Source organism: Chromohalobacter moromii (assembly GCF_023091865.1).
GTDB classification, from domain to species: domain Bacteria; phylum Pseudomonadota; class Gammaproteobacteria; order Pseudomonadales; family Halomonadaceae; genus Chromohalobacter; species Chromohalobacter moromii.
Genome location: NZ_JAHXDI010000001.1, coordinates 1,036,274 through 1,151,616, shown reverse-complemented (window position 1 = coordinate 1,151,616; position 115,343 = coordinate 1,036,274). Strand labels below are relative to the sequence as shown.

The following is a 115,343-nucleotide window of genomic DNA, read 5'->3' as shown; positions in this document are numbered from 1 at the left end:
TGGCCAGACTCGGCCAACCGATGACATCCCCAACGGCATAGATATGCGGCACCATGGTGCGATAATGCTCATCGACCTGTAGCTGACCGCGCCCATTGGGTTCGAGGCCGATGTTTTCCAGTCCCAATTGATCGGTATTACCGGTACGCCCATTGGCCCACAGAAACGCATCCGCTCGCAGGCGCTTGCCGGACTTGAGCTTGACGATGACCCCGGACTCATCGCCTTCGATGCTTTCGTAGTCTTCGTTATGGCGCACCAATACGCCGTTCTGGCGCAGATGGTAGGAAAGTGCATCGCTGATCTCGTCGTCGAGGAACGACAGCAAACGCTCGCGCATATCGATCAAGTCGACCTTGACGCCGAGCCCGGAAAAGATCGAAGCATACTCGGACCCGATCACCCCGGCCCCGAAGATGATCAAGGTGCGGGGCGTGTGGGAAAGCCCCAGGATGGTGTCCGAACAATAAATGCGTGGATGCCGGAAGTTGATGTCAGCGGGACGATAAGGGCGAGAGCCCGTGGCGATCACGAACTGCTGAGCACACAGCTCCTCGACGCCTTCCTGATTGTCCCGCACGATTAGGGTGTGCTCGTCACGGAAGTTCGCCACGCCGAAGAAAAGATCGATCCGATTGCGCGAATAGAACTGAGTGCGCATCTCGACCTGCTGGTCGATGGTCACCTTGGAACGTTCCAGCACGCGAGGAAAGGAAAACCAACGCGGTTCGCCGATGTCGCGGAACATGCGGTTAGTGTTGAACTGCATGATCTGCTTGACCTGGTGGCGTAGCGCTTTGGACGGGATCGTCCCCCAGTGAGTGCAGTTACCACCCACCGCTTGCTGCTTCTCGACGATGGCCACGCGCTTGCCGTGCTTGGCCGCGTTGATCGCAGCGCTTTCTCCTGCGGGCCCCGAGCCAATCACCACCACATCATAATTGTGAACTGCCATTAGGTTCGCCTGCTCCTCTCGATGCATGAGGAACCGCTGCGATAAGCCTCAACGCAAGACTGGCCACGGCAAGCGGGAATGGCGAGACATGCTGCCTTGAGGGCGCATCTCGGATTTCCCGTGATATCATGTCGGGACACGCCCTCGGGCGCCTTGGACTCAACCAACGATTCCAGCGTCAGTATTGATTGACGAGTGCGCTCAGCGTCGAACGGCGTCGTAGCCGAGGTCGGCACCCCGGTTCTCGTCGCTGGAACGACGTGCACTCTTGCGGCGCTTTTGATTCTCTTCTTCACAGACCTTGTCATTCCCACCGCAGATATCGCATCCCTCCTTGAGACCCAACTGATTGAGCCCCCCGCACGAGCCGGCAATGGGTTTACGACCGAGAATGACGCCGATGGCCATGCCGGCCAACAGCAATAGCATCAATGCGAATACCAAAAGCCATACTGTCATTGCTTTTCCCCTTCGGACGACTCATCCGCAAGATAGGTATGAAACGCCTCGCTGAGTTCTGTCTTGAAACCCTCATTGGTTTTGACGATGAAATACGCCGCAATATCCTCACGGTTAGCCAACGCCATACCTTTTTCTGGCCCCAAGACCTCCAGCGCCGTCGCCAGCCCATCGGCCGTCGCGCTACGCTCGGAGACGACCGTCACCGAAGCGAGATGATGGGTAATTGGGCGACCGGTACGCGGATCGATGGTATGCGAAAAACGCTGACCGTCTTCCTCGTAATAATTGCGGTAATCTCCCGATGTTGCCACCGCCACGTCTTCGAGTTCCAGCACACGCTGTACGCTACGTTCCCGCGAAACCGGTTTTTCCACGGCGATGCGCCAAGGCTGGCCATTAGGCTTTTCACCCCGCGTTCGAATCTCGCCGCCGACCTCCACGAGATAAGACGTTACGCCCAGCGCATCCAGACGAGCCGCCACTTGGTCGACCCCGAATCCCTTGGCGATACCCGAAAGGTCGACATACACCGGCTTGGTCTTGGTTAGACGATTGCCATTCAATTTCAGCGCTTGGTAGCCGACCTTGTCCAACGCCTGGGCGATTTCGTCATCGCTGGGCACTTCGTCCGGACGCATCTCGGGACCGAAGCCCCACAAGTTCACCGCGCTACCGATGGTGACATCGAATGCGCCATTCGAGAGATCGCCGATGTCGATGGCCTCCCCGATCACGCTCGCCGTGGGCGAGGACAATTCGAACGGCTCATCTACCGGCGCGGCATTGAATCGCGATAACTCCGAATCGGGCTTATAGGTCGACATCAGATGATCGACCTCGTCGAGCGATTCCTTGATGCCATCCTCCAGCGAAGCAAGTTGCTTATCGCTGAAGTCACCATAGACAGTCACATGGTAGCCCGTCCCGAAAATGGGGCCCTCGAAGCGATGCGCCTGCGGCGATTGATCGCAACCGACCAGCGCCAATAACGCAAACAGGACCAGCCCTTTCCAGGCCGGTCCTGCACAGTATGCTGCCAGTCTCATCCGCCGAAGTCGTCCAGCATGATGTTTTCAGGCTCTACACCCATGTCGGTCAGCATCTTGATGACGGATGCGTTCATGATGGGCGGGCCACACATATAGTATTCGCAGTCTTCCGGCGCCGGGTGATCCTTGAGGTACTTCTCGTAAAGCACGTTATGGATGAAGCCGGTGTCGCCTTCCCAGTTGTCTTCAGGCAACGGATCGGAGAGCGCGAGATGCCATTCAAAATTCTCGAACTCTTCAGCCAACTGATCATATTCTTCATTATAGAAGGTCTCACGCCAGGAGCGAGCACCATACCAAAACGAGATCTTGCGCTTCGATTCGAGGCGCTTGAGCTGGTCGAAGATATGGCTACGCATGGGCGCCATGCCCGCACCACCCCCGATGAAGATCATCTCCGCATCGGAGTCCTTGGCAAAGAATTCACCGAAGGGCCCCATCACCGTTACCTTGTCGCCCGGCTTGAGCGAGAAGGTATACGTCGACATCAGCCCTGGGGGATGACCGGTATTGGGCGGCGGCGTAGCGATACGGATGTTGAACTTGAGAATCCCCTTTTCATCGGGATAGTTAGCCATCGAGTACGCGCGGATGATCTCCTCATCGTTCTTGTGAGAGATATCGAAGAGACCGAACTTGTCCCAATCGCCGCGATATTCGTCTTCGATATCGAAGTCCGAGAACTTGATGTCGTAAGGCGGCGCCACCAGTTGGACATACCCCCCGGCCCGGAAAGCCACATCCTCGCCTTCGGGAAGCTTGAGGTTGAGTTCCTTGATGAAGGTGGCGACGTTGGGATTTTCGGTAACCTCGCATTCCCACTTCTTGACGCCGAAGACCTCCTCGGGAACCTCGACCTTCATGTCCTGCTTGACCGGCACCTGGCAAGACAGCCGCCAGCCCTCCTTCTTCTCACGCAGGGTGAAGTGAGACTCTTCGGTGGGCAGAATCGAGCCCCCGCCGTCGACCACACGACACCTGCACTGTGCGCAGGAACCGCCACCGCCGCACGCCGAGGAAAGAAAGATGCCATTGGCGGCCAGCGTTTGCAGCAACTTGCCGCCCGCCTGGGTCGTCAAGGTGTTCTCGGGATCGCCGTTGATCTCGATTGAGACGTCGCCACTGCTGACCAGACGGCTACGCGCCGTCAGAATCACGGCCACCAGACCGAGCACGATCACGGTGAACATGACGACGCCGATCACGATGATGGATGTATCAACCATGTCGGTTTCCTATTTCCGTTGCTTAGAGCTGGATGCCGGAGAAGGACATGAAGCCCAATGACATCAGTCCGACGGTGATGAACGTAATCCCCAGCCCTTGAAGGCTGGCCGGCACGTCACTGTACTTGAGCTTTTCACGAATCCCCGCTAATGCAGCGATCGCCAGCGCCCAGCCAAAGCCAGCTCCAGCACCGTAGATCACCGATTCGCCGAAGTTATAGCTACGTTCGACCATGAACAGTGAAGCGCCGAGAATCGCGCAATTCACCGTGATTAGCGGCAGGAAAACCCCCAGCGCGTTATAGAGCGAGGGGACGAACTTATCGAGAAACATCTCGAGGATCTGCACCAGTGCTGCGATGACCCCGATATAACTCAAAAGCCCCAGGAACGACAGGTCGATATTTTCGGCGCCTTCAAGGCCCGTCCAGGTCAGTGCCCCCTCCTTCAAAAGATACGTCAGGATCAGGTTGTTGACCGGCACGGTGATGGTCAGCACCACCACGACCGCGATCCCCAGCCCGATGGCCGAGGACACTTTTTTGGAAACGGCAAGAAACGTACACATGCCGAGGAAGAAAGCCAGTGCCATGTTCTCCACGAACACTGCCTTGACGAAGAGGCTCAGGTAATGCTCGAACATCACACGGACTCCTTAATCTTAGCCTTGCTGTTGGCCACGATCCGGTACTCGGCTTTTTCTACTTGCTCGGTACGTATGCTCCGCAAGACCCAGATGATCAGGCCAATGACGAAGAAGGCCGACGGCGGCAACAGCATCAGACCGTTGGGCACGTACCAGCCACCGTCCTGCACCGGCGTGAGCACCGTGAAGCCGAAAACGCTACCGGACCCGAACAGCTCACGGAAGAAACCGACGATCAGCAGGATCACGGCATACCCCAGGCCGTTACCGACCCCATCGAGAAAGCTCATAATGGGGCCGTTTTGCATGGCATAGGCCTCGGCACGGCCCATGACGATGCAGTTGGTGATGATCAGACCGACGAAGACCGACAACTGCTTGGACATCTCGTAGGCATACGCCTTGAGTACCTGATCGACCACGATGACCAGTGAGGCAATGATGGTCATCTGCACGATAATGCGGATCGACGACGGAATATGCTGACGAATCAACGAAACGAACAGGTTGGAACACGCCGTGACCGCGATAACGGCCAGGCCCATGACCAACGACACACTCATGGAGTTGGTCACCGCCAGTGCCGAACAAATCCCCAGCACCTGCAGCGCGATCGGGTTGTTCTTGAAGACCGGCGAGAGAACAACGTCTTTTACGGAATCAGCAGCCATGTTCACGCTCCTTCGGAGTTGCCGTGGAAGCGGGCGAGATAGGGGCCGAAGCCACTCTCGCTCAGCCAGAAATGCAGCATGTTGGTAACGCCGCGGCTCGTCAGCGTCGCCCCCGACAAGGCATCGACTTCATACTTGCTGTCGGCACCGCCCTTGACCAAGGAGATGTCGGGACTCATGCCATCTTCTGCATAAATCTCCTTGCCTTTCCACTTCGACTTCCAACGGGGGTTGTCGACCTCGCCACCTAGCCCCGGCGTTTCGGAGTGAGAATAGTAGGACAACCCGATAATGGTATTGCCATCGCCTTTAATGGCGAAGAAACCACGCATCAGCCCCCACAGGCCCTGCCCGCGAATCGGCAGGATGATCTGCTCGGGGTCATCGGGGTTGTCGCCCACCAGATAGACCGTCGAGTACATCTCTTCACGGCCGATGCCCGCCCTATCCTCTTCACCTGACAGGGTACGTGATGTCGCAGGATCTCTGGCGGCTTCGAACTGATCGTAACTTTGCGGATCGAAACGATCGCTGTACTCACCGGTTTCCAGATTGATCACACGCGGAGTGATCAACTCATCGAACGCATCGTCGACGTCCATCCCCGGCTCGTAAAGATTGGCCACCTGCAGGATGTTGCTCTTGCGGTCGAGTTCCTGGTTCTTTTGCTGCGTAGGTTGCAAGACCACGGCAGCGGTCGATACCACCACCGAGCACACGATGCAGAGCGCGAGTGCGACCGTTAGCGTCTTCTTGATGGAATTGTTACTGGCCATCAGGTGGTCTCCTCGGTCGTCGCGGTGGAATACGCGGCATCACGCTTCTGGCGGCGCTTGATGTTGGCCTGCACGAAGAAGTGATCGATCATCGGCGCGAACAGGTTGGCGAACAGAATCGCCAGCATGATGCCTTCCGGAAACGCGGGATTGACCACTCGAATCAATACCGTCATCACTCCGATCAAGAGGCCGAACAGCAACTTGCCACGATCCGTCATCGAGGCCGATACCGGGTCGGTGGCCATGAATACCATCCCGAAGGCGAAGCCGCCGAGTACGAAATGCCAGTACCACGGCATGCCGAACATCGGGTTACTATCCGAGCCTATGCTGGTAAACAGCATCGCGGTCAGCGCCATGCCTACGAACACGCCCAGCATGATGCGCCACGAGGCGATACGCGTTATCAGCAATACCACCGCCCCGATGAGAATCGCCAATGTCGAGGTTTCCCCAACCGACCCGGGAATGAACCCCAGGAAAGCGTCCCACCAGCTATATGCCTGTTGCACGGCACCCATTCCATTTTGTGCCGCAGTGGAGAGCGCGGTGGCGCCGGTATAGCCGTCGGCAGGGACCCATACGCTATCGCCGGAGATCTGCGCCGGATAGGCGAAATACAAAAAGGCGCGCCCGGTCAGTGCCGGGTTCAGGAAGTTCTTGCCGGTACCACCAAAGATTTCCTTGCCGATCACGACCCCGAAGGTAATCCCCAAGGCCACCTGCCACAACGGAATAGTTGCCGGCAGGATCAGCGCATAAAGCACGGACGTGACGAAGAAGCCTTCGTTGACCTCATGGCCGCGCTTGACGGCGAACAGTACTTCCCAGAACCCGCCGACGACGAAGGTCACCAGATAGATAGGCAGAAAATAAGTGGCGCCCAGTACGAAATTGGCCCAAATACTACCGGGATCGTGACTCCCCGCCAGCGCCATCGTGATGGCTTCACGCCACCCGCCCAGCGCACCGAAGCCGTCGCCGATTGCCATGTTGGCCTGCAGGCCGGCGTTATACATGCCGAAGAACATCGCCGGAAAGGTACACAGCCATACCGTGATCATGATGCGCTTGAGATCGATGCCATCACGCACGTGCGCCGTGCTCTTGGTCACGTCCGGGGGGGTATAGAAGATCGTATCGACCGCTTCGTACAGCGCGTAGAACTTCTCGTATTTACCACCCTGGTGAAAATGCGGCTCGAGCTTGTCGAGCGTATTACGAATTCCCATCGTCAGACCTCTTTCTCGATCATGGTGAGGTTATCACGCAGGATGGGGCCGTACTCGTACTTGCCGGGGCAAACGTAGGTACAAAGCGCGAGATCTTCTTCATCCAGCTCCAGACAGCCGAGCTCCATCGAACTCTCGATGTCGCCCACGATCAATGAGCGCAGCAACTGCGTGGGCATGATATCCAGCGGCATCACGCGCTCGTAGGCGCCTACCGGCACCATAGCGCGCTCGGAACCGTTGGTGGACGTATTCGGCGAATACTGATTGAGCCCCAGAAACTGAGAGGCGTAGATGCCCATCACCGAATGACGCCGCAACCCGAGTGACAACCAGCCCAGGAAGGCACGCTTATTGCCCTCTTCCAGCAACGAGAACTGGCGATGAAAACGTCCCAGGAAGCGCCGCGAGCCTTCGGCGATTTCGCCACCGAAGACCGAACCTGAAATCACGCGAGTGTCATCGGGCGACTCGATCTCGCCTTCCAGCAATTCACTGCTGCTCGCCCCGAGACGCGTCCGCAGCAAGCGTGGTTGCTTGGCACGCGGACCACCGATGGCTACTACGCGCTGGGGCTCCAGGCGCCCTTCGGCAAACAACTTGCCGAAAGCGATGACATCCTGATAGTCAAGATGCCACACCTGACGCGCAAGGCTCACCGGCGAGAGATAATGGATGTGAGTGCCCACCAGTCCAGCGGGATGCCGGCCGGCAAAGGCCTCGAAATGCACGCCGTCGAGTTCGCGGCCCGGCAGCTCGGCACCTTGCCCATGGCATACGAACACTTGGCCCGGCGTGAGATGCTTGAGCACCTTGAGCCCCTGCTCGAACGCAGCGGTGTCCTCACCGATCACCACGTTGGGGTCAGCGGAAAGAGGATGCGTATCGATGGCGGTAACGAAAATATCGGCGGGGGTGGCATCGGGTGCGGGCGTGCGAGAATAAGGGCGAGTCCTAAATGCGGTCCAGAGCCCTGAGTCGACCAGTTGATCGACGACCGTCTGGCGCTCCAATCGATCCAGCGCGTCCGCGCCATGCGCCGTGAAGGGTACGGCCTCTTCGTGATCATCGAGCTTGATGACGACCGACAGCAGGCGCCGCTTCTCGCCACGATTGATCGCCACCACCTCGCCTGCGCCTGGTGCCGTGAACCGTACACCCGGGATCTTCTTGTCGGTGAACAGTAGCTGGCCCAGTTTTACCTTGTCCCCCTCTCGGACCTCCATCGTCGGCTTCATGCCCACGTAGTCGGTGCCAAGAATCGCCACCTGCCGCACGGGCGGCGCATCGTATATGCGCTGCTCGGGCGACCCGGCGATGGGGAGATCCAGGCCTCGTTTGACTTCGATCATAGTCTCGCCCAGTTGTCGGATCTGATGTTTCGAAAGGAAAGGGGTCCATGAACGCCCATGCGCTTGCTACGCGTCTTATAAGGATGCTGAACAGCGCGGGCACCCTTCACGGTAGTCGGATTCTTTTCTTATCAGACGATTGCTTCTTTCGGCCCATGGCCAAGGGCCGTCCCCAAAATCGGGCACCATTATAGAGAGACAAGTCCCGAATGACTACATAACCTTAGGAAGTATGGGGCTTACGATGGCGCATGCGAGAAACGACAGCGCCCCGGGATCGGGGCGCCGGTGAGAAGAGGCGGGGAATACTCAGCGCGTCTCGCGCGGCAAGTACACGAAACGTACGTTGGACATGTGCTGCAGGATACGCACGACCTGACAGCTGTACCCGAATTCGTTGTCATACCACACATAGAGCACGACCTGACGATCATCGGCGATCGTCGCCTGAGCATCGATGATGCCGGCATGGCGATTGCCCACGAAATCGGACGACACCACCTCCGGTGAGTCGACGTAGTCGATCTGCTTTTGCATGCGTGAATGCAAGGCCATATTGCGCAGGTACTCGTTCAGCGCCTCGCGGTCGGTGGCCTTGTCCAGCGTCAGATTGAGAATGGCCATGGACACATCGGGCGTCGGTACGCGAATGGCATTCCCGGAGAGCTTGCCCGACAGCTCGGGCAGCGCCTTGGCCACGGCCTTGGCGGCACCGGTTTCGGTCAACACCATGTTCAGCGCGGCACTGCGCCCCCGCCGGTCACCCTTGTGGTAGTTATCGATCAGGTTCTGGTCGTTAGTATAGGCATGTACCGTCTCGACATGCCCGTGTGCGATGCCAAACTCGTCGTTGACCGCCTTGAGGATGGGCACGATCGCATTGGTGGTGCACGACGCCGCCGAAAGCACACGATCGTCGTCGGCAATCTCGTCGTGGTTGATGCCGTGCACGATATTTTTGACGTCGCCCTTGCCAGGTGCGGTCAGCAACACCTTCGCCGCGCCCTTGGAGGCTAGATGCTGGGACAAGCCTTCCGCGTCACGCCACTTGCCGGTGTTATCGACCACCAGGGCACTCTGGATGCCATACGCAGTGTAATCGATCTCGCTAGGTGAATCGGCATGAATGATCTGAATATAGTTGCCGTTGGCGATGATCGCCTCGTTCTCATGATCGACGCGGATCGTGCCGGCGAACGGCCCATGCACGCTATCGCGACGCAAAAGACTGGCACGCTTTTCGAGGTCATCGCCGCCGCCACGCACCACGATGGCACGCAGCCGCAGCAGGTTACCGCCGCCCGCCTTCTCGATCAGGATACGCGCCAGCAGACGACCGATGCGCCCGAAGCCGTAGAGCACGACATCCTTGGGCTCGCCACCCATGCCGGTATCGGCATGGCGACCCACGATATCGGCCAGTTCCGTTTCGAGGAAGGCCCTGATGTCGTCTTGCTCGGAGCGCTTGAAGGCCACTCCCAGCTTGCCGATATCGATGTGCGCCGGCCCTAGCTCGAGCTCGGTCATGGCTTTGACCATCGGCAACGTATCGCGCACCGAGAGCTCGATACCCTCGACCTTTTTGACGTAGCGATGATTCTTGAGGATGCGAATGACCGAGCGATTGATCAACGAACGCCCGTACAGGGATGGCACGACATTGTACTTGCGGTAGAGGCGTCCCAGCAGGGGAATCATCTCTTCGGCCAATGCTTCGTTTTCTTGCCAATCCTGAAAATAGGTCTCGAGTTTTTCTTGACTCACGGCGGGCCTCGTCACGGCAGCGGGGAACGAAATCGGAGGCATTATCCGTAGCCTTTCACATTCTTAGCAATGCCTGCTTGGTCGCATGCGGTGTAATTCCACTACACCAATAGGCCCTTGACTACAGGGCTTAAAACAGGCATTGAACATCGATTCACGCAACCTTTTTTGACTACAAGAGCAGTAGCGGACCTGGCTTTAAATCCCCGCGCGTTGCCCCCAACCCATGTTTTGCCTGCTATCATCGTCTCGACTTAGAAAATGAAGTGCACCATGTCGTATTTTTCACCGCTAGATCCACCGCATCCTCAGGGCATGCGTGACACTGTCTATTGGCAACGTCCGCACGCTGCCGCTGGCGCTCTGGCGCTGGCCCGCCTCGCCGATGACGCTCCGCTGATGGTCGTGACTCCCGATACTTCCAGCGCTCAACGGCTCGAAGGCGCACTGCAATTCTTTGCCGATCACCCGATTTTATCGTTCCCCGACTGGGAAACGCTGCCCTACGATAGTTTCTCACCGCACCAGGACATCGTCTCGACACGCCTCAAGACGCTGCGCCAACTGCAAGAAGGGACGCGCGGCATCGTCGTGGTGCCCATCAATACCCTTATGCAACGGCTCCCGCCCACCGACTACATCGCCGGTCGCGTGCTTACATTGCACACCGGCATGCAACTCGATCGGGAAGGCTTCCGGGAACGCCTCTCGCGGGCTGGCTACCGTGCCGTGGAGACCGTTTACGAACCCGGCGAATATGCGCTTCGTGGGGCCTTGATCGATCTTTATCCGATGGGCAGCGATCATCCTCTGCGCATCGATCTGTTCGACGATGAAGTCGATACCTTGCGGCATTTCGACCCCGACTCTCAGCGCTCCCTGGATAAGGTCGAACGCGTGGAGCTGCTGCCGGCACACGAATATTCGCTGTCGCGCTCGGCAATTGCCTGCTTCCGCGAGGGGTTCGAGACATTGTTCGACGTCGACCCACGCCAGTGCCCGCTGTATAACGACGCGCTCAAGGGCATTCCGTCCCCCGGGCTGGAGCAGTATCTGCCGCTTTTCTTCGAGGAGACCGCCAGCCTGTTCGAGCATCTGAATGCGCACACGCGCATTGCGCTGATGCCCGGCGTCCATGACGCGGCCGAGCACCATTGGAGCGCCATCGAAAGCCGCTACGACAACCTCGGCGTCGACCCTACGCGGCCCTTGCTGCCGCCGGCACATGCTTTCGTGCCCGTGCCCGAGGTATTCGCCTCCATCAAGCAGCACCCGCGCGTGGCACTGGTGGACGACGACGAACCGCACCCTCATGCCAGGGTACCCGCCACGCGACCTCTCCCGGATGTAGCCATTCATGCGCGTGGTCATCACCCCCTTGCTAAACTAGAGGCATTTCTCGGGGCCCCCGACGCCCCGCGCGTTCTGCTGGTCGCCGAGTCGAGTGGACGCCGCGAAGCACTGGAAGAAACCCTCGCCCCCCTGGAGCGCCCTCTGACCGTAGCCGATGGCTGGCAACACTTCCTGGATGGCAGCGCGCCGCTGGCGATTTGTGCGGGCGGCCTAGATGAAGGGCTATGGCTTGACAGCCCTGCCACCTGCGTCATTACCGAAACCGAGCTGTACGGCGATGTCGTTCGCCAGGCACGCCGCCGTGGGCGGGTGACCGATGACAACGAGCTCGCCGTACGCCACCTAGCGGAACTACGCCCTGGCTCTCCGGTGGTGCACCAAAGCCATGGCGTGGGTCGTTACCAAGGACTCGAGACGTTGGAAGCTGGCGGTCAGGCCGCCGAATTCCTGGCGCTGGAATACGCCGGTGGCGCCAAGCTCTACGTTCCGGTGGACAGCCTGCATCTTATTTCGCGCTATGCCGGCGCCACCGATGAACTGGCTCCACTGCATAAACTCGGCTCGGAAACCTGGGACAAGGCCAAGCGCAAGGCAGCCGAGAAGGTACGCGATACCGCCGCCGAGCTGCTAGATACTTACGCCCGACGCGAGGCGCGCGAAGGCTTCGCCTGCGACGCGCCCGGCGAGGAATACGCACGCTTCACGGCCAGCTTTCCCTTTGAGGAAACGCCCGATCAACACGCTGCCATCGATGCGGTCATCGGCGACATGACCGCACCGCGTCCGATGGACCGCGTGGTCTGCGGCGACGTGGGCTTCGGCAAGACCGAGGTCGCCATGCGCGCGGCCTTTCTCGCCGTGCACTCCGGTCGCCAAGTCGTGGTACTGGTCCCCACTACCCTGCTGGCCCAGCAACACTATGACAATTTCCGCGACCGCTTCGCGGACACTGCCGTCCAGATCGAGCTGCTCTCGCGCTTCACTGCCGGCAAGGGGCAGCAAGCGTCGCTAGAGCGCATTAACGAAGGGCGTGCCGATATCGTTATCGGCACCCACAAGCTGCTCTCCAAGACGATGTCGCTGCCCAACATGGGATTGTTGATCATCGACGAGGAACACCGCTTCGGCGTCTCGCAGAAGGAAAAGCTCAAGAGCCTGCGAGCCGAGATCGATATTCTCACGCTCACCGCGACGCCGATTCCCCGCACCTTGAACATGGCGATGAGCGGCATTCGCGATCTCTCGATCATCGCTACGCCCCCGGCACGTCGTCTATCGGTCAAAACCTTCGTCCAGCAGCGCAATGAAGGCGTCCTGAAGGAAGCCCTACTACGCGAAATTCTACGCGGCGGCCAAGTCTACTTCCTCCACAACGAAGTCAAGACGATAGAAACCACTGCCGAGCGCGTTGCCGAGCTGGTGCCCGAAGCGCGCGTGGCCGTCGCCCACGGTCAGCTACCCGAGCGTTCGCTGGAACGCGTGATGTCAGATTTCTATCACAAGCGTTTCAACGTGCTGGTGTGCTCAACGATCATCGAGACCGGCATCGACGTCCCTAGTGCCAACACCATCATCATCGAACGCGCCGATAAGTTCGGGCTCGCTCAATTGCACCAGCTCCGCGGGCGTGTCGGTCGCAGCCACCACCAGGCCTATGCCTATCTCCTCACGCCACCGCCCAAGGCGATGACCCAAGATGCGCTCAAGCGCCTCGAGGCGATCGGCATGGCGGAGGACCTCGGGGCCGGCTTCACCCTCGCCAGCCATGACATGGAGATTCGCGGCGCCGGAGAACTGTTGGGTGATGAACAAAGCGGACAGATGGAAACGGTCGGCTACAGCCTGTACATGCAAATGCTCGACCGCGCGGTCAAAGCCATCAAGAGCGGCAAGACACCCAATATCGAGTCTCCGTTGGACGATGGCGTGGAAATCAGCCTCAACTTGCCGTCATTGATCCCCAACGATTACCTACCCGACGTGCAACAGCGGCTGATCATGTACAAGCGCATCGCCAACGCCGAGGATGAAGCCGAGCTCAAGGAATTGCAGGTCGAGATGATCGACCGTTTCGGGCTGCTACCAGGGCCCCTCAAGACGCTTTTCCGTCAGACCCGGCTACGCCAACGTGCCGAACGCCTGGGCATCGTGCGCCTCGAGGCCGGTGCCGAACGTGGTCGCCTTACCTTCGGCACGCAAACCGCCGTCGACCCCATGACGCTGGTCCAGATGATTCAGCAGGACCCGACGCACTACCGACTCGACGGCGCGGACACGTTACGCTTTGAAGGCGATATGAGCGACGAGGACAAGCGCTTTACTCTGCTCGAGGCGCTACTCGGGCAACTCAACCGCAAAACGGAAGCAGCGTAACAGGCAGCCCCGCCCTGCGGGTGCCCAGCCCGGTCGCTTGCACAGATGCACGGATGCGCGTCACAAGCCTACTGAAGGCTTGTGTCGGCATGAAAATACGCCAGAATGCAGGTGACCGTGGCGTCCGCCACTCGCCTGAACGAAAAAGAGTCTATATCCATGCCGGTTACTTCCCGTGGCCTATCGCCTTTCCTGCTGGCCCCTTTGCTCTCTCTGTCCACGATGGCGCTTGCCGATTCCGCCCCGGGCCCCGTCATCGACCCTGAGGCAATCGGCTTGCCGCAAACCCAAGAGGCACCCCACGATCAGCGTGTCACACGCTTCGAGATCGACGAAGAAAGCAACATCGTCGGCGAAGCACGCGTCGTCGAAGCCGAAAAGGAAGACACGCTGCTCGATATCGGTCGCTACTATGGAATCGGCTACGAGGAAATGCGCCGTGCCAATCCTGGCGTCAGTGTCTGGTATCCCGGCGAAGGTACCGAAGTCACCGTTCCCACGCGCTTCATTCTGCCCGATACCGACCATGAAGGCGTTGTGGTCAACATCCCCGAAATGCGCCTCTATTACTATCCCGAGCAAAAAGAGGGAGAACCGGCCCAGGTGGAGACCTACGCCATTAGTGTCGGCCGCATGGACTGGTCGACGCCGCTGGGAGAGACAAAGATTACCGAAAAGCAGAAAAATCCGCCTTGGTATCCCCCCCAGTCAATCATCAAAGAGCACGCCGAGGACGGCCGAGAACTCCCCGATGTGGTGCCGCCCGGCCCCGACAACCCGCTGGGCAAGTACAAGATGCGCCTGGGCATTCCCGGCTACTTGATCCATGGCACCAACCGCCCACAGGGTGTCGGCATGCGCGTGACGCATGGCTGCATTCGCATGTTCCCGGAGGATGTGGAGCATCTCTTCGGCCAGCTCCCGGTGGGCACCCAGGTGAACCTGGTCAGCGAACCGACCAAGTTCGGCTGGCGCGACGAGACGCTCTACGTACAGTCTTTCCCTCTGCTCGAGGAAGACCGTCGGTCGCCGGTACTCAAGCGTGTTCTCGACGCCGATGAAGCGCTCGTGGCCACCTTGAAACGCCACGATATCGACACGGATATCGATCACCGGCGTCTAACGGAAGCAGTGTTGATTCCCGATGGCGCCGCAGTAGCACTGAACGTGGAGCCAGAAGAAAAGGCACCGCGCGAACCGCTGCCCGGTAGCCTATATGACGCCTTGCCGACACCGCCGCACCTGCTCTATCAGTCGGTCAAGGTTCTAGAGTCGCCCTGAGGATTGTCATGTAAGGCCGTGATCGGCGCATCGTCGTCCCCTCGAATCACGACGCGTGTGCCGATCGAGACCAAGCGCGCCAGTTCTTCGATCTGATCGTTGGTGACGGCCACACATCCTTCCGTCCAGTTAAAGCGCCGGTGAATATCGGGATCGCTGCTGCCCAAGCCGTGAATGCCAATATAGCCGCCCAGCACCGTATCCTGCGGCGGCGCCCCATCACGATAATAGGCATCCTGGAAATCGGCGTATTCAGCTGGGGACATCAACCCGGCCCGCATCGCCTCACGTGCGGTATCGAGCTTGGGATAATCCAGCCCCAGGAAGATATTGAACTTGCTGTCGCGGTTAATACGGTTGATATGAAATTCGCCAGTAGGCGTCATCCTGCTGCCTCGCTGGCGCACGTGCGCCGTTCCACCCCGCCCCAACGCCACCGGCTCGAAACGCTCGATGCGCGTATCACCGCGATAGATATCCAACGTGGACGCATTGTCGTCGATCAAGACCCAAACCTCGTCGTCGGCGTTCGCTAGCGCACATGCCCCACTCCAAACCGCCAGCGCCAAAACACTCAAGGTCATTACCAAAGCACGCGCCCATTGCCTCATGTTCCACTCCGAATGATCGTGACAAGGCGCTAGCGTACACCGAAAGCCCCGGGGGGCGTCATCCCCGTCAGCTGCAAACGAAAAGGGCCCCACCAATGGCAGGGCCCTTTTCTGGGCCAGACGTCGAAACGCTGGCCCCATACTACCTGCGCATTACTTGCGCATGGACTTCTCGAACATACGGTCCATCTCGGCACGGTTACGCTGAGTCGCTTCGAGAGCGGCATTCGCATCGCGCTGAGCTTTCTGGGCAGCATTCATTGCCTGCTGAGACATGCTCTTAGCTTCAGACGCATCAGCCTGCGCCTGATCGATATCGCTCCGCATCTGTTCCTGACCAGAGGCACAACCTGCCAACACGGCCAGAGAGCCAGCGGCGACCAGAAGCTTGAGCGTGTTCTTGCTGTTGGACAACATCTGCGTTCTCCTTGAAAACCTTTCTGTGTGTGGTGATGAAGCCCTGATACATCAGGTCCCTCATGTACCGCCCACAGGATAATACGAATACCGCTAATATCGCCAATATCAATTGCCTGAGAAACGGTAAATTTTCCCGCATTGCCCATGATCAAGAGACCCGGAGCTCCCCATTCGTCGCCGAATGGACACACCACCGACGCCGATGAGCGTCATAATTACCGTTGTAGAAGCGATGACTTACCGCTACATGGCAGGATGAATCAGCGATTAACGCTCCATCAGCATCGTCTTCATTGATATGCAACGAGGCCCCACCTAATAAAACGCCCTCACATACGAGCATGTGAGGGCGACGACCAGACAGGTGCGGTGCAGCAGGGCTCAGTCTTGCCAGACGGCCTTGGCGATATCCACGACATGGCGCAGCTTGTCCCACTGCTGAGTTTCGCTGAGTAAATTGCCCTCCTCGGTCGAGGCAAAGCCACACTGCGGGCTCAAGCAAAGCTGGGAGAGCGGTGTGTAGCGCGACGCTTCGGCAATGCGAGCGCTCACCGTATCGGCGGGCTCGAGTTCACCGGTCTTACTGGTGATCAGCCCCAGGACAGCCTGCTTGTGACCTTCGGGCAGAAAACGCAGTGGCTCGAAACCACCCGCGCGCTCGGTGTCGTATTCGAGAAAATATGCATCGACATCGACACGCCCCAGCAGTGTCTCGGCTACCGGCTCATACCCTCCTTCACTGATCCACGTCGAGCGAAAGTTACCCCGGCAAACGTGCAGGCTGACATGCAGATCGTCAGGACGATCGGCCAGCGCGTGGTTGAGTACCTCGGCATAGATGTGTTGCAGACGGTCGGCGTCCTCGCCACGCTCGCGCGCCGCCGCCAGTTCCTTCTCGGAGCACAAATACGCCCATACCGTGTCGTCGAGCTGAAGATAACGACAGCCCGCCGCATAGAAGTGCTTGACCACGTCACGGTAAGTATCGGCCAAGTCGGCGAAGAAGGTATCCAAGGAAGGATAGACGCTACTGTCGATATTACGGCGACCGCCACGGAAGTGCAGCACGCTGGGACTCGGCAACGTCATCTTCGGCGTCGCCTTGTCGACCGTCTCCGCCAAAAAACGGAAGTGCCCAAGCATCGGGTGCTCGGGATCGAAACCCAGCTTGTCGGTCACTCGCACGCTGCGTGCCTGCGTCTGACGCCCCTGAAACTGGATCCCTTGATCCGAGTTATAGCCTTCTACGCCCTTGAGGTCTTCGAGAAAATCGAAATGCCACCAAGCGCGGCGGAACTCGCCATCGGTGACCGCCTTGAGGCCCAGCGCCTCCTGTTTGGCAACGACACGTCGAATCTCGGCGTCTTCAACGGTACGCAGCGCCGCGTAGTCACTCTCCCCGGCATGGAAACGGCGTCTGGCCTGCTTGAGCTCGTCGCTACGCAACAGGCTGCCCACGGTGTCGGCGCGAAATGGAGGCTGATACTGGCTCATAGCGTTTCTCGACTCTCGGCTCGAAGATTAGGCCGCTCACTTTGCCGTGCCACAGCGGCCATGACCACTGCATATCCTTCAAGTCATCATGAAAGCAATTCATGATAACGCTCAGCGCCTTAACGGCAGTCGGATATCATGACGCCAACACTAGCATCGAACCTCAAGCAACGTGCATCAATGCACCGTTTCCGGTTCCTCTTGCGACTCTTCCTCATTGCCTTCCCACAGACGCGTGCGCGTGATCGCGTGGTCGATCATCTGACGCGCCACCTCGAAGCGGCTCTGGCGCAATAGGTCCAGTGCCTCCTCCGAGAAGCGAATGCTCACCAATGGTTCGCCGTCAGCTTCTGAAGGCCGAAGCACGACTTCGCCATCGGCAAGCTCGACGATTTCCAGAATCGCGGTATCGGACACGCTATAGTCTCCCGTTTGTCCCAATAAAAAACGACCAAGGCAAACGCCATGGTCGTTTCTTTTCATTACTTACAAGGATACCACCGCATGCATGCGGCGTCACCACTCCTCGCTGGTCTCGCGCAGTTCGCCAAGCTGAGCCTTGAACGCCGCGATACATGCGTCGAGCTCATCGGACAAGGCCATGCCTGAGGCGCTGGCGATCATGCCCGAACCGCCGGCACGGCGGCGCGATGCGCCCTCGATGTCATGCAACGTCTCGAGACGCGCCAGCAGCCGGTCTAGCCAGCTGCCTTCACGTCGCGCCAGCTCGCGCAACTGCACGATACCCGCTAGAGCCGGGCCCTGATCGGCCAGCAGTTCGCGCCAATCGTGGCGCGAGAGTTGCGCATGCTCAGTCAACTCACGCAGCGCCGCGTTAAGCGCCAGTTCCAGCGTGGCCAAGGCGCCTTCTTCATGCGCCATGCGTCGGGCATCGGTATGCTCGTCGTCGGTCCAGGCGGTATCCAATAACAGCTGAGCATGATAGAGCAGCTGGTTGGTACGACCTCTCGGCGTCATTTGCGCTTATCCTCGATTCGCCACTTTCCGTCTTCGAACTCGGCCCGCCAACCGCTGGCCTTGCCGTCGCGCTCACTCATCACGTACTGGCTTTTGGTCTTGCGCGAGAAACGAATCTGCGCGTCACGTCCCTCAGGATCTTCTCCTGGCGCGTCGAGCAGGAAGTGATACTTCTCGGGTAGCTCGTCGCGATGCGCCTTGAGTTCCTTGACCAGCGGGGGACGCGTTTCGCGGTTCTTGGGGAATTGACTCGCTGCCAGAAACAAGCCACTGGCGCCATCGCGCAAGACGTAATGATCCTCCACCTTCTGGCAGGCCAGCTCAGGCATGGGGATCGGGTCCATCTTGGGTGGTGCGACTTCGCCGCTCTTGAGCAGTTTGCGAGTATTCTTGCAGTTCTCGTTGGTACAGCCGAAGTACTTGCCAAACCGCCCGGACTTGAGCTGCATCTCGCTACCGCACTTGTCGCATTCGATGACCGGGCCGTCGTAGCCCTTGATACGAAACTTGCCCTGCTCGATTTCATACCCGCTGCAATCGGGACTATTGCCGCAGATATGCAACTTACGTGTTTCGTCGATCAGGTAGCTATCCATCGCCGTGCCACATTCCGGGCAACGGTGCTTGGCCCGCAAGGCCTCGGTTTCGGCCTCCTCATCGGCATCCGAGGCCACGGCTTCGTCACCGGCGATAAGATCGATGGTCGTCTTGCAACGCTCCTTGGGCGGCAGGTTATATCCCGAGCACCCCAGGAAGACACCGGTCGATGCCGTGCGGATCTGCATCTTGCGGCCACAAGTGGGGCAGTCGATATCCGTCGGCACCGGCTGATTCGGCCGCATGCCCTCTTCGGCCTCGGCATGCTCGAGCTTGGTCTTGAACTCCGCGTAGAAGGCGTCCAGCAACTCACGCCATTCCCGGTTACCGGTGGCGACTTCGTCGAGATGATCTTCCATGCGCGCGGTGAAGCCGTAATCCATCAGGTCGCTGAACGATTCAGCCAGCCGGTCGGTGACGATATCGCCCAGCTTTTCGGCATAGAAACGACGGCTTTCAAGCTTGACGTAACCGCGATCCTGGATCGTGGAAATGATCGAAGCATAGGTGGAAGGCCGTCCGATCCCCCGCTTTTCGAGCTCCTTGACCAAGCTCGCCTCGGTATAACGCGCCGTCGGCTTGGTAAAATGCTGCTGAGGATCGAGGGCCTGCAGGGTCATCGACTGCCCTTTCTCGAGATCCGGCAGCGCCTGGTCCTCTTCCTTCTTGCCCGCCGGCTTCATCACCCGCGTGTAACCGTCGAATTTGAGCACTCGGCCACGCGCTTTGAGCTCGAACTCTTCGGCCTCGACGGTAAGCGTCGTCGCCAGGTATTCCGCCGGCACCATCTGGCAGGCCACGAACTGGCGCCAGATCAACTCGTAAAGACGCTGGGCGTCGCGCTCCACCGCAAGATCGTCACCGTTTTGCGCAACCTCGGTGGGGCGAATCGCCTCGTGCGCTTCCTGAGCCCCTTCCTTGCTGGCATAACGGTTAGGCGATTCGGGCAGGTACGCTTGGCCGAAACGCTCGTCGATATAGGCACGCGCGCTTTCCACCGCATCTTGCGACAGGTTGGTGGAGTCGGTACGCATATAGGTGATGTACCCCGCCTCATAGAGACGCTGCGCCAAGGTCATGGTCTTCTTCACCGAGAACCCGAGGCGTCCACTGGCGGCCTGCTGCAGGGTCGAGGTAATGAACGGAGCATTCGGCTTGGAGCGTGTCGGCTTGGTTTCACGATCGGTGATCGCCAGCGCCGCCTCGCGAAGCGGCGCGATGCGCTCTAGCGTTTCCTGTTCGGAGGTGGGACGAAACGCCTGGCCTTTATGACGTGCCACCTCGAAGCGAACCGGCGTCGTATCACCCTTCTCAGGCACGAGATCGGCGTGGACATCCCAGAACTCTTCGGGAACGAAGGCGCGAATCTCACGCTCGCGTTCGACGATCAAGCGCACCGCCACCGACTGCACCCGGCCCGCCGACAGTCCTCGCGCTATCTTACTCCACAGCAACGGCGACAGCATGAAGCCTACGACACGGTCCAGGAAACGCCGTGCCTGCTGCGCCTCGACGCGTGACAGGTCCAACTCGCCGGGCGTCTTGAACGCCTCCTGAATGGCATTCTTGGTGATCTCATTGAAGACCACGCGACGATAGCGAGACGCATCGCCGCCAATGGTTTCTTGCAAGTGCCAGGCGATGGCTTCCCCTTCGCGGTCCAAGTCAGTCGCGAGATAGACGGCATCGGCCTTCTCGGCATGCTTCTTGAGCTCGGCGACGACTTTTTCCTTGCCCGGCAGTATCTCGTAGTTGGCGTCCCATCCATGCTCAGGGTCGATCCCCATGCGCCGCACCAACTGGGTCCACTGCTTATGCTTTTTATAGGTAGCCTTTTCATCGGGCGACATCTTGCGTGTCGCCGCCGCCTGGCGGGCTCGCTCCTTGGGATCGGTGGCGTTCTTGCCGCTGCCACTTGTCGGCAAGTCGCGGATATGCCCGACACTCGACTTCACCACAAAATCGTTGCCGAGATACTTGTTGATCGTCTTGGCCTTGGCCGGCGACTCCACGATGACCAGTGACTTGCCCATAACGCTCCGCTCGAATGGCCGACGCGCTCTAGCATGGCGCCGGCAGTGATATCATGACCGGGAACCGCCCGGCGAAAAATGCGCCTACCCTACCTTAGCGCCTCGTTGCGCGCCAGTCCGTCGCGACGCAGCCTTTAACGCCAGGTCCATGGCGCCCTGCGCATCACTGACTTGAAAAACACTAGTCGCGACGCCTGTCCATCGGCAAGCAAAAACCCAACGTCTGATAGACATACCGACCGATCAGTAACACTGGCAAGCCTCTCCCGTGTCATCCAACCTATGAGCATGTCCGTCATATGAAAAGTGTTACGCTGCCGCTCGCAGACCTATGGGCATCGCACCCATCGAGACGATGAGGCACAATGTAGTAAAATAACGACATGGCTCGCACGTAGCCGCCATTACCTTTCATGAGGCCAAGGAGAATTCCATGCAGAATGCGTTTCACGGTCCGATTCGCCGCACCAAGATCGTCGCGACGCTGGGCCCTGCCAGTGACCGCGAAGGTGTCCTCGACGACATGATCGCCGCAGGCGTCGACGTGGTACGACTCAACTTCTCCCACGGTTCCGCAGACGATCACCGCCGCCGACTGAAGGCGGTACGCGAGGCTGCCGCCCGCGTCGGTCGTACCGTCGCCGCGTTGGGCGACCTTCAGGGTCCCAAAATCCGCATCGCACGCTTCCAGGAAGGTGCCGTCACCCTCGAGCAGAACCAGCCCTTCGTCATCGACGTTTCCCTGGAACGCGATGCTGGCGATGCGACGCAAGTGGGTTGCGATTATAAAGACCTGGCCGATGACGTTATTCCCGGCGATGTTCTGCTGCTCGATGACGGTCGCCTTGAGCTCGAGGTCGAACGCGTGGAGGCTCCAGCTATCCATACTCGGGTCAAGGTCGGCGGCAAGCTTTCCAACAACAAGGGCATCAACAAACAAGGCGGCGGCCTTTCCGCCTCGGCGTTGACCGACAAGGATCGCGAGGATCTCAAGACGGCCATCGATATCGGCGTCGACTATCTCGCCGTGTCCTTCCCTCGCCACGGCGATGACATGCGCCTTGCACGCGACCTTCTCGGCGAGGCGGGAAATGACATCGGTCTGGTCGCCAAGGTCGAGCGCGCCGAAGCGGTGGCCGACGACGACACGCTGGACGATATCATCCGTGCCAGCGAGGCGGTCATGGTGGCGCGCGGCGACCTGGGCGTTGAGATCGGCGATGCCCAGTTGATCGGCGTGCAAAAGCGCATCATCCAGCATGCCCGTAGTCTCAACAAAGTCGTCATCACTGCGACGCAGATGATGGAGTCGATGATCGAGTCGCCGCTGCCTACCCGCGCCGAAGTTTTTGACGTCGCCAATGCCGTGCTCGATGGCACCGACGCCGTTATGCTCTCTGCCGAGACCGCCGCGGGCGACTATCCCGTGGAAACCATCAAGGCCATGGAACGCTTGTGCCTAGGTGCAGAGCGCGAGCGCGCCGCACAGCAGTCGCAGCACCGCATTCACGAAGGCTTTACCCGGGTCGATGAGACCGTGGCATTGTCGGCGATGTATGCCGCCAACCACCTGGCTGGCGTATCCGCCATCGTCTGCATGACCGCCACCGGTTACACGCCGCTGATCGCCTCGCGCATTCGCTCGGGTTTGCCGATCGTGGCCTTGGCGCACACGGAAGTCGCGCAACGTCGCATGGCGCTGTATCGCGGGGTCGTCTCGCTACCCTTCGATACGCTAAGCCTGGCGCCCACCGAGTTCAATCGTCACGCGGTCGACAATCTCATCTCGCTGGGCATCGTCAAGCAAGGCGATCACGTTATCCTGACACGTGGCGATCACATGAATGCGCATGGCGGCACCAACACCATGAAGATCATTCAAGTCGGCGACGAGATTGATTGATCAGCACCTTTTGCCGGCAAGCTGCCCTTAGCTTGCTCCCTTGAAGCACCGCGACGCATGCCACGTATTAGCGGCATGCGTCGATTTCACATGCCAAAGACGCGTTTTCGGGTTACGCTCAATATTGCAGTGCAGCAATTCGTGACCAGGAGCGCCCTTCATGTTTCCCATGCACGCCGCTTGGCTGGAAGCCGCCAGCCCCGTTCTCGATCCCTTCGGTCTGATACGTGCCACCCAGGACTACTGGCAGGATACCTTCGAACGTAGCGTGCTCTACTGGGACGTCATGCGTCAGCGTGGCAACCAGTATCTCGAGCACATGGAGCAGACCAAACCCAACGTGCTGGGGTTCGAGGCCGAGGTGCTCATGGATGGCCGCGACCTGCCGCGCCCGGTCAACTACGAGTTGATGCGCATCCTGCCCTCGCCCGATGTCATGATCGACCCGCTCAAGCGCCCTTTCGTCATCGTCGATCCGCGAGCCGGCCATGGGCCCGGCATCGGTGGCTTCAAGCCCGATAGCGAGATCGGTGTCGCCATGCGCGCCGGTCACCCGTGTTACTTCATCGGCTTTCTACCGTTTCCGGTGCCAGGACAACACGTCGAAGATGTCGTCGATGCCGAGATCGCCTTCCTGCGCGAGGTCGGCGCTCGTCATGCCGAGGCCAATGAAAAACCCGTGGTGATCGGCAACTGCCAGGCGGGCTGGCAATTGATGATGGCCGCTGCTCTGGAACCGGATGCTTTCGGACCGATTCTCGTCGCTGGCGCCCCGTTGTCCTATTGGGCCGGCGAGCGCGGCCGCTATCCCATGCGCTATAGCGGGGGCCTGCTCGGCGGTAGCTGGTTGACCGCCTTTGCCGGTGACCTGGGGGCAGGACTGTTCGACGGAGCCTGGCTGGTGCAGAACTTCGAACGCCTCAACCCCGCCAATACGCTATGGAGCAAGCAATATCGGCTTTACGCCAACGTCGATGACGAAAGCGAGCGTTATCTGCAATTCGAGCGCTGGTGGGGTGGGCACATCGTGCTCAATGCCGAGGAAATACAGTACATCGTCGACAACCTCTTCATCGGCAATCGTTTGAGCACCGCCCAACTGATCACCCGCGATGGACGACGCATCGACCTACGCAATGTCCGCTCGCCTATCTTGGTGTTCTGCTCGCAAGGCGACAACATCACGCCACCTCCCCAGGCGCTGGGCTGGATATCCGATCTCTACGATGGCGTGGAGGACATCGTTGCCAACGAGCAGACCATCGTCTATTGCGTACACGACTCGACCGGGCACCTGGGCATCTTCGTCTCGGGCAGCATCTCGCGCCGCGAACATGCCGAGTTCACTGCCAACATGGACTATATCGACGTCCTGCCGCCCGGCTTGTACGAAACCGCCATCACGCCACGCGATGCGACCCAGGACGCCACGGATGGTGACTATCTGCTCGAATTTCGTCCGCGCGGCGTCGACGACCTGCAGCCGCTGGTGCAGCGTCGCGATGACGACGAGCGCCGTTTCGCCACCGTAGCGCGTCTGTCTGAGAGCGGACTAGCGCTTTATCAACAATACACACAGCCGTGGATAAAAGCCGTCATGACACCCGAAGCGGGGCGCTGGAGGCGCCGATTGCACCCCATTCGGCTGGGCTACAAGCTGCTATCCGACCGCAATCCGCTGATGTCTACCGTGCCGGTGCTGGCCGAGCGCATCCGTCGTCGGCGCCAACCGCTTTCGTCAGACAACCCTCTGGCTCAATGGGAGCGTAGCGTGGCCACCCGTATCGAGGAAAATCTCGAGGCCTATGGCGAATGGCGCGACCGCGTTAGCGAAGCACTGTTCATGAACATCTACGGCCAACCTTGGCTACAGGCGCTCGCCGGTATTGGCCCGGATACAGCACGCGTGCGTCCCCACCCCGGACGCGCACCGGAGCATCAACACTTCCTGCGTAAGCGACGCACCGCCTTGCGGGAACGCATCGCCAGTGGTGGCGCGCGTGAAGCAGTGGTGCGGGCTTTGATCTACATCTTGGGTGGGGCACCGGCCACCGATGAGCGCAATTTCCAACGCCTCAAGGCCACGCGCGAGGAACTCGGCAAGAGCCTGGATCTTCAACAGTTCAAGATGCTGGTCCGCGAGCAGTTCTTCATCCTCAAGCTCGACGTGCGCGAGGCACTCAAGGCGCTTCCCACGCTCATCGCGCGTAGCGATGCCTCAGAAGTCGACGCCTACTTGGCACACATCACCCACATCCTCGACGCTAGCGGGCCGCAAAGCGAGCATGTGCAGAAGCGCCTGGAGCGCGTTCGCGTCCTGTTCGAGCAAGCCCGGCCCGCAGCACCGAATCACGAGGCACCACGGGCATGACCAACGTTTCCGTCAGGTGATCTCGATCAATACCTCGCCCGGCGTCACGCGGTCGCCCTTGGCGACGTGGACCGCCCCGACGGTGCCCGAGACCCGCGCCTGGACCTCGGTTTCCATCTTCATCGCCTCGGTGATCAAGACCGCCTGTCCTTCCTCGACGCGATCGCCCTCGGCGACCAGTACATCGACGATGTTGCCCGGCATGGAGGTCGTGACGTGGCCAGGCTGTGAGGCACGTGCGCGGCCCGAGGTCTCGCCGCTAACGAAGGCGTCTTTGGCCTCGAAGACGACCTCTTCCGGCATGCCGTCGAGCGTCAGATAAACCTGACGCTTGCCGCCGCTGTTACCCCCCACACCGGTAATCTGTACCTCATAGGACTCGCCGTGCACGTCGATGACGAACTCGGTAGGTACGCCTTCGGTCACCGGCCGGTTGGCGTCTCCCGCGTCGGGTGCGGGGATCGGCTCCGAAACCAGTGTGCCATCGCGCCGCCCCTGAAGGTAATCGTGCCCCAGCTCTGGGAACATGGCGTAGGTCAGCACGTCTTCCTCACTGTCGGCCAGTTCACCGATGTCGTTCGTCAAGCGTGTCATCTCGGGATTCAATCGATCGGCGGGGCGCCCTTCCTCCATCGGAGAGTTGCCAATGGCCTGACGCCGCACCTTATCGTCCACCGCCGCCGGCGGATGACCATACCCACCCTGAAGATAGCGCTTCACCTCGTTGGTGATGGTCTTGTAGCGCTCGCCGGTCAGCACGTTCATCACCGCCTGGGTACCGACGATCTGCGAGGTCGGCGTCACCAGGGGCGGATACCCGAGATCGGCACGCACGCGAGGGATCTCGTTGAACACGTCACGGATCCTGGACAGCGCGTTCTGCTCCTTGAGCTGATTGGCAAGGTTGGACATCATGCCGCCCGGTACTTGATTGATCTGTACCGAGACGTCCTCGCGGGTGAACTCGCTCTCGAAGGCGGCATACTTCTGGCGCACGTCGCGAAAATAGTCACCGATGTCCTTGAGCGCTTCGAGATCCAAGCCGCTGTCGTATTCGGTGCCCTGAAAGGCCGCGACCATGGCTTCCGTCGATGGGTGACTGGTACCGCCAGCGAATGCCGAGATACAGGTATCGATATGCCGGCACCCCGCCTCCACCGCCTTGAGGTGACACATCGGCGCCAACCCCGAGGTGGCGTGGGCATGCAAATGCACCGGTACGTCCACGGCCTCGACCAATGCCGCCACCAGCTCGCCCGTGGCATACGGCGTCAACAATCCCGCCATGTCCTTGATGGCAATCGAGTCGGCACCCATGTCGACCAGGCGCTTGGCTTGGTCCACATACATCGCCAGGGTGTGTACTGGGCTCACCGTATAGCAAATCGTTCCTTGGGCATGCTTGCCGCTGGCCTTGACCGCACGCATGGCGGTTTCCAGATTGCGCAAATCGTTGAGCGCATCGAAGACACGAAACACATCGACGCCGTTATCCGCCGACTTGGCGACGAAGCGTTCGACGACGTCATCGGCATAATGACGATATCCCAGCAAGTTCTGGCCGCGCAGCAGCATCTGCAGTGGGGTGTTGGGCATGGCGTCCTTGAAGGCGCGCAGACGCTCCCACGGATCTTCCTTGAGAAAGCGCACGCAGGCATCGAAGGTCGCCCCGCCCCAGACTTCCAGCGAGTGATAACCGATGGCGTCCAGCTTGGCGCAGGCAGGCAGCATGTCTTCCGTGCGTAGGCGCGTGGCGATCAGCGATTGATGGCCGTCACGCAACACGACGTCGGTGATATTGACTTGGGAAGATGATACGGCATTCATGATGGGTATCTCCTTATAGACCGGCGTGGGCGGCGATGGCGGCGGCAATCGCCAGAGCGACTTCCTCGGGATTGCGCTTGACCGAATAATTGAGCAGTTCGGGGTGGCTGGGCACGAAGCCGGTATCGAAGTGCCCGCTGCGGAAATCGGGGTGGCGGAGAATTTCCTGGTAGTAAGGCGCGGTCGTCTTGACCCCTTGTAGGCGCATGTCGTTGAGGGCGCGAATCCCGCGGTCGAGCGTCTCCTCCCAACTCATGCCCCACACGATCAGCTTCAGGCACATGGAGTCGAAATACGGCGGAATAGTGTAGCCGGTATAGATCGCAGTATCGGTGCGCACCCCCGGTCCCCCGGGAGCGTAATAACGCGTGATGCGTCCGAACGACGGCAGGAAATCGTTCTTGGGATCTTCGGCGTTGATGCGGAACTGGATGGCATAGCCATGGTGGCGTATGTCCTCCTGGCGGTAGGCGAGCTTTAGACCCGCGGCGATGCGCAGTTGCTCGCGCACGATATCGACGCCGGTGATCGCTTCGGAAATAGTGTGCTCGACCTGCACGCGCGTATTCATTTCCATGAAGTAGACCTCATTGCCCTTGACGAGGAACTCCACGGTACCGGCGTTTTCGTAACCCACCGCGCTGGCCGCGCGGACCGCCATCTCGCCGACGTAGGCCCGTTGTTCGGGCGTCAACTGGGGGCTGGGCGCGATCTCGATGAGTTTTTGATTGCGGCGCTGGATCGAACAATCGCGTTCGAAGAGGTGAATGACGTTACCGACGCTGTCGGCAAGGATCTGCACCTCGATGTGATGCGGCTCGACGACGCATTTCTCCATGAACACATCGGCACTGCCGAACGCCTTGGTCGCTTCGGAGATCACGCGCTCCCAGGCCTGCTCGAGTTGCGCCGGCGTGTCACAACGGCGAATGCCGCGCCCACCACCGCCCGAAGTCGCCTTGAGCATCACGGGATAGCCGATGGTGTCGGCCAGCGACAAGGCCTCCGCACAGGTCTCGAGATTGCCGTCCGAGCCCGGCGTCACGGGCACGCCAGCGTCACGCATCGCCGCACGCGCCGCCGTCTTGTCGCCCATCCGCGCGATCACCTCGGCGTCCGGCCCCACAAAGGCCAACCCGGCGTCCTCGCAGATGCGCGCGAAGTCGGCGTTTTCTGAGAGGAAGCCGTAACCGGGGTGAATCGCGTCACAGCCGGTCTCTCGAGCCAGATCGACGATACGCCGTGGATCGAGATATCCCGCCAGCGGGTCTTCGCCCACGAAATGCGCCTCGTCGGCGCGCTTGACATGCAGCGCGAAGCGGTCGGGCTCGGTGTAGATCGCCACCGAGCGGATGCCCATTTCGGCGCAGGCGCGTACAATGCGTACAGCGATTTCGCCACGATTGGCGATGAGAAGTTTCTTGAACACCGTCTGCCCTCCGGTTGTGGACGTCGCGTTGACACAGCGTGTCATCGTGGCGCCCTCTGGGTCGCTGAGTGCTTGTCGTTATCGTACTCTCACGCTACCCACCGAAGGATCAATAGAAAAATTGATATTTTTTTGCCAAGCTATAAGCAATAGCTTATGACCACGCCGGGGGCGTCATGTCACGACCCAATCTGCTCAATCGTCTGACCTTTCGCCAATTGCAGGTTTTCCAGGCCGTGCACCGGCAGCAGTCCTATTCGCGTGCGGCCGAACAACTGGGCCTCACACAGCCCGCCGTCAGCGCACAGATCCGTCAACTCGAGCAGGCGCTCGAGCAGCCACTCTTCAAGTACGCAGGCAAGACGCTGCACGTGCTGCCGGCCGCCGATGCACTGGCCGCCTCGGTACAGTCGATCTTCGGCCAGGTCTCGAGCCTGCAAATGGAGCTTTCCGAACTGGCGGGGACCATCCGCGGCGAGCTCAATCTCGCCGCCGTCAGCACCGCGCAGTATGTCGTGCCGCACATCCTGGCCCGCTTTCGCGCCCGTTATCCGGAGGTGCAGGTACGCCTGCGCGTCTGCAATCGCGGTCAGGCCCTGGAGCGTCTCGCCGAGCGCCGCGACGACCTGGTGATCATGGGCATGGTGCCCGAGGATGCCAATCTCGCCTTCATGCCGATCCTCGATAACGAGATGATTCCCGTGGTGTGGCCCGGCCACCCGCTGCTGACGGCCGACGCGCCCACGCTCGAGGACTTCACGCGCTACTACGTGCTGATGCGCGAGCCCGGCTCGGGAACGCGCACCGCGTTCGAGGACTTCGTCGCCCGCGAGCGAGTATCGCTGCGCCATACCCTGGAGCTCGGCACCAACGAGGCAATCAAGCAGGGTGTCATGGCGCATCTCGGGGTCGCCGTGCTGCCGCGCTTAGCCGTCCAGCTCGAACTCGCTTCGGGGCTTCTGGCGTCACCGACGCTACCCGGCTTCCCGCTGCGTCGGTCCTGGTGCACCGTGCACCCCAAGGATCGCTACCCCACGCCCGTGACCGAGCTCTTCCTGCGCTTCGTCCGCGAACTGTTACCCGAGTTGAATGCGCACTTCAAGGCGCCACTGGTGCCCGCGCCTGGGCCCAGCTTCGCCTGTACGCCCTGAATCAGCAACGCTTGACTTGACTCCCACCTGGACGACCCTCATCTAAAGGACAGCGCTATCACGTTTCGCCTTTTATAGGGAGTCAATCATGCAAGTAGTCGCCACCAACGGCCAGCCTCAGGCAGCGCCCCTGGATGCTTTCGAGCTCCACGAACGCGAGATGCCCACCCCCGGCGAATGGGATCTCCTCGTGCGTGTCGACGCGGTATCGGTCAATCCAGTGGATACCAAGATTCGCCAAGGTGCCTTCTTGCCCAGCGATCAGCACAACGTCCTCGGCTGGGATGCCGTGGGCCAGGTAGAGCGCGTCGGCGCCAGTGTCGAGCATTTCGCCCCGGGAGATCGCGTGTACTATGCCGGCGAGGTCGAGCGCCCCGGCTGCAATGCCGAATATCAACTCGTCGATGCGCGCCTGACCGCCAAGGCACCGAGCAAATTGAGCGCCGAGGAAGCGTCCGCCATGCCGCTGACGGCACTCACCGCCTGGGAAGCCCTGTTCGACAAGCTCAGGCTCTCACAAGGTGACGATACCCACCGCGACCAGACCCTGCTGATCATCAACGGGGCCGGCGGTGTCGGCTCGATCGCGACGCAAATGGCCCGCCAGCTCACGGGTATCAAGGTCATCGCCACGGCATCGCGCGATCTATCCACCGAATGGTGCCGACGCATGGGGGCGCATGAAGTCGTCGATCACCACGATCTCGTGGCGAACATGCAACATGCCGGTCATGAGCAGGTCGATTACATCTTCAATTGCCACGATATCGGCGACCACTGGGAGAATATGACCACGCTCATTCGTCCCTTGGGCCATATCGTGGCCATCGCCGAGACCCAGAAGGCCGTCGATCTCAACGACCTGCAAGGCAAGGCGGTCACCTTCAGTTGGGAATTCATGTTCGCGCGGCCGCTGCATGGCACCGACATCGCTCACCAGGGCCGCATCCTGGCCAAGCTGGCCGAGCATTTCGATGCCGGTCATCTGCGCAGCACGCTCAGCGATATCGTCGGCCCATTGACCCCAGCCAATCTCGGGGAAGCCCATCGTCGCCTCGAAACCGGACATACCACGGGCAAGCTGGTGTTGAGTGCCATGCCCGAGGCATGACATTCCCATAACCGACACAGCCCCTGTGCAAGACGACATGCCCGGCATCGGCCGGGCATGGTATCGCATGCGGCCGGGCGCCGTCCTTGACACTGACGCGCCGTTGCCAACCTGTCCAGCACTACGCCTTTTGTGGTATGTTAGGCGCATCAATTCACGCATCATCAGACGTGCCAGGCCCCCCGGAAACGTCGACCGACGCCCTTCCCCTCTTTCTGTGGTAGCGTCGCCTCGGCGCCGTCGGCCGGCTTGCAGAGAGGCTCACGCTATGAGCGACACTCCTACCCCACGCGTCACCAGCGGCAAAAAATACCGCAACGACCAGGGCATCGCCGCCATCAAGGATGGCATGAAGTCACGCGAGCAATCCGCCGGCGATGGCGTCGGCGGCCGCAAGCCTTCATGGTTACGCGTCCAGATGCCCGGCGGCGAACGCTTCGAGGCAGTCAAGCGCAACGTTAAGGAACACCGGCTCAGCACCGTCTGTGCCGAGTCCCACTGTCCTAACATGGGGGAGTGCTGGAGCAACGGCACGGCCACCATCATGTTGATGGGGTCGGTATGTACCCGGGCCTGTCGCTTCTGCGCCGTCGACACCGGCAATCCGCGGGGCTGGTTAGACCCCGAAGAACCGGCGAACACCGCCGAGTCGGTGGAGTTGATGGGGCTGCGTTACGTGGTACTGACCTCGGTGGACCGCGACGACCTGCCCGATGCGGGCGCTGGCCACTACGCCGACTGCATTCGCGCGATCAAGGCGCGCACGCCCCAGGTGGCGGTGGAAGCACTGACGCCGGACTTCGACGGTATACCCAGCGCTGTCGAGCGCGTCGTCGATTCCGGCTTGGAAGTATTCGCCCAAAACGTCGAAACCGTGGAGCGTCTGACGCAACGCGTACGTGATCCGCGTGCCGGTTATCGCAAGACTCTCGATGTGCTGGCGCATGCCAAGCGCCACCGCCCTGAGATCATCACCAAGACCAGTATCATGCTGGGGCTCGGCGAAACCGAAGAAGAGATCCTCGAGACCTTCGATGACCTTCGCGCCATCGGCGTCGACATCGTGACACTGGGTCAGTACCTGCAACCGACTCGGAACCACCTACCGGTGGAACGCTGGGTGACGCCCGACGAATTCGAACACTACCGTCAGCAGGGCTTGGCAAAAGGCTTCATGGAAGTGCCGTCGGGGCCGTTGGTGCGCTCCAGCTATCGCGCCGACCGGGTGTTCGAGAAGAACAACCTGGGATTGGCAGAGCCCGCTGAGGTGCCTGGGCAATCGCCCGACCCCGACCGCATTGCGGTCGTCAACGTCGGCTGAAGACCGCACTTTTCAAGTCTTAGTGATGCAATGAAAACGGCCCGCCGTGGACTGAGTCCACGGCGGGCCGTTTTCATTGGGACACGCCGCTCGGTGTCGAAGGACGCTGAACGACGGTGCGTCAGACGCCGACGGTGGCAACTGGCACGAGCGTTCGCTCCAGCGTTCGCGCCAGACGCTCGGCCAGCTCGACGGCGACCGTATCGCTATCCGGACAATCGTCGACCAGATCGGCAAGCCGCGTCATGGTCATGCCGGCATAGCCGCAGGGGTTGATGCGCTGGAAAGGAGATAAGTCACCATCGACATTGAGCGCGACGCCATGGAAGCTGGCGCCGCGTCGAATACGCAAGCCGAGCGAGGCAATCTTGGCCTCGCCGACATAAACACCCGGCGCGTCAGGGCGCGCATGCGCCTCCACACCATACTCGGCCAGCAACGCGATCACCGTGTTCTCGAGCGCCGATACCAACTCCCGTACGCCCAGCTTGGCACGACGTACGTCGATCAACGGATAAAGCACGACCTGGCCCGGCCCATGATACGTCACCTGTCCGCCACGATCGGTGGCGACGACCGGAATATCGCCGGGCATGAGCAGATGCTCGGGCTTGCCGGCCTGTCCCTGCGTGAATACGGGTTCGTGCTCAACCAACCAGAATTGATCGGGCGTGGCAGCATCACGCTCGTCAGTGAGCTTGCGCATGGCCTGCCACACCGGCTCATAGGCGCGACGCCCTAGGCGATGCAACTGCACCGACGGGCGCTCTTCGCTCATCGCCACCTATAGCACCATGTGCACACGCCCCGTCGCTTTCAGCGAATGGAACAGTGCATTGAGCTGATCTTGCCCGGTGGCGTGAATCACCACGCGCACGGATTGAAAGCGACCATTGCGGCTATCGACCATGCGCACGCTGCGACGGTCGAAGCCAGGCGAGTGCTGCTCGACGATATCGACCACGGTGACCTTGAAGTCGGGTGCCGCGTCACCGACGATCTTGATGGGATACTGACAGGGGAACTCGATCTTGGGTGCATCTGCCGATGCACCCTGCTCGGTTGGTGAAGTCTGTTGCATGGAGAACGGCCTCACATGGGCTCGGCATGGTATTTCCGAGTATTCTACTCAACCTTATCGTATCGACCAAGGGCGAAGCTTTCGAAACGCTTCGCCCTTGGGCCGAACCACAATGAATCAGTCGAAAAACCCATTCACGAACTGCAGGACGCTGTCCCAAAGGCGCTTGAAGAAACCACCCTCGGAGACCGACTCCAGGGCCACCAGGGGACGCTCGTCGAGCACTTCACCATCCAGCTTGATCTTCAACGTGCCGAGCTGTTCGCCCTTCTCGACCGGCGCATCGATGGTTTTCTTGATATCGAGCTGAGCGTTCAATTCATCGCTGTGTCCACGCGGCACGGTCAAGTACACGTCATCCGCCACGCCCAAACGCAGCTCGTCCTTCTCGCCACCCCAGATACGCGGCTTGTTGAGCACGGCACCCGCTTCGTAGAGACGCTGTGTCTCGAAGAAACGGAACCCATAGCTCAGCAGCTTCTGGGTTTCTTGGGCCCGCGCCTCGTCGGAATCGGTGCCCATCACCACGGCCACCAGGCGTGTATCGTCCTTCTTGGCGGATGCCACCAGGCAGTAACCCGCCGCTTCGGTATGCCCCGTCTTCAAGCCATCGACATTGGGGTCGCGCCACAACAAACGATTACGGTTAGGCTGACGGATATCGTTCCAGGTGAAGTACTTCTCCGAATACACCTCGTAGTGATCGGGGTAGTCCTTGATGATGTGTTGCGCAATGATCGCCAAATCGTGCGCCGAAGAGTAATGATCGTCGTGCGGCAGGCCGGTGGGGTTCATGAAATGCGTATGCTGTAAGTTCATACGCGAGGCCTGCTGATTCATGAGATCGGCAAAGGCGTCCTCACTGCCCGCGATATGCTCGGACAGGGCAACGCTGGCATCGTTGCCCGACTGAATCACGACCCCTCTGAGCAAGTTGTCGACGCTTACCTTGCTACCCGGGTTGAGGAACATCCGCGAGCCGCCGGTGCGCCACGCATTCTCGCTAATAGTCACCTTGTCATCGCCACTGATGTTGCCGGCATCGATTTCACGCTCGACGATATAGGCCGTCATCATCTTGGTGAGGCTGGCGGGCGGCAACTTCTTGTCGGCATTGTGTTCGACCAGGATCTTGCCGCTATCGGCGTCCATCAGCACCCAGGAAGACGCCGCCAGGCTCGGCGCCGACGGTACCATCGACGACGGTACTGGCGAGGGCTCGGGAGGATTCTCGGCTTGCGCTACAGGGGTGAGACCACCGACACCTAGCGTGACCAATAAAATAATGCGTAACAATGACGATCGGGCAAACACTCTCATGACAACTTTTCTCGCTAAGCGGGGTTACTCGGTAGCGGAAACCACAAACGACTGGTCAAAACCCGCCGCTTGTAATTCCGCTTTGATGGAATCGATATGCGACGCATCATGCACAGGCCCTACCTGAACACGATACACGGATGCCTCTTCCCTTACGCGTACCGGACGCGATACTTGTCCTTGCAAGCGCTTTTCCAGCGCCTTGGCCCTGGCCGCGGAGCTCAATGCCGCAACCTGAACATATTGCCCTGTACCATCCTGACGTTCGGCGACAGGGGCTTGCTGAGGTGCATCAGCGGCCGAGGCTTCATTCGTTGCTCCCTGCGTCGGCACACCCGAGGACACCTGGGCCACCTCCCCTTGGGATGCTGACTCGGTGGAACGCTTATGCTGCTCGGCCCATTGCTCAGGGTCAATGGCCTCCACGCGCACATGTCCTGTTCCGTGTCCCAGGATATCCAAGCGTGCCGCAGCGGCATACGATAAATCGATCAGCCGATCGCCATGAAACGGGCCGCGATCGTTGACGCGCACGATGACACTATGGCGGTTATCGAGATTGGTCACGCGAACATAGGTCGGCAGCGGTAGCGTGCGATGCGCCGCTGACATCTTGTACATGTCGTAGGGCTCACCACTCGCGGTGTCGTAGCCCTGGAACTTGGTGCCATACCAGGACGCATCGCCTTCCTCTACATAGCCGCTGGGATCGGAGAGCACGTGGTAGGTCTCGCCCCACACTTCATACGTAGAACGATTGCCGCTCTTGGCAAGCGGCTCGTCCTTGGGCACCGCATCGGGGACATCCGTCACATCGGGCGGCGCGTCCGGATAGGCATCGTTTTGCTGCGCATAACGACCGCCGCCGTCACTGGCGCATCCTGCCACCAACAGCATCAACATACACACAAGCACACCGCTGACTCTCATGCATCATCCTTGTCGAGCGCTGCCTGGATGCCTGTCGCGAGTTCGGTGACGGCCATCGCATATAGGTAACTGTGGTTATAACGCGTGATCACATAAAAATTTTCATGTCCCAACGCGTAGCGGTAGCCCCCCGACTCAAGCGCCAGGGACAGCGGAATGACACGCGATGCATCTAGCTCCCCGCGCGGGCGGATACCGGCATCGGCAAGAGGCGCTAATCTCACGTAAGGCGCATGCGTGCGGTTGAAGTCGATCGCTTGCGGAGGCGTTTCGGGGCCATCGGCGGGCGTTACGACCGGCGCCCCTCGACGCCATCCATGCTCGGCGAAGTAATTGCCCACGCTGCCGATCGCATCCACGGGATCGTCCCACAGATCGCGCCGCCCATCGTCATTGAAATCGACGGCATAAGCACGGTAACTAGTAGGGATAAATTGTGGGTAACCCATGGCGCCAGCATAGGAGCCTTTGGGGGCTTCCGGGGAAATTCCCTGATCTAGGGTGATTTCAAGAAACGCTGCCAATTCGCCACGGAAGAACTCGCCGCGCGAGGGGTGATGAAAAGCCAGCGTAGCGAGCGAATCGAGCACACGATGACGCCCCTTGTGCTGACCATAGCGCGTCTCGACACCGATAATCGCGGCAATGTAGGCGGGCGGTACTCCGTATTCGCGTTCAGCACGCGCGAGGGCATCACGGTGCTCGCGAATGAACGCTACGCCTTCTTGAATACGCTTGGGCTGCACGAAGATGTCGCGGTATTCGTGCCAACTCAAGCGACGCTCCGCCGCCCCCTGCATAGCGTCCAGCACTTCCTGGCGAAACCGGGCATGACGCAATGCCTGGGTCACGTCATCGCGAGAGATGCCACTCTCCGATACGTCATCGACCCACTCGCGGATATCAGCGTGCGAGGCAGGATCGAAGTCCTCGGCCGCATGCGCCGACGGAAACAGGACCATCCCGCACAGCAACAACGCCGCCGGGGCAAACCCTCGCCAATGGGACCACGCATTATTCCACTTCATCAGGCTCTGACTCCTTGGCCCTGGGCTGTCGTCGCTTCCTTTCCGCAGCGCGCCCTGCCTAGCGCGGCAACAACCGTCGATGGGTATGAACGGACATGAGGATACCGAAACCGACCAGCAAGGTCACGCTGGATGTACCGCCGAAACTGACCAACGGTAGCGGCACCCCGACGATGGGCAAAATACCGCTGACCATGCCGATATTGACGAAGACATAAAGGAAAAACGTCAGCACGATGCTACCCCCGACCAGACGCCCATAGGTATCCTGCGCGGTATTGGCGAGGAACAGCCCGCGTCCCACGATGAGCACGTAGAGGGCCAGGAAGACCAGCATCCCGATCAACCCCCACTCTTCTCCCAGCACAGCGCCGATGAAGTCGGTATGGCGCTCGGGAAGAAATTCCAACTGAGATTGAGTCCCCAAGCCCCATCCCTTGCCGAAGACGCCACCGCTGCCAATGGCCGTTTTCGACTGGATGATGTTCCAGCCTGCCCCCAGTGGATCGCTTTCGGGGTTGAGAAAGGTCAATACGCGTTGGCGTTGATATTCGTGCATATTGAACCAGAGCAAGGGCAAGGCGGAGGCAAGGAGCACCGCCAGCAAGCCGATTACCCGCCATGACAAGCCCGCGAGGAAGATGACGAACACTGCCGCGCAAGCTACCAGCAATGACGTCCCTAGGTCAGGCTGGCGCATGATCATCATCACCGGCACGCCGATGATCAAGGCACAGACCAACAGGTCGCGCATGCTCGGTGGCAGCGATCTCTTGTAGAGGTACGCCGCCACCATCATGGGCACCGCCAACTTCATCAACTCCGAAGGCTGAAAGCGAACCACTCCGGGGATTTCGAGCCAGCGCTGTGCCCCCATCCCCATGTCGCCCATGATCTCAACGGCGAGCAGCATCGCCACACCTAGGCAGTAAGCCAGGGGCGTCCAGCGATACAAGGTGTCTGGAGCAAACTGAGCGATCACGAACATGGCCAGCAAGGCCACACCGAAACGCGACGCCTGCCCCAGCGTGACGGCGAGACTCATGCCACTGGCACTGTACAATACGACCAACCCCGCTCCCATTAGGCTCAGCAGCAGCAAAAGCAGCCAAGGGTCGAGATGCAGGCGTGACCAAAGGGAACGCTTGCGCCCCATGCCATCCGCCGGTGCCCGACTGAAGCGACGCCATTCAAGTCCCTTCAACTTCGACGTCCTCCTTGATGAGTTCTTCGGCTTGATGGGTGTTCTCGTCATCGGACAGGAGCCACTCGTCTGCCAGAGCGCGAGCCAGACCCGCTGCATGCGAACTACCGCCCCCGGCATTTTCGACGATCACGGCGATGGCTATCTGCGGGTCGTCCACCGGCGCGAACGCCGTGAACAAGGCGTGATCACGCAAGCGCTCCTTGAGCTCATCGGCATCGTATTTCTGATTCTGCCCCAAGGAAAATACCTGTGCCGTGCCCGATTTGCCGGCCATGTCGTATTTCAGCCCTTTCCCGATGTGGCGCGCAGTGCCCTCTCTACCACTGACGACTTTTTCCATGCCGTTGAACACGTCATCCCACCAGACATCCTTATCGAGCTTCACGTCAGGCTTGGTATTCTTGAAAGGCGGTTCGACCGAGGTCTCACCGACGCGCTTGGCCAAATGTGGACGCACCCAATCCCCACGGTTGGCCAGCGTTGCCTCCGCCGTTGCGAGCTGCAACGGCGTCACCATCCAATAGCCTTGCCCGATACCCGCCGAGAGCGTTTCACCGGGATACCACACTTGGCCGTATTTCTCGCGTTTCCACTCACGCGAAGGCACGGTCCCCGATGAGGCTCCTTGCACATCCAATGAGGTGACTTCCCCAAATCCGAACTTGTACATGAAGCTGGATAAGGCATCGATGCCCAAGCGATGTGCCATGGTGTAAAAATAGGTATTGTTGGAAACGGCAAGCGCGCGCTCCAGATCGACACGACCGTGCCCCCAGCGCAACCAGTTCCGATAGTGGCGAGAATCGTTGGGCAACTTGTAATACCCCGGGTCATAGATGACTTCTTGAGGTGTCACGACACCATTCTGAAGCGCGGCCAAGGCTTCGAAAGGCTTAATGGTCGACCCGATCGGATACTGGCCGCGCACGGCCCGGTTGAACAGCGGTAGGTCCAGGTTCTCTTGCAACGACTGATAGTCTTTGTAGGAAATACCGGTCACGAACTCGTTGGAATCGAACCCTGGGGCGGAGACCATCGCTAGAATGTCACCGGTCTGGGGTTGAATCGCGACGATGGAACCACGCCGCCCATCCAGCAAATCGTAAGCCATCTTTTGAAGCCGCGTGTCGATGGTCAGCGTCAAGTCCTTGCCCGGTTCTGGCGGTGTACGCTCGAGCTCGCGTAGAACACGACCCCGGGCGTTGGTCTCCACCTTACGCAGACCAGCTTGCCCGTGCAGCGCTTTTTCGTACTGCTTCTCGATTCCGGTCTTGCCAATAAAATGCGTGCCCGCATAGTTGCCACTATCAAGCGAGGCCAGTTCTTCCTCGTTGATACGCCCTACATAGCCCAGCACATGCGACATGATCTTGGGAGTGGGATAGTGACGCAGCCACTGTGCTTCGACCTCGACCCCTGGAAGCCGATAACGATTGACGGCTAACCGCGCGATTTGCCGTTCGTTGAGATCGCTCATCAACAATGCCGGTTGATAGGGCCTTTGGCGCTGACGCGACCGTTTGCGAAACGCGTCGACCTGCGTTTCGTCCAGCCCCAGGATGTCGACCAGTCGGTCGAGAGTGGCATCAATATCCTGGACCCGCTCGCGTACGATCGTCAGGTTATAAGTGGGACGGTTTTCTGCCACCAATTTCCCTTGGCGGTCGTAGATGAGCCCACGTGTTGGGGGCAACGGTTCGACGCGCACGCGATTCTTCTCGGAACGCGTGGTGAACACATCATGCTCGACAACCTGAAGATAAAAAAGACGAGCACCCAGTCCCCCGGCCATCAATAATACGAGTAATGCCGCCAGTAGCGAGCGTGCCCGGAATACACGGACTTCTCGAGCGGTATCCTTGATTGGGTCGCGTCGTTTACGCATGGGTCCCCGATAACAGGCGGGAAGGTGGAAGGTAACCGCTGAGCAGGTATCGAGCCCCGCTACTCATCGGTGATAGGGATGACCAGCCAGCAAGGTCCAGGCGCGATAAAGCTGCTCGGCCAACAGAATACGTACCAGTGGATGAGGCAGCGTCAATGCCGAAAGCGACCAACGTTGCTCGGCCCGCGCCAGAAGGCGTGAGTCGAGCCCGTCCGGCCCGCCCACCAGGCACGCGACGTTGCGACCGTCCTGGCGCCATTGATCGGCGTTGGCGGCCAATCGTTCGGTACTCCAACTTCGACCCTCGACATCCAATGCGATGACACGCTCCTGATCGCGCAGCTTCGCCAGCATGGCATCGCCTTCACTCTGAATCGCACGGGCAACATCGGCGTTTTTGCCCCGTTTGCCGGGCGCTATCTCGACGATGTCCACGCTGAAATCACGCGGCAGCCGCTTGAGATATTCATCGACCCCCTGCGTGACCCAGTCGGGCATGCGAGTGCCCACGGCGAGCACGCGCAGCTTCATCCACGCACCTCGCCAAGCGCCCCCTCAACGGATACCCCATCGCTGGGCAGATCCGACCACAAGCGCTCGAGATCGTATAGCTGACGAGTCTCGGGCAGCATGACGTGGACCACGAGATCGCCCAAATCGACCAGGACCCAATCGCTCCCCTGGTGCCCTTCGATACCCAAGGGGCGGCACCCCGCTTCCTTGACTTTCTCCACCACGCTCTCGGCCAGGGCGCCGATGTGTCGACTCGATGTACCGCTAGCGACGATCATGGTGTCGGTGACGCTGGTCAGCGAGGCGACATCGAGTTCGGCAACATCACGTGCCTTGAGTTCCTCGAGCGTGTCCATTACCAGCGTTTTGAGTGCTTCAGTCTGCATAGCTCCTCGTTCATATGTCATACCCCTGCGGGCAAGGCCCGCATTCTACCGCGCTGACACCAAACCGCCAGGGGCAAGGTTAAAAAGGCCTTTAGGTGGCACCACCACTCGCCAGGTCCCTTTCATTGATGGATGATGACATCATCGATAAAGACGATGCGCTAGGAGATAGCGTTCCACGGCATCGGGCAGCAAATAGCGCACGCTTGCACCGCGCTGCAATCGCTCCCTTATCGCTGTAGCCGAAATCGCCATGCGCGTGGGCAGACTCAAATGCAGCACACCCCCTGCAGGCGACTGCATCAACGCCTCGACACTCGTCACTTCACGGCCTTCGATCAGCGTTTCGAGCGCCGTCGGAAGCGGCTGTTGATGATCGGGGCGATCGACGACGACGACATGCGCCAACTCGAACAACCGTTGAGGTTCGTACCATTCGGCCAAGTGCAGATAGGCGTCGTATCCCAACGCCATGACCAGGCGCGCGTGCGTGCCCAGCTCTTCTCTCAGAGACGCCAGAGTCGCGGTAGAATAGGATGGCCCCTCGCGGCGAATCTCACGGTCATCCACGTAGAGACCCGGCGTGTCGGCGATGCCCAGCGCCAGCATGATCGCGCGCTGTTCGGCATCGACGCCAGGCGTGGCGCGATGCGGCGGCACCCGTGCCGGGACCATGTGAACGCGATCGAGTACTAGGGCTTCGCGTAACTCGATAGCGCTACGCAGGTGACCCACGTGCACGGGGTCGAAGGTACCCCCCAGCATCGCGACACGCGGTGAGGCCTCAGCTGCGCACATGGCCATCGCCATATACGATGTACTTCTCGCTGGTGAGACCCTCCAGACCGACGGGTCCGCGCGCATGCAGCTTATCAGTGGAGATGCCGATTTCCGCCCCTAGCCCATATTCAAAGCCGTCGGCGAAACGCGTCGACGCATTGACCATGACCGAACTGGAGTCGACCTCGGTCAGAAAGCGCCGTGCGTCAGTCAGATTCTCGGTGACGATGGCATCGGTATGGTGCGAGCCATAGGTATTGATGTGCGTGATCGCATCTTCCAACGTATCGACCACGCGAATGGCCACGATCGGCGCAAGGTATTCGCTATGCCAATCTTCTTCCGTTACGGCGATGGCGTCCGCTATCCAGGCCCGTGTCCGCTCACACGCACGCATCTCAACCCCCTTGCGGCGATAGATATCGGCCAACTCGGGAAGTACAAAAGGCACCGCCTCGGCGTGTACCAGTAGCGTTTCCATGGCATTGCAGGGCGAGTAACGCTGGGTCTTGGCGTTGTCGGCAATGGCCACCGCCTTGGCCGGATCGGCGGCCTGGTCGACATACACATGGCAGATGCCATCGAGATGCTTGATCACTGGCACGCGCGCGTCTCTCGAAATGCGCTCGATCAACCCCTTCCCGCCGCGCGGCACGATGACATCGACGAACTCCGGCATAGCGATCAATGCGCCGACCGCTGCACGATCGGTCGTCGCCACGACTTGCACGCAGGCCTCGTCGAGCTCTGCCGCCTTGAGCCCCTGTCGGATACAATCCGCAATGGCCCGGTTGGAATGGATCGCTTCGGAGCCGCCACGCAGGATCGTGGCATTGCCTGATTTCAAGCACAGGCTGGCGGCGTCCACGGTCACGTTGGGGCGCGATTCGTAGACGATGCCTACCACGCCCAGCGCAACGCGCATCTTGCCCACTTGAAGCCCCGAAGGTAGATAGCGCATGTCACGAATCTCGCCGATCGGGTCGGACAAGGCAGCCACTTGACGCAAGCCTTCGATCATCGTGTCGATACGCGCCGGCGTCAGCGCCAGACGATCCAGCAGCGACTCGGCGAGGCCGTTGTCGCGCCCCGCCTCGAGATCGCGGCGATTGGCGGTGTCCAATGCATCGCGCGCCTCGTCCAGGGCACTCGCCATAGCGAGTAGCGCGCGGTTCTTTTGCGCGGTAGTGGCGCGGGCCAACACACGTGACGCACCACGCGCCCGTTCGCCCATCGCATGCATGTAAGCATCGACGTCGACGATCTCGGACTCGGAAGTTTCAAGGGCCATGCGGGCAATTTTCTCCTGGGTATCCGCCGGGAAGCATATGATAATCGGTGCTTTCCGAAGCATGACGGCAGAGGTACAACGGCTATACTGCCGGCACCGTTGGGAAAGGAATCACTATACGGCACCATGCAGAGCAAATACAAAACACCTCTAACCGGGCTTTTCCTGCTAGGCGCGGGGCTAATGACGATCACCGCCTGGCAGGAAGACGACTCGATCACACAAGGCCTGCTCATCGCCGCCATCATCGGGTTGACGACGCTTGCGTGGTGTCACTTATCACGTCGCGCCTGGACATTGACGATCCCATTGTGTGCCTTGCTTTTACTGGCGCTACTCTGGCAAGCCTCCATGGCGTACGCCATCAGCGTATGGCTGTGGCCGATCATGCTGCTCGCACCTCAGCCACGGCCCATGCGTTACATGCTCCTGGTGGCTGCCGCACTCGGCTGGTGGCACATTCAAGCGCCCCTCGGGATAGCGCAAGCTGCGTTGAGTGGCGCGTTATTGGCCGCCCTCATGGCCTTGGGGATTGCCAAGGCCATCGAGCATAGCCGGCTACGTCAAGAGCTAGAGCGTCGCCACCGTCTCACCCCGGAGGGCTCGCTCTGGTCACTCAATCGTCTGCGCCAGGACCTAGCCGTCGAATGGTCGCGGCGCCAGCGCGAAAACGTCTACGCGGAGCTGCTCGTGGTACGCCCACATCAACGCGGCCACAATGTTCGGCGGCGTCTCAAAGAGCGCCTGGCCGCGTTTATCTACGCCTTCGAGGGTTGTTACCGCGTGGATGCACAGACCTTTGCGGTACTGCTGGTTTCAAAGGACGAGCAACACGCCGCCTTACGTCGTGACGCGATCTCAACCGAGCTTCAGGAACACTGTCGTATACGCATCGCGCCCGTCACTCCCCATCTAGACCCTATCACGCTGGGCCATGAACTCTCGCTGCAAGCCAGCGGCCTGCATTTCCGACAGGAGACAACCGACCATGCCTGAACGTCTCTCGTCGTCACGCCTCCACGCCATGGCGTATGCCTGCGGGGCGCTCGTGCTCGCTAGTCTCGCGGCCTGGCACTACCTGATGGGCCATTACCCGCGCATCCTGCCGGTCACTATCCTGGCCATCATGGTGTCTATCGCCGCCCTGATGGCAGAAAACGCTTACGCTCGTCGACTACCTGCCTACCTGGTGCTGATCAGCGGCTATCTGGCGATTGCCGTGGAAGCACCCTACCTCGAGGCGTCCGGCGCACTTTGGATGGGGGTCCCGCCGATACTCGCCACGCTGCTCTTACCGCCTGGTGCCGCGCTACTTCTCAATGTACTGCTCGCCCCCATATGGCTATTCCTGATCAACTCTGTTCTATCGACGCCCGCGGGTGGCCTGCAGTACTTCACGCTAGTCATCATCTCAATACTGCCTCTCGGGTGGTACATGCAACAGGCCCGCTTACTCAAGACTACCGATCAACTCGATACGCAAAGCGGTATGCTATCGCGCGATGCGCTCAGCGAACGGCTTATCGCCGAGGTCGCTCGCGCCCGTGCATTGAACCAATCACTAAGCGCGCTAGTCATTCATTTACCCCAACTCGACATGGCCAACGAGCAGTTCGGCCAAACGACACAAGACACGCTATTGACGACCTTCTATCAGGTGGTACAACGCAACTCTCGACGTGGCGACGCCATGGGGCGGCATCGCCATAGCGTCTTTTGGCTGCTGCTTGCCGACGCTGGGGAAGCCGGCGCGCTCATCGTCCGTGAGCGCTTGACGCATGCGCTCGGGGAAGCCCCGCTTCGCGACATCGGTGCCATCGAGGCCCAGGCACGTATTTGCCACCTGGCAGATGACGAGTGCGCCGAACGTTTCGAGCAACGGCTGATCAAGCGTGGATTCAACCTGCTGGAGCCCGATACTTGAACGTGACCGAGTGGCTGTATCAATTTTCTCCCTCACCGGCGTTACTGATCTTGATCGTGCTGTTGGTGGCGCTGCTTGAGTCGCTCGCCGTGATTGGTCTGCTAGTGCCCGGCATCGTGCTACTGACTGCCGCCGCGTCACTGGCGGGGCATCAGCACCTTTCCCTGCCGTTATTGTTGGCGGCGGCCTTTGCGGGAGCGACCCTCGGTGATGGTCTAAGCTTTTGGCTAGGCTACTCTCAGCGCGAACGCGTGCATCGACTGTGGCCCTTCACCCGCCATCCTGAATGGCTGGCGCGTGGCATCGATTTCTTCAAGCGCTATGGCGACTTTTCCATCCTCATCGGTCGCTTCGTGGGACCGGTACGGCCTATCGTGCCGATGGTCGCCGGTATGCTGCACATGCCGACATGGCGCTTTGCCGCCGTCAATATCGCGTCCGCCTTGCTTTGGGCTCCCGCCTATCTACTGCCCGGCTATCTGCTCGGCCATTCATGGGACAAACTCCTCGCCTTGCCTGCAAGCAGCGAACGGTGGCTCGTTACTCTGGGGCTCATGCTGATAACGCTGGGGATAGGGTTTTCCTGGTTTCGTCACCACCTTGGGCGCGGCGGTTGGGTGTACATGCGCTTGGCCCGCTTTTCCCGCGCGACGCCGCGTCGGCGACGCCTATGGCTCGCGTTGGGCGCCGCTCACCCGCGCAACGAAATACCGCTAGCCTCCCTCGCGCTTCTCGTGGTCAGCCTAATTGCCTTGTGCGGGTGGACGCTGTGGGTGCTCGAGCACCCCGCGCCCTCGTTGCCGATGGATCGACAGATTCAGGCATTGCTAGCGCCCCTCGCAGACACTTGGCTAGCAGAATTTAGCACCGTCATGGCCCTGAGCGGGGATATCTTAGGCATTATTGCAATAACCCTACCATGGTTGGCATGGCTGCTATTTTCGCGGCGTATCGCGGCCTTCCTGCACATCAGTAGCGCGTTGCTAGGTATCGGGTTCGCCAACCTGGTCTTCAAGCATCTCGCCGCTCGCGCTCGCCCCGATACGCCGGACTATCTCATGGGGTCGTTTTCCTATCCCAGCGCTCATACCTCGACGAGTATCGTATTGATCGGCCTAGCGGCAGCGTTCACGGCCGAGACGCTGCCCACGCAACGGCGGATGTGGGTATATTGGGGGGCGACGCTGATATGCCTGCCGATGGCCTTGTCACGCCTTATCCTTGGCGTGCATTGGGCCAGCGACCTGATCGGCGGCGCACTCCTCGGCCTGGTCGTGTGCGCCATCACGCGCCTTAGCTATCAGCGCTTCGTACACGTACCGCTCACGCCCTGCCGGTGGACACCGCTGGTCGTTGCCTCCTTGCTGTTGCTAACGGCACGCATTGCCTGGCTGCCCCACGTCTAGGCAGAACATCCACGATGGATAGCGCTCATCCCAGCGCCAGCCAGATGCCGACCCCGACCATCAAGCTGCCGGCAATGCGGTTCAGCAACTGGACATTGCCGCTGCGGCGCAGGAAGCGGCTGGCCGTGCGCCCGCCGCCGGCATAGATCAAAAGACAGGTCAGCTCCAGGGTCAGGATAACGCCTACGAGCGCGACCAGCTGGGGAGCCAGCGGACGGCCAGATTCCAGAAAAGGCGGCAGCAAGGCGATGAAAAAAGCCCAGCCCTTGGGGTTGGCGACCGCCGTCACGAATCCCTGGACGATCAACTGAACCCGCGACACATCGGGCGCCGCGTCACTCGCATCGGGGATCGCCAGGCGCCCTTTGGAGCGCCACATCATGACACCGAGATAGATCAGATAGGCACCGCCGACCCACTTGAACACGGCGAACACTTCCGGGTAGCGCAGCATCAAGGTGGCGACCCCGACCACCGCCGAGACCGCCACCAGGCCAACACCCACCAGTTCGCCGAGCATCATCCACAAGGCGCGCCGCACCCCGATCGTCATGCCCAGCGTCATGGAAAGCGTCATGCACATGCCCGGGGTCAACGACACCATGAAAAACGTCGGTACGAACACCGACAGCACCGACAGGTTGATCATGTCGACTCTCCCCAGCGCGGCATCAGAGTATGCGCAATGCCCAGTTGATTGAGAATCCGAGCCACGATGAAGTCGATCATGTCGTCGAGCGTCTGTGGGCGGTGGTAGAACCCGGGGGCCGCGGGGAGTATCACCGCCCCCATCCGGGTCAGCGCCAGCATGTGTTCAAGATGAATGGCCGAGAACGGCGTCTCGCGCGGGACGAGGATGAGCTGACGCCGTTCCTTGAGCGCCACGTCCGCGGCGCGCTCGATCAGATTGTTGCTCGCGCCGGTGGCGACCGCCGAGAGTGTTCCTGTCGAACAGGGGCAAATCACCATGGCACTGGGCGCGCCGGATCCCGAGGCCACTGGCGCCATCCAGTCCTCACGGCCGAAGCAGCGAATCTGCCCCGGCGCGGCACCGCTACGCTCCCGCAGTGCCTCGCTCAAACGCTCGGGGTTCGACGGCAAGCTCTCGTCGGTCTCGGTGGCGATGACCATGTGCGCAGCCTTGGAGATCAGCACCAGCACCTGATGCCGCGCCGCCACCAGGCAGTCGATGAGACGCAGTCCATACTGCGCCCCGGACGCCCCCGTCAACGCCACGGTGACGGGGGCTTCGAACATCGCTTCATCCGCCATGCCGGGCCTCCAGTGCCGCCAACAACTTTTCATGGATACCGCCGAACGCCCCGTTCGACATCACCACGATCCGGTCTCCCGAACGCGCTTCGGCCACGATGGCCTCGACCAAGGCCGACATATCATCACTCACCGTCGCCGGCACCGGACAGGCCGCCGCAAGCGCCTCCAGCGACCATTCGACCTCCGGTGGCCGATACCACCAGACGCGGTCCGCCGCCGCCACGCTATCCGGCAAGCGCTCGCGCATGCTGCCCAGACGCATCGTATTGGAGCGCGGTTCGATCACCGCCAGCAGCCGCCCCGCGTCGGTCGCCGCTCCCAGCCCCTCGAGCGTGGCGGCGATGGCCGTAGGATGATGGGCAAAGTCGTCGATGACCTGAATACCGCCGACCTCGCCCCGCACCTCCTGGCGTCGTCGCGGCGATTCGAAACGCGATAACGCCGCTGCACCGTCTTCCAGCGCTACACCGCAAGCCGCTGCCGCCGCCAGGGCCGCCACCGCGTTGGCGACGTTGTGACGCCCGCTCAGCGCCCAGTCGACGTGCGCGACGCGCTCGCCATGACGCACCGCGAAGCGACGGCCATCGGCGCTTTCCAGCCGCCACTGCCATGACGCGTCGTCGCTGGCACCGACACGCACGACGGGGCTCCAGCAACCTTGCGCCAGCACGCGTTCGAGGGCCGGCTCTCCAGCCGCCACGACCAACTGGCCATTGCCCGGGACGATACGCACCAGGTGATGAAACTGACGCTCGATGGCGGCCAGGTCGGGAAAGATGTCCGCGTGATCGAACTCGAGATTGCCCAGCACCGCGATATCCGGGCGGTAGTGGACGAACTTGGAACGCTTGTCGAAGAAGGCCGTGTCGTACTCATCGGCCTCGACCACGAACGGTGCCCCAGGCTCTCCTAATCGCGAGGACACGCCCAGATTGCGCGGCACCCCGCCGATCAAGAAACCCGGCGCCTGGCCGGCCGCCTCCAGAATCCACGTCAGCAGGCTGGCGGTCGTGGTCTTGCCGTGGGTGCCGGCTACCGCCACCACGCGTCGGCCCGGCAGCACCTGCTCGGCCAGCCACTGCGGCCCCGAGACGTAGGGCAATTTGGCATTGAGCACGGCTTCCACCTCGGGGTTGCCGCGCGACAACGCATTGCCAATGATCACGAGGTCGGGGCGCGGCATCAGGTTGTCGGCGGCATAGCCCTCGCAAAGGGCGATGCCCGCCTCCTCGAGCTGAGTGCTCATCGGCGGATAGACATTGGCATCCGCACCGCTGACCTGATGTCCGAGCGCCTTGGCCAAGCGCGCCAGACTCCCCATGAACGTACCGCAAACCCCTAGAATATGGACGTGCATCTGAGCCTCCTGCCATGATGCCGCGAGCCTAGCATGGCGCCGCGCGGCCCACCAGCCGAGCACCGTGGCATAGGCATCGACGGTCGATGTCGGCTATCATTCGCTCATTCATGCGCCCAGACCCAGGAGCACTACAAGTCCCATGGCCCAGCACAATGCCTTTTATGCCCAGTCCGGTGGCGTCACCGCCGTCATCAACGCCAGCGCCTGCGGCGTCATCGAGACCTGTCGTCGCCATTCGGACAAGATCGGCAAGGTCTACGCCGGCCACAACGGCATCATCGGCGCCCTGACCGAAGATCTTATCGACGTTTCCCAGGAAAGCGACGAGGCGATTGCCGCACTGCGCCATACACCGGGCGGCGCGTTCGGTTCCTGCCGCTACAAGCTCAAGGACATCGAGACGCACCGCGCGCAATACGAGCGCCTGATCGAGGTGTTCAAGGCGCATGACATTCGCTACTTCTTCTACAACGGCGGCGGCGACAGCGCCGATACCTGCCTCAAGGTGTCGCAGCTCTCAGAAAAGATGGGTTACCCGCTGACTGCGATTCACGTTCCCAAGACCGTCGACAACGACCTGCCGATCACCGACAACTCTCCCGGCTTCGGCAGCGTAGCCAAGTACATCGCCACCTCGACCCGCGAAGCGGCACTGGATATCGCCTCCATGTGCGCCACTTCCACCAAGGTGTTCGTGCTTGAGGTCATGGGCCGTCACGCGGGCTGGATCGCCGCTGCCGGCGCCCTGGCGGGCAACGGCGAGGGCGAACCTCCTCACCTGGTCATCTTCCCCGAGCTCCCTTTCCAGCGCGCCCGGGTCATGCAGCGCGTCGACGAGGCCGTCAAGAAGTACGGCTATTGCGTCATCGTGGTCTCCGAGGGCGCCCGTTACGAAGACGGCACCTTCCTCGCCGACGCCGGCAATACCGACGCCTTCGGCCACCGTCAGCTGGGCGGCGTGGCGCCGACGCTCGCCGGCATGGTCAAGCAAGACCTGGGCTACAAGTATCACTGGGCGGTCGCCGACTACCTGCAACGCGCGGCACGCCACCTGGCCTCCAAAACCGATGTCGAGCAAGCCTATGCAGTGGGCCAGAAAGCCGTCGAGCTAGCCCTGGAAGGCAAGAACGCCATGATGCCGACCATCAAGCGCGTCAGCGAGACGCCTTACGAATGGCGCATCGACGCGGCGCCACTGGCCGAGGTGGCCAACAAGGAAAAGTTCATGCCCCGCGACTACATCCGCGAGGACGGCTTCGGGATCACGGAGGCGGGTCGCCGCTATCTATCACCGCTGATCCAGGGCGAGGATTTTCCGCCGTTCGAAAACGGCCTGCCCAAAGTGGCCAAGCTCGACAAGGTCAAGGTGCCGCGCAAGCTGCCCGACTTCGAGCTCTGAAGACACACCCCCTGTACGACGACGCCCCGGCATGAATCATACCGGGGCGTCGTCGTCTTGCCGGGTGAGGCATGCCTAGCGGTGGGCTCGATAGGCAAGCCGATGGCGCCTCACGATGAGGTCATCTCGTCCCAGCGTGGCGTGCCATCACGCAGCGGCACACGCTCGCCATCGGGCTTTTCGTCGAGCCTGACCTCGTGCGACTGGCCGTCCACCCGATATCGAACCTTGAAGCCCACCGTTTCGCTCTGCGTGTCGCTGACGGTTTCGCATCGCCGTTGTGTGGTCGTGTAGGTATCGCCGTCCTGCAGGCGCTCCTGCACTTTGTTTCCGGCATAGCCGCCGCCGAGCGCACCGGCCACGGTCGCCAGCGTCTTGCCGCTCCCCCCGCCGAACTGGTTGCCGACCACGCCGCCCACCAGGCCGCCAATGGCCGACCCTGCCAGCTGATGCTCATCCTGCACGGGACGCCGATTGGTGACGGTCACGTCGCGGCAGACCTCACGGGGCACCTGCTGCGTTTCGACGATGGGCGCGACGTCGACGATGTCGGCATACTCGGGGCCGTCATCTCCCTGTTGGTAGGCGCCGATCGCGACGCCGCCAGCGATCCCCAGTGCGGCAACGGCACTGCCAATGATGATGGACTTGTTCATCTCTTGCCTCCTTGTATTCACGCGAACCACGGGCACCCCGCCGACCTCCTGTCAGTGGCCTGGTGCCCAGGCGTCTGGCTATCGCGTCCGCTCGGCAAGCGATGCATGACTGAGACGAGAGAAATGTTACCCGAGGTTAACGTTCGAGGGGAGCCCGAAAGGGTTATAGAACAGCGTTTTCACATTGTCTGCGAGATTGCCGGCACACCGTCGCCATGCGGCGACGGAATCTTCCCCCTCAGGAATCAGGGCGTGGCAGGCGCGTCGTTCGGGTAAGGACCGCAAACGGGACACGCCGGATCGCGACCGACATTGAAGCGTCGCCACTCTCCGCTCAGGCCATCGAACGTGGCCAGGCCGCGATGCGACTCACCGACGTCGGCGAGAAGCTTGAGCGCCTCGAGCGCCTGAAAGGTACCGATGATTCCTACCAGGGGGGCGATCACGCCATTTTCAGCGCAGCGTAGCGCGTCGTCGTCGCCATCCTCGCCGTACAGGCAGGCGTAACAGGGCGAGGTCGCATCACGCGTATCGAAGACCGCCAGCTGCCCCGAGAAGCGAATCGCCGCGCCGGATACCAGGGGCGTTCGCGTGGCGACACAGGCGCGGTTGATGGCATGGCGACTGGCGAAGCCGTCCGTGCAGTCGAGCACGACGTCCGCTTTTGCCACCGCGCGTTGCAGAGCGTCTCCCGCAAGCCGCGAGGCAATCACATCCACTCGGCAGGACGAGTTGAGCCGCCGCGCCGAGACCGCCGCCGACTCGGCCTTGCCCTGGCCCAGATCACGCTCGTCGTGAGCGATTTGACGTTGCAGATTGGACAGTTCCACCACATCGTCGTCGGCGATGGACAGGTGCCCCACCCCGGCGGCGGCGAGATACAACGCCACGGGCGAGCCCAACCCACCCGCGCCAACGATCAAGGCATGCCCCGCCAACAGACGCTGCTGTCCCGCCACATCGAACTGCTCGAGCATGATCTGGCGGCTATAACGCAGCAGCGCGGTATCGTCCATTTCCGTCATGGCCATCCATCACCTTCTTCGCGCGCAGCACCCGGAGACGCCGTCATGTATCGAGCCGCTCAGTATCGGGCACATGCAGCGAGACTTCCTCCTTGACCTCCTCCATCACCACGTAGCTCTTGGATTCCTTTACACCGGGCAGCGTCAGTACGACATCGCCCAGCAACTGGCGATAGGCCGACATCTCGGGAATGCGGCACTTGAGGATGTAATCGAACTGGCCGGAGACCAAGTGGCACTCTTGAATCTGCGGCAGCTTGGCCACGGCCCGGCGAAACTCGTCGAACACCGCCGGCGACTGCGTTTCCAAGCTGATCTCGACGAACACGAGCAGGTTGGCCTTGAGCGCCTTGGGGTCGAGCAACGCCTTGTAACCGCGGATGATACCGGCCTTCTCCAGGCGTTTGACACGCTCCAGGCAGGGCGTGGTCGACAGGCCCACCTGGGAGGCCAGATCGACGTAGGAAATGCGGGCGTTGTCCTGCAGGCAACGCAAAATGTTGAGATCGATGCGATCGAGTGATCGGGTCTTGGCTTTCATTATTTTGTTGTTCCGAGACAATGAATGACAAAAGAAATCGCAACCAGGCTCTATGACGAGTGATGCTTACCCAGGGGCAAGGCCAGCGATGCGAGACGTATTACTACCACAACCACCGCCCGCGCCTCCAGGCAACCAACGCGCCTGTTTACCGCGGTCAATGTTGGCCATCCCGCATCACTGGCGCGCGCCCTAGCGTGAGACGTTCACGTGCTCCGAGATCGGTCTCGCTGACGATATTTTCATATCCAGCCTGCGTAAGCGCCTCACGAACTCGAGATGCCTGCTCCCAGCCATGCTCCAGCGCCAGCCAGCCTCCCGTCACGAGATGCCTACGCGCAGCCATTGCCAGATGGCGCAAATCGGCTAGCCCGGCATCGCCCGCTACCAATGCCGAGCGCGGCTCGAAGCGCACATCGCCTTGCGCGAGATGTGGATCATCCTCGGCTATATAAGGCGGATTGGCCGCGATCACGTCGAACGCCTCATGGCCGAGAGCAGAGAACCAGTCGCTGACGAGGAAGGTAGTGTTGGTAATCCCCAGACGCTGGGCATTATCTTTGGCTACGGCTACGGCCGTCTCTTCCCGGTCGACGCCTGTGACGTGCCATGCCGGCCGCTCGGTCGCCAGCGCCAAGGCGATGGCGCCCGTTCCCGTGCCTAGATCGAGGGCTTTCCCGGGCCCATGCGGCATCTTCGCCAACAGCGACTCGACCAGGCACTCGGTATCGGGCCGCGGGATCAGGGTCGCCTCATCAACACGCAGCCGTAGCCCCCAGAACTCGCGTTCGCCGATCAGATACGCCACGGGATGGCCCAGCGCCCGTGCCGCTACCAACGCCTCGAAACGTGCCCGGGGCACGCCTGCGAGCTCGCGGTCCCCCCAGGTATATAGCCAGGCGCGCGTCGCCGAAACCGCATGCATCATCAGCACCTCGGCATCCAGGCGCGGTGAGGCACTGCCCGCCGCCTGCAACCGCCGCGATGCGCGGGCCAACAAGGTATCGTAGGTCATCAGGCCGTCTGCAACGCCGAGAGCTGCTCGGCCTGGTACTCATGAATCAGGGGGTTGATCACTTCATCAAGCTCGCCCGCCATCACGTCGCCCAGTTTATAGAGGGTCAAATTGATACGGTGATCGGTGATCCGCCCCTGGGGGAAATTGTAGGTCCGGATACGTTCGCTACGATCGCCCGAGCCGACCAGCGAACGCCGTGTATCGGCCTGCTCCTGGCGCTGCGCGTCCACGGCTGACTGCTTGAGGCGCGCCGCCAGAAACGCCATCGCCTTGGCGCGATTCTTGTGCTGGCTACGCTCTTCCTGACACTCCACTACTACGCCGGTCGGCAAGTGCGTGATGCGAATCGCCGAGTCCGTGGTATTGACGTGCTGCCCGCCGGCACCACTGGAGCGGAACGTATCCACACGTAGATCGTTGCTGTTGATCTCCACATCGCCGACGGCAGACGCCTCGGGCATGACCGCCACGGTGCACGCCGAGGTATGGATACGCCCCTGGGACTCCGTGGCCGGCACCCGCTGCACGCGATGCGCGCCGGACTCGAACTTGAGCCGTGCATAGACGTTGTCGCCACGCACCCGGGCGATCATTTCCTTGTAGCCGCCTTGCTCGCCGTGACTGACGTTGATCACCTCGATTCGCCAGCCCTGATGTTCGGCGTAACGCGAATACATGCGAAATAAGTCGCCGGCGAATAACGCCGCCTCATCACCGCCGGTCCCGGCGCGAATCTCGAGAAACACGTTACTGCCGTCATCAGGATCCTTGGGTACCAAAAGCTGCTTGACGTCCGCATCCAGCTCCTCGAGGCGCGCCTGCGACAGACGTAGTTCTTCTTCCGCCAGTTCGCGCATTTCGGGGTCGCTATCCTCGCGCATCTGCTCGGCCGCCTCGATATCGCCTTCTGTGCGCCGGTAGACTCGCCACGTCTCGATCAACGGCTCGAGTTCGGCATATTCGCGCGAGTAATCGCGAAAGCGCGCCTGATCGGCGATCACGTCGGGCTCGGCCAGCAAGGCGGCGAGTTCTTCGAAGCGTTCCTGGAAGCCATCGAGACGTGTGCGCAGAGTCGCTTTCATGCGGAGTCCTGTGTCGATGCGGCCGGGTCGATCAACAAAGTATTGGCCGCCTGAAGGATATCGTGCCGCTCCTCGCCCGATGCTTCACGCAAGCGTAGCGTCGGGCCGTGCAGCAATTTATTGGTCAGTTGACGCGACAGCCGCTGCAGGACTTTTTCGGGGTCCTCGCCGCGGGCGAGTTGCGCCAGGGCTTGGCGCTCGGCTTCTTCACGCAGCGCCTCGCCCTGCTCACGGTAGCGGCGAATCAAATCGCCGGCGCCACGCACGCGGCGCTCACGCTGCCAATGCTGGATGCCGTGCTCGATTAGAGACTCGGCTTGGGCCGCGGCAACGGCGCGTTGCTTGCGGTTTTCCTCGATCACTTCCTGTAGGTCATCGACGCTATACAGGAAAACATCGTCCAGCTCGCCGACCTGGGACTCGATATCGCGAGGCACGGCGATATCGACCATGAACATGGGGCGGTAGCGGCGCTTTTTCAGGGCACTCTCAACCATGCCCTTGCCGAGAATAGGCAACGGGCTCGCCGTGGAAGAGATGACGATATCGGCCTGTGCTAGCGCCTGGGGAATTTCCCCTAGCGAAATCGCTTCGGCATCGAAGGCATTGGCCAATACCTCGGCGCGCTCACGGGTACGGTTGGCAACCGTCAGCCCGCGAATGCCCGCTTCACGCAGGTGCCGCGCGACCAACTCGACGGTTTCGCCCGCCCCGATCAACAGCGCACGAGCGCGCCCGAAATCGTCGAAGATATGACTGGCCAGACTGACGGCAGCATAGGCCACCGAAACCGGATTCTCGCCGATACCGGTTTCGCTGCGCACCTGCTTGGTGACGGAGAAAGTATGTTGAAAAAGCCGCTCGAGCTCTCCCCCCAAGCCAGCGTTATCCCGCGCAAGCTGGTAAGCCTCCTTGAGTTGACCCAGAATTTGCGGCTCGCCCAGCACCATGGAGTCGAGCCCCGACGCCACGCGCATCAAGTGACGAGCGGCCTCGCCATCCAGATAGTGGTAGGCGCTTTGCATCAGGGTTTCGGGCGGCAGCCCGTGAAAGCGCCCCAGCCAGTCGAGCACCGAGCGCTCTCCCTGAGCGTCGGTCACGCAATAGAGTTCGGTACGATTACAGGTCGACAGCACCGCCGCCTCGTTGACGCCGGGCAGCGATTTGAGCTCGGCCAACGCGCCCGCCAGCTCGGCCGGCGTAAAGGCGACCTGCTCGCGAACCTCGATGGTCGCTGTCTTGTGGTTGATCCCCAGGGCGAGAAGCGTCATGAAATCACGGTCATCACATCGGTCTATCGGCAGCGTCCGTCCTTTGCATTCGGGCGCGGCGGACAATGTGGGGGTGACGAAGCCGGAATACCAGCCCCGCCTAATGCGCTGCAGGATCGATATCCTAGCATAGGACTGAGACATTTGGGCATGGGGCGGCAAGTTGCCGCGCAGCGCGAGGTTTCCCGCGCCTGACGCTTTGCCCGGCCTGATCGAGCCGGTATGCTGATGCTTTCAAACGCACATTCGAGGATGGCATGCGCATACGCTTGACTCTGGCCTCCGTCCTGGCGTTGCTGCTGGCGGGCTGCCAAAACGCTCCGACAACGCCCAGCGCCATCCCGCTCGATGACCCCATGGAAAACGCGCCACCGGTGACCCACGGCTTCGATGCCGAGGGCCTTTCATCGTTGCTGCTTGCCGAACTTGCGGGACAGCGCGGCGATTATCGGCGCGCCGCCGAGGGCTATCTGGATGTCAACGAACGCTACGCATCGCCCGCCCTGGCAGAGCGCGCCACTCTCGCGGCACGCTACGCCGACGACAGCGCCCTGCTCGAACGCGCCGCACTGCGCTGGCAAAAGCTCGATGACGACGCCACCACGCCGCGCCACGTCCTTGCCAGTCTCGCGGTACAACGTGGCGATTGGGAAACCGCCCTGGCCCAGCGCTTGCGCATCGCCGAGCAGGAACCCGAGGCAGATCTTGCCGCGCTAGCCGAACTTGCCATCGAGCAGGATGCCGACATCACGCCGCTACTGGCACCTCTGCATGATTTCGTCGAGCGTCATCCCGATCACCTTGATGCCCAGCTAGCGACCGCCCAGCTCGAGGCAGCGAGCGGCGATACCGAAGCCGCCGATGATCGACTCGCACGCCTGACCGACACGGCAGAGGCGCCCGCCGAGGTATGGCTGACGCGCAGCATGATCGCCCTGCACAATGGCACCCTCGACGACGCTAGGCGCTATGCCCGCCAAGGACTCGAGCGTTTTCCCGGCGACAGCCGCCTGCGCCTGACCCAGGCCCAGGCGCGCCTCGCCGATGGCGATATCGAAGCCGCCGACGAGGATGTCGAGCGCTTGCTCGCTCGCCATGACGACACGGCGTCGCTACGCTTGGCGCTCGCCCAGCTTTATCTCGACGCCGCACATCCCGATGGCGCCAGGCGCATTCTTCTTCCCTTGCTCGACCGCGACGAAACGCCTACGGCCGCCTACTTGATGTTAGGCAGCATTGCCGAACAAGCCGGCGAAATCGACAACGCCCTGCTTTACTATCGTCAGGTACCCAGCGGCGAGGGTTTCATCGAGGCACGCGCACAGGCCGCCAAGATGCTGGTCGCCGCGGACCGGGCACAGGACGCCAGCGCGTTTTTACGCATCGAACGTCTTCGCCATCCCGATCAACGCGTCGCCCTGTTGCGCCTCGAGCTCGACGTGCTCGACGCCCAAGGCCAACGCGCACGCGCCGACGAACTGCTCGATGAAGCCATCTCCAAGACGCCCGAGGCCACCGATCTACGCTTCCAGCATGCCATGCGCGCTTATCACCAAGGCGATCTCGACACCATGGAAGCCGACCTGCGTACGATCATCGAACGCGAGCCGGACAATGCCGAAGCACTCAACGCGCTCGGCTATACGCTGAGCAACGACATGGGCCGCCATCAGGAGGCCTTACCGCTCATCGAAAAGGCCCATCGCCTCGAGCCCGATAGTCCCGCCATTCTCGACAGTCTCGGCTGGGTCTATTTTCACCTCGGTCGCGCCCAAGAAGCGCTACCTTATTTACGTGAAGCCTATCGCGGCCAGCCTGACCAGGAAGTGGCCGCCCACCTCGCCGAGGTACTCGCCGCTACCAGGCGCGACGACCAGGCGCGCGCCCTGGTAGAGGAGGCGCTACAGCGCTTTTCTCCGCACCCGCTCATCGATGACTTACTGCGTCGACATCCTGAACTCGCCCCAGCCGACGAGAATGATGCGAGCCGCAACGTCGATCCGGACTCTACTCGCGACATGGAAGCCAGCTCATGATCCGCTCTCTCTCATTATGCCTTCGCCATCGCTGTACCGCGCCTCGCGCTTGGCTCAGCCTGCTACTCATCGTCATGCTGGCGGGTTGTGCCAGCCAAACTCCGGGGCCCGACCAAGCCCGTGAGCGTGGCGATTGGGACGCTCAAGCCGAGCGCCTGCAAGCACTCGACGCCTGGAGCCTAGCCGGCAAGGTCGGGCTACGCACCGATGAAGGCTCCGAAAGCGCCAATATCGACTGGCAGCAGCGTCCCGACACCTACCGCATTCTGATCAGCGGTCCTTTCGGGGCCGGCCGTACCCTCCTGAAAGGCGCCCCCGGTAAAGTAACATTGGCCAACGGTGAAGGGCGTTTCAACGCCGAGACACCGGAAGCCTTGATGGAACAGCAGTTAGGCTGGTCGTTGCCCATTTCCGCGCTCGATTACTGGATCCGCGGCCTGCCCACCCCCAATGCCAGCGAGCGCACCGAGTACGACGACCTGAACTTCCCCCAACGCCTGTGGCAATTCGGCTGGACCATCGAGTATCGTGATTGGACGCACGCCGACGAGCTATGGCTACCGCGCCGACTGGTCATGACCTACGGCGAGCTACGCGCTACGCTCGTGGTCACTCAATGGGAGCCCATGACCGACTCATGAAGGCACGACTCAGCCTGCCCGCGCCCGCCAAGCTCAACCGCATGCTGCATATCGTCGGCCGCCGCGCAGACGGTTACCACGAACTGCAGACGCTGTTCCAAATCCTCGACCGCGGCGACACCCTGCACTTTGCGCCACGCGAGGACGGCGTCATCCAACTACAGCCCGTGATGGCTGGCGTCGATCACGATGCCAACCTCATCGTGCGCGCCGCACGCCTGCTACAGCATGAAAGCGGCACGTCACTGGGCGCTAACATCCGCCTGGAGAAGCGCCTCCCCTTGGGCGGCGGCTTGGGCGGCGGCAGCTCGGATGCAGCCACCACCCTACTCGCGCTCGACCGACTCTGGTCACTCTCACTGGGGCTACCCCGCCTGGCCGAGCTGGGGCTTTCGCTGGGTGCCGATGTCCCGGTCTTCGTATACGGCCGAAGCGCCTGGGCGGAAGGCATTGGCGAACACCTGACGCCAGTGACGCTCGAAACCCCGTGGTTCGTGGTCCTCAACCCAGGAGAAGAAATAGCAACGCCTGCCGTGTTCAGCCACCCTGAATTGACACGCAACACCCCTCCCATTAGTATGGCGCGCGCACTGCGAGGGGAAGCCGAACAGGGGCGCGCCTGGCGCAATGACTGCGAAGCTGCGGTAAAGTGCTTGTCGCCGAAGGTCGCGCAAGCGCTCGACTGGTTATCGGCTTTCGGCCCAGCCATGCTGACGGGGACAGGAAGCTGTCTATTCTGTCCCTTGACGAGTGAGCAACAAGCCGATAGGATTTTGCGCCGTGTTGATAGCCATTGGCATGCATTCAAGGCACGCGGCTGCAACACTTCCCCCCTCCATGACGCTCTCGACATTCACGATGAAATGTCACTCATGAGCTAATACGGGGACGCCTGATATCGGCATCGTGTTCTATGTGGCAATACGACACACGAAACAACGAGTCGATGTGTTGCTGGGGTATAGCCAAGTGGTAAGGCACCGGTTTCTGGTACCGACATTCCCAGGTTCGAATCCTGGTACCCCAGCCAATTTCTCAGAGCGCCCGACGAATCCCACTCCGAGATCCCTCAAGACTCCAAAGGTGGCTGCGCGTGTCTAAATTGATGGTGTTCGCGGGAAATGCCAATCCCGAACTCGCCCGCAAGGTGGCCGAAAGCCTCGACAACCGGCTGGGCCATGCAACCGTCGGTCAATTCAGCGATGGTGAAATCGCGGTCGAGATCAATGAAAACGTTCGCGGCAAGGACGTCTTCGTATTGCAGTCCACCTGCGCACCGACCAACGACAACCTGATGGAGTTGATTCTCATGGTGGATGCACTGCGCCGTGCTTCCGCTACGCGAATCACCGCCGTCGTACCGTATTTCGGATATGCCCGCCAGGATCGCCGAGTGCGCTCCGCACGCGTACCGATCTCGGCCAAGCTGGTCGCCGACATGATGGTCAAGGCGGGTGTCGACCGTGTCATGACCATGGATCTGCATGCCGATCAAATTCAGGGCTTTTTCGACGTCCCCGTCGACAACGTCTATGGCTCGCCGATCCTGCTCGATGATATCGAACGCCAGAACTACGACGATCTCGTCGTGGTCTCCCCCGATGTGGGCGGCGTGGTGCGTGCACGCGCCATCGCCAAACAGCTCAACGCCGATCTGGCGATCATCGACAAGCGTCGCCCACAGGCTAACCAAGCCCAGGTCATGCATATCATCGGCGAGATTCAGGATCGCACCTGTGTGGTAGTCGATGACATGGTCGATACCGCCGGCACCTTGTGCAAGGCGGCCGAAGCGCTCAAAGGCCACGGCGCTCGGCGTGTCGTCGCCTACGCGACGCACCCTATCCTGTCCGGACCGGCCGTCGACAATATCGTCGGCTCGGTACTTGACGAACTCGTCGTGGCCGATACCATTCCGCTTTCCGAGACGGCGTCCCGCAGTGGCAGGATCCGCCAGCTCTCGGTCGCGGGACTGATCGCGGAAGCCATTCGCCGCGTCAGTAATGAAGAATCCGTCAGTGCCATGTTCCACTGAGGCAATCAGCCTCAGAGAGCGTGCACGGATACGCGGGCCGCGAGGCCCTCACGGAATCGGCATCGCCTGGTCGCGGGCGGTGCCGCTTTCCTTACATAACCTATGAGGTGACAATCAATGTCCCAATTCACTCTATCCGCCAAGGTTCGTCACGACCTGGGGAAAGGTGCGAGCCGCCGCCTGCGTCGTGAGAACCAGAAAGTTGCCGCTATCATCTACGGTGGCGACAAGACGCCGCAGCCGATCACCCTCGATAAGCCCGCCTTTTACAAGGCCATCGAGGATGAAGCCTTTTTCTCGTCCGTGATCAACATCGATCTCGAAGGCAAGTCGGAGCAGGTCATCATCCGTGATATCCAGCGCCATCCGTACAAGGCGTTGGTGACCCATGCCGACTTCATGCGTGTCGACGCTACACACGAAATCACCATGAACGTGCCGCTGCACGTCAACGGTGAAGACGCGTGCAAGGGCGTCAAGGAAGAAGGCGGCGTGCTACACGTGCTGGCCAACGACGTCGAGATCAGCTGCCTGCCCAGCAAGCTTCCCGAGTACCTGGAAGTCGATGTGGCATCCCTCGGACTCGGCGAGACCTTGCACCTGTCCGATCTGCCGCTGCCGGAAGGCGTATCTCTGGTCGCCCTGAGCCATGGCGAAGAGCACGACTTCGGCGTGGTTAGCGTCACGCGTGCCGATACCGGCACCGAAGGTGACGAAGAAGACGAAGAAGGCGGTGACGACGCCGCCGCAGAAGACGGCGAAAAAACCGAGTAATCGGTTTTCTAGGGGCCCGCATGAGTCACGTCAAAGCGTTGATCGGCCTGGGCAATCCAGGCTCCGAATATGATGCCACGCGACACAATGCGGGCGCCTGGGCCGTTGAGTCCCTGGCGCGCGACAGCCTGACCCCGCTACGGGCCGAGCGTAAATTCCTTGGGCATTATGCCAAGGTCCATTACGCTGGCCATGATCTTCATTTGTTGGTGCCCAGTACCTACATGAATCGCAGCGGCAAGGCTGTCGCCGCGCTTTGCCAGTTCTTCAAGATATCCCCTGACGAACTTCTCGTCGCCCACGACGAACTCGATATCGCTCCGGGTACGGCACGCTACAAACACGGAGGTGGCCATGGCGGCCACAATGGTTTACGCGACATCGTCAGTGCCTTGGGCAACGACAAATCCTTCCATCGCTTGCGCATTGGCATCGGCCATCCGGGCTCGGCCAAGCAAGTGACGAACTATGTCCTCGGACGCCCCGGCAAGGCGGAACGCACTGCCATCGATGCCGCCATCGAGGAATGCCTGCGCACACTCCCCGACGTTGTCGCTGGCGACTGGGCAAGCGCCATGAATCGCTTGCATAGCTTCAACGGCTAAATAGGCTTCAACGGCTAAACACGGCTTCTTTTCGACAGCCGCCTCGCGCCCATAGCCCCACACCCGCCACATCGGTAGAATGCGGGCCACGTTCATCACGCCCTTTCGCATACGATTCAGGAAGATCCCATGGGTTTCAATTGCGGTATCGTCGGCCTTCCCAATGTCGGCAAATCCACACTGTTCAATGCCTTGACCAAGTCGGGAATCGACGCCGAAAACTTTCCTTTCTGCACCATCGAACCCAATGTCGGCATCGTCCCCATGCCGGACCCGCGTCTGGATAAGCTTGCGGCCATCGTCAAACCGCAGAAGGTCATTCCGACGACCATGGAGTTCGTGGACATCGCCGGCCTTGTCGCGGGCGCCTCGAAAGGCGAAGGACTGGGCAACCAGTTCCTGGCCAATATCCGCGAGACCCAGGCGATTGCGCATGTGGTGCGTTGCTTCGATAACGACAATGTTATCCACGTCGCCAATGAGGTCGACCCCCGCGCCGACATCGAGACCATCAATCTCGAACTCGCGCTTGCCGATCTGGATACCGTAGAGCGCGCCATCCAACGCCTCGCACGCGTGGTCAAGGGCGGCGACAAGGAGGCCATGGCCACCAAAGCCATCCTCGACCGCATCCAGCCCCATCTAGCCGAAGGCCAGCCGCTACGCAGTTTCGGCCTCGATGACGACGAGCAACGCCAGCTCAAGAGCTTCGGCTTCTTGACCCTGAAACCCACCATGTATATCGCCAACGTCAACGAGGACGGCTTCGAGAACAATCCCTATCTCGATACCGTTCATGCGATCGCCGCCGAGGAAGGCGCCGTGGTGGTGCCAGTATGTAACCAGATCGAAGCCGAGATCGCCGAGCTCGATGAAGAGGAGCGCAGCGCCTTCCTCGAGGAAATGGGCATGGAAGAACCTGGCCTCGATCGGGTCATTCGCGCCGGTTACGCCCTTCTCGGCCTACAGACGTATTTCACCGCGGGAGTCAAGGAGGTCCGCGCTTGGACCACGCCTATCGGAGCCACTGCCCCGGAAGCCGCTGGCGCGATCCATACCGACTTCCAGAAAGGTTTCATCCGCGCCGAAGTGGTCGGCTATGACGACTTCGTGACACTGGGCGGCGAGCAAGGCGCCAAGGATGCTGGAAAATGGCGTCTGGAAGGCAAGGATTACATCGTCGTCGATGGGGATGTCGTGCATTTCCGTTTCAACGTCTAGTCGTATCCAAGAGCCGCCGAGCGGCTTAATGGCAACGAATAGTTGACACATCAGGGAGTTACACGTAATATTCGCCCGCACTTAACGGCTACGTAGCTCAGTTGGTTAGAGCACATCACTCATAATGATGGGGTCCCCTGTTCGAGTCAGGGCGTAGCCACCAAGATATAAAAAAGCCCGCCAACATTCGTGTTGGCGGGCTTTTTCGTACGCTGGTATCCGGGCTAGCTCAGCTCGGCGCGATTGATGTAAACCGTCAACGCACGAATCAGATAGTCGGCGTCACGGCTGCCGGCGGTTTCGCGAATCGAGTGCATCCCCCACTGCGGGACCCCAACGTCCAGCGTCGGCACCCCGAGTTCGGTGGCGGTGATCGGCCCGATGGTGCTGCCACATCCCATGTCGGCGCGAGTAACGAACGTCTGGACCGGCGCCCCCGCCTCGCGACAAATATCCCGGAACATCGCCGCCGTGGCGCTATTGGTGGCATAACGCTGATTGGCGTTGACCTTGATCACCGGACCGCCGTTGAGTGTCGGGCCGTGGTGAGCATCATGCTTTTCGGGGAAGTTAGGGTGCAGGGCGTGAGCATTGTCGCAGGAGATCATGCGCGACCCTTGAATTAGACGCACCCAACCGTCTTCGCCCCCCTCGCCCAATTGAGCATGCACGCGGCGCAGCACGTCCCCCAGAAAAGGGCCCTGGGCGCCGCTGGCGCTGGCACTACCCACTTCTTCATGATCGTTGGCGACGAATACCGCGCCTTGCTGACCATCACTGGCCAATAGCGCTTCGATACCCATAAAGCACGACAATAGATTATCGAGACGCGCACTGGCGATCAGCTCGCCCTCGACCCCCACACGCGACGGCCGCTGCATGTCATAGAGAGCGAGTTCATAATCCATCAGTTGGATGTTTTCCAAACCATGCTGTTCATACAGCCAGCGCTTGAGCCACTTCTCCAGGTCGGGCTCGCTACCGCCCTGCAGCATGACCGGCAGCATCTGTGTCTGGGCGTTCAGCTCACGCCCATTATTCGCCTCCCTGTCGAGATGAATTGCCAAGCTAGGGATGATCGCGATGGGGCGATCAACGTGCAATAATACGCCCTGCAGTCGCCCATCCTCACGCCGTACATGGACACGCCCGGCCAGGCCCAAATCTCGGTCGAACCAAGGCGCCAACAACGCACCGCCGTAGACTTCGACACTCAGTTGAAGCCAGTCGTTGCCGGTGACCACCGGCTGGGGCTTGAGCCGAAGTCCCGGACTATCGGTATGCGCCCCGATCATGCGCAATTCGCTCAGGGCCGTCTCCGGCACCTGCATGGCGATCAACGACGAATCATTGCGGGTAACGTAAAAGCGCTCGCCAGGCGCCAACTGCCAAGCCTCGGTTTCCTCGAGGCGACGGTATCCCGCTTTCTCGAGCCGCCTAGCCATATTGTCGACGGCATGCCAAGGCGTAGGAGAACGTTCGAGAAAATGTAACAAGCGATCAAGGGTGGGGGCGTGAGCCATGGCGTCCTCGGAGAAGTGTCTGTGACGGATGATACAGACTGCTACAATGCCAGTCCGGTCTGAGAAAACTCAACTCAAGGAACCGGCAATCTGGGAACGAGAGTGTACATGAAACCGGGAGTGCTTGATTAATGAGCCTGTTTGCAGCCGCTCGGCGCGCGGCGATCTTGTCACTGTGGCTGGTGGTGTGTGCCCCGGCATTGGCCAATGCCCCAACACCCACCGACGAACAGCGGCAAGCAGCGGCGGAAGTCGCTGAATCGCTGCGATATGGACATTACGCCGATATCAATCTGGACGATGAGTGGTCTTCGAGAGCGTTTCAGCGCTACCTCGATGTACTGGACCCCCAACGCGCCTACTTACTATCGCGTGACGTAAAGGACTTCCACGATCTCGCTTCTTCTTTCGACGAGGCGCTCGACGAGGGAAAGCTTGAACGCGTCTACGAACTCTACGCACGCTACCAGGAACGTCTCGAGGCACGTCTGAAATGGATGATCGAGCGTCTCGATGATGGCAGCGATTTCAATTATCAGGGCAACGAGCGCCTGGCGCTGGACCGTGAAGACGAATCCTGGGCCCAGGGGCAGGACGCGCTCGACCGACTTTGGGAAAAGCGCCTCAAGAATGCCGCACTGACCCAATCTCTCAGTGCCCCGGAGGAAGATAACGCCGAGGACATCGTCAAGACGCTGCGCGATCGTTACGAAAACCAGCTCTCGCGCGTCGAACAGACCAACGCCGAAGACGTCCTGGTGATGTTCCTTAGTGCCGTCACCGGCACCGTCGATCCGCATACCGAATATCTTTCGCCCAGTCAGAGCGAATCCTTCGATATCCAGATGAAGCTATCGCTCGAAGGCATCGGCGCGCTGCTGCAAAGCGAAGGCGAATACGTCAAGGTATCCAGCCTGGTGCCCGGCGGTCCCGCCGACAAGGGTGACGCCTTGGAGCCCGCCGATCGTATCGTTGCGGTAGGACAAGGCGAGGATGGCGAGATGGTCAATGTCGTGGGCATGCGCCTCGACGAGGTCGTCGACCTGATTCGTGGCCCCAAAGGCTCGACCGTGCGGCTCGACGTCATTCCCGCCAAAGCCGTCGACGTGACGCGCACGCACACGGTGCGCATCACCCGCGACACCGTCAAGCTCGAGGATCAGGCAGCCCAGAGCGAGGTCGTGACCGTGACCCGCGATGGCAAGGATCACAAGGTCGGCGTGATCGACGTGCCCACCTTCTATGTCGATTTCGATGCCTGGCAGGCCGGTGACAGCGACTACCGCAGCAGCACGCGTGACGTCGCCAAGGAAATCGACAAACTCAAGCAGGAAAACGTCGAAGGCATCGTCCTGGACCTGCGCAATAACGGCGGTGGCGCCCTACAGGAAGCCAACTCGCTGATCGGGCTCTTCATCGATCGGGGCCCTACCGTGCAGGTACGCGATGCCCGCGGCCGCATCAACCTCTACGGCGACTCCGACCGTGGCGCCCACTACGACGGGCCGCTGACCGTACTGGTCAACCGTCTTTCGGCGTCTGCCTCAGAGATCTTCGCGGGCGCGATTCAGGATTACGGCCGCGGCCTAGTCGTCGGCAACCAGACTTTCGGCAAGGGGACCGTGCAGACGCTCAATGACCTCAGCCATGGTCAGATCAAGCTGACCCGCGCCAAGTTCTACCGCATCACGGGCGAGAGCACCCAATTGCGCGGCGTCGAACCAGACATCACCTTCCCCAGCCTCATCGGCATGGACGAAATCGGAGAAAGCGCACTCGATAACGCCCTGCCCTGGGACAAGGTACGTCCCGTGCAATACCGGCGATACGGCGAGCCACAACGCTATCTGGATACGCTGCAAGCGGAGCATGACGAACGCGCCAAGCAGGACCCCAACTTCGTCTATCTCGAACGCGAGGCCACGCTGGTCAAGCAACTCAAGGAACAACGGACCAGCATCAGCTTGAACCGCGAGCAGCGCCAACGGGAAATGGAGGCCCAGGAGGCCGAGCAACTCTCGCTGGAGAATCAACGCCGCAAGGCGCTGGGCCTCGATCAGCTCGAGGAATGGACCGATGCCCGTGAGAGTGACGATCCAGAAGACAAGGAAGAGGACGACAAGCCTGTCGATCGCGCACAAGTCATTGAAGCTGCGAAAATCCTACTCGACTATGCGCACTTGAAAGAAACGCGGTAAACATCATGCCGCCGGCATTTGCCGGCGGCAATACTCGTCGCAAGGGTTGGCCTTTTTCATCGTTTCCAGTTAAATGAGCTTTATCTAAACATTGGAAACGATGAATACTTCATGCTCGCCTTTTGCCGCTTTTCCCGCCGCGCCTTATCTCTTTTACTCTGTAGCATTCCTCACTTCTCGAGACGCTGGCTCCTGCAGGGTCTCGTTGCCTATGTTCTCGCCATGGGCACCCCCGCATCGGCGTCGACGTGCCCTCAACAGCCACCCGAAACACTGCAAGAAGATTACCAGGCGCTGAATGCCCAACTCGCGCGTTGGGACCAAGCCTACTATCACCAAGGACAGCGCCTGGTCGACGATGGCACCTACGACTCCGCCAAGCGCCAACTCGCCCGCTGGGCGCGCTGCTTTCCTTCCTTGACCGTCTCGCACATCACCTTGCATGAACCGAGCGGCTCGCAACGCCAACCGATCCCGCAGACCGGTGTGAACAAGCTTTCCGACCGAGCTGCTGTGGCACACTGGATCACCCAGCAGACAAACCATCCACTGTGGATACAGCCCAAAGTCGACGGCGTCGCCGTCACTCTCATGTACCGGAAATCGCACCTGGTGGCGGCCATCAGCCGTGGCGATGGCCTCGAAGGACAAGACTGGCTTGCCAAGGCGTCGCACATCGCGGCAATCCCATTGCAGCTTCCCGACACGGCCCCCTCACGCGTCATTTTGCAGGGCGAGCTCTATGCACGCCGCGACGCCCACACTCAATCCCGTGATGGCCTCGACGGCGCACGCGCCCGTGTTGCCGGGCTGATGGCTCGCGATTCACTGACGGATCGCCAAGGCGAGGAGATTGGCTTGTACGTCTGGGCCTGGCCCGACGGGCCAGCCACCATGCCCGCGCGTCTTGCCATGCTGGCTGACTGGGGATTCGACGATGTCGCCGATACCACGCACGCCGTCACTACGCCGGAAGACGTCGCCCGGTGGCGCGACTACTGGTATGACCATGCCTTGCCCTTCGCCACCGACGGTATCGTCGTCAAGCGTGGCGACCGGCCCGACGGAAACGAATGGGAAGCCTCGCCACCCGACTGGGCCATGGCCTGGAAATACCCCGCCCAGCAAGCGATCGCACACATCGACGCCCTCGACTTCACGGTGGGTCGCACCGGACGCATCACCGCCGTTGCCACCTTGACGCCGGTCATGCTTGGCGACAAGCGCATCACCCACGTGAGCCTTGGCTCACTGCCGCATTGGCGCACTACGGATGTGCGCCCTGGCGATCAAGTCAGATTGCGCTTGGCCGGTCTGACCATCCCTCAGCTCCAAGACGTGATCATACGCAAGCGACCGCGTCCACCAGTCGCGGCACCCGATGCCGACCGTTACGACCGCCTGTCATGCCTACGCCTGACACCGAAGTGCCGCGAGCAATTCCTCGCTCGGCTCGAATGGCTGGGGAGTGAAAACGGCCTGGACTTCGAAGGCATCGGCCCCGCTACATGGCGCCAATTAGTCGACGCCGGGCTCATAGAGGGGCTACTTGACTGGCGCACGTTAGATTCTCGAACCCTGGAGAAACTGCCCGGCGTCGGCACCAAGACCGCACATGACTGGCGCGCTCGCTTCGCGACGGCCGATAAACGCTCTCCTCACCGATGGCTGCGTGCGCTAGGGCTGCCCGCCATCCCGCAGGACGCCCTTGAGGCGATACTCGCAGAACACGACATACGTGAGCTCACACGATGGGCACCATCCGACTGGCAGCGTTATTCAGGTATTGGAGAAACGCGCGCGAAACAACTGGAGGAGTTTTTCCACCATCCAGAAATACGACGCTTATTGAGATCACTGCACAAAGATAGGATATCGCGCGAGGAAGGGACGACCGAGACGGTCAACGATGCGCGTTAGTGAAGTACAACATATCGCCTGGCTCCCCGAACAGGACTCGAACCTGTGACCCAATGATTAACAGTCATTTGCTCTACCAACTGAGCTATCGGGGAATATCAGCGATGTCACTCGGCGGGAAGTTGGCTCCCCGAACAGGACTCGAACCTGTGACCCAATGATTAACAGTCATTTGCTCTACCAACTGAGCTATCGGGGATCGCCGAGCGCGATCCGGTATTGGCTCCCCGAGCAGGACTCGAACCTGCGACCCAATGATTAACAGTCATTTGCTCTACCAACTGAGCTATCGGGGAACGATGCCGGAGCACGCGGCGTAGTATACGGATTAGTTCGAGGGCGTCAAGGCTGGAAGTGAATTCGTTTGCCAGATCGCCGCCTTAGCCCGCGCTCATTCTTCTATTGAAACAGGCACCTAGCGACGCAGGGCAAGACGACGATGCGCCGCAAGGGGATTATCCCTCCCCCGGCGAATTCACGACGGCGATGGGACTCACCCATCAAGCGCGCCATGCGACGGATATACAGACGCAACACGCTCCGCGGAACGCAAAGCACAGCAAAACGCCAACGAGATTCATCAACACAGAGGGTCTGCTTAGGCAAGCAGGAAATTTAGCGGGACTTGCGGAATGGGAGTGGTGGCTACGCCCTGACTCGAACAGGGGACCCCATCATTATGAGTGATGTGCTCTAACCAACTGAGCTACGTAGCCACACATCGCATAGCAGGAAGCTTGGCGACGGGGGCGAATTATGCACATGGGCTTGCCGCTTGGCAAGCCCATGGCAGTGACAAGGTGCGACGCTTAGGCGTCGATGTCGAGCTCGCGCTTCACGGCATCCAGGCCAGACTCGCCCTCGACGGTGGTCACGCCATCGAGCCACTCGTCGAGCACGCCCGGATTGTCCTGGAGCCAAGCACGGGCAGCATCGCGCGGATCTTCGCCGTCATCCATGATCGCACCCATGATTTTGTTCTCCATGGACAAAGTAAAGCTCAAGTTATTGAGCAATTCGCCCACGTTGCCGCATGCCTCGGCGTAATCGGCACGTGTATTGGTATACACAGTGGCGCCGCCTAGATTAGGGCCGAAGTAGTCATCGGCATCTTTCAGATAGGCTATGTCGTAGTTGGTGTTCATCGGGTGCGGTTCCCAACCGAGGAACACCATCCATTCATCGCTCTGGGTCCGGGAGTTAAGCTCGGCGAGCATGCCCGATTCGGACGAGTCGATCAGGTCCCAGTCGCCCAAGCCGAAGGCATCGTCATCGATCATCTGCTGAATGATCTGGTTGCCGTCGTTGCCCGCTTCGATGCCATACAGACGGCTACCGAACTGGTCCGCATGATCATCCAGGTCTTCGACCGAGGTGACACCGGCATCATAGACGTATTGCGGTACCGCCAAGGTGTACTTGGCGCCCTCGAGGTTCGCGCCCAGTCGATCGACCTGCCCCTTGTCGATGTACTCGTCGCTGATCGACGCCATCGACGGCATCCAGTTGCCCAGGAATACATCAAAGTCGCCATTCTTCATGCCGGCGTAGGCGACGGGGACGGAAACGGTATCGGAGGTGGTTTCATACCCCAGCCCTTCGAGCACCTCACGCGTCAATGCGGTGGTAGCGGTGATATCCGTCCAGCCGACTTCGGCGAAACGCACGGGCTGACATTCCTCTGGCGTGTCGGCCATGGCCAGCGGCGAAAGCAACGTGGCACTACCCAGCAGCGCGATCAATGGAGTCTTGTTAGACATGGAACTCTCCCTTGCGTTGATGTTGATATAGTCATTGAATGACGATTCAATAACGTTTTTTTATGCTAAATGAATTCGGCGATTCTTTTCCACTATGGATTTCATTTACCATAGGAAAGATAGCAGATTTTTTATTGATTGAACGTTCAATAAAAAAATTCCATAATGATTCGACGACGGGTAGCTCATGAGGTGCACCATTGGACTACCCCGAACGTCAGCAAAGGAGAATGTTCGGTGCCCAAGCTCGGTATGCAACCCATTCGCCGTCGCCAGTTGATTCAAGCAACACTGGAAGCCATCGACGACGTCGGCCTAGCGGATGCCACCATCGCGCGGATCGCCAAGCGTGCCGGCGTCTCGGCGGGCATCATCAGCCACTATTTCGGCGGCAAGGACGGGTTGCTCGAATCGACCATGCGTCAGATTCTTTGGGACCTCGGCGACGCCGTCGCACGACGGCGTGCCCGTGACGATGTCGAGTCCCCACGTCAACATCTGCATGCCATCATCGACGGCAACTTCGACCGCAGCCAGGTCAACAAGATCGTCATGAAGACCTGGTTGGCCTTCTGGTCGGTCAGCATGCACCGTCCCGATCTGCAGCGTTTGCAGCGCGTCAATGATCGGCGACTATATTCAAACATCTGTCACCACTTTCAACGCTGCCTGCCAAGGCCCGACGCACAGCAGGCAGCACGCGGTCTGGCCGCAATGATCGACGGGCTCTGGTTACGCGGCGCACTCGCGCCACAAGGCATCGATGTCGACCGAGCGCGACAACTGGCCTATGACTATGTGGAAGAGCAACTCGCTCATGCCACGACTCAAGCGCCGATAAATGCCTGACGCCAGGCCTCGACACTTTCCATTCACGACACATTCACGACACGGGAGGACCCCATGGCCACTTTCGAGACTCAAAAGCTCTACATCGGCGGCCGATTCGTCGACGCTACATCCGGCGAGACATTCGACACGATCAATCCGGTCGATGGCAGTGTGCTGGCAAGCATCCAGCAAGCCTCTCAGGACGATGTCGATCGTGCCGTCGCCTCGGCCCGCGAAGGCCAGCGTACATGGGCAGCAATGAACGGCATGGAACGCAGCCGTATCCTGCATCGCGCCGTCGCGCTGCTGCGCGAACGCAATGATGAACTGGCCCACCTCGAAACACTGGACACCGGCAAACCGATCAGCGAAACGCAAGCCGTGGACATCGTCACCGGTACCGACTCGCTGGAATACTACGCCAACCTGGCGCCCTCCATCGAAGGCACCCAGGTCCCACTACGCGAGGATTCGTTCTTCTACACGCGTCGCGAACCGCTGGGCGTCATCGGCGCCATCGGCGCCTGGAACTATCCTATCCAGATCGCCTGCTGGAAATCCGCGCCGGCACTGGCGGCGGGTAACGCTGTGGTCTTCAAACCCAGCGAGGTCACACCGCTGACCACCCTGAAACTTGCGGAAATTCTCACCGAAGCCGGCCTACCGGATGGCGTATTCAACGTCGTCCAGGGTGACGGGCGCGTCGGGCAGATGCTCACCAATCACGCCGACATCGACAAGATCACCTTCACCGGCGAAGCCGGCACCGGCAAGAAGGTCATGTCCGCCGCCGCAGGGTCGACGCTCAAGGAAGTCACCATGGAGCTGGGTGGCAAGTCGCCGTTGATCGTCTTCGAGGACGCCGACCTGGAACGCGCCGCCGACGCGGCGATGCTGGCCAATTTCTATTCCAGCGGCCAGGTCTGCACCAACGGCACCCGCGTCTTCGTGCAGCGCTCGGTGCAGGCGGACTTCGAAGCCAAGATCAAGGAGCGCGTCGAACGCATCAAGGCCGGCGATCCGCTGGATCCGGCGGTCAACTTCGGTCCGCTGGTCAGCTTCGAGCACCAGGAAAAAGTGCAGAGCTATATCGATCTTGGCGCCCAGGAAGGCGCTCGGCTGCTGGTCGGCGGTGGCCGCTGGAACCAGGGAGTCTGGGCTCAGGGTGCGTGGGCCGCACCGACGGTCTTCACCGATTGCCGCGACGACATGCGCATCGTGCGCGAGGAAATCTTCGGCCCGGTGATGTCGGTCCTGGTTTTCGACGACGAGGAAGAAGTCATTCGTCGCGCCAATGACACCGGCTACGGCCTTGCCGCCGGCCTGTTCAGCGAAAGCCTGAACCGCGCGCACCGCGTCATTCATCGCCTGCAGGCCGGCATCTGCTGGATCAATACCTGGGGCGATTCACCGGCGGAAATGCCGGTGGGCGGTTACAAGGAATCGGGCATCGGTCGTGAAAACGGTCTCTCGTCGCTCGATCAGTACACGCAGATCAAATCGGTACAGATCGAAATGGGGCCCTTCCCCGCCGTGTTCTGATGCAGCGTCCGTGGTCGGCGCCAGCCGGCCACGGGTGCATTCCTGTCATTCGTTCGACCACGTGAAGGAGGGCCGCTCATGACCCAGGCTCGTGAATTCGATTACATCATCATCGGGGCCGGTTCTGCCGGCAACGTACTCGCCACTCGCCTGACCGAGGACCCCGACGTCCAGGTCCTGCTGCTCGAGGCCGGCGGCCCCGACTATCGCTTCGACTTTCGTACGCAGATGCCCGCAGCGCTGGCGTATCCACTGCAGGGCAAGCGTTACAACTGGGCATTCGAGACCGATCCCGAACCCCACATGAACAACCGTCGCATGGAGTGCGGTCGTGGCAAGGGGCTTGGCGGTTCATCGCTGATCAACGGCATGTGCTATCTACGCGGCAACGCGCTGGATTACGACAACTGGGCCAAGACGCCGGGCCTGGAGGACTGGAACTACCTGCAGTGCCTGCCCTACTTCAAGCGTGCCGAGACGCGCGACATCGGGCCCAATGATTACCACGGCGGCGATGGCCCGGTGTCGGTGGCCACCCCCAAGGAAGGCAACAACGAGCTCTACGGCGCCTTCATTCGTGCGGGCATCGAGGCCGGCTACCCGGCCACCGAAGACGTCAACGGCTACCAGCAGGAAGGCTTCGGTCCCATGGACCGCACGACGACGCCGAACGGTCGTCGTGCCTCCACGGCGCGCGGCTATCTGGATATCGCCAAGCAACGCCCCAACCTGACGATCGAGACGCACGCTACGACCGATGTCATCGAATTCGAGGGCAAGCGCGCCGTCGGCGTGAGCTACGAGCGCAAGGGCCAGGCCCAGCGTGTTCGCGCACGTCGCGAGGTGTTGTTGTGCGCGGGTGCCATCGCCTCACCGCAGATCCTGCAGCGCTCCGGCGTGGGTAATCCCGAGCACCTCAAGGAATTCGACATTCCCGTGGTACACGCGCTGCCAGGCGTCGGCGAAAACCTCCAGGATCACCTGGAAATGTACATCCAGTACGAATGCAAGAAGCCCATTTCGCTGTATCCGGCGCTCAAGTGGTACAACCAGCCCAAGATCGGTGCCGAATGGCTTTTCTTCGGCAAGGGTGTCGGCGCCAGCAACCAGTTCGAGGCGGCCGGTTTCATTCGTACCAACGACCAGGAAGAGTGGCCCAACCTCCAGTACCACTTCTTGCCGATCGCCATCAGTTACAACGGCAAGAGCGCGGTGCAGGCCCATGGTTTTCAGGCCCACGTCGGCTCCATGCGCTCCATGAGCCGTGGACGGATCCGCCTGACATCCCGCGATCCAAACGCCGCGCCCAGCATCCTGTTCAACTACATGTCCGAGGAAAAGGACTGGCAGGAATTCCGCGACGCGATCCGCATCACGCGCGAGATCATCGAGCAGCCAACGATGGACGAATATCGCGGCCGCGAGATTTCGCCGGGGCCGAATGCGCAAAGCGACGCGGAGCTCGACGAATACGTGCGTCAGCACGCGGAGACCGCTTATCACCCCGCCGGCTCCTGCAAGATGGGCAATGCCGATGACGAGATGGCCGTCGTCGACGGCGCGGGACGCGTACATGGTCTCGAAGGGCTGCGCGTCATCGATGCCTCGATCATGCCCGTGATTGCCACCGGCAACCTCAACGCACCGACGATCATGATCGCCGAAAAAATGGCCGACAAGGTGCGCGGGCGCGATCCGCTGCCGCCCGCCGAGGTCGATTACTACGTCGCTCATGACGCACCGGCACGCCGCAAGGCATGACGCTGCTTATGAAATGACGTCCGCCTCGAACACCCGATGCACGTGCATCGGGTGTTTTTGCATTATCCTTCCTTAATTCTTGCCCACCGCCCCCTTAGACTGTGCACGATCGTCCAACCGATTCGTCGTTAACAGGAACCTTTCGTTACAATGCGCCTCTTATCCCGGTGACTCGCGTCCGCCCAAAACGCGCGCGGCCTCTGCGCCGGAATGTCTCTGACAAGGATCAATGCCCCGTCATGCCCCACTCTCGTCGTCTCTGGATCGCCCTACTCATCGTCGTCTTGATCGCCCTCGCGCTATGGTGGTTCCCCAACTGGCAAAGCGACGATCAGTCAAGCGACGCGCCAGCCAGTGCTGGTCGCGACAGGAGCGCGGCCGTGGCAGCTATCGAGGCCCAACGCGGCGATCTCGAGATCACCGTCGGCGCACTAGGCACCGTGCGTTCGCTATCGAGCATTGATGTCTATCCGCGTGTCGAAGGCGAACTGCTCACGGTGGATTTCGAGGAAGGTGAGCATGTCGAGAAAGGACAGCGCCTGGCCACCATCGATCCGCGTGACTATCAGGCTCAGCTAGCGGCTGCCCAAGGGCAACTGGTCCAGGACCAGGCACAATTGAAATCGGCCCGCGAGGATCTCGAGCGCTATGAGACCTTGGCGCAGAGTCAGTCGATCTCCCGTCAGGAACTCGAACAGCAGCGCCAACTAGTCCGCCAATACCAAGGAGCCGTGGCCAGCGACCGAGCCGATATCGATAGCGCCCAAGTGCAGCTGGACTATACCGACATCACTGCGCCCAACGCCGGCATCATCGGCATCCGCAACGTCGATCCCGGTAACCTGGTCAGCAGTGGTGACGACGATCCCATTGCCACGCTCACCCAGCTCGATCCGATCTCGGTAGTCTTCTCATTGCCCAGCCAATACGTACCGACGCTGCGCGAGCAACTGGCGTCAGGAGACGCGCCCAGCGTTTCGGTGACCACGGTGGGTGACGAACGCCTCGAAGGACAACTGACCAGCATCGACAGCCAGATCGACACCGCCACCGGCACCGTGCGACTCCGCGCGCGCTTCGACAACGCAGCGGACCGCCTCTACCCCAGCGCCTTCGTCGACGTGCGGCTGACGGTCAACACGCTGCGTGACCGCGTCATCGTCCCCGCGCCTGCCGTTCAGACCGGTCAAGACGGCCTGTTCGTGTATGTCGTCGGCGACGATGACACGGTGACCCGCCACGATGTCGTCGTCAGTGCCAGCGAAAATCATCGCAGCGCCCTAGCCAGCGGCGTCTCGGCAGGCGAGCGCGTGGTCGTGGACGGCGTCGATAGCCTCCGCGACGGTGCCAAGGTACGCGTCGTCAGCAACGCCCTACCGGGAGAAACCCGCGCCTCTTCGACGGCTGACGATGACGCCGACACGCAGACGTCGCGAGACGCCTCATGAATCCATCGCGGCTGTTCATTCTACGTCCGGTCGCCACCTCTCTGGTGATGCTGGCCATCCTTATCACCGGCGCCTTTACCTACCGGCTGCTCAGCATATCGTCGCTGCCCGAAGTCGACTTTCCTACCATTCAGGTCACCACGCTGTACCCCGGCGCGGGCCCAGATGTCATGCTTTCCCACGTCACCGCACCACTGGAAGACGAGTTGGGAGAAATCGCCGGCCTCGAGGACATGAGCTCGACCAGTACCGGTGGCGCGTCGCTTATCACGTTGCGATTCGGTCTCGATGGCGACCTGGGCGTCGCCGAGCAGGAAGTACAGGCCGCTCTTAACCAGGCGGAAACCCTGCTGCCCGACGACCTGCCTCGTCCGCCGAGCTATAGCAAGGTCAACCCCGCCGATACGCCGGTACTGACACTGGCCGTGACGTCCGATAGCTTGCCGTTGACCAAGGTCCACGACCTGGTCGATACCCGCCTGGCGCAGAAACTCGCCCAGATCAGCGGCGTCGGCGAGGTACGTCTGTCCGGCGGCAATCGACCCGCCGTGCGAATCGATGTCGATTCGCGCCAGCTCGCCGCGCACGGGCTCGATCTTTCCAGCGTGCGTGGCGCCGTGGAAAGCGCCAACGTCAATCAGGCCAAGGGCACCATTTATGGTCCTTACCGCGCCTATAGCATCGAGGCCAACGACCAGTTGGCCTCCGCGGCAGGCTATCGCGACCTCATTCTCAAGTACGAGAATGGCGCCCCCTTGCGATTGAGCGATGTAGCCAGCATCGAGGACGGCGCGGAAAACGCCCAACTCGGGGCCTGGGCCAATGGCGAGAAGACGATTCTGGTCGATGTCCTGCGTCAACCCGGCGCCAACGTGGTCGGCGTCGTCGACGATATCGAGCGTCGCTTGCCGGCGTTATCGGCGAGCTTGCCGGGCAACGTCGACGTGGACATCTTGAGCGATCGCACCACCACGATCCGTGCCGCCGTCGAGGACGTGCAGTTCGAGCTGGTCCTCGCCATCGCGCTGGTGATCATGGTTACCTTCCTGTTTCTGCGTAATCTACCGGCAACGCTGATCCCCAGCCTGGCCGTACCGTTGTCGCTCGTCGGCACCTTCGGCACCATGTATTTGGCCGGCTTCAGTCTCAACAACCTCACCTTGATGGCGCTGACCATCGCTACCGGCTTCGTCATCGACGACGCCATCGTGGTGCTCGAGAACATCACACGCTATTTGGAACGCGGCGAAACGCCCTTGCAGGCAGCACTCAAGGGATCGCGCCAGATCGCGTTCACCATCCTTTCGCTGACGGTATCGCTGCTGGCAGTACTGATCCCGTTGCTGTTCATGAGCGGTGTGGTCGGCGTGCTGTTTCGTGAATTCGCCATGACGCTGGCGATTTCCATCGTCATCTCGGCGTTCGTCTCCCTGACCCTGACGCCGATGCTTTGCGCGCGTTGGCTGCGGCGCCGCACCCGCGATGCCGAGGGCGACGCTCAGCCCCTCGACGACGAAGCCATGGTGCGCAGTCGCCAAGGCCTCTTCGGACGCCTCACGCGTGGCTACGAACGCGCCCTGGACACGGTGCTCAGGCACCAGACGGCGACGCTATGGATGGCACTGGGAACCTTCGTGCTGACCGCCGTGCTGTTCTGGATGACGCCCAAGCAGTTGTTCCCGACTCAGGATACCGGCACCTTGCGCGGCATCACCACGGCGACGCAGACGACGTCCTACCGTGCCATGTCGGCGCGTCAGCAGGATCTGGCCGAGCGCTTGTTGGCCGATCCCGCCGTGGCCAATATTGCCTCGAGCATCGGTATCGACGGCACCAACACCACGCTCAATGGCGGCCGGCTGCAAATCGACCTGGCCGACCTGGACGCGCGCGACGCCGACTTGGACGCCATCGTCTCGCGGCTACTCGATGCCGCTGCCGATGTCCCTGGCATCGACCTGGCATTGACACCGGTGCAAGACCTGACGCTGGAAGACACCGTCAGCCGTTATCCGTACCAGTTCGCCTTGACCCAGGGCGATCGCGACCAATTGGCGCACGACGTCTCGGCGATGACCGAACGTCTCGAGGATGCCCCGGCCATCGCGCATATCGCCACCGACCTTCAGAACGCGGGTCGCAAGCTCGAGGTCAGTATCGACCGCGAGCGCGCCAGCCGGCTCGGCATCTCGGTCGCCGACATCGACGACGCCCTCTACGATGCCTTCGGCCAGCGCCTGATCTCGACGATTTTCACCCAATCCAACCAGTATCGCGTGGTGCTGGGCGCAGCGCATGGCGACGACGCCGGCCCCGAGGCTATTTCCCGGCTATATGTCAGCGGCAGTGACGACGCCATGGTGCCGCTGTCGAGTCTGGTCAGCGTCAAGGAAGAACCCACCGCACTATCGCGTCAACGCCTCAATCAGTTCCCTTCGGCATTGATGTCGTTCGATGCCGCGCCCGGCTATTCGCTGTCGGATGCCTTCGATGCCGTCGAAGCGGCCCGCGATGACGTCCTCAGCGCCGACACACAGCTCGATTTTCGAGGTACCGCCCTGGCGTTCACTACCTCGACGCGTGACACGCTATGGCTGATTGCCGCCGCCGTCATCACCATGTACATCGTGCTCGGCGTGCTCTACGAGAGCTACATCCACCCGTTGACGATTCTCTCGACCCTGCCGTCGGCGGCCATCGGCGCCTTGCTGGCCCTGATGCTCAGTAACAACGCCCTGGGCATGGTGGCTATCATCGGCATCATCCTGCTGATCGGCATCGTCAAGAAGAATGCCATCATGATGATCGACTTCGCCCTCGAGGCGCAGCGAACGCAAGGCATGTCGGCATATCGCGCGATTCATAGCGCCGCATTGCTGCGCTTTCGGCCGATCATGATGACCACCTTCGCCGCCCTGCTCGGAGCACTGCCGCTGATGCTCGCCAGCGGTTACGGGGCCGAGTTACGGCGCCCCCTGGGCATGACCATGGTCGGGGGTCTGTTGCTGAGCCAGCTGCTGACACTTTTCACCACGCCGGTAATCTATCTGTTCTTCGACCGATTGTCCGAACGCTGGCGCCGGCGTGGCGATGCGCATGACACCGCCATGGATACCGAGGTGGATGCGTGAGCGTTTCCAGTCCCTTCGTGCGTCGTCCAGTGGGCACCGCGCTGCTGGCGCTAGGCATCGTGCTGTTGGGGCTACTGGCATACCAGCGTCTGCCCGTGGCGCCGCTGCCCAACGTGTCGTTTCCTACCATCGTGGTCAACGCCAGTCTCTCCGGCGCCAACCCTGAGACCATGGCGTCTACCGTGGCCACGCCGCTGGAGCGCTCGCTAGGGACCATTTCCGGCATCTCGCAGATGACCTCGAGCAGTTCTGACGGTTCAACGCGCGTGGTCGTGCAATTCGATCTCGACAAGGATATCGACGACGCCGCACGCGAGGTACAAGCCGCGATCAACGATGCCCAACCCTTGCTGCCCAGCGCCATGACCAGCCGCCCCAGCTATCGCAAGATGAACCCGGCGGCCGCGCCGATCATGATTCTCTCGGTCACCTCCGACACGCTGCCCACCAGCGAGCTTTATCAACTCGCCGACGAACGCATTGCGCCGCCGATCCTGCAGGTTCCCGGTGTCGGCGACGTCAATGTTGGCGGTAGTTCGTCCCCGGCGGTGCGCGTATCACTCGATCCGCGTCGGCTCGAGCATGCGGGCGTATCATTGACGGCCGTGGCCAATGCAATACGCAGTGCCACCACCAGCACGCCCACCGGCTTCGTGGCGTCCCCCGCCACACGCTGGGAAGTCGACACCGACTCGCAGCTGATGCAAGCCGAGGCGTTCGAAGATCTCATCGTGGCGCGCGGCGAGGACGGTGCCGTGATGCACTTGAGCGATGTCGCCGATATCGAAAACGGCGTGGAGGACCGCTACAACGTCGGCTTTCAGAACGAGCAACCGGCCGTGCTGCTGATCATTAGTGCCAGCAGCGGCGCCAATGTCATCGACACCATCGCCGGCATCCGCGAGCGCATGGCGTCCATCGAAAGTCAGCTGCCACAAAGTGCTTCGCTTAGCGTGCAGCTCGACCGTGCTCCCGGCATACGCGCCTCCTTGCATGAGACACAGCTCACTCTGATGCTGGCCATCGCGCTGGTGGTCTTGGTGGTGTTCCTGTTCCTGCGCAATGCCCGCGCCACGCTGATTCCCAGCCTGGCGATTCCCGTGTCGCTGATCGGCACCTTCGCGATGATGCATGTCATGGGCTTTTCGCTCGACACGCTATCGCTGATGGCACTGATCGTATCGATCGGCTTTCTCGTCGACGATGCCATCGTCGTGGTCGAGAACATTGCCCGGCATATCGAGCAAGGCATGCCATCCCGACAAGCCGCCCTGCAAGGCGCACGCGAAGTAGGCTTCACGGTGACCTCGATGAGCGTGTCTCTGGTGGCGGTATTCCTGCCGCTGCTGTTCATGGGCGGTTTCATCGGACGCATGTTCTTCGAATTTGCGATGACGTTGTCACTCGCGGTGCTGGTCTCGCTGGTGGTCTCGTTGACCCTGACGCCCATGCTCTGTGCACGCTGGTTACGTCCGGGACGCGAGCGCCAGCCCCCGCGATGGGAGACGGCCTTGCTCGCTTTCGGTCAGGGCTGTCAGCGACTTTATACGCGCAGCCTGGATATTGCCCTGCGCCATCGGTGCTTGACGCTACTCTCGCTGCTCGGCGTGATCGTGCTCAACGGTTACCTTTACGTCGCCGTCGACAAGGGTTTCATACCCGAGCAGGACACCGGACGACTGATCGGGTTCGTGCGCGGAGACCAGAGTCTGTCGTTCGATGCCATGTCCGCCAAGTTGCGCACCATTCGCGAGCGTTTATCCGACGCGCCCGAGGTGCATAGTGTGCTGGGCTTCATGGGCGGTCGTGGTGGGGGCGCCTCCGCCACCTTGTTCATCACCCTCGAGGAAGGCCAACGCGAAGCGGGCACGCAAGCCATCGGCAATCGTCTGGGTGCCTCGATGGGCGATATTCCCGGCGTCAACACCTCGATGATGGCCCTGCAAGACATTCGCATCGGCGGTCGCGAAAACAGGGGGACGCAATATGAAATCACCCTCAAGAGCGACGATCTCGCGTTGCTCGATACCTGGTCGCAGCGCGTCAGTGACGCCATGCAGGATGTCGACGGGCTGACCGGCGTCGATAGCGATAGCCAGGGCGAGGGCCAAGCCGTGGAACTCAACGTCGATCGCGATACCGCCAAGCGCCTCGGTGTCGACATGCAGGACGTGGACACACTGCTCGGTAATGCCTTCGCGCAACGCAGCATCACCAGCCTGTTTGACGCCGACAATCAGCGCTACGTGATCCTCGAGGTAGGTGACGAACACCGCAGCGCGCCGGAAGCCATTTCACGACTCCACGTCATCAACGACGCAGGCGACGCGATTCCCGTGTCGGCGTTCAGTCATCTAGAGGAAAGTACCACGCCGGTGAGCGTCAACCATCAGGGCCAGTTCGCCTCCACCACGGTATCGTTCAATCTCGAAGACGGCGTCACGCTCGGCGATGCTACCCAGCGCATCCGCCGGACGGTGGACGACTTGCGGCTGCCTACCGCCGTGCAGGTCGATTTCGAGGGCAGTGCAGGTGCCTTCCAGAGCGGCATGCAAGCTATGCCATGGCTGCTCCTGGCCGCGCTAGTGACGGTCTATCTGGTGCTGGGGATTCTCTACGAGAGCTACATTCACCCGCTAACGATTCTTTCCACCCTGCCGTCGGCCGGGGTCGGCGCACTGCTCGCCTTGATGCTACTCGATACACCGTTCACGCTCATCGCCCTGATCGGCATCATTCTGCTGATCGGCGTAGTCAAGAAAAATGCCATCATGCTGGTCGACTTCGCCGTCAGTGCCGAACGCGAACGCGGCCTGAGCGCGCTCGATGCCATACGCGAAGCGGCCGTGGTACGCTTTCGTCCCATCATGATGACCACGCTCGCTGCCATTCTCGGCGCGATTCCGCTACTACTGGGCACCGATGAAAACGCCGCGTTGCGCGCACCGCTGGGCATCACCATCATCGGCGGCCTGATCCTGAGCCAAGTCTTGACGCTCTACACCACCCCGGTGGTCTACCTCTACCTCGACCGGCTACATCGCCGACTGCGCCCGGCTCGACTCGAAAACGCTTCGCAGCCCACGACCTGACCTGACTGCCCCGTACCGCCTCGGGCGGCGCGGGGCCTCTCGTCAATCTTGCATGAAAGCTTCCCTCCTAAATGACAGCTTCCACCATGGATGACTAGTCGTGGCGACACGAGTACGCTAGGCTGAATTCAAACAAGCGTTAGAAATCATCCAGGGAGAGTCCACATGTTGGAACTGTTGCTCATCGTCGTGGCGCTGGCAGGCTTAGTCTGGATCATGCGTCGGGAGGCAGGTGCCTTGCCGGCGCTGGGGCTTTTATTGATCCTCGGCGCCCTCGGTATCGTCTTCGGCGCGGTGACAGTGGGCGTGCTGCTGTGGCTCGGCGCACTGGCCGTGGCCGCCTGCGGGCTACCCGCAGTGCGGCGACGCTGGCTGACCTCGCGCCTGTTCGCGGCCTTCAAGAAGTCGGCGCCCAAGGTCTCCGAGACCGAGCGTATCGCCCTCGAAGCGGGCAGTGTGGCCTGGGATGGCGAGCTCTTCTCAGGCCGCCCCCAATGGCAACGGCTGCTGGATTTCGGTACTACGCAACTGAGCGAGGAAGAGCAGGCTTTCGTCGACCATCAATGCTCCGTGGCGGCCGGCATGTGCAACGCCTGGGAGATCGCTCGCACGCGTGCCGACCTGCCGCCCGAGCTGTGGGACTACCTCAAGCGCGAAGGGTTCTTCGGCATGATCATCCCCAAGCGCTATGGCGGTCTGGAGTTCTCTGCCAAGGCGCAATCGGCCGTGTTGCAAAAATTGGCCGTCAACGAGACGCTGATGGTGACGGTCGGCGTGCCCAATTCTCTGGGCCCCGGCGAGTTGCTACTCAAATACGGCACCGAGGAACAGAAAGACCATTACCTGCCACGCCTGGCGGATGGCCGCGAAATTCCCTGCTTCGGACTCACAGGACCGCGCGCGGGCAGCGATGCGACCTCGCTGCCCGATGTCGGCGTCGTCTGCCGAGGCAAACACAACGGCGAAGACGTCCTCGGGCTCAAGCTCACCTTCGAGAAACGCTGGATCACCCTGGCGCCCATCGCTACCGTGGTCGGCTTGGCGTTTCGCATGTTCGACCCCGATGGCCTGCTCGGCGATACCGAAGACCTTGGCATTACCTGCGCGTTGATCCCTCGCAATACGCAGGGCATGGAGATCGGACGCCGCCACCATCCCATCGGTAGCCCGTTCATGAACGGCCCGATTCGCGGCCAGGATGTCTTCATCCCCCTCGACTGGATCATCGGCGGCACCGAGATGGCAGGCCAGGGCTGGCGCATGCTGGTCGAATGCCTGTCCGTGGGGCGCTGCATCACCCTGCCTTCCGGTGCTTCGGGTATCGGCCGCTATGCGCTGGGCTGGGCTGGCGGCTATACCCGCATCCGCCGTCAATTCAACCTGCCCGTCGCGGAGATGGAAGGCGTCCAGGAGCCACTGGCGCGCATCGCGGCGCATGCCTATATCGCCCAGGCAGCGGTCATGCAAACCGCCAACACCATCGACCACGGCGTCAAACCGGCGGTGCCCTCGGCCATCCTCAAGAGCCAGTTGACCGAATTCCAACGCAGCATGCTCGCCGATGCTATGGATGTGCACGGCGGCCGCACCGTTACGTTGGGACCACGCAACTACCTGGGTATCGCCTATGCCGCTAACCCGGTGTCGATTACCGTGGAAGGCGCCAATATCATGACGCGCAACCTGATGATCTTCGGCCAGGGCGCGATTCGCTGCCATCCCTATGTACTCGATGAGCTAGCCGCCAAGGACAACGATGATCTCCCGGCCTTCGACAAGGCCATCTTCCGGCACGCCGGCATGGTCTTCGGCAACGCCGCGCGTGCTTTTACCCTGGGCCTGGGAATCGGAAAGCCAAGCGTTCCGTTCGACGAGATCGCCGCCCCTTACGCGCAGGAAGTCGCACGACTGTCCGCGGCCTTCGGCCTGTGTGCCGATGCCGCCATGGCGAGTCTCGGCTCAGGCCTCAAGAAACGTGAAATGCTCTCGGCGCGCCTTGGCGACGTGCTTTCCAACCTCTATCTAACCTCAATGCTGCTCAAGCAGTGGCACGAGTCGGACAATGTCGAGCATGAGGCAACGCTTTTGCATTACAGCTGCCGCACATTGCTCCATCGCGCCGAGCAGGCGTTCATCGAATTGTTCGACAACCTGCCCAACCGGGCCGTGGCGACGACCCTATCCGCCGTCGCGATGCCGCTGGGACGGCGCTGGCACAAGCCTCATGATCGTTTCACGCGCGATATCGCCCACGCCGTCTCCACCGACAGCGCCTTGCGCCGCAAGCTGACTGAAAACACTTGGGATACACAAGGCGCCGGTCAAAAGGATAATCCACTGGCGCGTTACAATGCCCTGCTTGCCGACAGCGAGCATGCCGAGCCGCTCTATCGGCGTATCGCCAAGGCCTATGGCAAGGGGGAACTACCCGCCGAGGCCCTGCATCCGGAGCAGCGAGTGGCAGCAGCATGGGAATCCGGTTTGATCGACGATGCAGAGGCCGACTTCATGCGGCGTTTCGAGGGGGAGGTACTTGAAATGCTCAGCGTCGACGACTTCGCCTTCGACGCCTTCGCGCTCGACAAGGAAAGTGTGGTGTGGCACGACACCCACTAAGCGTTAATCCTAAGCGCTAGACCCATAAAAGCCCGGACCTGTCCAGACAGGCCCGGGCTTTTAACGTCGTTACCCACACGTTATCTGAAATGTCTCAGGGCAGCAGTACCGTCGAGCCAGTGGTCTTGCGCGCCGCCAGGGCTTCCTGGGCCTGGGCGGCATCACTCAAGGGGTAACGGTTGGCGACATCGATAGCGACCTTGCCGCTGGCGATCATCTCGAACAGTTCCTCGGCCATGGCCTCGAAGCGCTCACGCGTGTCGGCATAACCGTTGAGGCTGGGACGCGTCGCGAACAAGGCGCCCTTCTGATTGAGGATGCCGATGTTGACGCCTTCGACCGGGCCGGACGCATTGCCGAAGCTGACCATCAGGCCGCGTTTCTGCAGGCAATCCAGTGAGGTTTCCCAGGTATCCTTGCCCACCGAGTCATACACCACCGGCACCATCTCGCCACCGGTCAGCTCGCGCACGCGCTCGACGACGTTTTCTCGGGTGTAGTCGATGGTGGCCCAGGCGCCGTTGCGCTTGGCCAACTCGGCCTTCTCGGGCGAACTGACAGTGCCGATCAATTTGACGCCCAGCGCCTTCGCCCATTGGCAGGCGATCGAGCCGACACCGCCCGCGGCGGCATGGAAAAGAATCGTCTCGCCTTCTTTTACCCGATATGTCTGACGCAGCAGATATTGCACCGTCAATCCCTTGAGCATGGCCGCCGCGGCGGTCTCGAAGCTGATCGCCTCGGGCAACGCCACGACCTTCTCCGCCGGCAACACGTGCAGCTCAGCGTAGGCGCCTAACGCCCCTTGGGCATAGGCGACACGATCGCCCGGCGCGAAGCCTTTCACGCCCTCGCCGACCGCGTCGATTTCTCCGGCTCCTTCGGTGCCCAAGCCGGACGGCAGGCTCGGCGCAGGGTAAAGCCCGGTCCGGAAGTAGATGTCGATGAAGTTCAATCCCACCGCGCGATTGCGCACGCGCACCTCGCCCGGGCCGGGCTCGGCGGGCGTAACGTCGACATATTCCAGGACCTCGGGTCCACCGGTACGAGCAAACTGCACACGCTTGGCCATATATCCTTCCTTACGAAGCTAACGAATCTGGGCTTTCATCCAAGCGCCGAACGCTCGCCGGGTCAAGCTGTCTCCCCTCTGGAAGGCAGCCGAAGCAGCGTATTGCCACTAAAGTCGCACACCATCGTCACCGGCCACCATCATACTCGACCGTCGAAACGCTCCAGCCCGGCGATGAATCGCGCCTTGTACGACTCGAAGGTCTCGGGCTCGCGCTTGAAGGTCTGCACCACACCTTCGGCATTGAAGCGCAGCGGCTTCGTCAAGGTATCGGGCGTCACTTGCTCATGACGCGCCCCCAGGCCCAGGCGCACGCCATCCGGCATGTCCAGCCATCGGGTAATGCCGCAATCGCGAAAGAAAGCTTCGCTGGCATCGTCAGGGGCTTGCACACGCAAGGGGGCGCGTGTGGCCATTTCCCTTACTAAGCGTTTGACATGCTCTTCGTCGCCCCCGGTTTCCGGGGTCGAGAGTAATGTCACTTCCATGCCTTGGCCTTCAATATCCGAGACCAGCAGCAGCATGGCGAGAATCGTCTGTTGCTCGTCGGCCAAGACGAAAATGCGCGCCGCGTCCTGCTCGAACAACACCCCCAACGTGCCAGTGAAGGTCACCAGGGGATCGAGCCCGGCGTTTTGGCCATACACATTGGCGCACAGCTGTGCGAGGCACGCCTCGCGGCTTTCCGGGTTCTTAACATGAATGATTTTCATCGGTCTCTCTGCCGGTCGGGTGCCGTCTGTCGGCCAAAGCGCCAGACGACTGATCTCGAAACAAGGCGCGCAGATTAGCATATCCCCGAACGCCGCCCCATGGCGACACGGTCATGATTCTGTCAAAAAGGTGTCTCAATCTAGGCGGCAATACCGGCGTGAACGGCATGCTTTCAATCACTGAACCACTACCGGATCGACATGCCATAATGTCCATCGGTCATTCGCGAGGTCCGTTTACATGCCACCTTCTTCAAGCGGCACCATCTTGCCGCAGACAACCGCCACCCAGCGCGGGGCACACGCCTCGTCGACTAGTGAGACAGCCCTCGCACTCCCTCGCGTTATCGCGCATCGCGGGCTTTCCGCGCATGCCCCCGAGAACACTCTGGCGGCGGTACGTGCCGCCCACGCGGCCGGATGCCGCTGGGTGGAGCTCGATGTCCAGCAACTCGGCGATGGTACTCCGGTGATCTGGCACGACGCCGGGGTACGACGCTGCTCCAACGGACGCGGCAAGTTGCGGCATCTCGATCTCGCCCAAGCACAGCAACTGGACGTGGGCAGTTGGTTCAGCCCGGCGTTTCGCCACGAGCGCATGGCGACGCTCGATGAGATGCTGGCACTAATCGTCGAATATGACATGGGGCTCAATCTCGAACTCAAGATCAGCTACCGGCATAGCCCCGCCGCTCTGGCCGAGGCCGTCGTTCCGCGCCTGCTGGCAGCGCTTCCACCCTCGCGACTGCTGGTGTCCTCGTTCGATCGAGACGCGCTGCACACTGCGCGCGCTATCGAAACCGATCCACACCGGCTACGCCTGGGACTGCTCTACGACAAGCTCCCCAAAAACTGGCGCGCGGATGCCGAAACCCTCCTGACGTATAGCATCCACCTCGAATGGCGCAAGCTGAAACCCGCCGGCGCCAGCGCCGTCCGCGACGCGGGCCTGCGACTGCTGTGCTATACCGCCAACGACCCGGCGGTTTTTCTGCCTCGCTGGGCATGGGGCGTCGACGCGGTGATCAGTGACGACCCAGCGTGTTTCACGAACGCCCTATCCTAGCCGTCCTCTAGTCGTTGAAAAGCGCACAAAGCACACGGCAAATACACGCTTTGCACACCCCAGCCGCGCGTATCATGCGTCATGGTGGCCCTTGGCCACATCGCTCTATCGCTTTCATGCTGCTCCTGCATCGGACAACGCCCATGAACCCGTCGACTCTGATCGGCATCGCCGCCAGTGTGCTGCTGCTCGCCACCGTCGTACTCTTTACCGCGCAAACGCCCAGCAGCTTCTTCAACTTCCCCGGCCTCGCCATCGTCATCACCGGCACGCTGGCCGCCACGTTCATCAGCTATCCCATGCGTGAGGTAGTGCGCGTCTCGCGTCTTGTGGGGCTCGTCTTCCGTCGCGAAAACAGCCGTATCGACGATGACATCCAGACGCTGGTATCCATGGCCCGGCACTGGTTCCGTGGCAATATTCGCGCCATCGAAGCCGAGCTCGAAGACACGCGCAATCCCTTCCTGCGCACCGGAGTATCGCTGGTGATCGCCAATACCCAGGATGACGAGATTCACGACGTCTTGCGTTGGCGCATCGCACGCATGCGGGCACGTGAATATGCCGAGTCGCAGATCTTTCGCACCATGGCCACCTACGCGCCAGCGTTCGGCATGCTGGGCACCTTGATCGGCCTGATCAACATGCTCGAGGTGATCGACGGCGGCGACTTGACGGTGATCGGCCCACGCCTTGCCATCGCCCTGATGTCGACGTTTTACGGCATTTTGCTCGCCAACCTGCTCTTCAAGCCGATAGCGGTGAAACTGGAACGCCGCACCGAGGAGCGTCTGATCGAAATGCACATGGTCATGGAAGGGGTGATGCTGATCGCCAAGCGCCGCTTGCCGTCGTTCGTCGAGGACACGCTGAATTCCTTCATGGCAGAGCACCAGGACGAGATCCGCGAACCGGCCCCTCATACGTCCAAGCGGTCACGTGAGGAGGAAACGGTGGCATGAGCCGTGCGACGCATCGCTACGCCATCGACGCCGGCGATACCTTGATCGCCCCCGTAAATCACGCGGGCGATGAAGGCGGCGGCTGGCTGATGAGCTACCTTGACATGCTCACCCTGCTGATCACCTTGTTCGTGCTGCTGTTGGCACTCACCGGAAACGGGGAAAGCACCGCCAGCGACGAGGCGCTCGCCTTCCCGGCTCTGGGCGTGCCCACACTGCAAGCGCCCGCATGGTCGCCGAACTTTTATACCCCGCCTCGTTCGACAAAACGCTATGTTCCGCCGCGTGACACCGCTTTCTATACGCCACCGCCGATGATGCCACGGACGCCGAACGTCATCATGGTCAACCCGGAGCCCGCCAAGACCTTGATGACGAGCGTCGAGGCTTCACGCACTACTCGCCGCGTACGCCAGCTGACGAGCACACTCAAGCCCTTGATCGATGGCGTGGTAGTAACACAAAGCGCCCAGACACTGAACTTCCGTATTGAGAATCGCCTGCTGTTTTCCAGCAGCCGCGCCGACCTCACCGACGAAGGCCGCAAGGTACTGCGTCAGTTGCTGGACTCGCTGCAGCAATACGAGGGCAATATCACCATCGAGGGGCATACGGATAGCCGCCCCATCGCCACCGACCGTTTCCCCTCCAACTGGGAACTTTCGACGGCGCGTGCCACCGCCGTCTTACGATTCCTGGTCGAGGAAGGTCTCGATAGCGATGAGCTACGCGCGGTGGGATATGCCGACACACACCCACTGAAAAGCAACGCCACGCCCGAGGGACGTGCGGCAAACCGTCGTGTCGAGCTAGTCCTGCATGAACCCGACAGCCAATGACCGGCTGAGTGATCAGCGTCTAGACACATCGCTTCCCACATCGACCAGCGATCCTGATAAAGTACGCCCCCTTTGAGGCGACCCCACGGTCGCCTCACGCGTGCCACCCCAGCGCGCCTTCTCGGTCCCTCGAGAAGGCGGCGATGTCGGCATCATGGCCGCACTTCTCGTAACCCAGACCGCGTGTAATTCAGGAGTATTCGATGCAAACCCTCATGGGGCTCGTCGGCGTGGTGGTCGTCCTGCTGATCGCCCTCGCCTTGTCCGAAAACCGTCGGGCCATTCGTCTGCGCACCGTCGCCGGGGCGCTTGCCATCCAAGCCGGTCTTGGCCTGTTCGTACTCGCCATCCCTTTCGGACAAAGCGTCCTGCTGGGGCTCACTAACGCCGTGCAATCGGTCATCGACAGTGCCCAAGCGGGGATGGACTTCGTCTTTGGGGGCCTGGTCAGCGACACCATGTTCGACGTCTTCGGTGACGGCGGTTTCGTCTTCGCCCTGCGCGTGTTGCCCATCATCGTGTTCTTTTCTTCACTGGTCGCCGTACTCTATTACCTAGGCATCATGCGCTGGGTGATCAAGCTGATGGGCGGTGCGCTGCAGAAACTGCTGGGCACCTCGCGTACCGAATCGCTTTCCGCCGCCGCCAATATCTTCGTCGGACAAACCGAAGCGCCGATGGCCGTGCGCCCGTTCCTGTCGCGCATGACGCGCTCCGAACTCTTCGCGGTGATGGTCGGTGGCCTGGCCTCGGTGGCCGGTAGCGTACTCGGGGGGTACGCGGCGATGGGGATCTCCTTGGAATATTTGCTTGCCGCTTCGTTCATGGCGGCGCCAGGCGGGTTGCTGATGGCCAAGCTCATCGTGCCCGAAACCGAGCCCCCGTCTCAGCAATTGGAAGACGTCATCGACGGCGAAGACGACGAGGCCCCCGCCAACGTCATCGAGGCGGCAGCCAATGGTGCAGCCTCCGGTGTCCAGCTAGCCCTCAACGTGGGCGGCATGCTGCTGGCCTTCATCGCCCTGATCGCGCTGGGCAACCAGATTCTGGGGGGCATCGGCGGCTGGTTGGGTTACCCGGATCTGACCCTGGAACTGCTACTCGGTTATCTGTTCGCGCCCTTGGCGTTCTTGATCGGCGTCCCCTGGGAAGAGGCGATCCATGCCGGCAGCTTCCTGGGCCAGAAACTGGTACTCAACGAATTCGTCGCCTTCGCCAACCTCGCCGCCGATCCGCAAGCACTGAGCGCGCATGCTCGGGCCATCGTCACTTTTGCGCTGTGCGGTTTTGCCAATCTCGCCTCCATTGCCATCCTGATGGGCGGTCTCGGCATGATGGCGCCCAGTCGACGCAGCGATATCGCTCGGCTGGGGCTCAAGGCTGTGGCCGCCGGCACGCTCTCCAACCTGATGAGCGCGACATTGGCCGGCGTGTTCCTCTCTCTCTAAGAGATTTCGTCGCTCCGCATGCCGGTCGCGCCCACCGCGACCGGCGTTTGACTTCCCCGAAACCGCCAAGCAGAATCCCCGCCCGTCGAGACCCAGGTGCTCGGGAAACGGGTGAAAGTCCCGTACTGCCCCCGCAACGGTAATCGCGCCACATCGGAAATCGTCGCTGCCAGCCGCGCATGCGACCGTCACTGCTCTTTCGTCAGTTCGAGTGGGAAGGCGTTTCCGCCCGGTGTCGGATCTTTTCCGCCGCCAGCGCGTCAGTCCGGAGACCGGCCTGGTTCTCAGCACTGGCTGATGCGGAGGGCTTCGCCAGTGGCGACCGTTGCATTCACGCCGTCCAGGCGACGCGGCGGCGTCACCTCTTGTCCTCCTCATCGCGTAACTCGTTTCTTACGCTGATGAGGCGTTTTTCTATGTTGCATAAAAAGAATCTTCTGTGGCTGGCCCTCGTGATGGCGGGCAGTGCACAGGCGCAGGGCGATCAACGACTATCCGACCTCCAGATCACCGCTAACCGGCTTCCCCAGTCGCAAAGCGATGTCCTGGCCAGCACCACCGTCATCGACCGCGATGACATCGAGCGCAGCCAGGCTGGTTCGATCATCGACCTACTGCAGGGCCGTGCGGGCATCGAAATCGCCCAGAATGGACCACCGGGAACGCTCTCCAGCCTGTTCATGCGCGGCACCCAATCCGACCACAGCCTGGTGCTGGTCGACGGCGTGCGCATCAACTCAGCCACCAGTGGTGGCGCCAGCCTGGAAATGCTGCCACTCGAGGCCATCGAACGTGTCGAAATCGTCCGCGGGCCGCGGGCTGCTGCCTATGGCGCCGACGCTATCGGCGGCGTCATTCAGGTTTTTACCCGGCATGGCACGGCCTCCGGCACGCAAGGCGGACTCAAGGCAAGCACAGGCAGCGACAGCACCCAACGCCAGAGCGCCTGGGTCGCCACCGGCGACGACGATACCCGCTTGAACGCCTCACTCTTTCACCGCGACGGCGACGGTTTCAATGCCAAGCAGGCGGATGACAGCGGCGAACGCGACGGCTTCGAGCGCGAAGGCGCGCAACTGGGGCTTTCGCATCGCGTCAACGACGACGTCGAGGTGAGCGTCAATGCCCTGCGGCAGAACTTCGAGAACGAATACGACAATTGCTCGTTCCCCGCCTCTCAGGACTGTGTTACCAAAGGCTATCTGCAGTCCTTCGGCGGCCAGCTCGATGTCCAGCTCCAGCCGGACTGGCAGATGCTGATCACCGCCGGCCATTTCGACGAGCAACGCGAAGAGCGCTACTCGGGCGAACGCCAGAGCCTGACTGAAACACACCGCGATGAGGTCGGGCTACAGCACCGTTTCACCCGTGACAATGGCGTTGACGTGCTGGGCGTCGACTATCGTCACGACAATATTGATTTCAATAATCGGGCGGGAGAATCATACCAAAAGGATAGCCGCGAAAATTACGGCATCTATGGCATGATGCAGCGCACCTACGGTGCCCACGAGCTTTCCGGTTCCTTGCGCTATGACGACGACTCCCTGTTCGGTAACAAAGCAACAGGCAACGCCGCCTATGCCTATCAGATAACTCAAAATCAGCGTTTGGGTGTTAGTTATGGCACAGCTTTCAAGGCTCCCAGCTTGAGCGATATGTATGGCACCTATAATCCCAATCCAGACTTAGACGCTGAAGAATCCAAGAGCTTAGAAGCTTTCTGGGCTTTTTCTCAAGGCGACTGGAAGACACGTGTCACGGCTTTTCAGAATCGTATCGAGGATATGATCGTTTATACGGGAGCATCTCCTAACGGTACTTATCGAAATATAGATGAGGCTAGAATTCGTGGCCTTGAGCTCAGCGGCGGCTGGCATGGAGAGCGGTTGGTAACACAGCTTTCGATTACGTTTCAGGATCCCGAAGTACGGAGCTGGTCGGATAATTATGCCGGCATTTCAGTAGGGGACCGCTTGCTGAATCGTTCGGAGCACTATGCGCGTTTGGACACGGATTACAAAATTAATAATGAATGGAGTGTTGGCTCCACCCTTTGGGCCTTCAGCGAACGAACTTCTTATGGTGGTCAGGAAGTAGGCGGCTACGGCGTCGTCGATCTGCGTACCGCCTGGCAGGTCACGTCGATGGTCGAGCTGTCAGCCAAGGTCGAGAACGCCTTCGACAAGGAATACCAATTGGTCGACGGCTACAACACCCAGGATCGCTACGTGGAAGGCGGTGTGACGCTGCGCTTCTGATTCGTCTTTCCTACGCTGCACACCGCATGGCGCCCTGCCCCTTTATGGGGTGGGGCGTTATGCTGTATGACCCTTTACAGGAGAACGCCCATGACACTCAGCAAGACGCAAAGCAGCTTCTATCGTCGCTTATACGTCGCACACCTGATCGCCGGTGGCACGGCCAGCATCCCGGCACTGATCGAGGCCACGGGTATGCCACGCCGAACCGCCCAGGATACCGTCAACGCGCTGATCGAGTTGGATATTCACTGCGAATTCGAACAGCAGGCCGGTGCCCGGCATCATATCGGGCGTTACGTCATCCGCGACTGGGGGCCCATCGACCCGACGTGGGTCGCCGCGCATGCCGAACGCTTGCGCGATGCCCTGGGCTATCCGCCAGGCTGACACCTCGCCAGCCGGGTTGAACCCACCTAAATGACGCCTATACTGTTTATATATACAGTCAAGGCATTGCATGATGACGACGCCCAGAGACCGCTCCCTCGCCCGCAAGGGCCGAGGCGCAACCTTCGACCCTCACAATCGTTTTTCACCCACGGTCAGTGAAGCCGTCGACGATGGCTGGTGGCAGGAAGAAACGCCCGCACGGTTGGCGACGCAAGTGCGTGACGAGCCCGCCAAGAGTGCGCTGTCCTGGAACCACTCGCCGGATTTGTCCTTCGATCGCTCGTTGAATCCCTATCGCGGTTGCGAGCACGGCTGCATCTACTGTTACGCACGTCCCAGCCATGCCTACTGGGACATGTCACCGGGGCTCGACTTCGAAACCAAGCTGATCGCGCGCACCGGCATGGTCGAGCGACTGCGCGATGAACTCGACAAACCCGGCTATGTCTGTCGGCCGATCAACCTGTCGGGCAACACCGATTGCTATCAGCCGCTGGAAGCGGAACGCGGCACGACACGAGCCCTGCTGGAATTGCTGCTGGATACCCGCCATCCCGTCACGCTGGTCACCAAGAGCGCCTTGATCCTGCGTGACAAGGCCTTGCTCGCCGAGATGGCCGAGCACCGGCTGGTGCGTGTGTTCGTCAGCCTGACCAGCCTCGATGATGACCTCAAGCGGACGCTGGAACCACGCACGGCAGCACCGCGCACGCGCCTCAAGGTCATCCGCGAACTCAGCGAAGCCGGCATCCCCGTAGGCACCTTGATTTCGCCGGTGGTTCCGGGGCTGACCGATCACGAACTCGAGTCCTTACTAGAGGCCGGACACGACGCCGGCGCGCGCACCGCCGCCTGGATGCTGCTGCGCCTGCCGCATGAGGTCGCGCCACTTTTCGAAACCTGGCTAAACGAGCACTACCCGTTGCGTGCCGACAAGGTCATGAGCCTGATCCGCCAGTGCCGTGGCGGCGAGGACTACGATGCCCGCTTCGGCCATCGCATGCGCGGCGAAGGTGTGTTCGCGGAACTGCTGGCACAGCGCTTTCGCACGACCTGCCAGCGTTTGGGCATAGGAAACCGTACCGAGATGGGACTCGACACCAGTGCATTTCGCGCGCCCCATGCCCAAGGCGACCTATTCGACTGAGGTGGCCGCCCGCATCGCATCACGCGATTCAGGAAGCCTCTTGAAAGACCATCGCCACCCCGGCGCCGTACAACAGCACCAGCGCCACGCTCTCGAAGCCGATGCGTGCCGGCCCGTGTTTCTCGCGACGCACCAGACCCAACAGCAATACCGCCGTCATCAGGACCGACAGCGCGATCCACAGTAATGTCTGCTCGGAAACGGCGTGATAGATCGAACCGTCGCGATAGGCGATATCCGAGGCGGCGGCGAACAGCGTGTCGAAGGCGTTACCGCCGATGATCCCGCCTACAGCCAGGGTCAGCGCCCCGCGACGCACGGCCGCCACGGCGGTCACCAGCTCGGGCAAGGAGGTCGCTACCGAGGTCAACAATATGCCTACGGCGGTCTGGCTCATGCCCGTTTCCGTCGCCAGCGTCGTCGCCGCTTTCTCCATCACCCAGCCGGATACGCCCAGCAACAAGGCCAGCGCGGCGAACGCGCCCCACAATCGAGTCAAGGAATGGCGCTGGGCTTCGTCATCCGGGGCATCCTCGCGGGTCTCACGCGTGCGTCGCGGCATCCACATCGGCTGGCTACGCACTTCATCGATGATGCGCAGCCCATACACGTAGCCCAGAAACAGAAGCGGTGTGACCGGGTGAATGCCCCACAACGTCCACTCCGGCGAATAGCGCGCCACCAGCAACATGCCTAGCAGGCACATCAACAACGTGCCCTGCGCCAGATTGCCGATGGAAGCCGCCGCATGCTCGAGATTGACACGTCGTAGTGCCGCATCGGCGAAGGTGAGAAACAGCGTCTGTGCAGCGATACCGCCCACGGCGTTGCTCATCGCCAGTTCGGGCTGGCCTTTCCAGGCCGCCGTCACCGACAGCACGATGCCGGATAACGAGGTCGCCATGCCCATCAGCACCGCCCCGGCAATGGCCTCCCCCATGCCGGTACGGTCGGCCAGCGTGTCCACCACGCCGGTCAGGCGTGTCCCGACCACGCCGATGACCAGGGCGCATCCGGCGAATAGCGCCACGCTCAGCATCAAACTCATATTACTCGTCCTTGAGAGGGGGTTTACAAAATAGGCGAGCGACGTCAAGACAAGGCAAAATCGGGCGAAAAAGCGGAGTTTACGTGGGGTAAATGAGTATTTTAAGGCCGATTTTAACGCCGAATTGTCGAGCGCAGTCCTTTTGTAAACACTCTCTGAGACATGTGCGCCCTACCCTAAAGAAGCACCGCCCGGGTTGCGAGCCTGGTTGTCAACGTTTTGGGTGACGTGCCACCACGACGGCAATAACGCCTGAATGCGGGGCTCGGCGAAACGGTCATCGATCAGATGAATCGTGCCTCGGTCCTCGTGTCCACGAATCACACGCCCGGCCGCCTGAATCACCTTCTGCACGCCGGGATAAACGTAAGCATAGTCATAGCCGGCGCCGAACATCGCCTGTAGATAGCGTCGACGCTGCTCGTTGACCGGATTGACCTGCGGCAGCCCCAGGGTGGCGATGAAGGCGCCGATCAGTCGCTCCCCTGGAAGATCGATGCCCTCGCCGAAGGCCCCACCGAGTACCGCGAACCCGACTCCGCACCCGTCCGACGTGAAACGCGCCAGGAAATCCGTCCGTGCCTTTTCGTCCATGCCCCGCCCCTGCTGCCATTGCGGCACCTCGGGGTGCGCCTCGCGCAAACGCGTGGCGACATCCTCCAGATAAGCGAAGCTGCTGAAGAAGGCCAGATAATTGCCCGGCCGACGCGCATAAGTGGCGGCGATCAAGTCGGCGATCGGTGCCAGCGATGCCTGGCGGTCGCGAAAGCGCGTGGATATGTGCCGGGCGATATGCACGCTGAGCTGTTCCTTGGCGAAGGGCGATGCCACGTCCAGCCACACGCTGTCCTCGGGCAGCCCCAGCAGATCGCGCTGATAACGCTCGGGCGTCAGGGTGGCCGAAAACAGCACGCTGGCATGCGCCGCCTTGAAACGCGGGGTCAGCAATGGCGCCGGTACGATGTTGCGCAGGCTCAGGCGCGCATGGCGCGTGCCGCGGTGACCCGGGCGCATGGCGATGTCGCACACGAAGTGGCGATCGAAAAGTTCGGCGACGCGCACCGTCTTCAAGGCATCGAAATAGAAACGCTGCAAGGCCGGTGACAAGGTATATGGTGGCTCGGCCGCCACTTGCCCGATCGTTCCTACCAGGCGCTGCAACGCCGCGAGCCACGCCTCGGGCACGTTTTCGAGTGCAGTATGCTCGTTGACGCACTCGCGGCCCAGCGCGTTCCATTCGCGATTGAGCTGCTTGAGCGCGGCGCTAACGCCGGCAGGTTTCTCGCGTATCAGGGCGCGCAAATCGCCTTGATCGAGACTCGCGCTGTACATGTCACGCGCACGTTCTACCAAGTTGTGCGCCTCGTCGACCAGCACGCCCAGACGCCAGTCGTTGGCCTGAGTCAATAGATGCAGCAAGCCGCCGCTGGCGAAGTAATAGTGATAATCGCCCACCGTGACATCGCTCCAGCGCGCCATTTCCTGCCCCAGGTAATACGGGCAGACGCCATGCGCCAAGGCGGCATTGCGCACGTGCGTGCGGTCCCAGTCGCCACCGGCGATCAATGCACGCCGTGCGTCAGGCAACTTATCGAAAAAGCCCGCCGCCAACGGGCAGGACTCGCCGTGGCAGGCAAGGTCGGGATGCTCGCATGCCTTGTCGCGCGCGGTCAGCTCCAGCACACGCAATGGGGTCGTTTCCACCACGGGGCTCAGCGCATCCAGCGCCAGCTGTCGCCCGGGGGTTTTGGCGGCGAGATAGCACAGGCCATCGAGGCGTTGCATGGGCATCGCCTTGAGCATAGGAAAGAGTGTGCCCAGCGTCTTGCCGGTGCCCGTCGGCGCTTGGGCCAGCAACGCGCGCCCGGTACTGGCCGCCTTGTAGACATTTTCCGCCAGCGTGCGCTGCTCACCCTGCCAGCTCGCATGCGGAAAACGCATCGCCGCAAGCGCCTCGTCGCGTGCCGTACGGTGCGCGGTTTCCTGCAATGCCCAATCGAGGAACGCCGCGCATTGCGCTTCGAAGAAATGACGCAAGGTTTCACGGTCCACGCGCTCGACGAGCGGCGTCTCGACCTGGCGGGCGATATCGAAATACACCAGCGCCAGCTCGAGTTCGTCGAGGCCTCGCGCCTCGCACAGCAACCAGCCGTAAAGGCGCAGCTGGGCCCAATGCAGATGACGATGATTCTCCGGCTGACGCGTCAGGTCACCGCGATGGGTCTTGATCTCTTCCAAACGTCCACGTTGCGGGTCGAAACCGTCCGCACGACCACGCACGCGCAAGCCTTGCCCGGCAGCACTCCAGTAGACGCCGCTCAAGGCGACTTCGCGCTCATAATGGGCGTCGCGACGCGAGGCCACTCGGGCATGCCCTTCGATGCCTTCTTCAGCGCTGGGCGACGGCGTGAAACGCAAGTCGAGATCGCCGCGCTTGGCGGTGAAATCGCACAGCGTACGCACCGCCACCGTATAATCCACTGCCTCGCTCATGACGCCCATGTCACGTGGCAGACATCGAGAGGCATGGCGTGACGCGCGCAAAACGCCAGCCACCGGCGTTGATTGTCCTGCAGACGATCGCCCGGTCCCTTGACCTCGATCATCCGGTAGTCGCCCTGCTCGGGGCGAAATTGGATCAGGTCCGGCATGCCTGCTCGATTGGCACGTACATCGCGCAGCAGACGCTCGAACCACAGCCGCAGATGCGCCGCCGGCAGACACGCCAGCGCCATTTCCAGCAGCGCTTCATCGAGCGCCTCCCACTGCACGAAAGCGGATTCGAGCCCGTGCTTGTCATGGTAAGTACGGCGGATCACAGCGCGATAGCCATGCTCGCCCTCGGGCACCTCGAGACGCGCCAGGCACTGTGCAAATAGCGCCTCGCGACGCGACGCGAACTCGGGACGCAACAGATCCGCAGGGGCACGCTGGAACGGATGAAAGAAGGCCCCAGCAAGTGGCGCGAACACCGCCTCCCAGCACAGCAAACCGAACAGCGCATTGATCAGCGCGTTCTCGACGTAATACACCGGCATCGACTCGCACGACAGATGCGCCGCCACGGCGCGTTCCACCGACGCCGTACGGGGTAGCGTCATCTCCAAGCGCGGCGGTACCGGTTCCTCGGTCACGGACGGCGGCGCGAGTGCAAGACGGCGATGCAGACGCGGCAACAGGCGGTCCAACTGCTGACGTTCGGCCTCGCTTTCCGGCGCCGCTGCGGCGTCGTTGGCCAGCGCCAAGGCCTCGGCATGGCAGGCTTGGCGCTCCAGCATGCGCAGGCGGCGCCCGCGGGCACCGGGATGAACGCTCTGCGCGTAAAGGCCTGCCGCTGCCTCCAGCGCACCTTCGCGCTCACGCGCCCGAGCCAGCAGAAACAACAGCTTGCCACGCCGGTTTTCCAGCCATGGATTGTCATTCGCCGCCGGCACGTCATGAAGTATGTCGGCAATCGGCTCGCCAGCCTCCAGGCGCTCGCGACAGGCATGCAGATGTACGTAGGTGTGAATGTCTTCGCGGCGCTGAAAGGCCCGCGAGGCAGGACTCAGCGGTACCCGCTCGAAGCGGCGCACGCCAAGATCGGCAAGCACGAACTCGCTCCAGTCCTGATACAGGTTGCCGAAGAACATCAAGCGCAGCCGCTCACACAGCGCCATGCGCGTCATGCGCACCACCTTGAAGGGAATCTCGGGGCACCATGCGGTCAGCGAATACTCGCCAAGGTCGGCCGCGGCGAGCACCTCGAGCATGTCCGCCTTGCGCGCGCCACGCGTGAGGCCGTGATCCCGCAACAGCCCGTGCAGATGGCGGCCGATCTCGGCTTTGGTCAGCAAGGACCACAGCGCCGCCAGCGATAGAGGCGGATCGTCTTCCACCCATTCGCATTCGATCAACGCCACCATCGCCGAAGACGGCGTTCCGATTTCCGCATAGTCGAGCCGGTCGTCACGAAAAGTATCGCCTTTGCGCATGACCATACGCACCCACAGCGCCTGCGCGGGCTCGGGCAAGGTTTCAAAACGAGTGAGAAAATCGCGCTCTTCGTCATCGAACAGATCCACGTAGCACGCTTCGATCCAGCGCAAGGCACTGCGGAAGTTATGCAGATAATAAAGCGGATCGTCGAGGGATGCGGGGCGCGGCGGGAGCGGCGTAGCATTCATGAACGCATGATAGCAACCGCGTCTTGGCGACCCAAGCAGAGCGCACCTTGTCTGGCGGCATATCCGAACGCGACATCGCGTCGCCCCGTATCCGAGCCCTGCTTTGTTATACTCCCGAGACGCATTCAATCGACGAAGAAAGAGCCCGCCGTGAAAGACGCTTCATCCTCGCGCGACACGACGCCGCGCCGTGCCAACAAGCCAGGCTGCCTGGGCCTGATCGTCGGCGCTATCGCCTTCATCGTGGCGGTGTACGCCATCATCATCTACTTCATCAGCCAGGGCGCGACCCCGGAAGACGAAGCCGGCGAAGAACGCGGCATCGCGCAGTGCTGGCAGTCGATGGCGGCGCCGGAGATGACCGATCGCCAACGGCACACCACCGAGGAACGCTGTCAGGAGATGACCGAGCAGTTCGAGCTCAAGTACGGTCATGCTCCGTCGGTGACCCAGCCGCCATCGTCGTAGCCCTCGCGACGCGTCGCCGTGCGCGGCTCGAGGCGCCATTACGCACCGACCAACGCATGATCGGCACCAGCCGATTCACCCCCATCCGCACGCTATGACGCTGCCAGCGTGGCATGTCGCGGTGAGCCATCTCGGCTGCCCAGGTAGGTAGCAAGTCGACCCCAGCTCGCATCGTCAACGCCACTAGTGGGCGCGCCAACGGGTGGGGGGCCGGCGCCCCGATCAGTAGCCGAAACACCTCTTCCGTGCGGGCATCGAAACGAAGCCGCGGGCGCATCGCCTCGAGATAGGCATCGGTCTCACCGCGCGTGCGCGGCACGTCACGCGCGCCCAGTGCCTCGGCGATACGCGCCACTTCGGCATAGTAACGGTCCTGGTCGTCACCGCTCAGTTCAGGGTTGCGATAACGCAGGTGCGCGGCGAGAAAGCGACTGACCTCGGCCACATGCACCCAGGTCAGCAAATCTGGATCGTTGGCAGCATAGGGCCGACCATCAGGTGCGGTACCCACCACCTCCTCATGAATGCGCCGTACCCGGTCGATGAGGCGCTCGGCATCCGCCGTGGAAGCGAAGGTGGTCGCGGCGATGAACTGGCTGGTGCGCCGTAGCCGACCGAGCATGTCGTCGCGAAAGTTGGAATGATCCCACACGCCGGCCAGCGCCAGCGGATGCAGCATCTGCAACATCAACGAGCTGATGCCGCCGCAAAGCATCGAGGTGAAATCGCTATGTACGCGCCAGCATACGCTCTGAGGCCCGAACAGGCCGGGGTCGCCCGACGGGTGTTCATAGTCGATATCACCCAGCGCCATGCCGGTCACGCCCATGATCTGACGTTCGATACGCCGTCTCAATATTTCCACCGTCACCTCCCAAGCGCCACGACTATCCTCCCCTTAATGCCTGACGATCATCACATAATGAAGGGCTATCCATGATAGCGCGTTATGTCCTGACGGATCGCTGGCACAATCTTCACTGAAGCGTTTGGCTGACACATGAATGTCACAACTGGCTGTCACCGTGCCCACGCGCCATTGCCCGGGAGAAATCGTGATGAAAATGCTAGCCCTCTACAGTATTAAAGGCGGCGTGGGCAAAACCGCCTCCGCCGTCAATCTGGCCGCGCTAGCGAGCCAGGCCGGGCATCGCGTACTGCTCTGGGATCTCGATCCACAAGCGGCCACCACCTTCTACCTACGCGTCAAGCCCAAGGTGCGCGGCGGCGTGGACAAGCTCGTCAAGGGCAAGGCTTCATTCGACAAGGTCATTCGTACCAGCGAGATCCCCGATCTCGACCTGCTGCCGGCGTCTTTCGGCTCGCGGGAGATGGATCACCTGCTTCAGGGCCAAAAACTCAGCCGGCTGCGCAAGATACTCAAACCGGTACACGACGATTACGACCTGGTGATACTCGACTGCCCACCGAGCATTTCCACGCTCTCCGAGCATGTTTTCTCCAGCGTCGATGCCCTGTTGGTACCCACCGTGCCGACGACGCTCTCGCTACGCACCCTGGAGCAACTACGCGAGCATCTCGACGAGGCCGATCATGCCTGCCCGGTGTGGCCTTTCTTTACGCTCGCCGATCGCCGCCGGAAACTCCATCTCGATGTCATGGCCACCCTCAAGCAGGATTGGCCACTGATGCTGACCACGACCATTCCCAACGCCAGTGCCATCGAGCGCATGGGACTTGAGCGCGCGCCGGTCACGCAGTTCGCACGGTCGTCCCCTGCGGCGCGTGCCTATCGTAGCCTGTGGCGAGAACTCGAACAGCGTCTGTAAATCAGGCATGTCTACAACGTTGTGGTGCAGGTCCCCGTCGCGTTACGTTGCTTCTTTTACCCGAGAATACGTCATGACCGACCGTCAGTCCCGCCATCGCAACGCCATGCGCAACCTCAAGTCGCATGTCGACGAGAAAGTCGCCGCCGCCACCGAGCAACGCGGCTTGCTGCTCGTCTTCACCGGCAACGGAAAAGGCAAGACCACCGCCGCCTGGGGCACCGTTACCCGCGCCCTCGGCTATGGCTACCGAGCCGGCGTGGTGCAGTTCATCAAGGGCATGTGGGAATGCGGCGAGCGCGAACGCCTCGCAGACGACGCCAACTTGAGCGTGCATATCATGGCCACCGGTTTCACCTGGGAGACGCAGAACCGTGAGTCGGACACTCAAGCCTGCCAGGCCGTGTGGGCGGATGCAGCACGCCTGCTGAGCGATCCCGAGGTCTACCTCGTAGTGCTCGATGAAATCACCTATATGCTCAAGTTCGGTTATCTCGACATCGCCACGGTACGCGAGGCCTTGGCCAACCGGCCTTCCGAACAGACGGTAATCGTCACCGGACGCAATGCCCATCGCGAGCTGCTCGACATGGCCGATACCGTCACCGAGATGCAGGAGGTACGACACGCCTTCAACGCCGGCGTCCAAGCGCGCCGCGGCATCGACTATTGAGTCCTGCGCTCAGGGCTGTCGAGTCGCCTGCTTGAGCGCCTGGCAGATTTGCTCGACGCCCTGAACGAGGCGCGGCCCGGGACGGCTGATGGGATCGGGATCGAGGGTGTAGAGGTGACCATCGTGCACCGCCGGCAACCAGTCTTGGCCTTGCCAAGCGCGCTGCCAATCATCGCTACGCGCGGCTGACAGAATCACCTCGGGACGCGCCTCGATCAACGCTTCGCGCCCGATTTCAGGCACCAGCACCGAGCGATTGGCGAACAATGGCTCTCCCCCGCAATGGCGGATCGCCTGGGTGACGATATGCCCATCGCCCAGCGTAGTCAGCGGATTATGCCCCAACTGATAGAACACGCGCGGCGTCTCTTTGAGCGTTTGCCGCGAGGCGTCGAGGCGCGATTCGAACGCCTCGGCCGCTTGCTCTGACGCCTTCGAGTGACCGGTTAGGCGCCCCAAGTCGCGCAGGTCTTCCGCCACGTCGTCGAGATGACGTGGCTCGCTCTCGTAGACTGGCACACCGAGCGCCTTGAGGCGCTCCACCACGCTGCGCGGCGTGCCGCTGCGCCAGGTCACCACGAGATCTGGCTCGCGGGCCATGATGGCTTCCAACGCGATGCCGCGATAACTGCCCACCCGGGATACCTGCTTGGCTGCCTCAGGATAATCGCTACCCTGTAGCACTCCCACCAGCCGTTCGCCGGCCTCTACCGCATAGAGCATTTCCACGATATGCGGCGCCAGTGCCACGACACGCTCGGCGGGGGCGTCGAGCGTGACCGTGTTGCCGGCATCATCGGTCACCTTGAGCGCCGCCAGTGCCGTGCCTGACGATAACAGCGCGGCCATCGTCAACAGATATGCAAGAAACGAGCAAATACGGCGCAACCTCACGACTCCCATAGCCACTTTCGGGCATGCAGGATAGCATGCTCGCATGAGCGGTTGGCTTAGGCGGCGGCTCAGCTTTTCAATGTCGACAGGAGGTTTACATGTTGCGCAAGGATATTCGTCTTCCTTTCATGGCGACGGCGCTGTTCGGCGCCTTGCTGATCGCCGTGCCCCAGGCGCAGGCCAAGCCCGGGCCCAAGACGTCGCATGAGCTTCACGTACAGGCACAATCGAGTCTCGACGTGGCCCCTGACATGGCGCGCCTCAATGCACGCTTGTGGGAACGCACCCCCGCCGTGGCTCGCAGCGAGGAAGGCAGTGACGCCCAGGCTCTCGGCGATGCGCGCGATCAACTGGAATCACGTACTGGCGATTTGATTCGCGCCCTGGAAGACGCCGGCGTGGAGAGTCGCGACATTCAAGCCGGCTCGCTCAACGTGCGCCCCGAGATCATCTCGCGCTCACAACAGAACGACGATGCGGAAGATCAGGTGCGGACCCAGGTCGAGCGTCCGGTCAGTGTCACTATTCGCGACCTCGAACGCTTGCCGAGCATTCTTGATGCGCTGACTGCCGCGGGCGTGGATTCACTGGATGGTGTCGAATACGATCTAAAGGACCGCGACGCGGCTACCGACAAGGCGCTGTCAAAAGCCCTCGAACGCGCCACACACAAGGCGCAGCTAATGGCCGATACGCTCGAGGTCAAGCTCGGCGATGTGATCAATGTCCAGGAAACGCAGTCCCCCACCTACACGCCGCGTACCATGATGATGCGCGCCGAGTCAGCCGACGCTAAATCAGCACCGGAATACCGCGCCGGAGAAATCACCATCGACGCCAGCGTCAACGTTACCTGGGAAATCGCGGACTAACGCCTCACGCTTTTAATTCAATCGCTTCTCACAACGACGGTGCTCACAACGACGATGCCCGGCCAACAAGGCCGGGCATCGTCATCGTACGGCAACAATCTGGCGATTGAGTAGCAATCAGCCGGTGAACTGGCGCTTCACGCGCGGGCTCAGCATCTCACCGAGCACGGCAATCACCACCAGCACCGCGAGGAACCACGGCCACTGGCTACCGATGTCGATGCTCATCACGCCCAGGGCGTCGATGAAGATCAGCACGATCCCCAGCGGACTGACATAGCGCACCATCAACAGCCACAAGGCATGCTGACGTTTGGAAAGACGCAGCTCGTCGCGGAAGATCTCATCGCGGAGCAGGAAGCCCGCCATCAGGCAGAGCCCTAGACCGCCTAGCGGCATCATCCAGCGCGAGGTCAGGTAATCGAGCCAATCGAAGAAATTCTTGCCGGCGAAGGTCCAATCGGCACCCAGATTGAACGACAGCATGGCCAAGGTGCTCAGCAACCAGAGCACGATGCCACTACTCCAGGCCGCCGCCTTGCGACTCATGCCCTTGCGCTCGGTCAGCCAGGCCACGGTGGCCTCGATCATCGACACTGCCGAGGTCAGTGCCGCCACGCTGAGCATCACGAAGAAGATCACCTGCAGCACGCTACCCAGCGGCATCTGCTGGAAGGCCAACGGCAGGCTCATGAAGATCAGCCCCGGACCGCTAGCCGGATCCATACCGTTGGCGAAAATCGCCGGAAAGATCGCTAGCCCCGCCATCAACGCGATCAACGTGTCGCAGATCGCCACGGTGAAGGTGGTACGCGCGATGGATTTATTATCAGGCAGGTAGGCGCCATAGGCCATGATCGCCCCCGCCGAGAGCGACAGCGTGAAGAAGGCATGCCCCATCGCCGCCAGCAGGCCCTCACTCGACAGCTTGCCGACCTCGAAGGAAAACAGGAACGTCACCGCCTCGCCGAAGCCGCCAGAGAACATGGCATAGACGATCATCACCAGCAGCAACAGCACCATGCCAGGCATCATCCAGCGCATGTTGCGCTCGATGCCTTCCTGCACCCCCTTGCCGACGATGAACATGGTCACCACCGTCACTAGCGTGCTCCACGCCCCCAGCGTCAGCGGGTTGGCGTTATTGGCGCCGAAGATGGCCGCCATGTCGTCGACACTACCGCCTTGCAAGCCACCACTGATCGCCTTCCACAGGTAGGCAAGCGACCAGCCGGCGACGACCACGTAGAAGGACAGGATCATGAAGCCGGCGAGCATCGACATCCAGCCGAAGCCGGACCAGATCTTGCCGCGTCCGGACTCCTGCGCCACGCGCTTGACGGCATCGATGGGACTCCCGCGACCGCGCCGCCCGAATGCGATCTCGGTCATCATCGCGGGGATCCCGATGCACAGAATGCAGGCCAGATAGACGAGCACGAAAGCGCCGCCGCCGTACTCGCCGGTCATGTAGGGAAACTTCCAGATATTGCCAAGGCCCACTGCCGAGCCCGTCGCCGCCAGCACGAAGCCCCAGCGGCCGATCCAAAGATTTTTCGGTTGCTGTCTTGCCGTCATGGTTCACCTGAAGGGTTATTGTTGTGGTTCATGCAGCGCGGCGCGAGCACTTGCCACTGCGTGATTCTACCGTTTTCCACTGGCATTTCGCGAACCGCGCGCCATACCATCGTCGTGCGCTGGAGCCGAGCCTCGGCATATGCGAAGCTGCCCACGAAGCGCCGCCTGCGTGTGGCGGCAATGGGGCGACAGCCAAGGAGGCCGCATGTCACGCCAATTCGCCATTCTCGGGCTCGGCTATTTCGGCAGCACGGTCGCGCGCGAACTCAAGCGCCATGACAATCAGGTACTCGGGGTCGACCGCGATGAGTCACGTGTCGATGCGCTGGCCGAGTGCCTTGATCATGCCGTCATTGCCGATGTCACCGACGAGAAATCCCTCGCCGAGCTTTCCCTCGAGAATTACGACGCCGTGATCATCGACGTCGACGGCAACCTCGAGGCCAGCGTGATCTGCACGGTGCACGCCAAGGAACTCGGAGCACGCGAAATCTGGGCCAAGGCGCATTCCGACGCTCATCACAAACTACTCGATCGCCTCGGCGCAGATCATATCGTTTACCCCGAATACGATAGCGGCATCCGCGTCGCCGAAAGCCTCAATTATCATGCCATGGTCGATTTCATTCGTCTCGGCGAACGCGAATTCATCGTCGAAATCGAAACCACCGAGCGCCTCACGGAGCAATGCAGCAATGTCGAGAATCTCGGTATCGATGAACGTGCTCTGCAGCTGGTGGCCATCAAGCGAGGCGACGAGGTGATCCGTGCACCGGGGCACGACACCGCCCTCGTCTGCGGCGACCACCTCGTGTTGATGGGCGATCTCGCCGCCCTGCGCGAGCTCGGCAACAAACTATGATGGGCGTACCGTCACAGCGTGCCTGGGCGTTCGGCAACCGAGGAGAACGCTGAGCATGCATCTCTGGAAGCGTCTGACGCGTCCGTTCCGGCATGCGCCGCACGGGCGTGTCCTACGACTCTCCCCGCCGGAATCCTTGCTGCTAGGCTTTACCCTATTGTGTCTGCTGGGAAGCGGTTTATTGATGCTACCTGGGGCCACGACGCAACCGCTTGCCTGGCATCAGGCGCTGTTCACGGCGACCTCGGCGATCACCGTCACCGGCTTGGCCGTCATGGACACCAGCAGTTTTACGACCTTGGGTCAGGTCATCCTACTGGTGCTGATCCAAATCGGTGGGCTCGGTTTCATGACTTTCGGCGCCTTGACGCTGCTCTTGCTGGGCGCGCGCCTCCCCTTGCAGCAACAAACGCTGGTGCGCGAGGCACTCGGCGAAACCTCGTTCGGTGCGCTCTCGCAACTGGTACGCATGGTGGTCACTTTTGCTCTGGTGGTCGAGGCGCTGGGCACCGTATTGCTGGCGCTGCATTGGGTACCGGAGCTTGGCTGGTCACGAGGGCTTTGGGCGAGCCTGTTTCATGCCGTGTCCGCGTTCAACAACGCTGGTTTTTCACTGTGGCCCGATAGCCTGACGCGTGACGCCGGTGATCCGCTGGTGACGCTTGTCGTCAGCGGGTTATTCATCGTCGGCGGACTAGGCTTCGTGGTGATCAGCGATGTGCGTGAAAAGCGCCGCTGGGGCCGCTTTTCGATGCAAACCAAGGTGGTGCTTTGCGCCACGCTGGCCGTCAATCTCGTCGCCATGTTGGCGCTGGGATGCCTCGAGTGGCACAACCCCGCCACACTGGGTGGGTTGGAAAGTATCGGCGACAAACTTCAAGCCGCCTGGTTCCAAGCCGTGACACCGCGTACGGCGGGCTTCAACAGCGTGGATACCGCCGCCATGACCGATGCCTCGTCACTGCTCACCATGCTACTGATGTTCATCGGCGGCGGTGCGAGCTCCACCGCCAGCGGGATCAAGCTCACCACCTTCATCGTACTGATCTTGGTGGCCCGCGCCTTCCTACGCGGCACGCAACCCGCGGCCTTTGGGCGCTCCATCTCTCAGCAGACCGTTATGAAGGCCATCGCCGTGGCGCTGGCCGGAGTGGCGCTGGTGTTCGTGACGTTGCTGGTGCTTACCATCACCGATAGCCGACAAGCATTTCTCGATCTGGCCTTCGAGAGCGTCTCGGCGTTCGGCACCGTGGGGCTGTCACGTGGCATTACCGAGGAGCTCTCGAGCCCCGGACAATGGATGCTGATCCTGACCATGCTGCTCGGGCGTGTCGGACCGCTGTCGTTGGGCTACTTCCTGGCCACGCGGCGCACGCGGGGAATGCGCTACGCCGAGGGCCATATTCAGATCGGCTGATAGGGTGGCTGAGGCCAGCAGCTTGAAGGCTTGATACATTTCGATAATTATTTAAATATAGAACCATCTCAAGCCACTCATCCGCGTCGGACCTAGCATGCTACTTGCCCTGCCCATCTTCATCGCCACGCTCATTCTCGTCATCTGGCAGCCACGTGGCCTGGGAATCGGCTGGAGCGCAAGCGCCGGCGCCTTGGTCGCGCTGCTCACCGGCGTCATCCACCCCGCGGACATTCCCGCCGTGTGGTCGATCGTCTGGAATGCCACCTTCACCTTCATTGCCATCATCATCACCAGCCTGCTGCTCGACGAGGCTGGCTTCTTCGAATGGGCGGCCTTGCATATCGGCCGCTGGGGCAACGGCCGAGGGCGTCGTCTGTTCGTCCTGGTGGTACTGCTCGGGGCCGTGGTCGCGGCGCTGTTCGCCAACGATGGCGCGGCCTTGATCCTCACCCCGATCGTCTTCGAGATGCTCGTCGCCCTGGGCTTCAGTGCCGGTGCGACACTGGCGTTCGTGATGGCCGCCGGCTTCATCGCCGATACCGCCAGCCTGCCGCTGGTGATTTCCAACCTGGTCAATATCGTCTCGGCGGATTACTTCGATATCGCCTTCGGCGAATACGCGGGTGTCATGGTGCTCGTCGATATCATCTCGGTACTCGCCTCGCTCGGCATGCTGTACCTGTTCTTTCGACGTGCGGTGCCCTCGACCTATGCCCTCGGTGATCTGCGCAAGCCATGTGAGGCGATCCGCGATCCGGCGGTGTTCAAGGCCGGCTGGTGGGTACTGGGGCTCTTGCTGGTGGGCTTCTTCGTGGCCGAACCGCTGGGCGTACCGGTCTGCGCAATCGCCGCCATTGGCGCATTGATCCTATTCGTGATCGCCCAGCGCGGTCATCACATCCACACTCGCAAGGTGCTGCGCGACGCCCCCTGGAACATTGTGGTGTTTTCGCTGGGCATGTACCTGGTGGTGTATGGCCTGCGCAACGCCGGACTCACCGACATGATCGCCGGCGGTCTGGAATGGCTGGGCGGACATGGCCCGTGGATCGCCACACTGGGCACAGGCTTCATCGCCGCCGGGCTTTCCTCGGTGATGAACAACATGCCCACCGTACTGGTGGTCGCCTTGTCGATCGATGCCAGCGACGTCACCGACCTGACCCAGCAGGCGATGGTCTATGCCAACGTCATCGGTAGCGACCTGGGCCCCAAGATCACGCCAATCGGCAGCCTTGCCACCTTGCTGTGGCTGCACGTCCTGGCACGTAAGGGCATGACCATCAGTTGGGGCTACTATTTCCGTGTGGGCATCGTGCTCACCGTCCCCGTACTGACGATCACCCTGCTGGCACTGGCCGCCTGGCTACAGTTGCTCGCGTCCTGAGACGACAAGCCCAAGGTCAGCATCGCCCTCCATCGTCCGGCAGACGGCAAAGCTCGGGCTGGTCATCACAACAATGCGCGGTCAGGTAATCCACCAGGCCGCGCATCCGGGAGAAATCGGCGCGGTAATGCACGTGCCGGCCATGCGCCTCGCCATGCACCAGACCGGCGTGCGTGAGCTCCTTGAGATGGAAGGAGAGCGTCGAAGGCGAGACCCCGAGGGCCTCGGCGATATCGCCGGCAAAGGCGCCATCGGGACCGACGCCCACCAGGTGCCGAAAAACCGCCAGTCGCGTGCGCTGCGCCAGCGCCGATAAGGCCTTGAGAGCGTCGTTCGTTTCCATATTTGCACAACGATAGAAGTTACGTTGGCCCGACTATCCCACACAGGAGTCGTTCATGCACGACCTTCCCAATCTCGACACCGCATCTTTCGCCGCCCCCGACGGCGATGCGCTGATGGCGCCCCGACTCAGCACGCATCCGCCGCGCATCCTGCTACTGCATGGCTCGCTGCGTGAACGCTCGTTCAGTCGTCTGGTCAGCGAGGAAGCCGCGCGTTTGCTCGCTGCCATGGGCGCCGAGACACGCTGCTTCGATCCGCGCGGCCTGCCCTTGCCGGATAGCGAGGACGTCTCGCACCCCAAGGTTCAGGAGCTCCGTGACTTGGCCCAGTGGGCGGAAGGCATGGTGTGGTGCTCCCCGGAACGTCACGGCGCGATGAGCGGCATCATGAAGGCGCAGATCGACTGGATTCCGCTGGCGCTGGGCGGCGTCCGCCCGACTCAGGGAAAGACCCTGGCGGTCATGCAGGTCTGCGGCGGCTCGCAGTCCTTCAATACGGTCAACCAGCTACGCATTCTCGGTCGCTGGATGCGCATGCTGACCATCCCCAACCAGTCGTCGGTGCCCAAGGCGTTCCTGGAATTCGGCGACGACGACCGCATGAAGCCCTCGCCGCTCTACGACCGTATCGTCGACGTGACGGAAGAGCTGGTGAAGTTCACCTTGCTGACACGCGACCGCAGCGACCTGCTCACCGACCGCTACTCCGAACGCAAGGAGAGCGCTGAAGAGGTATCTCGGCGCGTCAATCAGCGTGGCATGTAGCCCGGCACGTTCATCGAAATGACATGGATCTCGGGCATATTCGTCTCGCCATATATCCCACGAGGCTGACCCATGAGCAAAAAACGCGTTCTCTTTCTCTGCAACGCCAACTCGGCCCGCTCGTTGATGGCCGAAGCCCTGCTGCGTCACATGGCCGGACAGCGCTTCGAGGCCTACAGCGCCGGCGTCGAGCCCGATGAGCCGCAGCAGGCGGCGCTGCAGGCACTCACAGAGCTGGGCATCGATACCACGGGGCTGGCCAGCAAATCGCTGGAGGCCTATGCCGGCGAGCATTTCGACAGCGTGATCATCCTCTGCGAAAAAGCCCAGCAGCGCTGCCGGGACTGGACAGGCAACACCGACGAGCTGCTGTTCTGGGATATTCTGGATCCGCGCCTCAATCCGCGTGACGGCGCCTATACCCAGACCCTCGAGGAGATTCGTGGCCGTCTGCGGCTATGGTTGAGCGTTCAGTCCAAAGAGGCCTGAGCCAGTGACCACGGCAGTGCTGACCCCGGCGGCCTTGCACCGCTGTCTCGCCGACGAGACGCGCTTGACGCTGACGCTGCTGCTCTGCACCGAACCCGAGCTGTGCGTCTGCGAAATGACCGAGGCCCTGGCGGCCCCGCAGCCCAGGATATCGCGTCATCTGGCCTACCTGCGTCGTGCCGGCCTGCTGCGCGGCCGCCGCCGCGGTGCCTGGATCTTCTATCGCCTCGAGCCGACGCTGCCCGAGTGGGTCTCGATCATTCTCGAGGCCTCGCGCGACGCCGCGCCGCCGGAGGTCATCACGGCTCACCGACGACTCGCCGACGCCGGCACCGCCAGGCGGCGTCAGGCGGCTTGCCACACCAAGCCCAGGCCGGCCCTCTTTTCCTCCACGTCAGGAGACATCGCATGACATTACGCATCGGCATCAACGGCTTCGGGCGCATCGGCCGCCTTGCCCTGCGCGTCCTGTGGGCGTCGCGCGCGACGCAACCGCTGGAGATCGTTCGCATCAACGATCCTGGCGGCGACGCGGCGACCTTCGCTCATCTGCTGGAATTCGATTCGGTACACGGCCACTGGTCCCCCGGCACGGGCATTCGCGCCGCAGCGGATTCGCTCATCATCGACGACACCTCGATCATCTTCAGTACCCATCGCGATCTCGCCGACAGCGACTGGTCCCAGTGCGATGTGGTGATCGAAGCCTCGGGCGCCATGACCCAGGCCGCCAAGCTGCAGCCCTACCTCGATCAAGGCGTGCCGCGCGTCGTGGTCTCGGCGCCGGTCAAGGATCCCGAGGTGCTCAACATGGTGATGGGCGTCAACGATGGCGATTTCGTCCCCGAGCGACACCGCATCGTCACCGCGGCCAGTTGCACTACCAACTGCCTGGCACCCGTGGTCAAGGTGATTCACGAAACCTTCGGCATTCGCCATGGCTCGATGACCACGGTGCACGACATCACCAACACCCAGACGATCCTCGATGCGCCGCATAAGGATCTACGCCGTGCTCGCGCCTGTGGCATGAGTCTGATCCCCACCACCACGGGCTCGGCCAAGGCGATCACGGCGATCTTTCCCGAGCTGGAAGGCAAGCTCAACGGTCACGCCGTGCGCGTGCCGCTGGCCAACGCCTCGCTTACCGACATGGTCTTCGAAGTCGAACGTGCCACCAATGTCGACGAGGTCAATACTGCCCTGGAACAAGCCGCGAATGGCGAGCTAGCCGGCATCCTGGGCTTCGAAACCCGCCCGCTGGTCTCCATCGATTACCGCACCGATCCGCGTAGCGCGGTCATCGATGCCCCGTCGACGATGGTAATCAACGAGACCCAGGTAAAAGTCTACGCGTGGTACGACAATGAGTGGGGCTATGCCAATCGCACGGTAGAGCTAGCCTTGAAAGTGGGCAACGCCCGGGAACCAGCACGATGACGACCCTGCAACGCCTGCGCGCCCTGCCCTTCGAAATACGCCAGTATCTGCTGGTCACGGGCAATTATTGGGCCTTCACGCTGACCGACGGCGCCTTGCGGATGCTGGTGGTGCTGCATTTCCATCAGCTTGGCTATTCGCCGCTGGAAATCGCCCTGCTGTTTCTGTTCTACGAGGCCTTCGGCGTGGTCACCAACTTCGTCGGTGGCTGGCTCGGCGCCCGCCTGGGACTCAACCGCACCATGAATCTCGGTCTGGGGCTGCAACTGGTCGCCCTGGGCATGCTGCTGGTGCCGGCCTCGGCCTTGACGGTGCCCTGGGTCATGGCCGCCCAGGCGCTCTCGGGGGTCGCCAAGGACCTCAACAAGATGAGCGCCAAGAGTGCGGTCAAGGTGCTGGTCCCCAAGGACAGCAGCAATGCCCAAGGCGCGCTGTATCGCTGGGTGGCCATCCTCACCGGGTCCAAGAATGCCCTCAAGGGGGCCGGCTTCTTCGCCGGCGGCTTGTTGCTGACGCTGATCGGTTTCCAGGGCGCGATACTCGCCATGTGGGTGATGCTGGCCGTGGTGCTGGGGCTTTCGCTATGGCGTTTGCGTGCCGATCTGGGCCGCCAGAAAGCCAAGCCCAGGTTCCGCGAGGTCTTCTCCACCTCGCGCGCGGTCAACGTTCTCGCGGCGGCGCGCCTGTGCCTGTTCGCCTCTCGCGACATCTGGTTCGTGGTGGCATTGCCGGTGTTCCTCTACGACCAACACGGCTGGAACTTCTGGAGCGTCGGCATTCTGATGTCCGTCTGGGTGATCGGCTACGGTGGCGTTCAGACCCAGGCCCCGCGCATCACGCAACACCTGCACGGCGATACGCGCAGCATCACTGCCGTACTGGCCGCGATACTCGCCCTGCTCCCGGCGGTGCTCGCCTTCACGCCACTGGCGACCACCACCATCTGGCTAATCATGGGCCTGCTGGCCTTCGGCGTGTTCTTCGCCATCAACTCGAGCTGGCACAGCTATTTGATCGTGCGTTTCGCCCGTGCCGAAGGCGTTTCCATGGACGTGGGGTTCTACTACATGGCCAATGCCATGGGGCGACTCATCGGCACGGTCCTCTCCGGCTGGGTTTACCAGGTGTACGGTCTGGCAGCATGCCTGGGGATCTCGGCCGCCCTGGTGCTGACGAGCGCTCTGCTCGCGCTGGGCCTGCCACGGGAGTCTCAATGACCGATACCACGCGCTGAAGCATGCAATATGCGGCACATGCGACATCTCGCAGCTACCTTATTTAATAGTTTTGTTTATATGTCCTTATCCATAAAAACTATCAGCTCGGTAGCGTGCAAACGGTGTCAATGACGTATAATCTTCGTCTAGCCTAGAAGCAGAGCAAAAAGCCCGCATAAGCTTCCCCGCGCACTGGAAGCATGAGCAAGAGGAAGATCAGCAGTGAACGCTCCACTCAAGGAAACTACCACTTCGACCCAGGCACTTGAACAGCACAAGAGCTATCGATTCGTCGCAGATCTCCTGGCCCGCGCCGACATCCAGATCAACGGCTCGCGCCCTGGGGACATGCAGGTTCATTCATCAGAGGTTTTTGACCGCGCGCTTGCCGAAGGCAATCTTGGGCTCGGCGAAGCCTACATGGCCGGCCTCTGGGACGCCGAACGCCTCGACGAATTTTTCTTTCGGTTATTGCGTGCCAACATCAACAAGGCGGTACAGCCATCGAAGCTGGTCTTTCACGCCCTGCGTGCCAAGCTCACCAACCTGCAAAGCGTCAAGCGCGCCTGGAAAGTCGGCGAAGCGCACTACGACCTGGGCAACGACTTCTACGCTGCCATGCTTGATCAGCGCATGACCTATACCTGTGGCTACTGGCACGACGCCGAGACCCTGGATGCCGCGCAGGAAGCCAAGCTCGACCTGATCTGTCGAAAGCTGGATCTCAAGCCCGGCATGCGCATTCTCGACATCGGCTGCGGCTGGGGCAGTTTCATGGCCTACGCCGCCGAGCACTATGGCGTGGAATGCGTTGGTCTCACCATCTCGCGCGAGCAGGCCGACTACGGGAAATCCTTGATGAAGAAGGGACTTCCCGTGGAATTTCGGCTTCAGGACTATCGCGAGATCGACGAGCAGTTCGATGCCATCATCAGTATCGGCATGTTCGAGCATGTCGGCCGCAAGAATCACCGCGAGTACATGGAAGTCGCCCATCGTTGCCTCAAGGATGGCGGTCTCTTCTTGCTACATACCATCGGCAAGAACGTCCGCGAAAGCACGCCGGATCCCTGGGTCGACAAGTACATCTTTCCCAACGGGGACCTGCCTTCCATAGGCCAGATCGGC

General features: G+C 61.3%; 96 protein-coding genes, 6 tRNA genes and 1 riboswitch (2 of these 103 running past the window's edge). Of the genes, 49 read left to right on the top strand and 53 right to left on the bottom strand.

The window, feature by feature from the left end; all coding sequences use genetic code 11:
• The 10 genes from sthA to KZO83_RS05085 form a co-directional block, all read right to left on the bottom strand.
• Positions 1-982 carry the 5' portion of a Si-specific NAD(P)(+) transhydrogenase gene (gene sthA, locus KZO83_RS05130; protein WP_261505550.1) on the bottom strand. It extends 437 nt beyond the left edge of the window, so 982 of the gene's 1,419 nt are visible here — the first part of the coding sequence; it begins with the start codon at positions 980-982; its stop codon lies off the left edge, out of view.
• 174 nt (positions 983-1,156) lie between these two features.
• Entirely contained in the window at positions 1,157-1,414 is a 258-nt protein-coding gene (gene nqrM, locus KZO83_RS05125) for a (Na+)-NQR maturation NqrM (RefSeq protein WP_040243697.1), read from the bottom strand.
• A complete protein-coding gene (locus tag KZO83_RS05120; RefSeq protein WP_178998171.1) occupies positions 1,411-2,463 on the bottom strand; it encodes an FAD:protein FMN transferase in 1,053 nt (350 codons plus the stop codon). Before KZO83_RS05120 ends, nqrM begins: the two co-directional genes overlap by 4 nt.
• Positions 2,460-3,692 (bottom strand): NADH:ubiquinone reductase (Na(+)-transporting) subunit F, encoded by a 1,233-nt coding sequence (gene nqrF / locus KZO83_RS05115; RefSeq protein ID WP_178998170.1) that lies wholly within the window; start codon positions 3,690-3,692, stop codon positions 2,460-2,462. Before nqrF ends, KZO83_RS05120 begins: the two co-directional genes overlap by 4 nt.
• 22 nt (positions 3,693-3,714) lie before the next feature.
• Positions 3,715-4,335, bottom strand: coding sequence for an NADH:ubiquinone reductase (Na(+)-transporting) subunit E (gene nqrE, locus KZO83_RS05110; protein ID WP_040243701.1), 621 nt, complete (start codon positions 4,333-4,335; stop codon positions 3,715-3,717).
• Complete coding sequence (locus KZO83_RS05105; RefSeq protein ID WP_178998169.1) at positions 4,335-5,009, bottom strand: NADH:ubiquinone reductase (Na(+)-transporting) subunit D; 675 nt, start codon at positions 5,007-5,009, stop codon at positions 4,335-4,337. Before KZO83_RS05105 ends, nqrE begins: the two co-directional genes overlap by 1 nt.
• Before the next feature lie 2 nt (positions 5,010-5,011).
• Positions 5,012-5,788, bottom strand: coding sequence for a Na(+)-translocating NADH-quinone reductase subunit C (locus tag KZO83_RS05100; protein ID WP_178998253.1), 777 nt, complete (start codon positions 5,786-5,788; stop codon positions 5,012-5,014).
• Positions 5,785-7,020: an NADH:ubiquinone reductase (Na(+)-transporting) subunit B gene (locus tag KZO83_RS05095; protein ID WP_247619976.1), complete on the bottom strand. Its 1,236-nt coding sequence runs from the start codon at positions 7,018-7,020 to the stop codon at positions 5,785-5,787. Before KZO83_RS05095 ends, KZO83_RS05100 begins: the two co-directional genes overlap by 4 nt.
• A gap of 2 nt (positions 7,021-7,022) precedes the next feature.
• Positions 7,023-8,372: a Na(+)-translocating NADH-quinone reductase subunit A gene (locus KZO83_RS05090; RefSeq protein WP_247619975.1), complete on the bottom strand. Its 1,350-nt coding sequence runs from the start codon at positions 8,370-8,372 to the stop codon at positions 7,023-7,025.
• A 309-nt stretch (positions 8,373-8,681) separates the two neighbouring features.
• Positions 8,682-10,136 carry a glyceraldehyde-3-phosphate dehydrogenase gene (locus KZO83_RS05085; RefSeq protein WP_178998166.1) on the bottom strand — a complete coding sequence of 485 codons (1,455 nt, stop codon included), beginning with the start codon at positions 10,134-10,136 and terminating at the stop codon, positions 8,682-8,684.
• Between the two features lie 273 nt (positions 10,137-10,409).
• On the opposite strand from KZO83_RS05085, the gene mfd reads away from it, so the two are divergent.
• Positions 10,410-13,862, top strand: coding sequence for a transcription-repair coupling factor (mfd, locus tag KZO83_RS05080; protein ID WP_247619974.1), 3,453 nt, complete (start codon positions 10,410-10,412; stop codon positions 13,860-13,862).
• Positions 13,863-14,021: 159 nt separating this feature from the next.
• Positions 14,022-15,143, top strand: a complete 1,122-nt coding sequence (locus KZO83_RS05075; protein ID WP_247619973.1) for a L,D-transpeptidase family protein — start codon at positions 14,022-14,024, stop codon at positions 15,141-15,143.
• On the opposite strand, the gene KZO83_RS05070 is transcribed toward KZO83_RS05075, so the two are convergent.
• The 6 genes from KZO83_RS05070 to topA all read right to left on the bottom strand — a co-directional run bounded on the left by KZO83_RS05070 (position 15,113) and on the right by topA (position 21,276).
• A complete protein-coding gene (locus KZO83_RS05070; RefSeq protein ID WP_247619972.1) occupies positions 15,113-15,754 on the bottom strand; it encodes a L,D-transpeptidase family protein in 642 nt (213 codons plus the stop codon). The genes KZO83_RS05075 and KZO83_RS05070 overlap by 31 nt on opposite strands.
• A gap of 153 nt (positions 15,755-15,907) precedes the next feature.
• Positions 15,908-16,171, bottom strand: a complete 264-nt coding sequence (locus KZO83_RS05065; RefSeq protein ID WP_178998162.1) for an Lpp/OprI family alanine-zipper lipoprotein — start codon at positions 16,169-16,171, stop codon at positions 15,908-15,910.
• 384 nt (positions 16,172-16,555) lie between these two features.
• Positions 16,556-17,668 carry a cobalamin-independent methionine synthase II family protein gene (locus KZO83_RS05060; RefSeq protein ID WP_247619971.1) on the bottom strand — a complete coding sequence of 371 codons (1,113 nt, stop codon included), beginning with the start codon at positions 17,666-17,668 and terminating at the stop codon, positions 16,556-16,558.
• A gap of 177 nt (positions 17,669-17,845) precedes the next feature.
• Positions 17,846-18,085 carry a hypothetical protein gene (locus KZO83_RS05055; RefSeq protein ID WP_178998160.1) on the bottom strand — a complete coding sequence of 80 codons (240 nt, stop codon included), beginning with the start codon at positions 18,083-18,085 and terminating at the stop codon, positions 17,846-17,848.
• Positions 18,086-18,184: 99 nt separating this feature from the next.
• Complete coding sequence (locus tag KZO83_RS05050; protein WP_247619970.1) at positions 18,185-18,646, bottom strand: DUF6586 family protein; 462 nt, start codon at positions 18,644-18,646, stop codon at positions 18,185-18,187.
• On the bottom strand, positions 18,643-21,276 hold the full coding sequence (topA, locus tag KZO83_RS05045; protein ID WP_247619969.1) for a type I DNA topoisomerase: 2,634 nt from the start codon (positions 21,274-21,276) through the stop codon (positions 18,643-18,645). The genes KZO83_RS05050 and topA overlap by 4 nt, the downstream gene beginning before the upstream one ends.
• 433 nt (positions 21,277-21,709) lie before the next feature.
• On the opposite strand from topA, the gene pyk reads away from it, so the two are divergent.
• The gene (gene pyk, locus KZO83_RS05040) at positions 21,710-23,179 is read left to right on the top strand and encodes a pyruvate kinase (protein ID WP_178998157.1); all 1,470 of its coding nucleotides are present in this window, start codon (positions 21,710-21,712) and stop codon (positions 23,177-23,179) included.
• A gap of 160 nt (positions 23,180-23,339) precedes the next feature.
• Positions 23,340-25,550: a DUF3141 domain-containing protein gene (locus tag KZO83_RS05035; protein WP_247619968.1), complete on the top strand. Its 2,211-nt coding sequence runs from the start codon at positions 23,340-23,342 to the stop codon at positions 25,548-25,550.
• 12 nt (positions 25,551-25,562) lie between these two features.
• Here KZO83_RS05035 and oadA read toward each other — a convergent pair whose 3' ends face one another.
• Together oadA and KZO83_RS05025 are read right to left on the bottom strand one after the other, a co-directional pair.
• Positions 25,563-27,377, bottom strand: coding sequence for a sodium-extruding oxaloacetate decarboxylase subunit alpha (oadA, locus tag KZO83_RS05030; protein ID WP_247619967.1), 1,815 nt, complete (start codon positions 27,375-27,377; stop codon positions 25,563-25,565).
• Between the two features lie 13 nt (positions 27,378-27,390).
• The gene (locus KZO83_RS05025) at positions 27,391-28,806 is read right to left on the bottom strand and encodes an acetyl-CoA carboxylase biotin carboxylase subunit (RefSeq protein WP_178998155.1); all 1,416 of its coding nucleotides are present in this window, start codon (positions 28,804-28,806) and stop codon (positions 27,391-27,393) included.
• A 176-nt stretch (positions 28,807-28,982) separates the two neighbouring features.
• On the opposite strand from KZO83_RS05025, the gene KZO83_RS05020 reads away from it, so the two are divergent.
• From KZO83_RS05020 to lipA, 3 genes are all read left to right on the top strand, one after another.
• Complete coding sequence (locus KZO83_RS05020) at positions 28,983-29,957, top strand: LysR family transcriptional regulator (RefSeq protein ID WP_011506853.1); 975 nt, start codon at positions 28,983-28,985, stop codon at positions 29,955-29,957.
• 88 nt (positions 29,958-30,045) lie between these two features.
• Positions 30,046-31,068, top strand: a complete 1,023-nt coding sequence (locus tag KZO83_RS05015; RefSeq protein ID WP_247619966.1) for a zinc-binding alcohol dehydrogenase family protein — start codon at positions 30,046-30,048, stop codon at positions 31,066-31,068.
• 268 nt (positions 31,069-31,336) lie between these two features.
• Positions 31,337-32,389 carry a lipoyl synthase gene (lipA, locus tag KZO83_RS05010; protein ID WP_247619965.1) on the top strand — a complete coding sequence of 351 codons (1,053 nt, stop codon included), beginning with the start codon at positions 31,337-31,339 and terminating at the stop codon, positions 32,387-32,389.
• A gap of 121 nt (positions 32,390-32,510) precedes the next feature.
• On the opposite strand, the gene lipB is transcribed toward lipA, so the two are convergent.
• From lipB to KZO83_RS04955, 11 genes are all read right to left on the bottom strand, one after another.
• A complete protein-coding gene (gene lipB, locus KZO83_RS05005) occupies positions 32,511-33,167 on the bottom strand; it encodes a lipoyl(octanoyl) transferase LipB (protein ID WP_178998151.1) in 657 nt (218 codons plus the stop codon).
• 6 nt (positions 33,168-33,173) lie between these two features.
• On the bottom strand, positions 33,174-33,470 hold the full coding sequence (locus tag KZO83_RS05000; protein ID WP_178998150.1) for an HP0495 family protein: 297 nt from the start codon (positions 33,468-33,470) through the stop codon (positions 33,174-33,176).
• A gap of 117 nt (positions 33,471-33,587) precedes the next feature.
• Entirely contained in the window at positions 33,588-34,790 is a 1,203-nt protein-coding gene (locus tag KZO83_RS04995) for a D-alanyl-D-alanine carboxypeptidase family protein (RefSeq protein WP_247619964.1), read from the bottom strand.
• A 24-nt stretch (positions 34,791-34,814) separates the two neighbouring features.
• Positions 34,815-35,720, bottom strand: a complete 906-nt coding sequence (locus KZO83_RS04990) for a septal ring lytic transglycosylase RlpA family protein (RefSeq protein ID WP_247619963.1) — start codon at positions 35,718-35,720, stop codon at positions 34,815-34,817.
• On the bottom strand, positions 35,717-36,748 hold the full coding sequence (gene mltB / locus KZO83_RS04985) for a lytic murein transglycosylase B (RefSeq protein ID WP_418904295.1): 1,032 nt from the start codon (positions 36,746-36,748) through the stop codon (positions 35,717-35,719). The genes KZO83_RS04990 and mltB overlap by 4 nt, the downstream gene beginning before the upstream one ends.
• A gap of 58 nt (positions 36,749-36,806) precedes the next feature.
• Positions 36,807-37,904 carry a rod shape-determining protein RodA gene (gene rodA / locus KZO83_RS04980; RefSeq protein WP_247620183.1) on the bottom strand — a complete coding sequence of 366 codons (1,098 nt, stop codon included), beginning with the start codon at positions 37,902-37,904 and terminating at the stop codon, positions 36,807-36,809.
• 34 nt (positions 37,905-37,938) lie between these two features.
• Positions 37,939-39,840 (bottom strand): penicillin-binding protein 2, encoded by a 1,902-nt coding sequence (gene mrdA, locus KZO83_RS04975; RefSeq protein ID WP_178998146.1) that lies wholly within the window; start codon positions 39,838-39,840, stop codon positions 37,939-37,941.
• 63 nt (positions 39,841-39,903) lie between these two features.
• Positions 39,904-40,371 carry a 23S rRNA (pseudouridine(1915)-N(3))-methyltransferase RlmH gene (gene rlmH, locus KZO83_RS04970; RefSeq protein ID WP_178998145.1) on the bottom strand — a complete coding sequence of 156 codons (468 nt, stop codon included), beginning with the start codon at positions 40,369-40,371 and terminating at the stop codon, positions 39,904-39,906.
• A complete protein-coding gene (rsfS, locus tag KZO83_RS04965; protein ID WP_178998144.1) occupies positions 40,368-40,739 on the bottom strand; it encodes a ribosome silencing factor in 372 nt (123 codons plus the stop codon). The genes rlmH and rsfS overlap by 4 nt, the downstream gene beginning before the upstream one ends.
• 141 nt (positions 40,740-40,880) lie before the next feature.
• A complete protein-coding gene (gene nadD / locus KZO83_RS04960) occupies positions 40,881-41,537 on the bottom strand; it encodes a nicotinate-nucleotide adenylyltransferase (protein WP_247619962.1) in 657 nt (218 codons plus the stop codon).
• Positions 41,524-42,873 (bottom strand): glutamate-5-semialdehyde dehydrogenase, encoded by a 1,350-nt coding sequence (locus tag KZO83_RS04955; protein WP_261505551.1) that lies wholly within the window; start codon positions 42,871-42,873, stop codon positions 41,524-41,526. The genes nadD and KZO83_RS04955 overlap by 14 nt, the downstream gene beginning before the upstream one ends.
• A 63-nt stretch (positions 42,874-42,936) precedes the next feature.
• On the opposite strand from KZO83_RS04955, the gene KZO83_RS04950 reads away from it, so the two are divergent.
• Genes KZO83_RS04950 through KZO83_RS04940 form a run of 3 tightly spaced genes read left to right on the top strand, consistent with a single transcriptional unit; the run spans position 42,937 to position 46,140 of the window.
• On the top strand, positions 42,937-43,806 hold the full coding sequence (locus KZO83_RS04950) for a hypothetical protein (RefSeq protein ID WP_247619960.1): 870 nt from the start codon (positions 42,937-42,939) through the stop codon (positions 43,804-43,806).
• The gene (locus KZO83_RS04945; protein ID WP_246921235.1) at positions 43,799-44,734 is read left to right on the top strand and encodes a diguanylate cyclase domain-containing protein; all 936 of its coding nucleotides are present in this window, start codon (positions 43,799-43,801) and stop codon (positions 44,732-44,734) included. Before KZO83_RS04950 ends, KZO83_RS04945 begins: the two co-directional genes overlap by 8 nt.
• 2 nt (positions 44,735-44,736) lie before the next feature.
• The gene (locus tag KZO83_RS04940; RefSeq protein ID WP_336296568.1) at positions 44,737-46,140 is read left to right on the top strand and encodes a bifunctional DedA family/phosphatase PAP2 family protein; all 1,404 of its coding nucleotides are present in this window, start codon (positions 44,737-44,739) and stop codon (positions 46,138-46,140) included.
• Positions 46,141-46,165: 25 nt separating this feature from the next.
• On the opposite strand, the gene KZO83_RS04935 is transcribed toward KZO83_RS04940, so the two are convergent.
• From KZO83_RS04935 to mpl, 3 genes are read right to left on the bottom strand one after another with little or no spacing between them, the layout of a single operon-like run.
• Positions 46,166-46,789 carry a LysE family translocator gene (locus KZO83_RS04935; RefSeq protein ID WP_178998138.1) on the bottom strand — a complete coding sequence of 208 codons (624 nt, stop codon included), beginning with the start codon at positions 46,787-46,789 and terminating at the stop codon, positions 46,166-46,168.
• Positions 46,786-47,412 carry a flavin prenyltransferase UbiX gene (locus KZO83_RS04930; protein WP_247619958.1) on the bottom strand — a complete coding sequence of 209 codons (627 nt, stop codon included), beginning with the start codon at positions 47,410-47,412 and terminating at the stop codon, positions 46,786-46,788. The genes KZO83_RS04935 and KZO83_RS04930 overlap by 4 nt, the downstream gene beginning before the upstream one ends.
• On the bottom strand, positions 47,402-48,772 hold the full coding sequence (mpl, locus tag KZO83_RS04925; RefSeq protein WP_247619957.1) for a UDP-N-acetylmuramate:L-alanyl-gamma-D-glutamyl-meso-diaminopimelate ligase: 1,371 nt from the start codon (positions 48,770-48,772) through the stop codon (positions 47,402-47,404). The genes KZO83_RS04930 and mpl overlap by 11 nt, the downstream gene beginning before the upstream one ends.
• 142 nt (positions 48,773-48,914) lie before the next feature.
• Here mpl and KZO83_RS04920 point away from each other — a divergent pair, with 142 nt between their 5' ends.
• Positions 48,915-50,174, top strand: coding sequence for a 6-phosphofructokinase (locus tag KZO83_RS04920; protein ID WP_247619956.1), 1,260 nt, complete (start codon positions 48,915-48,917; stop codon positions 50,172-50,174).
• A gap of 110 nt (positions 50,175-50,284) precedes the next feature.
• Here the strand turns inward: KZO83_RS04920 and KZO83_RS04915 are convergent, their stop codons facing one another.
• From KZO83_RS04915 to hemA, 6 genes are all read right to left on the bottom strand, one after another.
• On the bottom strand, positions 50,285-50,830 hold the full coding sequence (locus KZO83_RS04915) for a glycine zipper 2TM domain-containing protein (RefSeq protein WP_178998134.1): 546 nt from the start codon (positions 50,828-50,830) through the stop codon (positions 50,285-50,287).
• A 245-nt stretch (positions 50,831-51,075) separates the two neighbouring features.
• Entirely contained in the window at positions 51,076-51,855 is a 780-nt protein-coding gene (locus tag KZO83_RS04910) for a HesA/MoeB/ThiF family protein (RefSeq protein WP_247619955.1), read from the bottom strand.
• Between the two features lie 43 nt (positions 51,856-51,898).
• Entirely contained in the window at positions 51,899-52,396 is a 498-nt protein-coding gene (locus KZO83_RS04905) for an Lrp/AsnC ligand binding domain-containing protein (protein ID WP_178998133.1), read from the bottom strand.
• Between the two features lie 157 nt (positions 52,397-52,553).
• Entirely contained in the window at positions 52,554-53,411 is an 858-nt protein-coding gene (gene prmC / locus KZO83_RS04900) for a peptide chain release factor N(5)-glutamine methyltransferase (RefSeq protein ID WP_247619954.1), read from the bottom strand.
• Positions 53,411-54,496, bottom strand: coding sequence for a peptide chain release factor 1 (gene prfA / locus KZO83_RS04895; RefSeq protein ID WP_247619953.1), 1,086 nt, complete (start codon positions 54,494-54,496; stop codon positions 53,411-53,413). Before prfA ends, prmC begins: the two co-directional genes overlap by 1 nt.
• Positions 54,493-55,767 (bottom strand): glutamyl-tRNA reductase, encoded by a 1,275-nt coding sequence (gene hemA, locus KZO83_RS04890; RefSeq protein WP_247619952.1) that lies wholly within the window; start codon positions 55,765-55,767, stop codon positions 54,493-54,495. The genes prfA and hemA overlap by 4 nt, the downstream gene beginning before the upstream one ends.
• Positions 55,768-56,024: 257 nt before the next feature.
• Here hemA and KZO83_RS04885 point away from each other — a divergent pair, with 257 nt between their 5' ends.
• From KZO83_RS04885 to KZO83_RS04845, 9 genes are all read left to right on the top strand, one after another.
• On the top strand, positions 56,025-57,803 hold the full coding sequence (locus KZO83_RS04885; protein WP_247619951.1) for a tetratricopeptide repeat protein: 1,779 nt from the start codon (positions 56,025-56,027) through the stop codon (positions 57,801-57,803).
• Positions 57,800-58,444 carry a lipoprotein insertase outer membrane protein LolB gene (gene lolB / locus KZO83_RS04880; protein WP_247619950.1) on the top strand — a complete coding sequence of 215 codons (645 nt, stop codon included), beginning with the start codon at positions 57,800-57,802 and terminating at the stop codon, positions 58,442-58,444. The genes KZO83_RS04885 and lolB overlap by 4 nt, the downstream gene beginning before the upstream one ends.
• Positions 58,441-59,325, top strand: coding sequence for a 4-(cytidine 5'-diphospho)-2-C-methyl-D-erythritol kinase (gene ispE, locus KZO83_RS04875; protein ID WP_247619949.1), 885 nt, complete (start codon positions 58,441-58,443; stop codon positions 59,323-59,325). The genes lolB and ispE overlap by 4 nt, the downstream gene beginning before the upstream one ends.
• A 74-nt stretch (positions 59,326-59,399) precedes the next feature.
• A tRNA-Gln gene (locus KZO83_RS04870) sits at positions 59,400-59,474 on the top strand.
• A 63-nt stretch (positions 59,475-59,537) separates the two neighbouring features.
• Positions 59,538-60,479 carry a ribose-phosphate pyrophosphokinase gene (locus tag KZO83_RS04865; protein WP_175575845.1) on the top strand — a complete coding sequence of 314 codons (942 nt, stop codon included), beginning with the start codon at positions 59,538-59,540 and terminating at the stop codon, positions 60,477-60,479.
• 117 nt (positions 60,480-60,596) lie between these two features.
• Positions 60,597-61,253, top strand: coding sequence for a 50S ribosomal protein L25/general stress protein Ctc (locus KZO83_RS04860; protein WP_040243765.1), 657 nt, complete (start codon positions 60,597-60,599; stop codon positions 61,251-61,253).
• Between the two features lie 20 nt (positions 61,254-61,273).
• Positions 61,274-61,858 (top strand): aminoacyl-tRNA hydrolase, encoded by a 585-nt coding sequence (gene pth / locus KZO83_RS04855; RefSeq protein ID WP_247619948.1) that lies wholly within the window; start codon positions 61,274-61,276, stop codon positions 61,856-61,858.
• A 129-nt stretch (positions 61,859-61,987) separates the two neighbouring features.
• Positions 61,988-63,079 (top strand): redox-regulated ATPase YchF, encoded by a 1,092-nt coding sequence (ychF, locus tag KZO83_RS04850; protein WP_178998124.1) that lies wholly within the window; start codon positions 61,988-61,990, stop codon positions 63,077-63,079.
• A gap of 86 nt (positions 63,080-63,165) precedes the next feature.
• Positions 63,166-63,242, top strand: a tRNA-Met gene (locus KZO83_RS04845).
• 61 nt (positions 63,243-63,303) lie between these two features.
• On the opposite strand, the gene KZO83_RS04840 is transcribed toward KZO83_RS04845, so the two are convergent.
• Entirely contained in the window at positions 63,304-64,602 is a 1,299-nt protein-coding gene (locus KZO83_RS04840; protein WP_247619947.1) for a M18 family aminopeptidase, read from the bottom strand.
• Positions 64,603-64,733: 131 nt separating this feature from the next.
• On the opposite strand from KZO83_RS04840, the gene KZO83_RS04835 reads away from it, so the two are divergent.
• Together KZO83_RS04835 and ligB are read left to right on the top strand one after the other, a co-directional pair.
• Complete coding sequence (locus KZO83_RS04835) at positions 64,734-66,800, top strand: carboxy terminal-processing peptidase (RefSeq protein ID WP_247619946.1); 2,067 nt, start codon at positions 64,734-64,736, stop codon at positions 66,798-66,800.
• 222 nt (positions 66,801-67,022) lie between these two features.
• Complete coding sequence (gene ligB, locus KZO83_RS04830; RefSeq protein WP_247619945.1) at positions 67,023-68,720, top strand: NAD-dependent DNA ligase LigB; 1,698 nt, start codon at positions 67,023-67,025, stop codon at positions 68,718-68,720.
• Positions 68,721-68,739: 19 nt separating this feature from the next.
• On the opposite strand, the gene KZO83_RS04825 is transcribed toward ligB, so the two are convergent.
• The 5 genes from KZO83_RS04825 to KZO83_RS04805 form a co-directional block, all read right to left on the bottom strand.
• Positions 68,740-68,815, bottom strand: a tRNA-Asn gene (locus KZO83_RS04825).
• A gap of 28 nt (positions 68,816-68,843) precedes the next feature.
• Positions 68,844-68,919 (bottom strand) — tRNA-Asn (locus KZO83_RS04820).
• A gap of 21 nt (positions 68,920-68,940) precedes the next feature.
• A tRNA-Asn gene (locus tag KZO83_RS04815) sits at positions 68,941-69,016 on the bottom strand.
• Positions 69,017-69,359: 343 nt separating this feature from the next.
• A tRNA-Met gene (locus tag KZO83_RS04810) sits at positions 69,360-69,436 on the bottom strand.
• 93 nt (positions 69,437-69,529) lie between these two features.
• Positions 69,530-70,480: a choline ABC transporter substrate-binding protein gene (locus tag KZO83_RS04805; protein ID WP_040243772.1), complete on the bottom strand. Its 951-nt coding sequence runs from the start codon at positions 70,478-70,480 to the stop codon at positions 69,530-69,532.
• Between the two features lie 237 nt (positions 70,481-70,717).
• On the opposite strand from KZO83_RS04805, the gene betI reads away from it, so the two are divergent.
• From betI to KZO83_RS04770, 7 genes are all read left to right on the top strand, one after another.
• Entirely contained in the window at positions 70,718-71,329 is a 612-nt protein-coding gene (gene betI, locus KZO83_RS04800) for a transcriptional regulator BetI (protein WP_247619944.1), read from the top strand.
• A 54-nt stretch (positions 71,330-71,383) separates the two neighbouring features.
• Positions 71,384-72,853, top strand: a complete 1,470-nt coding sequence (gene betB, locus KZO83_RS04795; protein WP_247619943.1) for a betaine-aldehyde dehydrogenase — start codon at positions 71,384-71,386, stop codon at positions 72,851-72,853.
• Positions 72,854-72,931: 78 nt separating this feature from the next.
• Positions 72,932-74,614: a choline dehydrogenase gene (gene betA, locus KZO83_RS04790; RefSeq protein WP_247619942.1), complete on the top strand. Its 1,683-nt coding sequence runs from the start codon at positions 72,932-72,934 to the stop codon at positions 74,612-74,614.
• Positions 74,615-74,853: 239 nt separating this feature from the next.
• A complete protein-coding gene (locus KZO83_RS04785) occupies positions 74,854-76,062 on the top strand; it encodes an efflux RND transporter periplasmic adaptor subunit (protein WP_247619941.1) in 1,209 nt (402 codons plus the stop codon).
• A complete protein-coding gene (locus tag KZO83_RS04780; RefSeq protein WP_247619940.1) occupies positions 76,059-79,193 on the top strand; it encodes an efflux RND transporter permease subunit in 3,135 nt (1,044 codons plus the stop codon). The genes KZO83_RS04785 and KZO83_RS04780 overlap by 4 nt, the downstream gene beginning before the upstream one ends.
• A complete protein-coding gene (locus KZO83_RS04775) occupies positions 79,190-82,285 on the top strand; it encodes an efflux RND transporter permease subunit (RefSeq protein WP_247619939.1) in 3,096 nt (1,031 codons plus the stop codon). The genes KZO83_RS04780 and KZO83_RS04775 overlap by 4 nt, the downstream gene beginning before the upstream one ends.
• 165 nt (positions 82,286-82,450) lie before the next feature.
• Positions 82,451-84,901 (top strand): acyl-CoA dehydrogenase, encoded by a 2,451-nt coding sequence (locus KZO83_RS04770; protein WP_247619938.1) that lies wholly within the window; start codon positions 82,451-82,453, stop codon positions 84,899-84,901.
• A 94-nt stretch (positions 84,902-84,995) separates the two neighbouring features.
• Here the strand turns inward: KZO83_RS04770 and KZO83_RS04765 are convergent, their stop codons facing one another.
• Positions 84,996-85,973, bottom strand: coding sequence for an NADPH:quinone reductase (locus tag KZO83_RS04765; RefSeq protein WP_247619937.1), 978 nt, complete (start codon positions 85,971-85,973; stop codon positions 84,996-84,998).
• A gap of 140 nt (positions 85,974-86,113) precedes the next feature.
• Entirely contained in the window at positions 86,114-86,686 is a 573-nt protein-coding gene (locus KZO83_RS04760; protein WP_178998111.1) for a hypothetical protein, read from the bottom strand.
• 241 nt (positions 86,687-86,927) lie between these two features.
• On the opposite strand from KZO83_RS04760, the gene KZO83_RS04755 reads away from it, so the two are divergent.
• The 7 genes from KZO83_RS04755 to KZO83_RS04725 all read left to right on the top strand — a co-directional run bounded on the left by KZO83_RS04755 (position 86,928) and on the right by KZO83_RS04725 (position 94,802).
• Positions 86,928-87,752 carry a glycerophosphodiester phosphodiesterase family protein gene (locus tag KZO83_RS04755; RefSeq protein ID WP_247619936.1) on the top strand — a complete coding sequence of 275 codons (825 nt, stop codon included), beginning with the start codon at positions 86,928-86,930 and terminating at the stop codon, positions 87,750-87,752.
• Between the two features lie 143 nt (positions 87,753-87,895).
• The gene (locus KZO83_RS04750) at positions 87,896-88,714 is read left to right on the top strand and encodes a motility protein A (RefSeq protein WP_247619935.1); all 819 of its coding nucleotides are present in this window, start codon (positions 87,896-87,898) and stop codon (positions 88,712-88,714) included.
• A complete protein-coding gene (locus tag KZO83_RS04745) occupies positions 88,711-89,553 on the top strand; it encodes an OmpA/MotB family protein (protein ID WP_247619934.1) in 843 nt (280 codons plus the stop codon). Before KZO83_RS04750 ends, KZO83_RS04745 begins: the two co-directional genes overlap by 4 nt.
• A gap of 203 nt (positions 89,554-89,756) precedes the next feature.
• A complete protein-coding gene (locus KZO83_RS04740) occupies positions 89,757-91,001 on the top strand; it encodes a NupC/NupG family nucleoside CNT transporter (protein WP_247619933.1) in 1,245 nt (414 codons plus the stop codon).
• A 77-nt stretch (positions 91,002-91,078) separates the two neighbouring features.
• Positions 91,079-91,296: riboswitch (cobalamin riboswitch) on the top strand.
• Positions 91,297-91,417: 121 nt separating this feature from the next.
• A complete protein-coding gene (locus tag KZO83_RS04735) occupies positions 91,418-93,262 on the top strand; it encodes a TonB-dependent receptor domain-containing protein (RefSeq protein ID WP_247619932.1) in 1,845 nt (614 codons plus the stop codon).
• A 90-nt stretch (positions 93,263-93,352) separates the two neighbouring features.
• Complete coding sequence (locus KZO83_RS04730) at positions 93,353-93,652, top strand: winged helix-turn-helix domain-containing protein (RefSeq protein WP_246894833.1); 300 nt, start codon at positions 93,353-93,355, stop codon at positions 93,650-93,652.
• A 73-nt stretch (positions 93,653-93,725) separates the two neighbouring features.
• Positions 93,726-94,802, top strand: coding sequence for a PA0069 family radical SAM protein (locus KZO83_RS04725; protein WP_247619931.1), 1,077 nt, complete (start codon positions 93,726-93,728; stop codon positions 94,800-94,802).
• 28 nt (positions 94,803-94,830) lie between these two features.
• Here the strand turns inward: KZO83_RS04725 and KZO83_RS04720 are convergent, their stop codons facing one another.
• From KZO83_RS04720 to KZO83_RS04710, 3 genes are all read right to left on the bottom strand, one after another.
• Positions 94,831-95,850: a sodium:calcium antiporter gene (locus KZO83_RS04720; protein ID WP_247619930.1), complete on the bottom strand. Its 1,020-nt coding sequence runs from the start codon at positions 95,848-95,850 to the stop codon at positions 94,831-94,833.
• Between the two features lie 171 nt (positions 95,851-96,021).
• Positions 96,022-98,343: an ATP-dependent DNA helicase gene (locus KZO83_RS04715; RefSeq protein ID WP_247619929.1), complete on the bottom strand. Its 2,322-nt coding sequence runs from the start codon at positions 98,341-98,343 to the stop codon at positions 96,022-96,024.
• A complete protein-coding gene (locus tag KZO83_RS04710; protein ID WP_247619928.1) occupies positions 98,340-100,016 on the bottom strand; it encodes a VRR-NUC domain-containing protein in 1,677 nt (558 codons plus the stop codon). Before KZO83_RS04710 ends, KZO83_RS04715 begins: the two co-directional genes overlap by 4 nt.
• 150 nt (positions 100,017-100,166) lie before the next feature.
• Here KZO83_RS04710 and KZO83_RS04705 point away from each other — a divergent pair, with 150 nt between their 5' ends.
• Complete coding sequence (locus KZO83_RS04705) at positions 100,167-100,484, top strand: hypothetical protein (RefSeq protein ID WP_178998102.1); 318 nt, start codon at positions 100,167-100,169, stop codon at positions 100,482-100,484.
• Here the strand turns inward: KZO83_RS04705 and KZO83_RS04700 are convergent.
• Entirely contained in the window at positions 100,438-101,349 is a 912-nt protein-coding gene (locus tag KZO83_RS04700; RefSeq protein WP_178998101.1) for an oxygenase MpaB family protein, read from the bottom strand. The two genes, KZO83_RS04705 and KZO83_RS04700, sit on opposite strands and share 47 nt — an antisense overlap.
• A gap of 193 nt (positions 101,350-101,542) precedes the next feature.
• Here KZO83_RS04700 and KZO83_RS04695 point away from each other — a divergent pair, with 193 nt between their 5' ends.
• Complete coding sequence (locus tag KZO83_RS04695; protein WP_178998100.1) at positions 101,543-102,274, top strand: ParA family protein; 732 nt, start codon at positions 101,543-101,545, stop codon at positions 102,272-102,274.
• Between the two features lie 73 nt (positions 102,275-102,347).
• The gene (gene cobO, locus KZO83_RS04690; protein ID WP_075369154.1) at positions 102,348-102,947 is read left to right on the top strand and encodes a cob(I)yrinic acid a,c-diamide adenosyltransferase; all 600 of its coding nucleotides are present in this window, start codon (positions 102,348-102,350) and stop codon (positions 102,945-102,947) included.
• 9 nt (positions 102,948-102,956) lie between these two features.
• Here cobO and KZO83_RS04685 read toward each other — a convergent pair whose 3' ends face one another.
• A complete protein-coding gene (locus tag KZO83_RS04685) occupies positions 102,957-103,835 on the bottom strand; it encodes a cobalamin-binding protein (protein WP_247619927.1) in 879 nt (292 codons plus the stop codon).
• A 104-nt stretch (positions 103,836-103,939) separates the two neighbouring features.
• Here KZO83_RS04685 and KZO83_RS04680 point away from each other — a divergent pair, with 104 nt between their 5' ends.
• Positions 103,940-104,713 (top strand): SIMPL domain-containing protein, encoded by a 774-nt coding sequence (locus KZO83_RS04680; RefSeq protein ID WP_247619926.1) that lies wholly within the window; start codon positions 103,940-103,942, stop codon positions 104,711-104,713.
• A gap of 117 nt (positions 104,714-104,830) precedes the next feature.
• On the opposite strand, the gene KZO83_RS04675 is transcribed toward KZO83_RS04680, so the two are convergent.
• Positions 104,831-106,291, bottom strand: coding sequence for a sodium-dependent transporter (locus tag KZO83_RS04675; protein ID WP_075369151.1), 1,461 nt, complete (start codon positions 106,289-106,291; stop codon positions 104,831-104,833).
• A 205-nt stretch (positions 106,292-106,496) separates the two neighbouring features.
• Here KZO83_RS04675 and KZO83_RS04670 point away from each other — a divergent pair, with 205 nt between their 5' ends.
• From KZO83_RS04670 to KZO83_RS04660, 3 genes are all read left to right on the top strand, one after another.
• A complete protein-coding gene (locus KZO83_RS04670; RefSeq protein ID WP_075369150.1) occupies positions 106,497-107,153 on the top strand; it encodes a potassium channel family protein in 657 nt (218 codons plus the stop codon).
• A 55-nt stretch (positions 107,154-107,208) separates the two neighbouring features.
• On the top strand, positions 107,209-108,570 hold the full coding sequence (locus KZO83_RS04665) for a TrkH family potassium uptake protein (RefSeq protein ID WP_247619925.1): 1,362 nt from the start codon (positions 107,209-107,211) through the stop codon (positions 108,568-108,570).
• A 97-nt stretch (positions 108,571-108,667) separates the two neighbouring features.
• Positions 108,668-109,960, top strand: a complete 1,293-nt coding sequence (locus KZO83_RS04660) for an arsenic transporter (RefSeq protein WP_247619924.1) — start codon at positions 108,668-108,670, stop codon at positions 109,958-109,960.
• Positions 109,961-109,976: 16 nt separating this feature from the next.
• On the opposite strand, the gene KZO83_RS04655 is transcribed toward KZO83_RS04660, so the two are convergent.
• Complete coding sequence (locus KZO83_RS04655) at positions 109,977-110,303, bottom strand: ArsR/SmtB family transcription factor (protein ID WP_247619923.1); 327 nt, start codon at positions 110,301-110,303, stop codon at positions 109,977-109,979.
• A gap of 55 nt (positions 110,304-110,358) precedes the next feature.
• Between KZO83_RS04655 and arsH the strand changes: the two genes are divergently transcribed.
• The 6 genes from arsH to cfa all read left to right on the top strand — a co-directional run.
• Positions 110,359-111,069, top strand: a complete 711-nt coding sequence (gene arsH / locus KZO83_RS04650) for an arsenical resistance protein ArsH (protein WP_261505552.1) — start codon at positions 110,359-110,361, stop codon at positions 111,067-111,069.
• 72 nt (positions 111,070-111,141) lie between these two features.
• Complete coding sequence (locus KZO83_RS04645) at positions 111,142-111,558, top strand: arsenate reductase ArsC (RefSeq protein ID WP_247619922.1); 417 nt, start codon at positions 111,142-111,144, stop codon at positions 111,556-111,558.
• Between the two features lie 4 nt (positions 111,559-111,562).
• Positions 111,563-111,970 carry a metalloregulator ArsR/SmtB family transcription factor gene (locus tag KZO83_RS04640; protein ID WP_075369145.1) on the top strand — a complete coding sequence of 136 codons (408 nt, stop codon included), beginning with the start codon at positions 111,563-111,565 and terminating at the stop codon, positions 111,968-111,970.
• Positions 111,967-112,998, top strand: a complete 1,032-nt coding sequence (locus KZO83_RS04635) for an ArsJ-associated glyceraldehyde-3-phosphate dehydrogenase (protein WP_247619921.1) — start codon at positions 111,967-111,969, stop codon at positions 112,996-112,998. The genes KZO83_RS04640 and KZO83_RS04635 overlap by 4 nt, the downstream gene beginning before the upstream one ends.
• Positions 112,995-114,215, top strand: a complete 1,221-nt coding sequence (arsJ, locus tag KZO83_RS04630; RefSeq protein WP_247619920.1) for an organoarsenical effux MFS transporter ArsJ — start codon at positions 112,995-112,997, stop codon at positions 114,213-114,215. Before KZO83_RS04635 ends, arsJ begins: the two co-directional genes overlap by 4 nt.
• A gap of 222 nt (positions 114,216-114,437) precedes the next feature.
• Positions 114,438-115,343, top strand: the 5' portion of a protein-coding gene (gene cfa / locus KZO83_RS04625) for a cyclopropane fatty acyl phospholipid synthase (protein WP_247619919.1). Its footprint extends 261 nt past the window's final position; the window shows 906 of its 1,167 coding nt (coding positions 1-906); it begins with the start codon at positions 114,438-114,440; the stop codon falls past the right edge of the window.

Coding starts and splice junctions, on each gene's coding strand:
- nqrM (WP_040243697.1), bottom strand. CDS start 1,414: ATGACAGTATGGCTTTTGGTATTCGCATTGATGCTATTGCTGTTGGCC.
- KZO83_RS05120 (WP_178998171.1), bottom strand. CDS start 2,463: ATGAGACTGGCAGCATACTGTGCAGGACCGGCCTGGAAAGGGCTGGTC.
- nqrF (WP_178998170.1), bottom strand. CDS start 3,692: ATGGTTGATACATCCATCATCGTGATCGGCGTCGTCATGTTCACCGTG.
- nqrE (WP_040243701.1), bottom strand. CDS start 4,335: ATGTTCGAGCATTACCTGAGCCTCTTCGTCAAGGCAGTGTTCGTGGAG.
- KZO83_RS05105 (WP_178998169.1), bottom strand. CDS start 5,009: ATGGCTGCTGATTCCGTAAAAGACGTTGTTCTCTCGCCGGTCTTCAAG.
- KZO83_RS05095 (WP_247619976.1), bottom strand. CDS start 7,020: ATGGGAATTCGTAATACGCTCGACAAGCTCGAGCCGCATTTTCACCAG.
- KZO83_RS05090 (WP_247619975.1), bottom strand. CDS start 8,372: ATGATCGAAGTCAAACGAGGCCTGGATCTCCCCATCGCCGGGTCGCCC.
- mfd (WP_247619974.1), top strand. CDS start 10,410: ATGTCGTATTTTTCACCGCTAGATCCACCGCATCCTCAGGGCATGCGT.
- KZO83_RS05075 (WP_247619973.1), top strand. CDS start 14,022: ATGCCGGTTACTTCCCGTGGCCTATCGCCTTTCCTGCTGGCCCCTTTG.
- KZO83_RS05070 (WP_247619972.1), bottom strand. CDS start 15,754: ATGAGGCAATGGGCGCGTGCTTTGGTAATGACCTTGAGTGTTTTGGCG.
- KZO83_RS05065 (WP_178998162.1), bottom strand. CDS start 16,171: ATGTTGTCCAACAGCAAGAACACGCTCAAGCTTCTGGTCGCCGCTGGC.
- KZO83_RS05060 (WP_247619971.1), bottom strand. CDS start 17,668: ATGAGCCAGTATCAGCCTCCATTTCGCGCCGACACCGTGGGCAGCCTG.
- KZO83_RS05050 (WP_247619970.1), bottom strand. CDS start 18,646: ATGACGCCGAGAGGTCGTACCAACCAGCTGCTCTATCATGCTCAGCTG.
- topA (WP_247619969.1), bottom strand. CDS start 21,276: ATGGGCAAGTCACTGGTCATCGTGGAGTCGCCGGCCAAGGCCAAGACG.
- pyk (WP_178998157.1), top strand. CDS start 21,710: ATGCAGAATGCGTTTCACGGTCCGATTCGCCGCACCAAGATCGTCGCG.
- KZO83_RS05035 (WP_247619968.1), top strand. CDS start 23,340: ATGTTTCCCATGCACGCCGCTTGGCTGGAAGCCGCCAGCCCCGTTCTC.
- oadA (WP_247619967.1), bottom strand. CDS start 27,377: ATGAATGCCGTATCATCTTCCCAAGTCAATATCACCGACGTCGTGTTG.
- KZO83_RS05020 (WP_011506853.1), top strand. CDS start 28,983: ATGTCACGACCCAATCTGCTCAATCGTCTGACCTTTCGCCAATTGCAG.
- KZO83_RS05015 (WP_247619966.1), top strand. CDS start 30,046: ATGCAAGTAGTCGCCACCAACGGCCAGCCTCAGGCAGCGCCCCTGGAT.
- lipA (WP_247619965.1), top strand. CDS start 31,337: ATGAGCGACACTCCTACCCCACGCGTCACCAGCGGCAAAAAATACCGC.
- lipB (WP_178998151.1), bottom strand. CDS start 33,167: ATGAGCGAAGAGCGCCCGTCGGTGCAGTTGCATCGCCTAGGGCGTCGC.
- KZO83_RS05000 (WP_178998150.1), bottom strand. CDS start 33,470: ATGCAACAGACTTCACCAACCGAGCAGGGTGCATCGGCAGATGCACCC.
- KZO83_RS04995 (WP_247619964.1), bottom strand. CDS start 34,790: ATGAGAGTGTTTGCCCGATCGTCATTGTTACGCATTATTTTATTGGTC.
- KZO83_RS04990 (WP_247619963.1), bottom strand. CDS start 35,720: ATGAGAGTCAGCGGTGTGCTTGTGTGTATGTTGATGCTGTTGGTGGCA.
- mltB (WP_418904295.1), bottom strand. CDS start 36,748: ATGAAGTGGAATAATGCGTGGTCCCATTGGCGAGGGTTTGCCCCGGCG.
- rodA (WP_247620183.1), bottom strand. CDS start 37,904: ATGGGGCGCAAGCGTTCCCTTTGGTCACGCCTGCATCTCGACCCTTGG.
- mrdA (WP_178998146.1), bottom strand. CDS start 39,840: ATGCGTAAACGACGCGACCCAATCAAGGATACCGCTCGAGAAGTCCGT.
- rlmH (WP_178998145.1), bottom strand. CDS start 40,371: ATGAAGCTGCGCGTGCTCGCCGTGGGCACTCGCATGCCCGACTGGGTC.
- rsfS (WP_178998144.1), bottom strand. CDS start 40,739: ATGCAGACTGAAGCACTCAAAACGCTGGTAATGGACACGCTCGAGGAA.
- nadD (WP_247619962.1), bottom strand. CDS start 41,537: ATGTGCGCAGCTGAGGCCTCACCGCGTGTCGCGATGCTGGGGGGTACC.
- KZO83_RS04955 (WP_261505551.1), bottom strand. CDS start 42,873: ATGCTTCGGAAAGCACCGATTATCATATGCTTCCCGGCGGATACCCAG.
- KZO83_RS04950 (WP_247619960.1), top strand. CDS start 42,937: ATGCAGAGCAAATACAAAACACCTCTAACCGGGCTTTTCCTGCTAGGC.
- KZO83_RS04945 (WP_246921235.1), top strand. CDS start 43,799: ATGCCTGAACGTCTCTCGTCGTCACGCCTCCACGCCATGGCGTATGCC.
- KZO83_RS04935 (WP_178998138.1), bottom strand. CDS start 46,789: ATGATCAACCTGTCGGTGCTGTCGGTGTTCGTACCGACGTTTTTCATG.
- KZO83_RS04930 (WP_247619958.1), bottom strand. CDS start 47,412: ATGGCGGATGAAGCGATGTTCGAAGCCCCCGTCACCGTGGCGTTGACG.
- mpl (WP_247619957.1), bottom strand. CDS start 48,772: ATGCACGTCCATATTCTAGGGGTTTGCGGTACGTTCATGGGGAGTCTG.
- KZO83_RS04920 (WP_247619956.1), top strand. CDS start 48,915: ATGGCCCAGCACAATGCCTTTTATGCCCAGTCCGGTGGCGTCACCGCC.
- KZO83_RS04915 (WP_178998134.1), bottom strand. CDS start 50,830: ATGAACAAGTCCATCATCATTGGCAGTGCCGTTGCCGCACTGGGGATC.
- KZO83_RS04910 (WP_247619955.1), bottom strand. CDS start 51,855: ATGACGGAAATGGACGATACCGCGCTGCTGCGTTATAGCCGCCAGATC.
- KZO83_RS04905 (WP_178998133.1), bottom strand. CDS start 52,396: ATGAAAGCCAAGACCCGATCACTCGATCGCATCGATCTCAACATTTTG.
- prmC (WP_247619954.1), bottom strand. CDS start 53,411: ATGACCTACGATACCTTGTTGGCCCGCGCATCGCGGCGGTTGCAGGCG.
- prfA (WP_247619953.1), bottom strand. CDS start 54,496: ATGAAAGCGACTCTGCGCACACGTCTCGATGGCTTCCAGGAACGCTTC.
- hemA (WP_247619952.1), bottom strand. CDS start 55,767: ATGACGCTTCTCGCCCTGGGGATCAACCACAAGACAGCGACCATCGAG.
- KZO83_RS04885 (WP_247619951.1), top strand. CDS start 56,025: ATGCGCATACGCTTGACTCTGGCCTCCGTCCTGGCGTTGCTGCTGGCG.
- lolB (WP_247619950.1), top strand. CDS start 57,800: ATGATCCGCTCTCTCTCATTATGCCTTCGCCATCGCTGTACCGCGCCT.
- ispE (WP_247619949.1), top strand. CDS start 58,441: ATGAAGGCACGACTCAGCCTGCCCGCGCCCGCCAAGCTCAACCGCATG.
- KZO83_RS04860 (WP_040243765.1), top strand. CDS start 60,597: ATGTCCCAATTCACTCTATCCGCCAAGGTTCGTCACGACCTGGGGAAA.
- pth (WP_247619948.1), top strand. CDS start 61,274: ATGAGTCACGTCAAAGCGTTGATCGGCCTGGGCAATCCAGGCTCCGAA.
- ychF (WP_178998124.1), top strand. CDS start 61,988: ATGGGTTTCAATTGCGGTATCGTCGGCCTTCCCAATGTCGGCAAATCC.
- KZO83_RS04840 (WP_247619947.1), bottom strand. CDS start 64,602: ATGGCTCACGCCCCCACCCTTGATCGCTTGTTACATTTTCTCGAACGT.
- KZO83_RS04835 (WP_247619946.1), top strand. CDS start 64,734: ATGAGCCTGTTTGCAGCCGCTCGGCGCGCGGCGATCTTGTCACTGTGG.
- ligB (WP_247619945.1), top strand. CDS start 67,023: ATGGGCACCCCCGCATCGGCGTCGACGTGCCCTCAACAGCCACCCGAA.
- KZO83_RS04805 (WP_040243772.1), bottom strand. CDS start 70,480: ATGTCTAACAAGACTCCATTGATCGCGCTGCTGGGTAGTGCCACGTTG.
- betB (WP_247619943.1), top strand. CDS start 71,384: ATGGCCACTTTCGAGACTCAAAAGCTCTACATCGGCGGCCGATTCGTC.
- betA (WP_247619942.1), top strand. CDS start 72,932: ATGACCCAGGCTCGTGAATTCGATTACATCATCATCGGGGCCGGTTCT.
- KZO83_RS04785 (WP_247619941.1), top strand. CDS start 74,854: ATGCCCCACTCTCGTCGTCTCTGGATCGCCCTACTCATCGTCGTCTTG.
- KZO83_RS04780 (WP_247619940.1), top strand. CDS start 76,059: ATGAATCCATCGCGGCTGTTCATTCTACGTCCGGTCGCCACCTCTCTG.
- KZO83_RS04770 (WP_247619938.1), top strand. CDS start 82,451: ATGTTGGAACTGTTGCTCATCGTCGTGGCGCTGGCAGGCTTAGTCTGG.
- KZO83_RS04765 (WP_247619937.1), bottom strand. CDS start 85,973: ATGGCCAAGCGTGTGCAGTTTGCTCGTACCGGTGGACCCGAGGTCCTG.
- KZO83_RS04760 (WP_178998111.1), bottom strand. CDS start 86,686: ATGAAAATCATTCATGTTAAGAACCCGGAAAGCCGCGAGGCGTGCCTC.
- KZO83_RS04755 (WP_247619936.1), top strand. CDS start 86,928: ATGCCACCTTCTTCAAGCGGCACCATCTTGCCGCAGACAACCGCCACC.
- KZO83_RS04750 (WP_247619935.1), top strand. CDS start 87,896: ATGAACCCGTCGACTCTGATCGGCATCGCCGCCAGTGTGCTGCTGCTC.
- KZO83_RS04745 (WP_247619934.1), top strand. CDS start 88,711: ATGAGCCGTGCGACGCATCGCTACGCCATCGACGCCGGCGATACCTTG.
- KZO83_RS04740 (WP_247619933.1), top strand. CDS start 89,757: ATGCAAACCCTCATGGGGCTCGTCGGCGTGGTGGTCGTCCTGCTGATC.
- KZO83_RS04735 (WP_247619932.1), top strand. CDS start 91,418: ATGTTGCATAAAAAGAATCTTCTGTGGCTGGCCCTCGTGATGGCGGGC.
- KZO83_RS04730 (WP_246894833.1), top strand. CDS start 93,353: ATGACACTCAGCAAGACGCAAAGCAGCTTCTATCGTCGCTTATACGTC.
- KZO83_RS04725 (WP_247619931.1), top strand. CDS start 93,726: ATGACGACGCCCAGAGACCGCTCCCTCGCCCGCAAGGGCCGAGGCGCA.
- KZO83_RS04720 (WP_247619930.1), bottom strand. CDS start 95,850: ATGAGTTTGATGCTGAGCGTGGCGCTATTCGCCGGATGCGCCCTGGTC.
- KZO83_RS04715 (WP_247619929.1), bottom strand. CDS start 98,343: ATGAGCGAGGCAGTGGATTATACGGTGGCGGTGCGTACGCTGTGCGAT.
- KZO83_RS04710 (WP_247619928.1), bottom strand. CDS start 100,016: ATGAATGCTACGCCGCTCCCGCCGCGCCCCGCATCCCTCGACGATCCG.
- KZO83_RS04695 (WP_178998100.1), top strand. CDS start 101,543: ATGAAAATGCTAGCCCTCTACAGTATTAAAGGCGGCGTGGGCAAAACC.
- cobO (WP_075369154.1), top strand. CDS start 102,348: ATGACCGACCGTCAGTCCCGCCATCGCAACGCCATGCGCAACCTCAAG.
- KZO83_RS04680 (WP_247619926.1), top strand. CDS start 103,940: ATGTTGCGCAAGGATATTCGTCTTCCTTTCATGGCGACGGCGCTGTTC.
- KZO83_RS04675 (WP_075369151.1), bottom strand. CDS start 106,291: ATGACGGCAAGACAGCAACCGAAAAATCTTTGGATCGGCCGCTGGGGC.
- KZO83_RS04670 (WP_075369150.1), top strand. CDS start 106,497: ATGTCACGCCAATTCGCCATTCTCGGGCTCGGCTATTTCGGCAGCACG.
- KZO83_RS04665 (WP_247619925.1), top strand. CDS start 107,209: ATGCATCTCTGGAAGCGTCTGACGCGTCCGTTCCGGCATGCGCCGCAC.
- KZO83_RS04660 (WP_247619924.1), top strand. CDS start 108,668: ATGCTACTTGCCCTGCCCATCTTCATCGCCACGCTCATTCTCGTCATC.
- KZO83_RS04655 (WP_247619923.1), bottom strand. CDS start 110,303: ATGGAAACGAACGACGCTCTCAAGGCCTTATCGGCGCTGGCGCAGCGC.
- arsH (WP_261505552.1), top strand. CDS start 110,359: ATGCACGACCTTCCCAATCTCGACACCGCATCTTTCGCCGCCCCCGAC.
- KZO83_RS04645 (WP_247619922.1), top strand. CDS start 111,142: ATGAGCAAAAAACGCGTTCTCTTTCTCTGCAACGCCAACTCGGCCCGC.
- KZO83_RS04635 (WP_247619921.1), top strand. CDS start 111,967: ATGACATTACGCATCGGCATCAACGGCTTCGGGCGCATCGGCCGCCTT.
- arsJ (WP_247619920.1), top strand. CDS start 112,995: ATGACGACCCTGCAACGCCTGCGCGCCCTGCCCTTCGAAATACGCCAG.